This is a genomic window from Bacillus sp. FSL K6-0073 (assembly GCF_038006085.1).
Taxonomy (GTDB): domain Bacteria; phylum Bacillota; class Bacilli; order Bacillales; family Bacillaceae_G; genus Bacillus_A; species Bacillus_A cereus.
Window position 1 is genome coordinate 57,672 of the sequence record NZ_JBBOUN010000004.1, and the last position, 115,343, is coordinate 173,014.

Here is a 115,343-nt window from a genome sequence, read left to right on the forward strand (position 1 = left end):
AGGCTAAAAGAGAAGATATCATCCAACATGGAATTGAGATATTTCACTCTATAGGAGCTCATCATGTTTGTAATGTTTGCATTAAAAGTGGGTATTCTTGTTGCGTTTCATGTCAACATTTACAAGATGGTATTGGATGTCAAAAAAGGAACACAGCTTGTACAGCATGGTTATGCGGCATTCAGAACTTTTTGTTTGATCAAATAGGATTATTAGAAGAATGGAATAGTTTTTGGGCTGTTATTCCAGGACAGATGTTTCGTAGAGATATTACCCCAGATAAAGTAAAAGTCACATCGTTTATTGATACGAAAAAGCTAGATAGTCGGGCTGGAGAACTTCTAGCGGAAAAATTACAATTCCATGTACAACAAGGTGGAGATATAGGGAAACTAGAACGTCATTTAAGCAAAACCTATAGTAAATATTAGGAGTTCGTTCTCTTTTATGAAAATAAAAATCTCCTGTATAAGCAAATTGAAAACACATTTGTAATCTAGATGTATTAAAAAGAGAAAAGAAGGGTTTGTAATGAGAGGTTTATTTACGGGAAGGTTCGAAGGATATTCATTAGGTCATTTTCAAAAAGATCTTCTTTCGGGACTGATTGTTGGAGTTGTTGCGATTCCTCTTGCTATGTCTTTTGCTATAGCTTCTGGTGTAAAACCAGAGTATGGAATATATACAACATGTATTGCAGGAATACTTATTTCTCTATTTGGTGGTTCAAGGTATCAAATTGGAGGACCTACAGGTGCTTTTGTTCCAATACTTTTAGGAATTGTCATTACTTATGGGTATGAAGATTTACTACTTGCTGGTTTACTTGCTGGAATTATCTTATGCCTTATGGGAATTTTCAAATTAGGTTCGCTGATTAAGTTCATCCCACGTCCTGTAACAATTGGTTTTACGTCAGGTATTGCTGTTATTATATTCACTGGGCAAATTGCTAGCTTTTTAGGTTTAACAGGCATAAAAAAACATGAGGCTTTTATAGCAAACTTGAAAGAAATCAGTACTCATATCGGTACCACTAATTTTTATAGTGTAGTGACTGCTCTAATTTGCTTTTTCATTATACTCATAACACCCAAAATTTTGCCAAAACTACCCGGTTCATTAGTAGGTATTGTGATTTCAACTGTAATTGCAACTATATTTTTCTCAGGTCATGTGCCTACTATTGGTACAGCATATGGTACGATTCCAAATGCACTACCGCAATTCAATATACCTGAGATTACAGTAGAACGTATCCAACATTTAATTGGCCCTGCATTTGTTATTGCTATGTTGGGGGGCATTGAGTCTCTTTTATCTGCTGTTGTCGCAGATGGTATGACAAATAGTAAACATAACAGTAATAAAGAGCTTATTGGTCAAGGAATTGCTAATATTGTTACTCCGTTATTTGGAGGAATTCCGGCAACTGGAGCTATTGCGCGAACAGCAACTAATATTAAAAGTGGAGCTGTTTCACCCATGTCCGGTGTGATTCACGGATTTTTTGTGTTATTTACACTTCTACTGCTAGCTCCATACGCTTCGCACATCCCACTTGCTACCATGGCTCCTATTTTAATGGTTGTAGCTTGGAACATGAGTGAGCAAAAGCATTTTGTTCATATACTTAAAATGAAGACAGGGGATTCTCTTGTATTATTGGTAACTTTTTTCCTCACTGTATTTACCAGTTTGACAACAGCTGTGGAAATCGGTCTTATTTTGGCTATTATTTTATTTACAAAACGTATGAGTAATATGCTTGTCATGTCAAAAGTTCTTCCTGATCATACAACAAAGAATGAAAAATTATTACCGCATGTGGTAAATAAAGCTCATGATTGTCCGCAAATTAGTATTTATACAATAGAAGGGCCATTATTTTTTGGAGCTGCACAAACTTTTGAACAAAACATTTTAGCAACGATTCATTATAAACCCAAAATATTAATATTACGTATGGGCAAGGTTCCTTTTATTGATACAACAGGCGAATCCTACTTTAGAAATATTGTTCAACATTTTAAAAACCAAGGTGGCGTACTTCTTATTTCGGGGACACAATCAGAGTTGAAAACAACACTAACTAAAAATGGATTATACGCTGAGATTGGAAAAGAGAATTTTTTTGATCATACAGGAGACGCAATTAACTGTGCTTTAAGGCATTTGAATACAGCAAAATGTGAAGGGTGTAAGCATTTTGCTTTTCATGAATGCGCTCAGCTCTCCCAGCAATGCCAGGATATTAATACAATCAAAAACAAATCAAATGCATTAGAATTTTAAAAAATATATTTTATATACAAATTTACTTGTTTTGAATTACTCTTTTAAATATTTTATTACAAATAGAAAAGGAGAATGTTTGATTAGGTGAATGCGAAGAAAATTTTTATAAAGTTTGAACAAGAAGGATTTTCATACATTCAAAAAATGATCATTGCACAGCAAGAAGAGAATATATTCCTTACATTTCAATGCAAAAAAATTTGTACAAATAGTACCCTTTCAATAGATGATAAAAAGAATTACGAAAAAGCTATATCGTTTTTTTCTCATGTTTCTGGTGGTGTAATTATATGGGGAATAGCTTCAAATAAAAATAATAATGGTGTTCACATAGCTAAAAAAATCCAACCTATCTCTAATGGAAAAGTATTTTTTAGTAATCTAAATGATTTAGTATTTAAAAATTCTAACACTACAAACCAGGATGTTAAGAATATATATTCCTTTTCCTAAAGAAATAAACCGTGGATTTGTAATCACCTATGTCCCCAGGAAAGACTATCTGTTAAAACTTAATGACTACTATACAAAGACCAGGGATAACTTTGCAATGATGATGGGACAGATTCTATTAAATGATATGTTAGAAAATAGAAAATTATTAAGGGAATCACTATAAATCATGCATATAAAGGAACCCTCTTGCTTTTACAAGAGGGTCTCACTTACATTATTTTATTTCGGTATAAAGATAAATAAAAAACTGTCATTTGAATAAAGAAAACACTAAATACAATGTATAAGGGATATCCTGGAATATACATATTAAAAATAGGAGAAAGCACTAAAAATCCAATTGCGATGATTAACACATACCATACTGAAACAAATGCTGTACGACAAGCTCTTTCAGTAATTAACTTTTCACGTTCGTCTTCTAGGGGAAACAATAGTGGATACATCAGATATGAAAGGGCGTTATATTTCTTCCTCTGTATTTTATAAAAAATTGTTATTACAATACCTATAACTAATAAGAATAAGACTGGTGTAATATTTAATGATACTTCAAAGGCTACTTTCTTAGCTTCAATAATATTGGCAAGTTCTATAATGCCGTAATAAAGTTCAATGAATACCCAACATGCTAATGCCATAATAAGTACATTAATCACATAAGAAATCATCAATCTATTCATCCTCTTCTTCCTCCTTATTTAATACAAACACTTCTTCCATCTTCAAATCAAACACATCACAAATTGACAATTCTAGTAATAATGACGGGATGTAATCCCCTTTTTCAATTACTGCGATCGTTTGCCTCATCACTCCAACTTTTTCAGCTAATACACTTTGTGTGAAATTAAAACGAGCTCTAATTTCCTTTACTTTGTTAAAAATAGTCAAGTTCACCACCTCTTACCTTCAATGTATACCATAATTAACAAAATGTGAAGTTAACTTAACATTCATTCCGCTAAAAATCCAATTTTATAAAAAGCGGTACCACCACATATTCATTAATTTAAAAATTGTATAGTCGTCCTAAAACAAAACGCTGATTGCGTGCTCTAAGGCTGAATTATTTGATATAGCAGTAAACTTCAAATACTCCCCACCTTCCAATAGAATCAATTAATAACTTGGAAAAATCAAGTGAACTCTTACTGTTCAAGACCTTTAGACACACAAAGCTCATAAGAAAAAGAAAGATGTATATTTAAGTCTTAGGAAAGAGATAAACATTAGAAAAACTGTCAATAAAAATTCAAGTACACTCTCTAAAAAAGTTTTACAATCAAAGCAGTGAGACTTTGAAACAGGAGGCACCAACCTATGAATCGAATTGAACGTGAAGAGAAAACAATTAGCATAATGATTGATATGTATTGTAAAAACGAACATAAACAAGATACAATATGTGAAAAATGTCAAAAATTAAAAGATTATGCTTATTTCCGTCTATCAAAAAGTCCATTTCAAGAAAAGAAACCAGCATGTCAAAATTGCAAAATTCATTGTTATAAACCAGATATGAAAAGTTTAGTTAAGGAAGTTATGAAAAGGAGTGGACCGAGAATGATCTTAAAACATCCATATCTCACGCTCATGCATGCTGTTGACACAATGAAGAATCCTCCTAGCTTACCAAATAGAAAAAAGTATAAAAAGAAAAAACGGTTTGTCTAACAAATTAGTTTTTTCTTTTATTCCTTTTCCACTAAAGAATTCTATATAAGTTTTAAACAATCTTCTTTTTCAAAATGCATTCATTTTATGTGCCAGAGAACAAGGATTTGTAGACTATATTTAATCAAATCTTTTTTCAAAGCTACAAAGTCAAATAGAGCTTATCTATCACTACATCAAAGTAACATTTGCATCCTTTATTTTGACCATTTAATCTAATTAGATTAATATATTGATATAAATATTTTAAATTTTATAGGAGGTCATATCTTGGCAAAAAAGAAACGTTCTTCAAAAACACAAAATGTTCAAAGCTGTAACCAAGGAAATTCAAACACTTCTTCTGTATCAACTGAAAATACTAACTCAAAAGAAAGCAATATGATTCTTACCACATTTAATCAAGCTGCTATTATAGTGCTAGTATTTACAGCTTTAGCCTACGCTTATGCTGCTTTATTTAAATATGGATACCATAGTTATTATGATTTAACTGATTATTCTTTATTAAAAATAGATACAAGTGATTTAACTCGATATTTTTTGGAAATATTTCCTTGGTTAGCAACTACTTTAACTATTTATATTTTTGCAAGATATGTTTTCCTTATACCAGAATTACTGTTAAAGCGGAAAGGAGTTAAAAGTAAAATAATTCTATCATTGATGATTTTATTCTTTATCAGTCCTCTAATAGGGTGGGTCTTTATAATAGATATATATAGTAACTGGTACATATCAATCTGGTGTATTATTTATGTATTTACATTGGCATATTATTATCTTCCTCCCATTGTACAAAAATATATACAGGTGGTTTTATCACCATTTAAACCATTTAAAACAATTGCAATTATAGTTTTTATTTTGGTGTTAGGGTTCATTTCTTTTAGATTAGGTGCAGAATCTGCTGAAAGACAAAGGAGATATTTAATCTTCAATCAAAACAATCAAGACCAAATTGTAATTAGCAGTAGTGGTAATTACTTAATAACCGCTCCTTTCAATAAGGATAAAGGAACAATAGAACCAACATTCTATGTTATGCCTATAAAAAATCAAATAATCTTAAAAACAAAAAAACTATCTAAAGCTCTAAAAGTTGCCTCAGTATATGAGAAATATTAATACGTCAAAAACACCTTAACGCAAATAAGGTGTTTTTCATATATTTCTTACTACAAATATGAACGATATTATGCTTTTTGCAGTTTTAAATTTAATCAAGTCTATTGTAATTACACAGATTAAAATATCTATTCGATTTCAAAAATAGTATAGGGAATGTATACAAAAAGATCACTTGTCTTGGAAACAAGTGATCTTTTCATTAGATAAATTGCTACTTGCCAACAGCAGGTAGTTGTTATCCTATTCATATGTTCAATAGATATTATATCACATTTTTTAGTTATATAGACGGAATTGTTTCTAATGAAATGAGACCGAAAACATTTCAAAAGGTACCATTAATTATTTAGTACTTTAAAAATGCATTTTTGAACCTTTCGAAGCACTAAATCAGGTAGATTTCACACTACATCAAAAGGTGTACCTTTTGGGACAAAAAAATAGAATCCTTATAGTAAGGATTCTGCAACAAGAAAGAACAAACATATAATAATAAAAAGAATTACTTATATTATAATTTGATAATAAAACTAAAATATCGAGAAAATTGAGAATGAATTGAATATCACTACACGCTTAATTATAATTGGTTAGGAGTTGGAGTAGTAATCTGTCATCTGTTCCTTTTTTTTGGTGTTTTTTCCTCTTCCCTTGAAAAAGGAAAAAGAATTACTTAAGAATTGTGGAAATTGCTTGCTTGTAGACTAGTTGTTGCTTACCATGAACCATCATAAGAACAGTAAATTTATCCGTTGTAAGGATCTGCCCACGTATGGGAACCCCATTCTTTAAAAATATAGTGATATCCCCTTTTTTCTCTTTTAATTGTTCATACAGATCTTGTTGTAAGTTATACATGAAATGCACCCCCTATTTTTATCTGCTTTTCTTTTAATACTTGCTACTATACAACAATCGTATCACATTTAAATTTAAATACCGCTCTAGGTACATATTTCACAAGAAATCTATCAAAAATATAAATAAAATGTCCATTTTACATGAAGTAGTACCCCTAAAAAGTAAAACTAAGTTCATGTTTTTTATAATTAGTAAAATAGACAGTTAAATATTCATATAAAAACCCCGTTATATCAGTACATACACATGATACAACGGGGTTTTATGGGTTTAACATTTTCTTAGTTTTGTTAAACTTATTTTATTGTCTTCATTTGTAATACTTTCTAAAAATCCTAAAATTAAAACAAAACTGAAACCAGTCTTGTTCGTTTAGCTGATAGAGCAATACCCTACATTTATAATAAGAGTAATTAGCCTCAAGAAATGTTAATTGCGTTTTTATAGAAGTTTTCAGCTTCATCACGAATTGCTTTCCAATCTTCAAAGGCCAATTCAAGTTCTAAAGCAGCAATGAACTCCTCTAAATTTTCGATATCATCAATATTATCTGCAAGTTCTTTTAAATCATAAGATATAGCGCTCCATATCCTATGGACTTTTCGAATAACAGGGAACACGAACTCTTTAGACTGAACCAAATTCATGACTGGAGCTACTAAATAGACAACTGTGTTTTGTGCGACAACGAAATCATTTGAGTCATGCAGTGATAAATATGACATCCGATGCGACCACGTTTGTACTGTTTCTTCGTATTTTTGAATTTCCGAATAAAATTCGGAGAGAGATATTGCCATAGATTGAGACTGTTGATAATATGTCTGTGCGTGATTAGATAAATCTTTACATATATTTATGAATTTGAATTTAGTATTTGGAGTTAATTTACCATTTTGAGCTTCAAATATTACTTGATTAAGATCATTATAATATTTAATAGAGATTAAATCTGCAAAGGCTACAATGTTTTGAGAAAGGATTAGTATGTCTTTATGTCCTCCATTGTCCCAGAACCTACATTTTTCTCTAACGTTTAACTTAGTTGCAATTGCTTCTTCAACTAATTCACGAAAAATAGAAGTTGTTATGAGTCTATCCCAATTATTTTTTACTTTCCCGTCGAGTATGAAATATATTCTTTCCCTGACTTGATCGATACTAGTTGGTGCTGAGATCCATCTGTTCAAATAATGCGCGAATGAACGCCATTCTTCTATTGTAAGGAGAAAAGGAGAGCTTTTCCCTCCTAATTCACGTGGAGAAAAGGCTAAATGGTTCATATGAACACCCCTCTAGATAATTTTGAGTTGTATTTACTTATTCTTTTTTAGAAAGATTCCATTAAACCATTTAAAACAGGATTATGTTTCTTGTAATTAGCAACAAGAGATCCTGCTAGTTCCATTCGGATTTTTGTAACTTTAGAAAGATCTGGCCCATTCTGTACTTTTATTGTCCAAGTTGTAAAAGGGTTTGGAATAAAGTAATCATAAGCAAATTCTTCTGCTATCGTTCCATCAGTAATAATCGTTGAACCTACATAGCTAAAACCTCGATTAAAGGGCTCTGTATTAAATTGAAACTTTTTATTTTTATAATCATCATAATAATGTCCCGAATTCGTAATCCGTATTTGCACTTTAGAAGTAGCGTCAACTCCATCTAACCAAATTCGCATTAATTTAAGCCGAACACGGTACTCATTTTCAAAAAATGAATCATTTAGGTTAATTTCCCAAGAAGCTTCTCTTGTCTCCTTCAGGGTTTCCAAAGCACTTGAATCTGTAATCTCTATTGTTCGATTTTGAAATGGTTGAGGTGGTGGATTAAACTGTTTTAAAGCCTCCATACAGTCCTTTTGTAATGTAGCAACATCCACTTTTAATTCTGATACATCTTTTAAAATATTAGGATTTACATCTGAATCGCGAAGAGCCCAATACTTATAAGCATGTTTATAATTTGCTAAAGCTACAAATAGAATTTGCTTCATATCTAAATATCGTTGATATAATTTTTGTTCCATTTCTTCGTTTTCAGATTCTTGCCCTTCAAGATTCTTAATATAATCTTTCAATCTCGCAAGATCTGCTTGATTAATATGTTTTTCTAGCAACAGACGAAATAGCTCTTGACTACAGCGAATGATAGTAACTTGATTCGAAGCAAGTGTTTGACCATAAACAGCTAGAATATCTAATGATAGTAGATACTCTCTAGCCCCCTCAACTTCTTTCTTAATAGCATCTTCTAAAGCAGCGGCTATTTTTAACTGAAATATTTTCCACGTTGCCTCTCCAGTTAGATCCTCTTTAGGAAGTTCCCACTCATTTTCTTGAATTTTTTTTAAGAGTTCTTCTGAGAAATCCATATCCGTAGATGCTTTTGATATCTCTGCAGTTAGTGCATATATTTTATTAATTAATTCAACTAATTCATTAAGTTTCTCCATACATTCTTTTAATGATTGCGCTAATGCAGCTAACTGACCTCCAGCTTCTATTACTTCTTTTAAACTGTTAATTATATCGATAATTTCTCCAGGTGCTGCAGTCCCTCCTGTAGCAATTATCGATCCTATAGATTCTGCAAAATTGAGAACAGCGGTCAACATTTTAAAAGCCATTTTCATTTGTTGTTCATAATGATACTTTTTAAGCCCATACTCAAAATCAATTTTAGCTATTGTTACAGCATGTTGCTGTTTTTCGAATTGTTGCAAAGATGATTCAACAGCATTTTGAGCACTTCTCAGATTATCTTTTGCTTGATTAATTAGTGTTTCTTTAAATAACAATGTATCTTGTTCATGCTGGAGCATAAGAATAGCTGCTGCTTTTCGATCTGCAATTGCTAGGTTTCTATCTAAGTAACGGTGATATTGTTCCTCAAACTGTTGTGCTGCCGCCAAGAAAGCAGCAATTTCATCCCTATAAAGATCTTTATCCAGAAGTGGAACAAACGTATTCTCACCATGGTTAGCAGTTAAAATGGTAAGTAACGCAGTACTTTGTATACACAATGAACTTAAATCTTTATATTGAGCTGTAAAAGCTTTCAACCAGTTTAACTGATCAGCTGCAATATCCGGTTGAAATTCATAAAATAGACAAGCTACTTGGAAAACAGACGTAAATAGTTTTGGGAATTGAGGTGTAGGAACTACATACGTAATTTCTTCTTGGGTGAATGTACCATCTTTATCGGACAAACGTACGCCTTTATTTCTCAGTTCTATTGGGTATGGCGATGGGGAACTTTGATTGTAGATAGGAATAGCATGTAACGTTCCAGAAAGCTCAAGTCCATAAATCGTCAATTGTGCGAGCTTACTTCCATCTTTGTAATCTAGTCGAATCTCTGCTTTTCCATCTGATTCAATTTCCACACGCCTTGTTCGGATAACTAGTTGCATATCTCTTAAAGTACAGCTAAATTTATCAGGAATTCGAACAACATCTGCAAAAATCGAAATCATATTTGGTGTTAGTTGATTTTCCTCAATAAACTTATATACTTCACCTAAATCAACAAATAAACTGCGAATTTCATATTTTGTTTTCGTAGTACTTGAGTAAAAAATTCCTGGGATATGTTGATTATTCAATAACTCTTCATATAGTTGTTTATAATCCACTTTATGGGCTAACATGTATTTCCCCCATCTACATAAAATTAGGGACAAAAGAAGTTAAATATTACACAAGTGAAAATTCAATCTCTGTTTCTTTAGCTCCTTTTCCCCCTACATTAACGGTTAAGTTTTTTGTTGTACTCGCTCATTTGTTATACTTACGTAATAAAGATTATTTATTTGAGATAACACATAGTTATGTTCTAGTTGCTCCGGCCTATTAATTTCTTTCAATGTCCTCATAATTATGCAATATATTGATCAACTATAAATCCTACATCTGCATTAATTCGGAAATCATCGGCTTGTTTACCTACTTTTACCCATTGCATAATTGCTAATTCAATTCCAAGGTCGGCAAATTCCGGATCATCATGAATATCTTTCATTGTAATATTTGAAAGTGTTAAAAGATCAGTATGAAGAGAATACCAAATCGCCTTGATTTTATTAATTACAGGAAGAGCTTCCTCAATTTGTTTTTGGGTTTTATCTGTTCCAACATCTGCCTTATCGAGTAAAGACATTAAATAAACATTTCGCTGTATAGTTGCACATGTTGCTTCGATTTTTTGTCTTGTAGCATCAATTTTAGCCTGTAACATTTTCCCTTTCGTACTTTCGAGAATTTCCTTTAAAACAAAACCAAAAATAGGACCAAGCAATAAAGATAACCAAACTTCCTCTTCGAAATCCTCTAAATCTTCTATATATTCTTCTAATTCTTCCCGCAACTTTTCGACTTCCGCTCTAAGTCTTATTTCTTCTTCGCTATTTTTTCCATACAATGCATCATATTTATCTTTAACATTTATTAAGTTTTTATAATCGGTTGCTGTATCATTAGCGAACTGTTCAACGGTCTTCGCTAATGTTTCGGCATGGTCACTGAAATCTTTTGCTTCAGTCGCTAACTTTTTACAAATTTTCTGGAATTTTTCTAAGGCCACAGTATCACCTTCTAAAATATCCGGTAAATATACAAGTAAGGGTGCATAGAAAACTTCCGCTCTTCTTGAATAATTAACAATTTGACTCGCAACATCAAGAATTTCTCTGTAGGTAGTATCGTTCCAGTTTTTACAATGTCCTTTAATGCTTGAATTAACCGTATACAGCTCTCCGAAATCTGGAAGCTCCGCTGTGTTTTCTAACGCTAAAGCTTTACGCATCTCATTAACATTTACAGGTAAATATGCACCATCACCGGTGTATTTTTGAATTTTAATCCATTCATCTTTTTTTAGTAAAAAAGGAGTATCCTCCTTACCTCCAAGATCTCTTGCTGAAATATCTCTTTTTACCATAACAATACACCCTTTCTATTTTATAAAATGAAATTATATTATTGTTCGCACTCCTTCTATAGCAACAAATACCTCCAATATTTCGAACTTCAAACTGTACATAGTAAAGTAGAATACAAGTTCAACAATCAATCCATCTCCCTTAATTTGGTTATTTTGATACCCATTCAGTATAATTTACAAACTCCTAATCTAGAATTGAGAAATATATTTTTTAGTGTAATTTCTAGCCTGTCCCCTCAATTTTTAAATGGCATATATTCCGTATTAGAGAACGCTATATTAAGAATATAAAATATACTATAAGTCCGTTTTATTTTTATATTTAAGTGGTATGTGAAGCGAATAGCTAATAGGGAGCTAATCTAGAATTTCACTAAAAAAAGAACCAGATTATGACTGATTCAATTTAATGTACTTTCATGTTCTTTTATTACCTTATAAAATAAATTTTTCTTCAGTTCTACGATTTCCATAAACTTCACTTCTGGTATTTCTCCATTTTTGCATTTAGGTTGGATATCAAGGGATGCGGATTTTGATTCACAAGGTTCTATACCTCTTTATTTGCAATGTTTTGAATGTATACTTTTTTTGTTGATTTTGAGGATATCAGGAAATTTGGTGTGAGTTCAATGATTTAGGGGTATCGAAAGTAAACTTTTGGCTAAAAGTTTACATTGGAGTTTTGAATCATTTTATAACTAATTTTGTAATAAATTTCTCAATATAGATATACTTGTTAATTCCGGAATTAACATTCTAAATTATCAAAAAAATAATATATAATAAAAATATGATGGTTATCAATTTTGTTTACCCCCATGTTTAAAAGATAAGATCGTGTTTCACGATCTTATCTTTTTATTTGTAGATTTTTGATACAAAAAAAGGAATCCTTATAATATTATAAGGATTCTGCAACAGAAAATAACAAAATATAAACAATAAAAAGAATTACTTATATTATAGTTTACATAGTAATAATATAATATCGAGAAATACTTACATAAATCCAGTATGTATTAAGGGTACAGCCGAGATACGTGTATTAACTATACTAAATAAAACCATAGACCTTATAGTTCTTTAAGTAAGGCTTATGGTTTTTTATTTATCTTCAAATAAATTATAACTATATTGATTTTTCAGAGTATTTAAAGTATTTTAAGGTGGGGGTGAATGAAGTGTACTAAGTACAGATAACAATTCTAAGTACATTGTTAATTGCTTAAGTATTGGGGGGATATTGTGAAAGTAGAACAGGTCATTTTGTCAAACGGAAAGACGCGATATATGCTAGTCGATAAGGATGGAGAGCCTATTCAACCTGTTCTTCATTATTTACGGTTCAAAGATAATAGTAATGCTGCACGAAATACCTTACGGTCTTATTGCTTTCATCTGAAATTATTTTTTGAATTTCTAGAGCAAGAAAAATTGGATTACCGTGAGATTGGTATTGATCAGATGGCATCCTTTATGGGGTGGCTACAAAATCCATATGGGAACAATAAAGTAGTATCTATTTCCATTTCGCCCCTACCAAGAAAGCCAAGAACAATTAATACTGTTTTAGCTACTGTAACAGGGTTTTACGATTATTTAATGCGTCATGAGGATTATTCTATTCAATTATCAGAACGCCTAAAAAAACAAATAACCGGCTCTCGTAGAAATTTTAAAGATTTCTTATATCATATTAACAAAGATAAAAAATTCACAGCTCATATTCTCAAAGCTAAAGTACCAAAAGAAAAACCGAAGGTTATTTCTAAAGAACAAGTTACAAAACTAATTTTCTCCTGCTCAAACATACGTGATCGCTTTCTTATCCAATTATTATGGGAAAGTTCTATGCGAATCGGTGAAGCTCTTTCCCTGTGGCTTGAGGATTTCAAAGTTGATGCAAGAAAGATTCATATTTGTGATCGTGGCGAACTTGAAAATTTCGCGGAAATTAAAACTGTATATAGTCCAAGAATAATTGATGTATCTGAAGAATTAATGGATCTTTATTTTGAATATATAGCTGAAATACATACAGATGAAGTAGATACTAACCACGTTTTTATTAAGTTATCAGGAGAGAATAAGCACCGCCCTTTAGAGTATACGGATATTGTATCTTTATTTAATCGATTAAAACAGAAAACAGCTATCCATGTAACACCTCATATGCTTCGCCATACTTCACTGACCGAATTACGAAAAGCTGGATGGAAAGATGAACATTTGATGAAACGTGCGGGACATGCCCATATTCAAACCACAATTCAAATGTATGTTCATCCAAGTGATGATGATCTAAGAAAAGATTGGGAACGTGCACAAGAGAGAATGAAGATAAATTCACAGAAAGGTGATAGTTAGAAATGAGTATAATGGGAGCAGCAATCGTAAAGGAAAAGCAGGAAGAAATCAACGATTTCTTAATAGGCTATTGGGAAAATGATATATGGAGTGCCGATTATTCAGCCTTTGATGAGTTTCGACAAACCATCTGGGATAAGACATATAAAAAAATTGATTTTTCTTGTTTTAAATCCAAGATTAAAGCTGAAATAAAGTTTTTTATTTTAAATCGTTTGAAGGTCGATGATGTACGTTTATATCAGACGGTAATTAAACGATATGCAGCATCATTCAAACACATTGCAGAGTTATTAAATCAGTTCTATCCCTATATCAAAAGTATTATTGATATAGATTTAAACAGAGCAATAATTCAACTTCGTTCTATGTTAGTTCAAAAAGGATTAAAAATTCGAGAGGATGGCTCACTTACCAAGTATGAAACCTTCTTAAAAGTGATTTATTTATTTTATAAAGATTATTATGATGAACGTGATGAGTTTGAAAAAGACATTTGGGATATCAGGAAAATAGCAAAGTCAAAAGTGGTTGAACATGAAGCACATTATCTATTAAATTTTACAGCTATTCCAAGCCCGTTTCGTAACATGATTAAACGTTACATCAAGTTTCGAATTCAGTATGTATCTCACGGACAAAGTTGCCTTGATATTCGTTCTATCAGTCTTTTTTTAAATTTTATATATGAAAAATATCCAAACTGGAATGATCTATCCTTATTATCTCGCAAGGATATGGAAAATTACCGAGACTGGCAGAGGATAGAACAAGAACTGCATCAAAAAGCACAACGGAATTATTTAATAACTCTACGAGTTTTTTTGGAAACCATAGAAAAATTACAATATATAGAATCTCCTAAAATACCAGCATCTTTACTATTATTTAAGGAAGATATTCCCCAACTTCCAAGACGTACTGAAAACGATATTAAATATATCCCGGAGGGAATCCTTCAACAATTAGAAAGCCATTTAGAGCACCTTACTCCTAAAGAATATATTCCCGTAGTAATATTACTTCGAGCAACTGGTTGGCGTATCTCTGATATTCTCACCCTTCATTATGATACCTGTTTAGAACAAACAGCACAGGGCTGGTATTTGTGTGGTGATATTATGAAAACACAAGTCTTAAATCATCGTGTACCTATTACAGACGATGTAGCAGCTATTGTACAAACAGTAATAGAGTGTATGAAGAAAAAAAGCAACCTGGACAATAATCCAAAAAAATTCTTATTTGTTCGGCTTTCTGGTAAACGAAAAGGTCGTCCGCCAGAATCTCGTAGAATTCAAAATAGTTTAAATAAGCTTGCCAAGTCGAAAAATATTATTGATGAGAAAGGAAACGTGTTCCATTTTAAGAGCCACGCCTTCAGGCATACTAAAGGAGTTGAATTGATTAATAATGGAATGAATATCTTACATGTCCAAAAATGGTTAGCCCATGCTTCACCGGAAATGACTCTTACCTATGCGAAAATATTAGATACAACACTAAGAAAATCATGGGAAGACGCTACAGCAAAAGGTTTATTTCGAATAAATGATTTTGGCAAACCAGTAAAAGTACATCCTTCGGATATTGAAAATGAAGATATAATTGAATGGGAATATATTCGTTCGAATTTAGATGCAGTCAGGATGCCACTGGGTTATTGTACAAAACCGATTAAACAGCCTTGCCCTACGCAATCCGATCCCTGTTTATCTTGTCGTAATTTATGTACAACTCCAGAGTTTGCAAGAGAATATGAACGTCAAATAAAAGATACAGAGGCCGTTATAGAACGTGGGAAGACTATAAATCGTCCTGTATGGATAGAAAAGAATCAGGAGAAATTAGAGCGTTTAAAACCAATATATGAACTTCTAATACAAGGTAAAATTCATCATAAAGCTGGAAAAAAGGGACGAGAATATGATCGAGAGGAATTTAGTGTATATGGCCACAAATAACTATAAAAATACCAAAGGTATTAAAGACTTCTCAAAACTCAAAAGTGAATTAACTTTAACTAAAGTCAATCAAGCTATTCAAATGTTAATAAAAAATAAAGAAAAAATTAATTTTAATAGCGTTTCAACGACAGCCGGAGTATCAAAATCATACCTATATAATCATTTAGATATCCGTGAACGTATAAATAAACTTCGTGAGCAACAACAAGGCCTATCTTCTCCTAAGCAAGTTAAACGCGAAATAACCGATACCAATAAAGATATATTACTCGCCGCTAAAAACAAACGTATTAAACAATTGGAGGACGAAAATAAAAAATTAAAAGAAGAAATGATGCGCCTACGAGGTAAGATTTATGAAGGATAATTTACCTTACGTTGAATATATGTATTCAACGTAAGGACCCTATCAAATTAGGGTTTAAATTTTCTTAGTTAAGATAATATACGAAAATAGTTCATAGTCTTACTTTATTTCCAATTATAGACTATTGAGCTTATATGATGACCCCTAATAGAAGATCTAACCTTCAGAGCTGATTTCATTAATACACTGCACTTCTCCCGCATAATTACAATCTGGTTCAATTGTCCAATTTGGATGTCCCCATCCCTCATTTCCGTTAGTTGGATGTTTGAGGTACAATTGGATTTCCATTGTTGGATCATCACATTGAAAAACTGCAAAAATCTCATACTTTTGGGCATCATGACATGCTTTACAATCTGCTAAATCGCATGTGTGTTTAAGTGGTTCGGGTAGAACAATTTCTACGGGCTTTCCTACTATACGAAATTTAGTGACATGATATTCACTTCTGTTAATACCATAAACACGGTAGGGTCTGTCATCAGTAATTTCATTATTAGGCTGTAACTTTAAACTGATTCCACCATTAAATTTTAGTCGATTTGAGTTGTCTTTGTTCATAACATACCATCCTTTTAAATTTGTCTTTACAGGTATATTATGAACAGAACTTACTATAAATATCCTTTAAGGGGAGCAATTAGGCATAGAATTAAATGTAGACTATTGATTATGTATTTTGTTTTTTATTAAACATTACGGTACGTGAAATTATATATTCCCCTTGCAAAAAAGCCCCTTGAAAGGAGCACTTATTTTACAAGATATTGTTCTACTTCTTTTAGTAATAGTTCTGCACCTTCTAGACTTAATGTTATCTTGCCATTTGCTAATGCTATGTTCCGATTTGACACTTCTCCTGTTAATGCACAAACATGACCAGGCTGATACTTCTGTAAAATGATGTCTTCCCCTTCTACAAAAATCTCTAATGGTGATTTTTCTTTAATCCCAAGCGTATTTCTAAGTTCCTTTGGAATTACTATACGCCCTAATTCATCCACTTTTCTAGTTACTCCGGTTGCTTTCATCCAGCATATTTCCCCATTTCATTATCAATTTGTACCCAAGTTATTCTTTACTATTGTAACAGGCTTTCTCCATACACGAGAAACATAATGATCCAAAAACTAACGATCATAACCAGAATTTCTTTAAACCTTTGCTGAAAGGAAATACGCCCTTCTTCCATTATACATGCCCCTTTTCTCTACAACTTTTTATATGTAAAATATAGAGGAAAGAAACCTGCCAATTTCTTTCCCAGACGGTCACTCATGACTTTGCTCTTTGTTTGCTTTTGCAAATGAAGAGCTTTTATTTTGCATACTTATACTTACTTTCTAACATCGCATAGCGCAATAGCTTTAACTTTGTCTCTTTTTTCAATGCTTTCCACTCAGATACACCAATTTTCATTTTTCATTCCTCCAATAATTAAATTTGTTATTTATATAGCTTATAAGTTCCAGTTGTAAATCTTTCTAATTTGTTTATCGCTAAACCCTTCATGGACAGCGAAGATTTCTGGAAAATCAGAGATACACAAATCAATAATTGTATTATCAGTTGTTCTTATATAGTAATATTGAACAGCTCCCTCATAATTCGAATATAAATAGTATTTATGAATTTTATAAGTTAATCCATTTTTCTCTAATACCTCATAAAGCTTATTTTTAGTTTCATCCATTACGTCAAAAATAGTTAACTGCTCCATCATTAACAGCTCCTCATTGCGTAAATTTACTAAACTAACTCTAAGAACAAGGTTGTTTCATTATGTTCATTGGTATGCACATTGAACTGTTTTCCCGTAGCTTCTAATGCACTAAAAAGCATTCTTTTATATCCTAGATCCATAAAATCTACACTTATTTGACCATGATTCATAATAAATTGAAGATCAGCCATCATCTTTTTAACTTTCCGTTCCATGTAATAACCTCCTCAATAAAGTTATATAACTAATATAACTATTCTATTACTCATTTTTCTGGTTGTCAATATAAGTTATATAACTTATAATATTTTTTATAGAGGAGGTTGTTATATGGCTGTTAATAAAGACAAGTACACTCAAATTTTAGTTACTTTTACAAAAGAACAAGTGGAACAAATAGAAAATTATTGGCATGAAAATAAGCTGAAGAATCGAAACGAAGCAATTCGTCAGATCGTAGACAAAGGGTTAAGTCGTAAATAATGACTACCCTTTTTATTATTCCTGAAAAACCTAAAAACGCATGTAAAGTCCGTTTCTCCCTTTACATGCGTTTTTATAGAAAATATGACTTATTGTATTCATAAACCCATCAAAATCTCATACAACAAAATCTGAAGAGTCATTTTTTAGTTAAACTGATTTTTTTCATGTATTCTTTAAACAAATGAAAAAAGAGCCGGATTTTCATCACAGCTCATGTATTAATTGGTTCTGTATGTGTACATGTAGGATATTGAGAACAACCAAAGAACTTATTTCCTGTTTTATTTGAATTACGAATCACTAAATCATGTTTACATGTTGGACATTTCCGTTCTGCAGGTGTTACCCCTTGATACACATCTTCAGCCGAATATTCGGGATTAATTTTATTAATCAATTTCTGAAGTTCTACACGATCTATTAGTTTCACATTACAAGCTTCCGCTAATTCTTTTGCTTGTCTTGTATATACACTGGTTGTTACAACCCAGCCTTCGTGTGCTTTGTAATAAGCTTGTGCTGCATATATCTCTTGTACGGCACTGATGCCGACTCTATTTTTCATCCCGTAGCGTTTCGCCTGGATTACAATACGATTTTTCCCCTTCAATACCAGATCCGCTCCGAAATCATTTGACTGCTTTGTGACTGTTGGAGAATAACCCAACTCTCGAAAGAGAGCTTTTAGATATACCTCGAATTGATGTCCGTCCATTTTGTCTATATAGCGAATACCGGACTTAGCCATTCGCTTCAGTATTCTTCGCTCCCGAAACTTTCGGTACATAAATTTACAAATACGGAAAAGAACATAAAGGATAAAACCATAAATCAAAATTTGTAATATGTTTGGCATTTTTGGTAGATTAGACACTTCTTTCCACCTCTTTAATTGGTTTTACTTTCTTTGGTTGTGCTGTTTCTTTTACCTGTTGCTCACTCACTTGTTTCTTCCGGACATCGTTCCAATCTTCTTTTTCATTCTTTGGAATATCCGCTTTAAGATCTACAAAGCATTTCATCGTTTGAATGAAGTCTCTCCCAGCCTTATCATTATCAACTGCCATAATGACCTCTTTAATATCGTGCCCTTCTTTTTTCGCATCCATTAAAGATTCAATCACTGTTTTGGACTTCAAACCATGCATAGAAACCAGGCGAGCGTTTTGGATATTATTTTGTTTAATGCTCCAATGAGATAACATGTCGATTGGATCTTCATAAAAATAGATCTTATCCGGCTTACCCACATCAACCGTAAAACCTGCATTGATTTTTTCATAATTCGGGACGATTTGTTTAAAGCTGCCTCTTTTATTCTCCATTTTCACAGTGCCTTGACGGTTCATTCCAATTACTTGCCCTTTGCCACCTTCTTCTCTCCATTTGAACACGACATTGTTTTTCTTATCCTGGACGATAAGATCCTTTTTAATCAGCCAGTTCACCAGGCGAGGATCTATTTTCCGCTCATCAATTAAGTATTGCTTGATTTCTGTTTGTTTCGACACCTCTAAGTGTTTTGGATAACTAAAAGGCTGCTGCTCTTTTTTGCGCTCCTCTTCAGCTTTTGAACGATCAAACTCTTTGTAGTCACCCTTCTGAATGTCCATCACAGCTTGTGGGAATGTCATGTCATAGTACATCATCGCAAAGCTAATCGCTCCATATCCTTTTTCCCCTCGGCTATTCCAGGCGTACTGATTTCCTTTAATGATGAGACTATCATGTTCCGTATGACGATAATAGTTACCTTCTTTCTTAAACGTTTCTCCTTTTGCTTCCAGATATGAAATCAAGTCAACGTTTCTTGCTTTCATCGCATCCTCCGCACTGACATATGCCATTACGGAATCCCCCCTTTACTCTATAAAATGAAATAAAAAAGAGGACTATTCCGTTTCCTAGTCCTCTTTTGCTACTTATAGTTGATATATTCAATTTTTAATTGATGTCTTTATAAAAAAATCTATACTAACAAGACGCTAAATCACCGCATTTTTGAATGAGTATAGATTTTTTTATTTCTTACTATATAATTATCTTCGGCTTCAAATTTAACTTTTCATAGGGTTTTACTATATAGGGAAATGAATTGTTCTATTTAATATCTGTGATTCCCAACCATTGTCTCTATAAAATCATTAATAAAGTTTTTTTGATTTAATTTTAATCCAATGCGAACCCCTGTAGCTTCTGCACCTGGACGGAAATCAGCAATCGTTTGTCCTCTGAAAGATTTTAAATCAACTTCTACTTTACGATACATATATTGAACAAAACTAGGATTAGCTATTGCACTCATTGCAACTACATCATGTAAAGGAGCCCCTTTAATACTTTTATTCAATTTTTTATAGGCACTGTAATAATAATCATAAATTGGTTTTATTAATGATTTGAATGGACTATTTGTATGTTCCACAATATAATTCACTTCGTTCGGGAGCAATACAGCCGAATTTGTTACATTTAAAGGAATCATTGTTAAATTTTTTGACTGATTAATTACAAACTGTGTTGAAACAGGATCACCATACGCATTGGCTTCCGCTACAGATGTGACATTTCCTGGTTGTAAGAACACTCCGGACATGATATATACTTCCTTTACACTTTGCATTAGTTCTTTCCAAATATTTAATACCATCGCAAGGGAAGTAGATCTTCCTACATCAATAATTGTTAACTCTTCCTTGTACTTTTCAATAATTTTAGGGATTAAGCTAAAATCATGAACAGACATAGTTGTTATACTTTCAGGGGGCCGAATAGGACCAAGCCCTTCTGCGCCATGGATTTCTGGATAATAAGTAGTAAACCCATTGGAAAATGGCAAAGTTGCACCACTTATAACAGGGATATCTTGTCTTCCAGCCAATTGCAAAAGGTATAAGGCATTTCGAGTTGTTTGTTCTTTGGTAACATTACCGTAACTTGTAACAATTCCAACAATTTCAATCTTAGGATTTAGTAGACCATATATGATAGCTAGAGAATCATCAATACCTGGATCGCCAAATAACAATACTTTCTTCAAGGTATATCTCCTTTCTTGCAAAAACTAATTTTATAAGACAAGCCTTATACCATTTATATGTAAGAAATTAGTGTATTTATGACGCATGTTTTGAGATACTCCCTCTATAAGTAATTTTCTACTTAACCTCGTATAATATGAATGATAATAGGTTTGTCATGTGTGCTTTTGCGTTATTTTTCCTATATAGTAAAGAACTGTTTTATCTTGTTACATTTATAGTTGATACATTTCATTTTTATTTGCCGAATAAGAATTTTAATCGCTTCTCCTGTACGCTGTATGATAAGCGAGCGTCAAATTTCTTTCCGTTTTTGTTCGAAATAAACCCTTTAATCTGATCCGTTACATTCTTTTCTAATAACTTTTTCACATGGTTACTACTTAAATTTTTACCAGAGAATGTACCAAAAATAATGAAGTCACAGTCTTTTTTGTATTTCTCACATAAGTAGTTACTTTTCCCTACAAGAACCCTACTCTTACACAATGGACATTTACCAATGGTACGATCTTCAGTCGTTGGAAAACGGAATTTCAAACTTCCGTCCGCTTCCATATAGATAGCTGCTGTAAATTCTCCCTTTTCTCCTTGAAAGCCGTTGATAAAATCTGTTGTTTTATACTGAAGTAGCTTCTTCATTTGATTACCAGGGATTGCTTTCCCTTTCATTTTGGCTGGTAACATAAAATCACATCCATTTTTATGCTCTGTGCATCCATAAAATGTTTTACGATGAAGCATATCCCCTTTTTTACATTTTGGACATTTACCAAATGACAGCTCTTCTTGTGTTGGGAACTGAAATTTAACTTTTCCTTCATGTAACACTAAATAAGCGGAAAACTCCTTCTCATTGGACTTAAATCCTTTTAAAAGATCTGTTTTTTTATCCTCAAAAAGCTTTTTCGCTTGCGCTTCTGGAATCGCTTTTTCTTTAATTTTTTTCGGTAAGGAGATTTCACATTCCGGATAATTACTGCACCCGTAAAAGTTTCCTTTATGAAGGATTTTTCCTTTTCTACAAGGGCATTTGCACACCTCAATCTGCTGATTCCAGGTATTAATAATGCTATCCGACACCTTATCATCCATTGCGCCTAATTGTTCCACTGTGTCTTTTACAAACGTATTTGTTTTCTCCACAAATTCCTCATATTTCATTTCATTCTTTTCGATCATGTAGATCATCCCTTCCATTTCAGCCGTATAAGCTGGATTTTTGATTTCACCTACCGGAAAAGCATCTATAAACGCACGACCAATATTAGTAGTTCGAATCTGACTGTTGGTAACATCAATATAGCTTCGCTCTAACAGTTTTGGAATAAACGTTTCTTCCGTTGCGACTGTCCCAATCCGTTTTCCTTTCATAAGTTCTTTCAAATGTTCATCATCTAATTTACGCCCTGCCGTCTCCATAAAGGTTAAAATGGAACTTTCCGTATGAAAGGCTGGTTTCTTCGTTCGAGACTCAATCAAGTCATACTGAACGATTCTGAAAGAATCTCCTTCTTGTAAAATAGGTATCTGGAATGCTTCAACTGATCCCTCTTCTATATCCTCTTGAAACACACTTAGAAACCCTTTCTCTTGTAGGATCTTTTCTTTTGTACTGTATGTGTTGCCCTCTTGATCTATAAAATGCACTTCTCTTACCAGGTAGATTGCTGGTTTCATAAAATTCCCGATAAATCGTTTTACAATTAAGTCATATAACTGTTTTTCTAATGGTTCTCGGTTGGTCCCGGCATATAATTTTGTTGTTGGGATGATGGCAAAGTGACTACTGACTAATTCATCATTAAAAGTAGAATGTTTTTTCGTAATAGAAGATGTAGATACTTGTTGTACAAGATTTGCATAGGCGCTTTTTTCTAATGCTGCCATTACTTCTTTCACTCGTTCCACTTGTTCTGTAGGTAAGTGCCTGGATGAAGAACGAGGATATGTGATAAAGCCTTCTTCATACAAACTCTGAATATGCTTTTTTGCTGTTTCCGCATTTATCTTCAGCTTGGCGTGAGCATCTTTGTAGATATCCGTTAAGTTATATAATAATTTTGGTTTCTTTTTTCTATTGCTTTCTTTAAATTCCGTTAAAATCACATTCGTTTCTTTCAAGCTATCTCCAAGCTTTTGTAGTGGCGATGGATCTATCAGTTGATCTTCTGTTTTCATTACTGGTGATAAACCGTTTTCCATTAGTAGCTTTAAATTGTAATAGGTTTGTTCTTTATACTTTTGAATAGCGATTTCCCTTTGACGGATTTCATTCAAGATACACATTTGAACACGACCAGAAGCCAATAAGAATTGGTTTCTGGCTAGTTTTGATGTACAGCCTCTTGTAACATTAATCCCTAGAATATAATCCAGGTATTGCCTTGCTTTAGCCGATTGTGCAAGCCCGTCATAGTCTGTTCCTGGTTCTAATCGGTTTAATGCTCCTTCTAATTCTGCGGCTTCATAGGAAGAGATAAAAAGACGGGATTCTCGCTTGTTCACACCTGCATATTCATATAATTCACGATAGATAAGCTCACCCTCTCTATCTGCATCACAAGAGTTGACCACATGATCCACATCGGGACGATTTAACAACTTAACTAATATTTGAATTTGTTCTAGACTATCCGATTTCTCTTTATATTCCGGCTCTAAAATAATGGGTAAGTGATCAAATTTAAATTCTTTGTATCTCTCGTCCATCTCCTCCGGATGTTTTAGTTCTAATAAATGCCCCCGGCACCAACTAATAATGTAATTTTCATTTTCATAGTAACCATAATAAGGCTTGCTCCCTGGATATCTTTTTGAGTTTTTAAATCTAGGTGATTTTAATAATTCAACAGCTACCTTCGGCTTTTCTGCAATAAATAATGTTTTTCCCATACGTATTACCTCCTATTAATCTGCAATTTCAGTTTTACGCTTCCATTTCTTATTTCTGCGCTTTTTCATTATTTTGTGACCAAATAAGTAGCAACATGTTCAAAAAGACAGCTACAAGGAACATACAGCCCGCAAACAGCCATACATTCATGGCATTCTCTCCTTTCGTTCTATAAATAAGAAAGAGGGCTTTTCCTTTTACCCTCTTTCATTTTTAGATATAAAAAAATCACTCTCCGTTATCTCAATTGAGTAACAAAAAATGATTTAATCTGCTTTTCCTGTTATAAAATTTTTCATCGTTCCATTTCCATTGTTTCTTTTTTTTTACCTGATTTCTTTGTAGCCTTCGACTGTTCTACATTACCAGGCTCTGGCTCCTTTTCTTTTTCTTTATGATTCGTTTGTTTTCCGTTCAATGGCTGAAATTTTTTATCTACATCCATTTCCTTTGAAGTTGTAGACTGATTCACCATTATTCCTTCTTTCCCAAGTTTCTCATCCACTCGATTTTCTAATTTCACAACGTGTTCTTGGCTTACCAACTCATTATCAATCGAAACATACTTTGTTGTATAATATCGCTCTTCAGCTTTTACACGAGTGACAATACTATCAATATTATCTGGTGTTTCTTCATATTGTGAACGTCTGTATGCTTCGAATTTTCGGCTTAAATCTTTATCTAATGTAGTTGGCTCCTTTTCTTTTAAAGGCTGAATTTGTTGATCTAGAGAAGCAATAGGTGCATATCCATCTGCCTTCATTTCTTTATATAATTCCACTTCTTTTTCATTAAATGAGTAATCTTTTTGTCCCTCCGCTTTATCAACTAAGAGTCCATATCGTTCATCTTTTACGATTTCATCTAGACTCATATTTGCATCTTTTTCATAAACAACAAATGACAAATTCCCTCTTCCATCAAAGATAGAACGCTGAACCTTTTCATATAGATCTGGTTTCAAAATGTTATCTAAGGAGTAATCTTCCCGTTTTCCGTTCTTTTCCATGAGGAAAACAGATAAATCTTCTCGATTTGTTGAATCTTGATTCCATACAGACAAATAATCAATATCTTTCGTAACAGCATCCATCATGTGGATTCTTGCAACTTCTTCTTCATCGTGAACACCGTTTGCTAATACTTCAATTGTAACTAAGTGATTGGGTGTCTCTTTTGATTTTTCTAATGTACTTTCCTGTGCTTTTTCCATCGGTATTTCTTTGTTATTTCTATGGTTCACTACCTCATCTCGTAACGCTTGTTTCACTTCATCCGATAGATACCTTTTCTCGTTTAATACTTGTTCATATGGTGTCTTGTAGTCCCCATCTCCCATATTGAAACGATCCATACTCACAAGCTCCATTCTCCCAAAATCCCTATCGATTTCTTTCGGAATGGCAATATGATAACGAGCTTGATCGTAAGGAATGGTTTCACCTCTTTCTCTAGCTTCTTCCCTTGCTTTTTCAATATTTGCAATAACTTCAGCCATTTTTTCATTTGCTTCTCCAAATGGAATCAGTTGATTATTCTTAAAAGTTTCGTTGTCGCTCCATTGAACTAGCATAGTTGGACGGTTAATTTCGTCCTGATTTAATGCTGCATACTTTTCTTGATTCGCCTCATTAAATGCTTTAATAAATTCTTTATCACTCAATTTTTCTGCCCCTTCTACAGGCTCAAACGCTCGATTTTTATCTGCTTGTTCTCTTAAATCGTTAACAGAAATGAGTTCTTGTGTCGTATTACTTAAACTCATGTATTGCACTAGTAAAATATTTTTTTCACTTTCATTCTGTTCTCTATTTTCATTCTGCCTTTCATTTTCTTTTATTTTAGCCGCTTCATATTTTTCTGTATGAAATAATATAGCGTATCGATCATCTTGTTCTAACTCACTTAAAGGAATAAGCAAATCTTCTTCACGTACAGTAAATGATTGACTTTCGTTTCTATCAAGGAGAGTATCTTTTACTTTTTCATAAACATCTCCTTTAAAAATATGTTCAATATTAGAAACATCCCTTTCACCATTATAAAATTCATCACGGTCTAATACACCTGGATCATAAATTGCCATATGATATACTTCTTTGGTTTCTGCATCCACCATGTGTAATTTTGCAATCTCACCGTCTTTTATATCCTTATCTAGTATTTCAACTGTTACTACATGCTCTTTCCCATTATCAGACACTTGTTTTGACATATTATCTACTCCCTTTTCATTCGTTTTTTCTTTTTCCTTTTCTAACGTATTTTCAATTGTTTCAATAAATTCAATTGAAGTTTCATGTACTTCTTTCAACAACTTGGTTTTATCTTTCACTTCTTTTCCTTGTGTCCAGTTCGCTAAATATCCTAACGAATATTCGCTTGTATCAATTCCAAAATAAGAAGAAACGGCATATGCTGTCATTTCTGCTTGAAACTCTTTTTCTGGTGCTGTGTAATTCATATGTGTCTCTGCTGTATGAAGTTTGGCATGCGCCAATTCGTGAAGAAGTGTTTTTACATTTTGTAATTCACTGTTTCTAGGATTCAAAGCAACCTCTTTTGTTAAGGTGTAACTAACTCCCTTTGCGACCCCAAGTTCTTGCTTCGGCTGAATAATTTTCACACCGTTTTTTTCCGCAATGGCTTCCATTCCCTTTTACAAACTCTTGTAATCTGTTACGCTCCCGTCTAGCCAACGATTCGGAAAAATACGAGGAAGATCTTCCGCTTTTGCGTTTGTTTGGGACACATCAAACACATGACCGACAGCAAAATATAAACGACCAGGCATCACTTCTACGCTTTTAGATTCAATTTGTTTCTTCTCTTCCTCATTTGCTTTAGTTACTGTTTTCCAAGTGCCTTCCTTGTCTTTAAATTTTGCTACAGTTCGGTTTGGAACAAGAATTTTGATTCCTTTCTCACCCTTCTTAACCGGAAATCCTTTTTCTTTCCAAAAAGAAAAGGAACCAACTGCACTGGCTCCCTGGAATTGACTTTGTATTAATGAAATATTAGATGGTGAATAGTGATAAAACTTTGCCATAAATGATAGATACTCTTTCAAATCTCCTGTTGTACGAAAATAGCTTTCAATGCTGTTTTCCATTCCTTTTGTAAGTGCTTGAACTTCTTCTTTTTTCTGTTCTACAGATTTTACTGGATATTTTTTTTTATAAGCCATGATTCAAGAACTCCTTCATTACGTAATTAATTTTTTATTAGTTCATCAAAATTTACATTCCAATTGTCAGTGAACCCTAAAAATATCTCGTAACCTATAGGTATGCCTTTTTCGCTTACTTCTATATAAACTCCATCTTCATATTCGTCTTGAACATTAATTTCTTTTTTCCAAAGATCAATGCCCTTCCACCCATATATTTTTGCGAAAGTTGATGCCACTTGAATTATTTCTATTTCTTGCTCTGCCGTTGCTACCATTTCAAACTGAAAGGAAGAATGTGTCCATTTCTTTTCACCATCTTTATATGGAATTTCTTTGAAATGTGGGTACTTATTTTGGGTATATAAATTTAGTTCATCATGTTCTTTTCCAGCCTCAGTTGATTCAGTATCCCTTGTGATTAAATATAAATTTTTCAATGCCAATTCCTCCTTTTTCAAATAAAAAAACTAGATAACTTTTTGCCATCTAGTTTCAATACAGTAACTTATTGTTTTACTTTTCTTTAGATGCTTCCAATAATTCTTCCATATCTTCTTCATTCCATCTCTCAGCTGTATCAAAGAAAAGCTCATGAGTTTTTACATTGATCGGAACTAACATATTCTCTTGATTCATGACATGAACTGCAAGTTCTTCCTCTTGTTCTCGTGTAATTTTGATTGTTAGTTCTTCCTCTTTTACAAGTAAAATAAGTTCACCTTCTCCAACCTCTTTAATGACCCCTAATGCGATATCTTCACGAAATAATAACATCCTAATAACCTCCTGTTTTTTTATAAAAAGAAACAATGTAGCTTACGTTACATTGTTCTTTGATGCCTCATGATCTAAACGTTTTTGTCTTGCGTTACTAATCCGTTCGGCTACGACTTCTTTTGCTATCTTCACACTTCCCATCTCTTGTTTATCAGTCGTAATAAGACTATCTACACCCTCTAAAAAGAAATAACCATTTAATAACTCAATTAAAATTTGCGTATTTCTATCCGCACTATTTGCACCAAGACGAATTTTTGTTAGTTCACTTTTCAACACATCGTGTAGATTCTTTGATACAATTTCGGAAATATAATTCAATGACCATTCTGAACTTTTTGATGCTTGATGCTCCATACAAATTTTTGATATAGCATCACCAGGATGAGTAATATTATTTTCATCCATGTAGTCTTGAATGTATTGATGGACATTTTCATTCAACGATAACTTCATTCGTATTTTTTTATTCTCCATGATCTAACCCCTCTCATTTTCATATGCATTTTCCCTTTGCATACGCTCATAATACTTTTGATTTTTCCAACTTTCATATTCACTTTTAAAAGCACTTTCCACTTTCCTCATAGAATACTGAATAGATACATTCTGCTGAAATTTTCGAAATGACTTTGATTTTTTCATGTGATGGATTCTTTTTTGTTCTTTATCATATGCCTTCATTTCTTGTAAAAAAGCGTTACCCATTCTTTTATACAAATCATTGATTTTGTTCGTCTTGTAATTTTCATATTGCTTCTTATCATACTTTCCTTCCCCATATGCTTCTTTAAAAACTTTCACTTCTTTATCTAACTTTTGAAGAAACTGATCGTAATCTTTTTTATGATGATGTTGAATATACCGACTGCTTAATTCATCAATTTGCGGCTTTAATGGTTGAATCGTATTGTAGCTATATTGCCACTGTCTTTTATCACTTGGTAACTGTTTATAGATTTGTAAAAACAATGGTTTCAAATGTTGATTACGCCAATCAAAAACGGAATCTTCTTTTTTCCTTCCCACCATATTGTTTCGAATCAGATCATTAATTTGTTTTTGTTCCTGCTTACGATCTAACAAATTATTTACGACTTTACCCTTCATTGCATCTAATGTTTTTGGTTTTCTTTTGCCACGTTCTCTCGTTGGAAATGGTTCAACAGTTGCAACATGAATATGGATATTATCCGTATTAAAGTGAATGGCTGCCGACCAGATAGAGCTTTTTTCCAAACCCTCTCTTTTTTGCATTTCCTTCATCGCAAGCCGTGTTACATCCATTAACTTTTTTTCATCCAATGTTTTTGTTTTCTCATCATAAATTCCTTGTTTCTCTAACCAAGGATTATGAAAAGAAATGACATCTTGCCACATGATACTTCCATTCTCATGGGCGGTTTTAAACATTTCCTTTAAGGACTTTTTTTCACTTTCTGTTAAACGATTTGCGTGTTCCGTAAATAGTGCCGATGTCTTTTCTGAATTCCCCATATAGTCTTGATACGTTTCGAACATTTTCGGATTCAGCTTCACTTCACTTTTCGCTTCCTCTCGATCTACATAATCAATATAGTTCTGAAACGCATCGGAACTTGGTAACACAAATTTCGTTTTTAAAACAACACCTGGTGTGACGGAAGACTGAACAGGAACCGCATTACTCATTTTCAACATCCTGCATCATCATTTGAATAAACTCATTCATTTTTTCCATTGCGCTATAACAATCACTCATCATATGGATGTTCTTTTCAATAAGATTTTCTAACTCCATTTCCCTTTTATTTTGTTGCTGAAAGAATGCCAACATTTCAATTTGAGCTTTCAAAAACTTTTGTCTGGATAATCCTTTCTTTTTTGCGATTTCATCTATTTTCTTTAAGGCAACTGGATCTATATCTCTTATTTTTAGATTCACAATTTCCGCTCCTTTCTGCAATTCTGGGTAGAGATCAAAAATAGCGAGAAGAGCATAAGGGGTTTCTGCCCCCACCGAGGGTGTGGGGCTAGGCGGAGCCTAGCGAAACGATGGGGGCAAGAAAAGAAGTTGAATGTCCCCATTACGTCCCTACTTTTTTTATTAATGTCTCCACCATGTCCCGTTATTTTTTCTTAATGTCCCTTTCGTGTCCCCTTATTTCACCTCAATGTCTCCATTGTGTCCCTATATCTTTTTTCACTTTTTATTAATTTCTTGTGCCTTTTGCTCTAACTTTTTGATTTTATCTCGTGCAATTTTTTGTTCTCCTTTAAACAATTCCACGTTCTTTTCTGATGATTTTATTTTAGATTCTAAGGATGCTATTTTTGATTGTGTTTCCGTTTTTTCTGCTTCCGTTTGATACTTCATTTCATCTTGTAATTCTTTTACTTTTTCATAAACTGTCTTCGCATTTTCTTCTTCCAGTTTGATTGCTTTCCCATAATTTTTTATCTTTGTTTCGATATCCTTTTTGTCTCTTTCTATAAAATCTAGCTCATATGTTTTTTTATCTTCAGCTATCAATTCGTCATTCGCTTTTGTTTTTCTTTGATCGGTAAAAATCGTCTGAACTAATTTATTCGGACTTTTTGTTGCTGCATTTTCTTCTTCAGTTTCGTTAACATCTTGTGTGAATTTACGAATATCCATTTGTTCTTTCTCACCATTTTTATTGTAAATATCGAAAGCTAACGCTCCCCAATTCGGAGATAAGTCTTTTACTTCTACAACGTATTTTCCGTTCTCCTCGTACAATACTTTGACAGGTAATTGAACACCTGGATTTGCTTTTTGCTGTGCTTTAAATGTATATCCTGTTTCCTCATATCCTTCTAATCGAAAGTAAATTTGTATAAAGTTTTTGTGTGGATTGTATTCCCTTTTCTCTACAATCAATTTCCCCATACCCGACAACTTAATTACTTTATTTGTCTCTGTATGGAATAGTTTTTCATCGTTTGGCATGTAAATTTTTGATGTCAAGAAAGCGAAAAAACCCAAAAATAGAAAGCTGATAATTGTTAAGTAAATCCACGACTTATTTTTTCTTAGATTGATTCTTTCACTCTTCTTACCAATCGCTCCTATCACACTCTCACCCCACCTTTTTCGTTATAAAACTTTCATATTTAACTCTTCCACACTTGTAACTCGCCATATTTCATTTTCTTTTTTCATGATGATTCGTAACACATTGTTTACTTTTTCTTCTCGGTTTTGCGTTGAATCTGTCGTGACATTTATAAATTCAGCTAACACATTTACCTCCTCTTTATCGGGTTCATTTTCTTGTAAATAAAACTTCATTTCTATTGGTTTTGTTTTATACGTATCTCCTAATTCGTATTTATCAGTCGGATAAAATTGTTGTAAAAGTTCTTCACTCATAATGGATTTTGCTTTTTCTTTCCGCTCACTGTAGCCTTCTTTTTCTCGATGAAATGATAATTGAATAAACGTTTCGGCTGTCGATAAATACGCCCTTCTCTGTTGTTCTTGTGCGGAAGGAAGTACCTTATCCAGTCGTTTTTTTAAGTCTTCATTTTGTTTTGTTAGTAATTCATTTGAAAGTTTTAACTGTTTTTCTTTGCCATCACTCATTGATTTTTTGCTCAAATAGATATTAAAAGCTGTTACACCTACAACTAAAATGACAAACACAATAAACAAAGATTTTCGTTTATCTTTCATTCTTTTAGTCTCCTATTCTTTCGGTTTTTAGAACCTTCTTACATGACCAGAAAAGACTTTTTTCCAATACGGATTATTTAAATCTTCAATAGAAACACCTTTATTCGTTTGACATCCAATAAAAGTATTCTTATCAATTACAATACCAACGTGTCCGTCATGTTTGTAGGTATCAAAGAAAATAACGTCACCTGGTTTCATATCATTTGCTGATACTTTTGTACCAATTTTATTTAATGTTTCCGTACTTACAGCTCCTATTGGACTGGTATACATACCTACTTGTTCGAACGCCCAGCGTACAAAACTTGAACAATCAAAAATCCCTCTTGCGATGTCATTCGTGTTACGTCCTCCACCAAATACATAGGTAGAACGTCCTATCCATTGGCGACCTACATCGGCAACTTTCGAACCGCTGCTTCCGCCACTTCCTGGATTTCCTCCGCCACCAGAAACGACAGAACCTGGCTGATAATATTTTAAAACTGCGTCAACGTACAAGTAGAGTAAGCACCCAGCGCCTTTCCACGTTTCTGTGATAGGTTTCCAAATGCTCCTCTCCGAACCGGACTTACATGTCTCCATGTATCCGGCTCTCCATCTGTCATCTGCATTTTTATATCTCGCCTTTGTGTCTTTTTAAATGACACTCCTTACAAAGAGCGATTGTTTTACGATTTCTCGCTATCATTTGTTGTTCGAGATATGATTTATTCGACTTTGCCCGAAGATTTTTCAACCTTTTAACGTGATGCATGTGTATGGTTGTATTGCTTCGTCCACATGATTCGCACGTTTCTGCTTTTATTCGGTCTGAGAGCCTTGTTGTACTCATTGTGTATCTAGTATTTTGCACAACATCTGTTTGCTCTTTAGAAATTCCGTTTATTCTCGGAAAATTGCGCTCGATAAAGTGGATTTGTTTTATTCCTCTTTTTGTTTCATATTCCACTGTAAAGCGTCCATTTTTCATGTACTTTTTCCGAATATGTTTGGTACGCTTTCTATATTTCGTAGCGAATGTTTTCAACATCGAATAAAACATGAAGTAAGTGAACCTATGCATATGATTACTCACGTTCTCGGCTAGTCGATAATAGTTATACAATCCACGTATTTCACTGTTATACTGGGAAACAATCTCTAAGTCTTCATTTCGTTGAAAGTAATTTCTTGGTTTAGGCTTCCAAGTGCCGTTGGCACTCATTTGGATGGCTTGGTACTTTTGTAACTTATTTACCCATGCTTTATGTGGCATTTTTAATTGGACTTTGCCATTTAACAATCTTATTTTTCTACCTAATTTATCCGTACGAATTGCTTGGCTTTTGAATATCTTGATTTCATATCCAAGAAACTGGGCTTGTTTATTTGATGCATTTGTTATTAACGTTTTTTCCATGGACAGTTCCAATTTCAACTTATCTTTGAGAAATTTTGCTATTTCTTCTTTTACATGTTGGGCATCCTTTTTTGAACCGATAATTCCTATCAAGAAGTCATCTGCATATCTTACATAGGTAAGTCTTCTATATTCATTGTCCATTTGATCGCTGTAAGGCATTTGTTTCAGCTTTTTCTTCAGTACCTTCACTTCTTCTTTCCAGTTTTCGATACTATCAGAATCATCATGTTCATTGGTATTATCAATTTTCTTCTCAAGCCTACGCATTTTACTTCGCACGTTTTCATATTCAGGATTTTTCTTTCGTCTCTTTCCCTGATTGAAGTTGTTCTTAAAACATTCCATATATACGTCCAATTCATTAAGGTAAATATTTGAGAGTATCGGACTGATAATACCACCCTGTGGAGCTCCACTATATGTGTTGTGAAACTTCCACTCGTCTAAATACCCCGCACGTAAGAACTTCCAAATGAGTTCTATGAAGTTTTCATCGGAGATTTTTCTTCGCAGAATCTCCACTAAAGTATGATGTTCAATGTTATCAAAGAAACCCCGAATATCTCCTTCTATGAACCATTTACTTCCTGTAAAAGTACGCTTTATTTCTAATAGAGCGCTATGACAACTTTTATTTTTCCGGTACGCGTGTGAAGAAGTGGAAAAATTCGGTTCATAGATTGCTTCTAAAATCATACGAATAACTTCTTGCACTAATTTGTCACAGAAGCTTGGTATTCCTAAGGGTCTTTTCTTACCATTTTTCTTCGGTATATAAACTCTTTTGGACGGATAGGGTTGATAACGCTTGTTTCTCAGCACTTCAATGAGCTGTTCTACTTCTTCCATAGAAAATCCATCAATAGACCTTTGGTCTACTCCCATAGTTAATGCGCCATCGTTTTTACTTAGATTATTGTATGCCAGTAAAAAGAAATCTGGATTGTAAAGATTTCGATAGAGTCTTGTATATTGATACTTTTTATCAAGACTCTTCTTTCGCAGATTGCTTAATACTACTTTTGGACATTGCATAGTGCCTTTCGCACCTCCCCAATTTGGTAATAAGCTAACAGACTGCCTTCCTTCGCCTTGTACTAGGCTTTCCCTAGCTCTGACTACTATGAAGGCTCCGTTGCCATATCAGATATTCATAAGCCATACTTCTTGACTGTTGGGTCTTGAAGTTATCCTTAATAGCCATTTGGGCGTTCTGACTTAGGCAATCCCCATTTAGTAGACAAGGAACTTGCACATACAATTTCGGATACGACGTTCACACGTTTCTTCCATATAGAAGCGGGCAACAGATGACCTTATTCATGTAGGATGACATTCACTATCCTCATGACATCTGTTAAATCTCGTTTGTAAGCATCTTCCGAGATTAGTTACGGTAGCCTCCCTTGTGCTATCGTTCAAGCAGTCTAGCTTTTATCCTTATTCGTATTTTATATCTCGCCGTTCAGTCGTGGCTTGATGCTTAACCAACTTACGGCTTTCTTGGCATGCTGTTGTCCCCCTTCAGTTTCCCTCCAAGGTAAACCAAGTGATACTAGGTCATTTAAGGTTAACCTAACGGCTTGCAATCACCGTTTTTCCTTGTCCCCTTATGGGCGCACAATATCGCCATAACACGCTTGATATGGTACGGCTTCTGGTCTAAGGCAATGATACATTCCGGTATGTTTTACTTTTTGATACTGTTGTTGTGAAAATTTAATTGCTAATTCTTTCGTGTACTTGCCACCATTTGCGCCAACAAAATCAAAAAATCCTGTCCCGAAATTGTAGGCTTGAAGGGCTGTTTTAATATGATCCATATCCCCAGGACTCGTTACTCCGGCTCTTTCTATCGCATGTTTAAACTCCTGTACACCAGCCCAAATACTGTAGTCTGGATCTGTAATACAGTTTGGTGATTTACAATATTTCGTATTAAATGCGCCTTCGGAACTCTGCATCGGATCACTACCACGTCCTCCACTCTCTTGCATCATTTGTGCAAGCATTAAAGCAACAAATGGTTCCACGCCAAAGGCTTTCGCATGCTTCCGAATCGTAGGTTCCCATTTCAAAACTTCGGGCGATACATTCATCACTTGCCCTTCACCTGTATACGTAATGTCACCCGTGTCCGTTCCGCTATCGCTCCCCATTGCCGCAATGAAAATACTAACGACTCCAAGTAAAAGAAAAGAAAAAAGACCCATCACAAGTAGCGCTAAAGTGATGAGCCATTTCTTTGGTATAACCTTCAAAACTAGATGCATGGTATTAAGCACCTCCCCCGAATAACATCAATTCTTCGTCTGTTACTTCTACATGGAAGTGAATGTTTTTTACAGCTCCAATACTTAAAATGACATCCCCTGTTGGTAAATGTGGAATCGCTGCAATCTCACTTTCACTTAACTGTCCTGCAAATACTTTTCGTAACATATCTAAACTGTTATTATCTTGCTGCATGATAAATTTGTACTGTGTAAGTTCAAATAGTTTTTTAATTTCATCAATCATTTCTTGTGAAGATCCTTCCGGTACAAAATCACGAATCGTGTGACTTGCATATAAAAGCCCTGCAAAGTATTTTCGATCTTCTCGGCTAAGTTTCGTTAAAAATTGTAGAGCATGAGCGCTTTCTTTTTTCGTGTTGATGATATGATGCGCCTCGTCAATAATAATGAAATAACGAGTTACATCTTCAAAAGCAAGTTGCTTTTTGTTAAAGGCTTTTAATTGAGGTGCACCATTTGAAATCATTTCATCCCAAAGGAGATTTAACACATTAAAGATCTGTGCCTGGAATACTTCTGGTTTAAAGCTGGATATATTCCGTAAGGAAAAGGATACAACTTGTTCTTTCTTGAAATCTTCAATTGTAGTATGACCATCAAATAATTCTGCATATGCTTCTACTAAATTTGTAAGATTTAATTCAATTAATTCTAAACGATGAATTCTACTGTCTCCTAAATTATCATGATGCTTTCTAGCTTCTACATCTTGATATAATTCTTTACGAACAAACATTAAAAAGTCAGAGAAAATCGGATATTCTTTTGATTTTCTTGTTGTAATTTCATTTTTCGCTCCTTTTTCGTCATTCCATAATCCCATACGAATATATAATTTACGAAGCAAATTTTCATATTCTTTAATTTCATCATCTTTTGCTTCTGGCGCAATGAATCGATAAAAAATTGTCAATTTAGATAGATGTTGAGTGAAACTAACTTCTTCAAGTTCTGCTGTTTTGTACACTTGAAGTGGGTTAATTTGACCTTGAGAACCGTCTAATGAGATGGTCTTTCCTCCTAGTTCTTTCACTGTATCTGTAAACTCTTCTACAACATCAAATATCCGAACAAAATGACCCTTACTTGCATAATCCACACTTTTCTTTTTTAACAATGTTGATTTCCCCGCACCAGACTTCCCAATCATTACACCGTTATAACTCTTTCTTTGATTGTCTTTATGGAAGATATCAAAAATAACATTTCCTTTTGTTTTCGTTGTTCCATAATACGTACCGTATGGATCGTGCAAATAGGAATAATGAAACGGACACCCACCAGCCAAACTGACTGCCGGAATTTCTTTCCCTTTTCTTCGGTTCACATAATTTTTTTGTGTATCAAAGCTCGTTACGAGTGCATCCCATTCATACTCTTGTTCATTTAAAAAGACAGCTCCTCGAAAGTTATAAGATTCTAATGTTTCCAGGATTTCTTTTACTTGTTTTTCTAGCTCATCTATTGTTCTAGCGGAAACATAAATACGAATGTGAATACGTTTCATGACCTCACCTTGTTTCAAATCCGTATAGAGAGCTTCCAGCTCTAAAAATTCATTTTTCGCATCGATCCGATCTATATTATCTTTCGCTGTATCATGCCGAACACTTTGTTCACTCATGGATTTATTAATCGATTCAACAACTTCATTTCGATTATCACTCATGACATCTAATGTTGTGATCACATTTGGCATATTCATAATTTGCTCTAACCAAAAATCATTTACCTCTGTTGGATAATCATAGACATGAATGCAAGTACCTAATCCATCACCTGTTTGAAAATAACTTTCTTTAAAACTAATTCCCCCTTGTGGCTGAACTCTAGCTACTAAAAAGGGGTTATAACCTTTCTTCTTTTTTAGTTCCTCTTGTTTTTCTTTTTTAGATTTTTTACTCTTGAACGCAAACATATTGTTGCCCCCTTACTACCATATATTTTTCGTTCCTAATTTTGCATTTTGATTGAACAATTTAAACATAAGCTCTAACTTTTTCTCTTCATCCACCTCTAATAGTTCAGTAGAGCGCTTGATATATCGTTTTGCTGCATCTACACGTTCTTTTACGATTAATTCCGTTTCTCCGTAAATAAATAAGAAGGCTTCCCGATTGGTTCTGCCCCATTCTAAAAACTGCAGTTCTTTTAACTTTTGATTTAAAATTCGTTCATACAAAGGACTGGTACATTCTTTAATTTTCTTCTCAATATATCGTTGTTGTTCGGTTGTTTGACATGGGAAGTTTAAAAAAACGAGTTTAATGGACTGTTTGTAGGCTTGATAAAAATACGCATGTGAGAAGATAACAAATGCTTGTTCATCACTATTCTTAGAGAACATATCGTCACCTTCGACTTGAAGAATTTCTAAAAACTCCTCATTTTTCAGTTCAAATATGCCATCCTCCGTCATGTCTACAATTTGCATAATTTCCGCAATACTTTTCTTTACCTTTGGTGGCGCTTCTTTCTTTTTTCTAGATAAAAAACCTAACAGTTTTGGATTTTTCTTTTTCGAAGTGTCTTTCTTTGGCTTTTCTTTCTTCTGTTTTTTTACTTTTGGTTCTGCCTTTGTTCTTTCTTCTTTCTTTTTGTTGGGTACCACTTTCACAATTTCTTTTGGTTCAGAAAGTGATTCTTTTACGTTTTTTTCGTTAAATCGAAATGCATTTTTCTTCGGTCTTTCTAATTGTTTTGGCTCTTCTTTCTCTACATCTTTTTCACTGAATAACGCCATATGTGATCCCTCCCTTATTGATCGTTATCAATGGCGCAATATGCACCTTTCCTTCTTAGCAAAGTAATAATCAATACCTCATACATTCGTTTTTGAGGATTCGTACTTGGTCGCCAAATCATGATAATTGCAATAGCTACCATGAAAAGAATAAATGGTAACTGAAAGGAATCATGTACGAAGTTCCTAAGAATCATCGTTACAACTAATAAGCCAATTAATAAAAAGAAATCTATTAAATAAAGTACTTTATTAATCCTTAATTCTGTACTGATTTCCTTCGGAATCCGATAGCTTCTCATCGAGATTCCCTCCTTTTCGACAATAAAAAATAAGCGTACGATTACGCTTATTTTTCATCTGTATTCTTTTTATTTTTGTTTACAATATCTCTCCAACTTTTACCCGTGTTTTGCCCCATCTGATAAAAACGCTTTGTATTCTGTACCGTTTCAGAATTATGAATGCGCTCTTGCACTCCTCTTACCTTTTGTTTCACAGATGATGTTGTATTTTTAACTTTATCGGTTGTATATTGTCCTAATGTCCGTGTTTCTTGACTTCTACTTGCTGCCACTTCTTTATCACTTTCATAAGGAATAATTGGACTACTATGTGTCACTGTTACAATGTCGGCTGGTGCCGGGCTACTTCCGCTTGGTACTGATCTTGGTGTTTCTACTGGTGCCGGGCTACTTCCACTTGGTACTGATCTTGGTGTTTCCACTGGTGCCGGGCTACTTCCGCTTGGTACTGATCTTGGTGTTTCTACTGGTGCCGGGCTACTTCCGCTTGGTACTGATTTTGGTGTTTCTACTGGTGCCGGGCTACTTCCACTTGGTACTGATATCTTGGTGTTTCCACTGGTGCCGGGCTACTTCCGCTTGGTACTGATCTTGGTGTTTCCATTGGTGCCGAGCTACTTCCACTTGGTACTGATTTTGGTGTTTCTACTGGTGCCGGGCTTGATGTTTGTCTTCCTTCATTTGCTCCTTGTCTTACTGTTCCTGGTGTTTGAACTCCTTCACTTGTTCCTTGTCTTACCGTTCCTGGTGTTTGATTTCCTTCACTCGCTCCTTGTCTTACGCCTCCTGGTGTTTGAACTCCTTCACTTGTTCCTTGTCTTACTGTTCCTGGTGTTTGATTTCCTTCACTCGCTCCTTGTCTTACCGTTCCTGGTGTTTGACTTCCTTCACTCGCTCCTTGTCTTACCGTTCCTGGTGTTTGATTTCCTTCACTCGCTCCTTGTCTTACGCCTCCTGGTGTTTGAACTCCTTCACTTGTTCCTTGTCTTACCGTTCCTGGTGTTTGATTTCCTTCACTCGCTCCTTGTCTTACCGTTCCTGGTGTTTGACTTCCTTCACTCGCTCCTTGTCTTACCGTTCCTGGTGTTTGATTTCCTTCACTTGCTCCTTGTCTTACACCTCCTGGTGTTTGATTCCCTTCACTTGCTCCTTGTCTTACGCCTCCTGGTGTTTGACTTCCTGCGCTCTCTCCATTTGTTTTTCCAGCTTCTTTCATTTCATCTTGAAGACTTGTTGTTCCCGATTCTTGACCATTTGCTACCCCTAGATTTTCATTCCCTTCTTTTTTCATATCTTCTTGAATAGATGGCATACCACCATTCTTTTTACCTTCTTCCTTATTTAAGTTCCCTTTTTCTTTTTTCGCTAAATCATTACCATTAGCTTTTTTCTGATCCGCTTTTTTCATTTGATCTTGCAAGGACTCTTTATTTTCGGAATCATTCCCTTTTTTCAAGCCACTTATAAGACCAGTCATGCCACCTGTTGCCATTGCTGCCGCACTTGCTGTTTTAGCTGCCGCAACACCAGTTCCTTCTGCTGCACCTTTCGCCCCTTTTCCAATCATATTTCCTAGACCCTTCATTGGTTTAGAATTTGCAAGACTGCCAATTCCTTTACCAAGTGCGAAACCACCTGCTAACATACCCCAACTGCTCTTTAATCCAATATCAATCCCGAATAACCTTTCTACGACTGCCGGGCCATCTAAAACTGCCATACTAAATGCGGCTAATGCGATAAGATATGGAACACCACTTAATTTGTCATGGAGAAACGCCGTTCCCATTATATATAGCTTCAAAGATAGGAATATCATAATCGTTGCTATAAATATATTGAGAATATTGGATAACACGGCTTTTAACTTTTGACCATTCGCAACATCGGCTGGTGCTAATATGTTTGCTAACAAGTAGTTAAATGCCAATTCATAAAATAACCTAGCTAATTTAATACTCACCAATAACAAAGTTAATCCTGTTATCAGTAAAGTAAAGAATATGTTCCAAAAATTCCAATGCCAGCGATAATACTTTTCTGGGAAGAAATCAAACCATCCATCTTTTAATTCAGCTAAAGATGCAACTCCCATCCCATCCATTACTCTTTTATTTTTCAAAATTTCTTGTCCATCATCTGATAACTTTTTATCCTTTGCAAATTCAAAATCTTTATCTATTTTTTCAGTAATATCTATCTGCCTAATGTTTTTTTTTGGAATATGATTCTTCGGATTCATGTCTTCTTTCTTTTTCCATTTATTTTCATCTATTACTGCAATATCTGTTATGTTCTTCTTAATAATTTCATCACTTAACGAGCCTTTTTGTTCTGATTTTACAACTGCTATGGCATCATCGGTGAACTTATCAACCTTTGTCATACCAGTACTTAATAAACAAAGTACACTCAGTGTTATAAAAATATTGATGATAATTTGAGAACGGTTCATTTGTTTGTTCATAATGAACATGTAGCCAATATATAAAAATGATATGGCTAAAAGAACGACAAACAATGGATATAACATATCAACAAAATTTTGTATTTCCGGTGAATTAAAGAATCCTTTAATACCCAGTATGGCATCTGTCACACCTTCTAAAGCATCTACAACTAAAGATAAGCCTACAATTAGGAACCATCCTAGCCAACGCAATACATAATTCACGATGTCTCCTACTTGAAGATAATCCGAGAACGCTTCTATAGTTTTTAAAATCTCTTCATCTTTCACTATTTATCCTCCTCTCATGCTTATTACTTCCCTAATACTTCTTTTACTGTCCAATTCACTCTTTCATTCAATCTGTCAATACGAATAATCAATTTACCTTTTTGTTCCCGATCTACTGAAAGGAAAAGAACCGCATCTTCTAGACCAAGAATGACCTCATTTTCTTCTGTTACAAATGGCGAGTAACTATCTAAAATCAATTGCATTTTATCCGTGATTGTCGGTACACACATTCCCTCTTCCTCCTTTATGTTTGGAATCAAAAAAGCACTCAATTATTTGAGTGCTTTCTAACTTGTTACTTTTTCTTTTTCTTCTAAATCACGCAAGATTCGATTAATCTTATTTTCGACTGCTTGATAAACACTTTTGTCAATGTGGTCATTGTGAGCTAACATTTGAAATTCACTGTAAAACTCGCCCATTTCTTGACTTTCAACTTCATCTATTGATTTGCCTAACTGCGCTAAAAAGAACTTATCGACCAGTTTTAAAACCGCTAAATCAGATTCAAAAAATTCATTAACCGTTTTTCCCTTCCAATTTTCAATGGTGAGAGAATCAAACGGGCTATCTTCCTGCTGAAACGCCTCTTCCGGAATCTCTTCATCAATTCCCATCATGGTTGGTTCTTCTATTGGCTGCGGTGTCTCTACTGGTGGTAAATCTTCCTGTTCCGGCTCTGATGGTTTTTCCTTTCTTTCTCCTAAAAAATCTACAATGAGTGAATTTGGATTTACGTCATCATGTAGGGAATCAATATCTATATCTAAAATAGATTTATCTGTATCGAATTCTACGCCTAAGTACTCCCATCTGTATTTTAAGGCTGTTTCTCCCGTATTATAAATTGGGCGAGGTCTGATCCGTTTTCTGTTATTATCCTGACGTTTTATAACACGAATAACGGCACTTTCTCCTTCTTTAAAATTCATAAGTTCATTTGCTGTTAACAGTGGGCGTTGATCTAAACCTTCCGTTTTATTTTTATCAGTAGAAAGACCTTTTCCGCTTCGAGAAGGTAGGTTAATCGTCTGATTCCCTAGTTTTTTGGACACTTTTTCGGCGGTTTCTTGATCGTTAGTTAGAATGTAAATGGTATTCCCACAGTTTCCATCAATCGTATCTGCATCCTCACCATACTTATTTTTTAATTGTGAATATGCTTGAATGATAAGGTTAAAGCGAACATTTCTACCGAGACAAACTGTAATAATATTTGCCATTCCTTCAATACTCGGCATATTTCCAAACTCATCTAGGCAAAAAACCACCTCACGGTGACATTTCCCTCCACGAGCAAGGGACGCACCCTTTGCCAATATAAAATAAAGCTGCCTTACAAAAATAGAAGCAATCACATGATTCGAAGAATCAAAGTCTGGTGTAATCATAAAAATAGCCACTGGTTTATCGAAATAATCCACTTTTGTTATTTCCATATCTTCATTTTCTTCTACTACTTTAAATTCTGTATGACCCGATTTTTTATCTATTTTTGTAACAGTAATAGATGTTTTCGTTTGAGGATTTTCCTTTTCATTACATTGAATGGTATCTCCAACTTGTATTGCTTGTTTAAAATCTAATGCAAAACGTCCTGTAATATCTGCTTTGATAGACTCCTTTGAGCCATCTGAAAATACAATTTCTACTCGTTTTCTAGGTGTCACTTTTCCTTTTATCGTTTTTCCAAAACCGACACGTTTCAAATCCACACTATTTTTCGCTGTCATTTTAGCGATTTCATCAAATGTAAAAATAGAAAGTCCGTTCATTGTTTGAGTGAAAATCCCACCTCTTGCTTGCCCTTTTGAGAAATTAGAAGTTGCATATTGCATTTTCGCAACGCTATCCGCTGGTAAGCCTTCAAAGTATAAATCTAATGCATTTTTAGGTGGTTCCTCTGGATCTATTATTATTTCTTTCGAACCAAGTTCTGATAACATGTTAGCTACTGCATACATCGTTATTTTTTCTTCTGTTCCTTCTGCAATACATTTATCTGTTATAGCTAAAACCATAGCGTTGCATAGGCTCATAGCACAATCTTGCCAAAAAGGATCTTTTTAACACCTGGTTTATAAAACAAAGTGTGTGAGAGTGTTTTACATAATGCCTGTGCCGTTGAATAATCCCCATCTTTATAAGCATCTTTGACAAGCTGCAATAAGTTATAACTCATGGAATCAAGTGGCTTTAACAAGTTCAAAACTTCAATATGATACCCTCGCTCTTCCAGTGTTTCTTTCGATGCACTGAAGAGCTCACCTTTTGGGTCATTAAAAATTAGGGATGGTTTATGTTCCGCTCTAGAATAGACATCAATTGTAGGAAATACAAAGGTTTCCCCTTTACCAGAGCGTGTTGTACCAATGATTAAATTGTTTACCGGACTATCATCAATAAATACCTTGTCACCTAATCGTGAAATAACAACACCACCGCCACCTTTAAATGATTCCTCTCGATCCGGTACAGCTCGATATTGTTTTTTCAGCTCTTCAACTGTTGTAAAACGACTAGATCCTTTCTGATGATTATTTAAGTTTTTAAAGGAAGATTTCAATTTGTACACTGTTCTCGCTATAGTTCCAATCACTACAAGGAAAACAAGCATGTAGTAAATTGGATATTCTGCAATTGGCATCTGAAAAAGAAATCCTACCTCCATATGAAATGGTTTAGGATGTAATAAATCACTAAATGTTGTTTCTATCAGCTCTAAAGATAAGTTGAGTAAAAAATTAGCGATCAAAAACATTCCAACAAACAAAAAAGCACTCAATGGAATGAGTACTTCTTTTTCAGCTAATTTATATTTGATTGATATCTTTTCACTATACATATCAAAGTATCACCTCTGTTCAATCTAGCTTCAAATTAAAAAGGTACTCTTTTTATGAGTACCTTTTTGGCAATCCCAGTTGTTTTTTCTTTATTTACTCGCTACCATCTTTTCATTTTGTTTCAGAACTGGCTTTTCTTGATTCGTTGTTTTCTCTGGTTCTGTCGGCTTCTCTGGATTTGTTGGTTTTTCCGGTTCTGTTGGCTTCTCTGGATTTGTTGGTTTTTCCGGTTCTGTTGGCTTTTCTGGCTCTGTCGGCTTCTCTGGATTTGTTGGCTTTTCTGGTTCTGTTGGCTTTTCTGGCTCTGTTGGTTTCTCTTGATCTGTTGGTTTCTCTGGATCTGTTGGCTTCTCTGGCTCTGTTGGTTTTTCCGGCTCTGTCGGTTTCTCTGGTTCTGTTGGTTTCTCTGGTTCTGTTGGTTTCTCTGGTTCTGTTGGTTTTTCCGGCTCTGTCGGTTTCTCTGGTTCTGTTGGTTTCTCTGGATCTGTTGGCTTCTCTGGTTCTGTTGGTTTTTCTGGATCTGTTGGCTTCTCTGGTTCTGTTGGCTTCTCTGGTTCTGTTGGTTTTTCCGGCTCTGTCGGTTTCTCTGGTTCTGTTGGTTTCTCTGGATCTGTTGGCTTCTCTGGTTCTGTTGGCTTCTCTGGTTCTGTTGGTTTTTCCGGCTCTGTCGGTTTCTCTGGTTCTGTTGGTTTCTCTGGATCTGTTGGTTTCTCTGGATCTGTTGGCTTCTCTGGCTCTGTTGGTTTTTCCGGCTCTGTCGGTTTCTCTGGTTCTGTTGGTTTCTCTGGTTCTGTTGGCTTCTCTGGCTCTGTTGGTTTTTCTGGTTCTGTTGGTTTCTCTGGTTCTGTTGGTTTTCCCGGTTCTGTTGGTTTCTCTGGATCTGTTGGTTTCTCTGGTTCTGTTGGTCTCTCTGGTTCTGTTGGTTTCTCTGGTTCTGTTGGTTTTCCCGGTTCTGTCGGCTTCTCTGGTTCTGTTGGTTTCTCTGGTTCTGTTGGCTTCTCTGGATTTGTTGGTTTTTCCGGCTCTATAGGTGGCTTTGGTTTTTCTGCCCCTGTATTTTCCGTATTACCATTCTCACCCTCCGTTATAATTGGTGGGTTCACAATTGCATCTGGTTTCTTCTCTGGTGGAAGAATATCTCCTATACTCGCTACTGAAGAATCAATATTTTGATCGCCGAATGCAAAATGATCTCCATTCACGGTGACTTGTGGCTTATTATCTGTAATAGCTGCAATCACATTATCTTTTGTTGTATCTTGAAGTGTTTTATCTGTTGTTTCTTTATCAAAGAGTGCTAGAACACGAGAAGTGGTGTCATCCCCATTTTGAAGATTACTTACAATAGATTTTTCTTTAAAATTAATTTTTGATTTATCCAGCTCTTCGAGTACATAAGCAACTTCATTATCCTTACTTTGAATTGCGTTTTCTGTAATTGCTTCAAAATCATTTTTGTTCAGATCTTCTTTCTTTTCATCCGGCTTATTCTTATCTACTTTTTTTGTAATAGCTGATTTACTTTTTGATGATTCCTTACTTCCAAACCAACTGCAACCTGTCGTACTTAATATCAATGAACCACCAAGAAAAACAATTCCCATTTTTTTGTACAGATTCTCATAATTTAAAGGCATGTTATTCTCTCCCCCTTAGATGTTCTGTAGATCTTTATCAATTTTTTCAATCTTAGCTTTCTTTTCTTCTTCACTTATCGTAGATTGTTGAATATCTCGTTTCTCTAATTCTTTGACCTCTTTCATTACATTTTTATTTCCTTGCGTTTTAGCAAAGGAATAACAATCTTCATATTTTTTTAGATGTACAAAAGCTTCAACAATAAGTTTTTCACGTCTACCGTCCATATTGACTTTACCCTTAAGCTTAATTACCTCCTCATATTTCTTATTAAGTGCTGCTTTTTCAAAGTCGATTACATCATTTTTGACATCAATTTCATTGATTTTATTCATGTTGTCTATCCCAATAAAATAAGCAACCACACTTTCTGCAAATTTCGGTTCATATTGTAATGCCTTATTTGCCTTTCCATTTAATAAATAAGTAAATAGAACTGCCTTCTGACTATCTTTATCTAATTCTGTGTAATTGACCTTATCGAAGTATTTAACGGCTTCTCCATACTGCTGAATGGCTGCCTGTTGTAATCCTTTTACTACATATTGTTCAGAGCCAGCATTTGCACTCGAAACTGGTTCGGAAGAGAATAACTTAAAGGCAAATATGGCACCAGCTCCAATTAACACCACGCTTCCTATGACACTCGCAATAATCTTGAATCCTTTTCTATTTTCCTTTCCAGGCTTTACTAGTGTTTTTACTTCATCCGCTGGACTATAAGAGGGTTCTTCCTTCCTTTCTGATGATTCTTCATGAAAAGGAGAATCATTGATTTCTCTTTCTAATGTTTCTAACAGCTCCTTCTTTTGTTCCTCTTGTTCCGGATCTAATTGCATCACATTCATTTTTTTAGAAATGTGATCAAAAATGTGATCTGCATACCTCGAACCAAGTGATAATGTACCGTTATAAATTTCATTAGCATGACCATCTAACAAATCGAAATCAATATGTTTTTGTCGCCCAGCTTCTCTATAAATACGTTCTAATCGTTTTGTTAAGATATAAGCTTCATGAAACGAATATTGCTTACCCGACTCAATTTCTGTTCCATTGCTACTCTTAAAAATGACAAACATGGCTTCTCCTTTCTTCCGTTTACTTTAAATTCACTTCGACTGATCTCTTGAATTACTATTTTCAGCTTTATGGGTTGCGTACTTATGATAGATACAAAAAACAGAAATCAATACCCAAATAACGATGAAGAATGTCAAAGCTCTTAACAGCCCTTCTGTTGTTGGTACTGTCATGATCGGTTGTATATTACCAATAACCGAAACGCTCTCCAATACACTTGGTAATCTCATAATTAACACCCCGATTGCTTAATAAAACTAAAATTCTATGAAAAAAAGGCAACAAAAAAAGCCATACCCTTTGCATAGCCTCCTCATTGCCTTAATTATATTTTTTCACTATTTCATCCAGAAAAACGGGAATAAGATTTGACCAAATTTCACATTGCTATTTACACTCTCTGCTAAGTATTGGCATCCCATTACAATAACGAGTCCGGCTGCCCCACCAAGAAACCACCAAATACATTTATGCCTTCCTCGTTCACCGCCCCAAATTAATAGATAAGCGCCCCAGCAAAATACAATCGCTGTACTAACCATTGCCCCTCTTTGCATCCATGCAATAAAAGAATTACCTGTATTAATTAGACCATCCATCGCATCACCTAACACTAACATTTGAGATAATGTTTCCAACATTGACATATACATTCACTCCCTTTTCATTTTTAAATGCTTATACGTTACTAAGCTGACTTGATTCATTCGCCTTGCTGTCTTCTTTTACTTCTGTTGATATTGCTTTATAAGCTTGCAAAGCCTTCATTACTAGATCTTGATTTTCTTCAATGTATTTCTGATGATGTAAATGAAGCCAATGGTTATAATCCTGACCATTGGCTCTTAATAGGTTTGCTACCATATCTTTTTCTTTTTTTAATTTCCTTTGTGTTATCGCCACTGTATCACCACCTCGTATGATTAAGTTAGGTTTTTTAGGGACGGGATGTACCTATAAACCCAAGAGTATCTATTTTTATGAGATACTTAAATTTGTAGATAGAGTGTTGCCGACCACCTCCTTGAATCTTTGTATTCGGTTGAAAGAATGGTACCTCTGTCTAATAAGTAGTTTACGAATGAGTTGGATGTTGATGACCATTGGTCATTCTTCGTATCTCTTACGAGGTAGTAGCGCTTATTAGTTCAGAGGAGGACAACACTATCTAACACTGATTAAAATAGGGGTGTAAGCTATGTTCTATTTAGGTATTGATATCGCTAAACATAAACATTATGCGTCCATTATCGATCAAACTGGAAAACCTATTACTAAGCCATTTCCCTTTCAGAATCACAAAGAAGGTGGACAAGCACTATTAAATTGGATGTACCGATACATTGAGTCTCCTACAGAAATAATGATTGGAATGGAGGCAACAGGACATTATTGGTTAGCCATTTATTCTTTTCTACTGGATCATGGCTTCTCAGTCGTTGTATTAAATCCAATTCAAACCAATGCCTGGCGAAAAGGAACAGAAATTAGAAAGCGGAAAACAGACGCCATTGATGCCACTATGATTGCCGATATCATTCGATTCGGCCGTTTTGTTGAAACTCCACTTGTGGACGAGAAAATGTTCGCTCTAAAACAAATGAGCCGCTTTCGTAATGCGCTTGTAAGTAATATGAGTGATTTAAAAAGAAAAGCTCTTGTCGTATTAGATCAGACTTTCCCAGAGTACCAAAGCATCTTTTCGGATGTTTTTGGTAAAACTTCTTCACAAATCTTACTTGAATATTCCTCTCCTAGTGACTATGAACAGATATCTATTGATGATTTAACACAAATAATTGAGCAAACCAGTCGTAACCGACTTGGGAAGAAAACAGCCAACAAACTAATGGAATTAGCCTCTAATTCGTTTGGTGTTACTTTCTGTAAAAACGCTTTTTCCTTTCAACTAAAAATGTTGATGGAGCAAATTCGTTTTATCGAAGATCAAATCAAAGAGTGTGAAGAAGAAATGTCACAACTTTTAATTGATTTAGATACTCCTATCATGACAATACCTGGCGTTGGACCGATTTTAGGTGCCACTATACTAAGTGAAATTGGGGATATACACCGCTTTGACAAACCATCTAAACTTGTCGCATACGCAGGCATCGATGCCTCTGTGTCCCAATCTGGGCAATTTGAATCCTCAGGTACGTCTATATCCAAACGTGGCTCTTCTCATTTGCGTAGAGCCTTATTCCAGGCGGCTATTACAGCTCATAAACATGACCCTGTATTAAAAGCCTTTTATGAAAAGAAACGAAAACAAGGAAAGCACTACTATGTTTGTATAGGAGCCGTAGCTAGAAAGCTGTGTTACATTATCTATGCCATTCTTAAAAGCAATAAACCTTATGAAATTCCACCACACACAACAGAAACATGAACTTCTCATTTTTTTGAAAATCCTTAGGTTTATTTGATACGCCCTTTTTTAGAGAAACACCCCCTATTTATATAAAAAATCCTCCTTGACTTCTCATAGTTGGTCTTTCAATGATTATGTGATTACTTTTGATATTGCTCTTTGCAATTTTGAACAAAATAGGTAACTTCTTTTTCAAGTTCTGACTCTTTAAATGTGGAAAAATCAATATCTTTTTTCAATTTTCCTTTTTCGTAATAAGCCAGGGAATCTCTTCTTTGTGATAATCCCCAATCATAAGGGTTGCTTGAACCTGGTACATCTTCACGCTTTTCATTCAATTCTTGTATCTGAACTTTTTCTTGCTGCGCTGCTTTTTTTATAATGTGAAGCCAATTCTCTCTTTTCTTCTTAGTGGAATTTAGCATAACAAAACCTGTGCCATCCTCACTCATGAACTTCTTCATTTCTAACGGACTAAGTTCCATTACTTCCCCTTTTCCCGAACTAAAGACAAATGTTGAACCAATACCAATTGCAATTAACAGTCCAACAACAGCGGAAATGATCCACCCTTTACGACTCATGTATGTTCCTCCCTATGTCATATTTTAATAAGCGATTTTGAAGTGTGATGAGACACTTTTAAACTTCAACATCTGTCTTTATTTTATAACATTTAAAGGAAAGTGGGATAGAAAATGGAAATATCATTTATGGCTGGAATGACGAACCCTGTATTGGTATGCGTATAGAAACTAACCCCGACCTAGCTTCTATATGCCCAATACCGCACTACGTATTTTGGCATGAACGTAGAACCTTATGTATCTACTGTTTGTATGGTTTATCGCTTCTTTAGAATGTCAAAATGGGATATTCCTCACGATCACTAGCGCAAACAGATTTTTGATACAATGCATTTCCAATGGTCACAGATATGAGTTTTACGTACGCACTCTTCTAACGATAATCGTATACCTAACCCCTCTAGTGACCGTTTCAAGGGAGGCACGCATATATATTGAAAGCCGTATATCATCCTTCTACATCATTACTGAAAGGAAGATATACGCAATATATATCTAAATTGTCAAAGAGCAAATTACTTTGTGCTATGTTCTCAGCACACTTCAAAATCGCTTTTTTTATTTACACTTTTGTTTTACAGCTACTAGTTCCGCTTGTTTATGTTTCCGTTTGGCAATTAAATTTTGATGTTCATCCCTCACCGAACGAACTTGATAATAAATTTGAGCTACTTTTTCAATGCTTCCTGTGCTATTTTCAATTGCAATGGTGCCTTTCAGTTCGTATGTTTTTCCATCAAAAGTTTTAACACTATGAGCTTGTGATGCGGCAATATCATAAAATGTGAGTCTTTGTTCTTTTCCCATATGAACGCCTCCTATTTTTGATAAAGAAGGGAGAAAAACGCTTCTCCCATGTATAGTTTTCTAGCCATCTAGATAGGATGAAATAGTGAACGAGTGCTTCATATCATGCTAGGATTGTTGTATTATACGAGGTTATGATGCGTTGTGCTGCCTCTTTTCCGTATATGTGCTGTAATGCGGATTGAGATTCAACTACGATTGAATGCTGAATGTGGTATGTTGCGCTTTCTTTTAAAAACTGCTCCATATGAGGGATCGGGTACAAATCATATTGATGAAATACCAGGTGAATTGGTCTTATGTTCTTGCATTCTGTTAGATACTGAAGAAAATTAGATAATGCTTCTCCTCTCTCTTGATACGTACTTGTTTCCGTTTCTACACTGATGTACACAACGGATTTTTGTTTTAGATCCATTTGTAGTGTTTCATAACCAGTTAATAAATCATGTTTGATTATGTGATACCCTTGTTTTCGTTTTTCGTGATGGGTATCTTCATAAAAGATACCTTTTGGATCAAAAATGAAAATAAAATCGTTGGCGTTTTCTTTCAAACCTTCTATGACCGTTTTATAAGCTCCAAAACGAGCTTTTATCACACCTACAACCTTTTCCCCTTCATTCAGTTCTTTCAACGCTCTAATCACCTTTGTATACTTCTTAGCTACGCCTAACATGTATTGTACTCCTTCCTATTTCATTTTCCTATTCTGACTACTACTGAAACCAAAAATACTCTTTTTGTTCCCCTTGCTTTTCACGTTGATGTTTTTCAAGAATGTATAGCAAAGTGATAGTTATCGCATCCCTTGTTTCTTTTGAATAAAGACCTAGCTCATGGAAGATATGATATGCTGGATGCTCATTTTCGAGCGAATTTACTACCTCTACCAAGTTCGCTTCACTCTGATACATTTTTTCCGTGAACTCAATAACTTTTTTCTCATCTAGGTAATATAGGTTTTTATGCCGTTGATCCAGATACAAAATACTTCCTGCCAATAATTTTGTAGCGGATTCTATCCAATAATCATGTTGCTTTAATGGTTTAATTACAGTTTGAGCGATTGAAATTGCTTGCATCAATTCTTCAGGTAACCAAGCACTCTTGCGCCGCATAACGCCTTCCCCAGGTTTCCCTAAATTTTTCATTCCACCGCCGTAGATTTCTGACATTTCATTTCATCTCCTTCTCGGTTTCTTATATCTTGCTCCCTATCCAAAAAATAACCGTCCAAATGGGAATTACGAGTATACATGCATTCCGACATCCAATAGCAAAGCCTAATGGATTTTCATCTACATTACTAAAATGAGCTTCATATTCTTTCATATCAAGATTGAGCTTTCTTCCGTTTTCTTACCGCAAATACAGCTCCAATTAAGCCAAGTACGACACATGCAAGACCGATCCATTTTATGTATGGATTTTCAGCTTTACCGCCTGTTGTCGGAAGATACGTTTCGATTTTCTTTGGTGTTTGTTCTAGTTGTGGTTTCATAACTATCTGTTGTGGTTTCTCTAGTTGTGAAATGACAGGATTTTCGGTTACTTTTGGTTGTTCCGATACCTGCGGTTGCGGTGCTTCTGTTTGCTCTGGTTTTTGTGACTTTTGTGGCTTTTGTGGTTGTTCTGATTGTGGTCTCTGGTTTAGGCGGTGTCGATTCCTTTTAATCCTTCACTGTATGCTTAATAAATTCAGACATTATATTTTAAAAAATAATTATAAAATTGTACCTTTTATAGATTGTTCATTTACAATATAAATGTATGATTATTTTTCATGAAAATAATTCATTCCAACTTTGCTCGATAATATGTTGCCAAAAAAAGCTTTTCAACTGGTTCTCCCAAAAAATCCGATATACTTTTTGCTCGACTAGAAATTAAACCCTTTCTACCCGACTCAACATCATACAATGTACTTACTGGAATTTTAGAACCTTTTGAAACCTCATTAATCGTATAGCCTTTTGACTCACGAAATTCTCTTAAAACTGTCAAGTGCCTCACCCCCTATATACAGTTTATTAGTCCTTAAGCCTAAAGTCAACATCTAAAGTTCTCATTTTTAACACCTTTAGTGTTAATTACTTTCGGAAATCTTATGTTACTATGCAAAATTATAAAATTGGAGTGATAAATAAAATGACAATTGATGAAAATATTGTTGGGAAAAATATAAAAAAATTAAGGGCTATAAAAGGAGTAAGCCGAAAAGAAATGGCCGAAGATTTAAATACTACATATAGAACTGTATCTAGTTGGGAAACTGGAGAAAAAACACCACGCTTAAATAAATTAGAGGAAATTGCTACTTATTTAAATGTCAGTGTCTCTTCTTTATTAAAAAAAGAAATTCCGGATGAAGATCTCTTAAAAAGTATTAAAGGTGAAGATCCAGTTGAGCGTTTAGCCAGATTACTCTATGAACGATACATGGGTGTACCAGATAAACATAAACCCCGTATTGAAGAAGAATTATTAAAATATGCTAGCCAATTAAAAGCGCAAGTTGAACAAGAGGAATAAGGTATCTCCTACTCCTCTTGTTCATAGCTCGCACATAACTCCACAATTTCACTAAAAGTTTGTAAATCAATTGTTTTTACAATCTCCAATAATTCATTTACACTTAATCCCATTCTCCCCATTGTTGCCCCTCCCTTTTTTGCTTTTATATTGTGAAAAATAATACAAAAATTTCATAATTCCCCGTCTAGGGATTTATAAAACAGTTTATAAAATCACAAAAGACACCGTTCAAAACGATGTCTTTTGTAAAATATATATTTTAAATAAAATACGGAAAAATTATCCACCGCCGCCGGGATCGACCATCATTCTATACACCATATACTGATTCCCAGAACTTTTAGCTTTTTGGGAGTACTGTTGTGTTTCCATTTTACCTAGTGAACTATTCACTAGGGTTAATAACAGTATAGCGGCTACTATTAATACATATAACTTTTTCACCATTTTTTCACCATCCCTTGACAACTAAATTATATTTTCTGCATATTCATCATATATTACTTCAGCAAATTTTACATACAGAAAATCATTATTTACTTTAAACATATCAATAGACTGTTTAATTAAATGTATATCTTGTTTAGCCATTCCCAAGTAACACGTTTGAAGTGGTGTTAACATTTTTCTTTTTGATCTAATTTCTTCAAGTATATTTATCGCTTGTTGATATTTTCCCTTTTTAATTAAAAACAAAGCGTATTCAGCTGGGTGTAATCTATCGAAATCAATTTTATTTAGATCTTTCCACCAAAAGATTCTAATGAAGTTAATATCATTTAGAGCTATATTGTATTTTAAACTACCTTTAGCGCCTTTCAATACATTTAACGCTTCTCGAAAGAAATATAAAGATTTTTTATAGTCAGAAAACATAAGGTTTTCTCCACTCCTAATGTTCAACAAAGCTTCCATAACAGGGAAGAAATCAATATCCTTATAAGTTCTTAATTCACCATTTTCTATTACAAATTGTAGAGAGTTATTTTTTCTTAATATTGAATAACTCCAAAGTTCTTTTACCCAAAATCCGTATAAACTCTTTAAGAAAGTATTGGTTACTAATTTATCATCTCTAATATTCTTCTCGACTCTTTCTTTATAACCTTGCATTAATCCAAAATCACCTAAATCACAAAGAATTAACATACTGAGTATATCACAAAAGATTTCTACATCAGCATTAGAATTTCTAGCTTTTTGGATATTCAAGTACACTTCTCTGACATTTTTACCTTTCAAACGATCAATATATAAATTAAATATATCTGCAAATCGTCTCATTTCTAAATCCTTGCTCTCTTTACATATTCCAGCGAGATATTCAATTAATAATACGTGATCGTTTAAATGACCAAGGGCAAATGCAACTTTAACATTTATGTTCAATCTATCCTCTAAAGTACCTAAATAATCAATTATTTTTTGTTCTTGTTTATCCTTATCATTTGTAAAAATCACATAGACAATTTTTGCAAATGTATATACAGATATTTCTTTATCCCTGTTAATCCAATTAGAGATAGTAGATTTAGCAACTCCAATTTCTTTTGCAAGATCGGTATATGTTTTGTTTTTAGAAGATAAATAATTATCAATTTCCCTAGATAACTTCTTCATGTATTTTCACCTCGTCTTTTTTCGCGAATATTCAGAAATGTACATATAAGTAAGAAAATTATACCACAGTACCTAGAAACAAATTCTTGCTCAATTGTTAAGTGAATATTCTGATATTTTTTATGAAAATAAATGTGAAATACTTCTATTTTTGCACCAATTCTTCAAATGTGAACTTAGAGTGTTGATATTATGTACATACAGTTGTAAAATGAAAATAAATTACCTATGAACGAAAGTTTTTCAGAAAACAAAAAAAATAAAACCCCACCGTCCAGTTTTTAATTGGCTTCTAGTTTGGCGACCGGAACCAATTAAAAACTTCTATGATAGGGTTTTAATTCACACTATAAATATATGTGTTTTTCTTTAGTATCATACTTGATATTAAAATTATATCATAATGCATATACAATGTGAATATAAAACCTCAGTTTTTCCTTTTTATTTGCGGTGGAAAAATAGGAGGTTTTTTCAGTGTTGTTGCGAAACTTTTTGCTTAGTCGAGCAAAAGCGGAACTAAGTCCCCACATCCATCACTTATCCAAAACTCCTGGAGCTATCAATCAAGCAATCAAGAAAATAACTTCTTATATTGATGGTGTTGTCCTAGAGTGTGAAGGTGCTACCACTAAAGATTATCTTACCAAAAGGAAATACGAAGCTTTAGAGACTGTTTTATCTTATTTAGTACAAGAAGGCTATAGTCAAGTTAGACAAGAACACATTAGCAAAAAATCTGGAATTTCAAAACCTATTATTAATTACATTTTTAATTGGCTGCAAGATTTAGGAGTATGTCAACAAATAAAGGTAAGACGGCACGGAAAGATTGCCCCCTCTGTTTACATCTTAACAATACATAATAATTATTTAAAAATCGTTGAATATTTCAAGATAAAATGGGCTGTAGCAATTGATGTTTGTGCTACTTTTACTAGATTTTTAAAGAACAAAATTAGTAAAAAGTCTAATGTGACAGATCTTGAATTTATGCAAAAAAACAATTTTAAACCTTCACCTTCCTTAGATTTTTTCGGCATTGAAGAGCAATCAAAACCTGCTGTTAATCATGAGGAACAAGGAAAAAATAATAGATTACAAGACTTAAATGATTATTTGAGTGAAGATCAGAAAAAAGCGTATTACTACATTTTGAGTCAAGAGCTAACATACCTATCTGAAAATGATGCATACACAATTGCTTTAAGATTGCCACCGGATATTGATCGCTACATACGATGGGATTTTGAAGAATGTGTGCAATGGTTCCAGTTTAATAAAGCTGAAAACAGTAATCCTGCACATTTCATAAAAATGCTTAATCAAAAATCTAAACAAAATCAAAATCGTAGAAAACGTAATGCACAAAATACAAGCTCACTCTTAGATACAAATAATAGTCATACACTTGTTTTTTATAATTTTTTAGAAGAGCACAATTAAAATCAAAAAAATCTAATTACAAATAGCCTTGCTGAAAAAAACATATACAGCAAGGCTATTTGTAATGACTTCCTTTAGTTCTCTATAGCCTTATTAATCTTCAATAAAATAACTTCAAAAATAATATCCATTTTCTATGGATTATAATTATTTTTCTTTTAATTCAACTAAAAAAATTACACCTTATGAATATAATATATTCAATTATTTACTAAACTATTTACTTAGAAATTTACTAAGTATAAATCTCTAATACCTTGATACACTAAACATCACAAGCCAAAAATCAATTCTAATGTTTATATTTATTTTAATTTCTAAAACAAGATTTATTAAATATAGTACTTTGCATCTTTTTGTAACTTTTTAGGGAAGCTTAGCATACCTTCTAAAGGATTCCCTAATTTTTTATTTAATTTGGCATAACTTACTTCTTAAACAATTGGTTAGACTATGATTCTACCAGTTGAGTGGAATCAATAGCCAGTTGTTATTCATCAATCTTGTTTAATAGTATTTGATTAATTTGTTCTAATTTGTCTATGTGCTTTAAAAGTTAAAAGCTTCGTATTCATGGATTTCCACTCTTTAAAATGTATAATAACTTGTTTCATACATTGTCTTAACAACTGATTTCATTATACAAGTTTCTTCGTCCCCCTCTTCCACTACTGTACAATCTACATTTTGTTCCAACATCTGTTCTATTAATTTTAACGACTCTTGAAATTTTTCATGCTAATCATTATTTGATAGAGTAAAATTAACGAGACGAAATTTCATTTTAATATATTTATAGCTTTCACTTTTTTTAAACAAGATTTATTTACTGTAAGTATCAACAAAATAACATTAAATTTTCCCTTATACTTTTTCTTTCAATTTATTTTAATTACAATTACCCTTCTCAAATTAATAAACTTCTAGATTTATTGCCCCCTTTCCCTCTCCCTATATACATCTACATCTCATATCAAATTATTAGTGTATATTATTCAGAAATCTGGTCCATACTAATACAAATGAAACCCAAAATTATGTTTTTTTAACAATAACTATTTAATATTTAAACAACACATTTTAACTCCGAATAATCCTCATTACTTTTCACTTACAAAAATAACCCCGTTTGAGATTCAAAACCAAACAAATAATATCAGTACCTTTTTAAAATCCAAGTAATACATACTATGCAAGCTTCAATACAACAATAAACGCTACTTTAACGCATAGCGTTCACATATAAATGAAGTTTTCTCTTTGCATTTTAGACATTTGTAATTAACAAATAGTACTTAATTGCTAATTCTATTAATGAAAGCTTTGATTCTATTGCAAATATCTAGTAAAATTCTTATATCAGCAACAAACTTCTAATATTAATAGTTAGTTTTAAAATAATTTCCTACTTACATTAATGTTGTATAAATACTTGTTCACTTCCAACAATGAACGCTATTAGAACGAATAGCGTTTATTATTGAAAAAACATTAACGCTCGATGTATAGACTGACTTAATATATAAGTATGTATACAAACAAACTGATATGAGTACAAATGATTAGATGGCTGCCTATAAAATTTTTACTCTTAAAGGAAAGATCTTTTCAAGAACGAATCAATATCTAATACACAAATAATGGAGGTGTGAAGTTTGGAATATGGATATTTTGCACAAGAAGTAGCAAAACAACTAGATATAAACACCAATACACTTCGCAGATGGTCAATTGAACTAGAAAAAATGGAATATATATTTGAAAGAAATGAGCGTAATCAACGAATTTACTATGAGAATGATATAGATATCTTAAAGCAAATGAAAGAATACTTAAATCAAAACTGGAAACTAGAAGAAGCTGCAACAAGAAGCATGGAAAACACTGAAGAGAACGCTCAGAAAACGGATAGCGTTCATGAGGAAAATGAAGTTCAAGTAACGCTCAGAAAACGTTCAGAAACAGATATTTTGATGATTCAAGAAAAATTTTCTTACATGTTTGAGCAACAAGATAAAATTGTACAGCAGAACCAAGATATCATTAAACTATTATTACAGGAACGCTCAGAAAAAGAAGACAAGGATTTACAGATTCAGTTATTACAAGAAAAACTGGATAAAGCAATTGAACTATTGAATGAAGACCGCCAAGAACAGCAAGATAACACCAAAAAAACGTTCATTCAACGTTTTTTTAATCGAAATTAAATCAGATATACGTTTTTTATCCAATACATATCTAATTGAGTAAAAAAATTTTTTATAATATGTTTTTTATTTCTTGTTTAATTTTGAGAATGTACTTTTTTATCGTTTTCTGACAGAATACTCCTTCCTCAAGCATGTGAAGTGGACTAACTCAACGGTAGGTGGGAGATGAATGTCAGTAGGCGTAAGCCTACATTTTTTTGTATACTGTAGATATCCTATAACAAAGTGGGGTGCAACCGATGTTAGTAAATAAAGCATATAAATTTCGAATCTATCCGAATAAAAAACAAGAAATAGTAATTGCTAAAACGATTGGTTGCAGTCGTTTTGTATTTAGCCATTTTCTCGCTCGGTGGAATGATACTTATAAAAAAGCAGGAAAAGGGTTAACCTATCTTTCTTGCTCTGCCGAGCTTACTCAATTAAAGAAGCAACAGGATACGATCTGGCTAAAAGAAGTAGATAGTATCGCTCTTCAATCCACATTAAAAAACCTCGCAGATGCTTTTTCACGTTTTTTCAAGAAACAGAATGATATGCCACGATTCAAGTCTAAAAAGAATAAAGTTCAATCCTACATAACCAAGCAAACAAACGCAAATATTGCAATTACAGGCAATAAAATAAAATTGCCTTATTCGCTTTGCCAAAAGTCGTGAAGTAGAAGGTCGTATTCTACATGCGACGATTCGACGTAACCAAAGTGGTAAATACTTTGTATCTATCCTCGTCGAAACAGGGGTACAAAAAATGCCTAAAACGGAATCCACTTGTGGAATTGACGTTGGACTAAAAGATTTTGCCATTCTTTCTGATGGTACTACATATAAGAACCCTACATTCTTCCGTATATTAGAAGAAAAGTTAGCGAAAGCACAGCGTATTCTTTCTAGAAGAACAAAAGGTTCTTCCAATTGGCATAAACAACGTGTGAAAGTTGCACGAATCCATGAACATGTGGCAAATGCAAGAGCTGATTACTTACATAAACTTTCTGCTGAAATCATCAAAAAGCACGATGTCATTGGTAAAGAATACGTACGATTCAGTGGCATGCTCAAAAATACTTGCAAAAGCTCTTGGTCACAATTTCAAACACTGTTGGAATATAAAGCAAATTGGTATGGCAAACAATTAGTTGTATTATCTAAAACATTTGCTTCTCGTCAATTATGTTCCAATTGTAACTACAAAAACAAAGATGCTAAAAATCTAACCATTCTTGAGTGGGATTGTCCTTATTGTGGCACACATTATGATAGAGATCGTAACACAGTGTTCAACCATAGAAATGAATCAATTTCTCTCTTAACCTTAGGAACTATGGGAATAGCCTACTGAATTAGAAAGCGTTAGGTTTCTGTACTTAAGGATCCCTCACTTCAAACGGTCCGCGAAGATGTTAAGTGCTGAGTGGTTCAACATATTTTGGTTAAATGAATTCCAAGATAACCACAGTTACATATCTTATTGGACCTTTCTTATGGATTCCAAAAACACTCTATATTGCTAATATCAACATGTTAATCCTATTTTCTAAAATTACTTAAGTGTATTCTTTGCCGATTTTTAGGGAGGATTGACTAATCCTCTAATTCCTCAACTACATAATAAACCCTCTATAGGAAACCACATGCTTTTTCTAGTATTCTTTAATTCATTTTGCCAGATTAGATTTTTTATATACATTGCCATTAATTGCTGCATTCATTATTACTAAATCCTATGCGTTCACCATTTACAAAACGTTAAATTAACGTTTTGTAAGCGCTCATTTCGTTTTTTCTTATTGTATTAAACTACTTGCCATCTAATATCCTTACAGATCGTTTCGGATTCAAGACACTAAACACAGAAAATCTTCTATTCTCTAATTTGTTAGGCCGCTATCACATAGTTCCTTGGCCTTTTAGACGAATCACATTGCTCTTATAATTTAAATCTTTGCTACTAAGATATTTGCAACATGAAGAACACGCCCATTAATGTCTATGTTTCCGTAATCATACTTCGAACATCGTCAGCTAACATCAACTACTTTTTTTCATACCACTTCGCTTTAAATACTTCATGACATATAGCATTGTGAAGCTCTATGCTTCATTTAGTCAGGATCGTTATTATAACGTTCATTAGTTATTACAACATAGAAACCTACAACTTTATTATCGAACTATTAATTGATACACTTGTTATCATTTTTATATATTGCTTTAGCATAAATTGCGTCCTTTAAACAACTCAGAGTATTGATATTAAAGGGATAGACGCTGAAATAACGGGTAGCGTTCACATTGAAAACCACTAAAATAACACTCGATTACATTTAAGTTGAAGACAATTTCAGCACAACCACAACTACATATTTTTTTGTCCTTTCTTATGGATCCAAAAGATATTCCATATATTTCCAGCCTGATTTAATATATTTGTCAGATTGTATTTGTTATATGAAGTGTAGCATTCAATTAAGATAAATCTTAAGATCTGTAATAATAAAGCAGCATTATACAATCGCAGCATTCATTATTACTAATTCATAAGACTTATGAACACTGTTTAATAAAACATATCGATCCTAAAATCACATAATACGTTTAGATGTAAATATATCTTAACGTATTATATTAATGAAGGGAATTTCTTTTAAACGCTATGCGTTCACATTTCGCAAAGCGTTAAATTAACGTTTCTCAAGCGCTCATCTGTTTTATTTCTTCCTATTGTATTAAACATCTTGCGCCTTAAACAGTCTGTAAGAATGTTTAAGGCGCAAGATCCACTAAGTAAACTTCTTAGTTTGTTAGGTGACTATTCTCGTAATTTCTATGCTTTATAAATGAACCACTTCGTTTTTATGATTCAAACTTGTACTAATACCTTTGTAATAATGTGTGTTATAAGAAGGACACTCTCATTAACATCTATAACACGGCAAAACTTAGGGCATTTTTTAAAATATGCCCTTGGAAGATTATTCTTTGCCTCTAGCAAGTTGTTTCCTGTTTAAAGAATTTAATACGATATAATTTTACTACATTTAGTTGGAATTGTTGTTATAATATTCAGTACTAATTATAGAACACCTTATATATTTTAGATTGCTTTTATCATATAAATGGAACACAACATCATTTATATACTTATTTTATTAATTGATACGCCTGTTATGAGTAACGCACTTTAAACAACTCCTAACGTTGTAGTTAAAGGGTTAGTCGGTAAAATAACGGATAGCGTTCACGTGAAAATTATCACTAAAATAACACTTCGATAACGTTTGAATTGTAAAAGAATCCTGATTCCTTAAAATTATTAATCTTAACCTTTATAGATTAATAATTTTAATTTGTAACGTCTTCGATTTGGTGACATCATTTAAAAACATAGTTGCTTAAAAGTAATATTCTCAAAATTATTACAAAGTACTTCTTCCTCAAAAATTTGAAGGTGGGCGACGCATACAGATTGTCTTGTTACCATATACTTGTACAGATTACTTTTTTATTAGAATGTTGGTTGCAGAAAACTCATTGCAATTGTAAAACATTCAACGTTCTATCGTCCCACACTTGACGAAATTAAGAAATCCAAGATAAAGCCGTAATCTAATAAATTAAATGGGTCGCAACATTGTTAAGTGGGCGTAGTTCAATATTAATAGTATTCTCATATTAAATACATCCTATACAAAAGAATAGTTAGTAGTGTTAAAAATATATTTTGATAGCAACATGACCGTTTTTATAACGTTCATGAACCCGCAATTTATGATAGAAATTTCAACTACATCCGTAAATCTATATTACATTTTTTTTATAACTATATTGTACAGCTGTGAAATGAAATAAATTGATTTGTTTTTTTAGTTAATCCTAGATTAATATATCTATTATGATATATACCTAAAAGCAAGAAATTTATTCGCAAAACCTCTTAAATGAGTGATTAGAAACACGAGATCACATACAACTATAACTTTCTCCTCATTCCATTTCGCTTTGAGTTTCAACATTACTGAAAATTGTATCTAAGATACTTCAAAAATTATTGCCTTCTTTATGCTACATATGCCAGTTTTCAGAATCCTTCGTTCTTCTGAAAAGAGTGCGCCTTGCTTTTGCTAGCTATTTTCTACTGTCCGAACGAATTTAGTTTTTTTATAACTAGAAAAATTCTTTAATTCCTAATCACATATCATTTCCAACAGAAGTACAAACTTTCATTAATTCTTTTATATACCGTCTAACAGTTGTACTAAATCATGACCTTCGCAAACTACGTTCTACTATAGATATTTTTGTTTGATCACCTATTATAACGATATTTCCATTCGTTTGTTTTTTGTGGAAGATTTTGTTTTATTTGGACTAGAGTCATTCATTTCAAAAAAACATATGCCTACGTCTACCGTACTCCCCTCGGAACTAAGGTTGATACTCCAGATCTTCATATGTTTAAGAAAAGAATTTCCTATTAAATTGTAATCATATTATCTCTTAGCCAAGGCTTCTGCTCTACCAATCAAAAACATCGAATTAATTACTATATACATATGCCACTAAAAATTGATTCAAGAACGCCCCATCACCAAATAACAACGCCTAAATAACACTTCTAAAACGTTCATAAAATAAGACTTTTACATTTACTTCAACTTAAGAAACTTAAATATGTACTCCGAGAAGAATATACGATGATATAAAATTTTTGTTAAAGAATTTGGTATCTTACCATACAAATTTAGAGTTAATTTCAAAATTAAAACAAGAGCAATACAGATTATTCATTGTCTATTTAAATATCTTACTTTTAAACTTTAAACCAGCATTCCTGCGATTAGTATAATTGATTCTCCGTGAACGCATAGCGTTCACGGAGAATCAATTACTACCTTCCTACTAAAAAACAGTACAAGTACACAAGGCGAACAACACCCTAAATATATACCCAATCCAAAATCTTATTATATTAGTGCTTCAGAAAGAAGTTTTACTTTTTAAAGTATGTTACCAATGGATTCTCTAAAAACAACTTTTAGGCATAGCTTTATATTGCTACTATGATCTAAGCAAGTATATAGAAACTACTTTGATATCTATCTCATTATTTATATAGAAATATTTAAATTGAAATTCTTTACAACATATACCAAACTACTTTTCTATATCGAGCTCGAAAATAAAATTTATAGGTTTTATCACTTCGTAAACTATTTTTTCTTTAAAATTAACTTTAAACACTGCTATTACAATGTTTAACGCTTTAAAAACGCATAGTGTTCATCTGCTAAGTTCGCCACATAAACACCATAATAACGTTTATTTAGCAAATATATATGAATCTGTAATTAATCCTGTTCAATTTTTATATTCAAATCAAATTTCATAGATTCTCTATTCTTTTAAAGGAGTGCTGCAGATTCAAATAGAACATATACAACAAAATACATATTGTAACTTGATATGTAGAGGGTTAATTTGCATACTACTTTTTTAGTCTTTTAGTTATAGTTATCATCAAAATAGCCAAAAACAAACTTATATAATAAAGATCTCAGTTTAAAACCGTCTTTCAATGCGTTACTACACCAAAAAACATCTAATCTTCCAATCTCATTTCTTTTATCAGCTATTTGTTTATAAAAAACATTGAAATCGTTGATATGAAAGGGTTTAACGCATTAATAACGCCTAGCGTTCACATAATATCAAACACCGAAATAACACCTTTATAACGTTTATTCGGCTAACCATTTTAACTATTCAAGTATGTATAAGTCATATTCGTAATTAATCTTATTTGCTTTCTAATTTTCTTCCTCCTGATTAAAATGTATACCTCATTCCACTAGATATCCCTTTGATTCCCAAAATATATCATCAATAGTCTATCCGTAAACCATAGAAACAACATGATATTTTAAAAGGCATCTTCGACAAACGTATTCCTCCCACCAATAACGCCTTTTATATTTTATAAATATTTAAAAGATATCTAATATATATATCTAAAAATACAAAGGATCAGAAATATCCCGAAATAACCCAACCCATCTCGATTTATTATCTAATTTATATTTATTTTATATCTGTTTTATATTTTAATTATATTTTTTTATTCATAAACCTTATAAAACCCTTGTTGTTAAAGGTTTTATAGGTTATAATATATTTATTAGATATAAATTAGAAATAAATTTCATAGAGGTGATGTATAATGGCAAGTTTAAAAGGCAAAACTCTTCATATAGACATAGAAGGTGATATTGGGAACGATTCATTTAAAGGTTACATCAATGGTGAATACATAAAAATGAAAAATGTATATCAAAGTGTTTACTCAATGCCTAATGTTACAGAGACAAACATCCAAAAAAACGTAGTTAATTTAGTAGATAATATGTTCGTGAATATTGCTAGTAAATCAATTCGAAGATCCGGGATGTATTTCATTGGAAATCGTGCTATGTTAACAGGTAAAAATCCTAAAAACATGAACATTAAAGTCGGTCAAAAATACAATGATGATTTACCACTAATTAATATGCTAGGATTAATCGCAAACAAATCAGTTCAACTTGAATGGGAACGAACAGAACAACTGCCACAATCAATTAATGTGACTGTTGACCTTATTTCAGCTATCCCAGCAAGCCAATGGACACCCGTAAACGCTAAACATTTAGAACAACGTTTTACTAATTCAAATCATGTTGTAGTGGTTTATGTAGGAGAAGAGCAGGTAACGGTTAGCTTAACATTTAATAGTGCAAACATTACACAAGAGGGTGTTCCTCCGTTATTTGCAATTCTTGAAGGGGAAGAGGAGATGTTTACTGATTTCACTAAACTATATGCAAAAAAACTTGAAATCAAAAAAATTGACGGCTCCTTCTTTAAAAACAAAAAGATTTTACATTCTGATATTGGGGATGGAACAACTGAGTATATCTATACAGTTGGCGTGAACCCTGTAATTGATGCTTGTAGCGGTGAAAGACGTGGTGTCGGTCATGCTACAGAAGAAGCTGTAAAATTATTAAATCAAGAACGTGGCACAAACATTAAACGCCAACAATTCTCTCAGATTCTTCAAGATATAGATCATAAATACCATGAAGAGGCAACAACCCACTTTAATATTACAAAAGTGGAACAAGCTGAACTAATCCTAGAAGATACAGATGAAAAATATGTAAACAATACAGCCAGTGAAGCTGAAGTTTTATGTGTGTATGGTGGGGGAAGTATTACTTTTAAAGATGAATTATATAATCAATTATTAGAGTATTGTGAGCGAGTTGGAATGTACTTATTGTGGATTCCAGAGAAATACGCTGTAGATATGAATGCTAAGGGGATGCAAATTATCAAGAAAATTCTTTCTCGAAAAAAGGTGAAATAGTATGTCCGACAAAAAAAGAGAATCCTTCTTCTGGAACCTCAAGAAGATTGAGAATGAAGAATTCTTTAAATGGTTCGAGTCACAAAGCAATATAGCCGATTCTTTGTATAAACTTGTTTGCTATTTTATTGATAAACACGGATTACAAGACGTGGCTGATTATAAGATACAGCAACAAATGCAAAAAGAAATTTTACTTCAAGATAAAGACTTTTTAAATGATGTTAAGCGTATACTTTTAAATAATTCAAACCTTACTATTCAAAAAGAAAGCCAAGCAAATGAAGAAGAGGTAGCCGATTCAAATAGAATAATCTCATCTAATGAAAAGAATTCTACTTCTAAAGATACACATATAGAAAATGAATCAACAACTGAAAAAGCAGTACTAAAAGATGAATATGAAGATCTGGATACGGCCAATTTATTTGGTAACTAGCGTTATAACTCCATGATAAAAAAGAGTCCCTAAAATGATATGATCCCCTTATAGTAGACAGAAAAAAGAAAGCACATTAATCTGTTTACTATGGAGGGGATTTTTCTATGGGTAAAATTCGAGTAACTTATGATATGGAATTCAAGAAGAAAGCAGTAGATTTATATATAAAAGAAGGAATGGGCTATAAAACTGTTGCCAAGGAATTAGGAATTGATCACTCGGTCGTAAGGCGTTGGGTGAAACACTTTGAAGCCGAAGGAATCAAAGGGCTAGAAGAAAAACGTGGTAAAGCGAAAGGATCCGGTTTAGGCAGACCAAGAACGAAGCCAGAAGATCCAGAAGCAAAGATAAAACGATTAGAAGCGGAAAATGAAATGCTAAAAAAGCTCTTAAAGATGTAAAAGGAGGAATGGAAGCTGTATCCAAAACGAAAAAATTTGAAGTTATCCATGAGATGATAAACACAGGGCACACGGTTACCATGTTATGCGAGATTGCTGGTGTAACCAGAGGTGGATATTACAAATGGGTAAAGCGGTATTCAGCACCTTCTGAAAAACAATTGGAGGATGCTGAAATCAAGAAAAAGATTGTAACGTGCTATAAAAAACTGAAAGGAATTTATGGCTACAGAAGAATACAAGTTTGGTTGAAAATCACCTATAATCTTCATATTAATCATAAACGAGTACAGAGACTTATGAAGGAATTAGGTATCAGATCCGTTATTAGGAGAAAACGTCCTTATTACGGAAAGAAAGAAGCCTATGTGATTTCAGATAACCATCTAAACAGAGATTTTCAAGCTTCCAAACCGAATGAGAAATGGGTAACAGACATTACTTACTTAATTTTCAATGGACAGAGACTATATTTATCCGCGATTAAAGATCTATACAATCATGAAATTGTCGCCTATGAAATCAGCCGTAGAAACGACTTGAAGCTTGTGTTAGATACCCTGAAAAAGGCAAGAAAAAAACGAAATGTAAAAGGAATTCTTTTACACAGTGATCAAGGGTTTCAATATACATCTCGACAATATAACCAATTACTAAAAAAATATCAAATGAAGGCAAGCATGTCACGAAAGGGAAATTGTTGGGACAATGCTTGTATAGAAAACTTCTTTAGTCATTTCAAGTCAGAGTGTTTCCATTTATACTCTTTCCGTAAGGCTGATGAGGTGAAAGTTGCCGTGCGCAAATATATGTACTTTTATAATTATCAAAGATTTCAAAAGAAATTAAATAACCTGAGTCCATATAAATATAGAACTCAGGTTGCTTAATTGTGCTTTTTAAAGACTGTCTACTTGACAGGGGTCACTTCAAAATAGGGACTCTTTTTTATCATGGAGTTAAACTTTTTCTACATCTTATCGATAATAATTTGTCTTTTATACCACTGATTTAATTTATCTTTAGCCGTGCCTGAAAGGCGTTTTGTTTTCTTATTATAAAACCTAGAAAGGGTAGGTTGTGATATACCTATTTCTTTTGAAAGTTCTCGCATTGTAATATTTTTATTCATATGGAAGTATGATATTTTTTCTCTAATTGAATTTTCATACTCATCAACATCTAAAGTGTTATTTTCTATTTTCACAGGAGACTCTTCTTGTATGATCTCTACTGTTTTTTTCTTCACTATTTTTTCTATTGAATTCATTAATTCTTTCGGCGGTAAAATTATTATACCTAACTGAGCATAATAGTTCTTAAACCAATTCTTCTTTGTTAACATTTCCTCTTTTAAATCTTCACTGTACTCCCAATGTGATATTACCTTTTCCTTCTCTAAATCAATAAGAACATTTTCTAACTGTTCACGAATACGATTTGGCTTTTGATTTTGATTTATACCCATGACAGCCAGTAATCCCTTATCTCCTCCTATAGAGTAAGGCCTTTTTAAACTAGAGAACATTTGACGAATTCTCCATTGCCAAGTTAAATAACGAATCAATCTCTTATGATATTTATGTCTATAACTATTATATTCTAACGCTTTTTTTGATAATAGTGCCGTTGTACTACTAGAACCATATAAATAACTTGATAAGAAGCTCCCTGGCTTAATCCTGCAAGATTCTATCCCCATATATTCGTTAGTGTTAGTATCTCTCCAGAGTACCACAGAATCTAATACAAAAAGCCTCTTAATAACTTCTCGCTTTACTTCATAATGTTTACCTGCTTCAGCTCGATCATTTAATACAACTACCTCATTATCATCATTTAAATAGATAAAAATACTTGCTAAGGCAGCAATTCGTTTGGCAACCTTTATTTTATCTTCTGCTCGATAATATTCTGTGTTATTAGCCTTTGCTTTAGGTATGCTACACATTTCTAATACCTGATTATATGAAAAGTCTATGAATTCATCAGGGGACTTTGCCTCATTTAACCATTGGATAGTAATTGCATCTAAACAGTCAGCAGTTAAATCATCCATATTACTCATTACACCATCAACCAATGTATTCCAACGAGCAGCTTCTTCAATATTTATTAATCTTAAATCTTCATCTTTATGTGAAGAAAGTTGTGCAACTCCACTACTATCTTTCGTTTCAATTGGATAAGATTTCAACTTTGTATTTTCATCTTCTTCAAATTGATTCTTTGCTATGCCATCTCTTAATTTATAATAAACCGCAGAATTATTCACTTCATAGTAATTCTCGTGCTCTAAACTTGTATTAGATTCCTTTGGTTCCTGCACGGTTTCATTGTTAGCTCTTGAAAACTCTTGCTCCACAAATAATCCTATCGCCACATCAATTTCAATTTGGTAAGCTTCTATGTTGGTGAATATTTCCAAAGAGGAGATTCCCTTTTTTTGTTGCTGTTCAAGCCACTGTACAAGCATTGAAAATGATGGGGAAAAATAGTCCGAAGTTACGATCCTACTAGTATCTTCTTTAACTTCTAAGTAATAAGCATTCCATTTATACCACAATTGTTCATTATGTTTATAGATAGGTGCTGATATTACTAATGCATCTTTAAACAATTGTAGAACATTATCCATATACATCCTTCTCCTTATTTAATTTACAATTGAGAATGATTTAAACTTAAATCTATATAGCCTTATGATGTTCCTATTCATGAAAATAAAAAAGAATACAGTAAGTTCTATCCAACCATCCTTTAGTGATAATCTAGCACGTATGCTTCTAACCACTTCTTTTACTGATTATACAAGACTGTATCCATTTGGAAAAGGTAAGACGTTATAAGAAACCTAATATTTTTCAAGGAATTAGCTGAAACATGAAATTCTTTTGCGATATCATGTCCCTTTTGATTAAACATGAAAAAGCTAGGTTATTCATGTTTTAAAATTTCCCTTGTATATATGGTAATACTCATTAAAGTTTGCATACAAAGTGAAAATTCATAGCGGTATCATGTCCCTTTTGACTAAAACATGAAAAAATCCAGTCTTAAATGTTTCATGAAATTAAACTATATATTTTTTTCATAATCTTTTTTACCCTTGATACAAAAGGGTTTCTTCTATATTCAAGGTATGAAACAAGAAAATTTATAGCGGTATCATGTCCCTTTCTTGTTTCATAAATCCTCCTAAACCCCTTATATACCATACATTTATACAACATCTCCACAAATTTCAGGGAATTATAAAACATGAAAATTCATAGCGGTATCATGTCCCTTTCTATCTGAAAAGATGAATCACCCCTAGCGGTATCATGTTCCTTTTATAAATACCAAATTTCATATAAATCCCTTTAACATCAATGTTTATTGACGGTTTTCATGTAAATTATAATAAATAGAAATATGAAAATCTACAGCTCTATCATGTCCCTTATATTTTTGTGAAAATAAGCTTCCATCCCCATTAGAACAACGTTTATTAGCATTTTACAACTCATTTTCTTATTTATTCGGAACATGAAAATCCATAGTGATATCATGTCCATAAAAAAAATAGAACAAAACCCGAAACCCCTTGGTATGAAAGGGATTAACGTACATTTCATTTTTTCATGTTGGCTCTTAAAGGGGCCCATTTCATCAACTTTTGATTTGCTATAATTAAAATCGGTATATTTTATATTGTACGGATATGTATATTTTAATTTGTATAGGAGGTGAAAAAGATGAGCAAATCATTTGTTATTCGTAATCAACGTAGTCTAGATGGACAATCTACTAATGCGGTTATAGTTACATTAAAATCTTGGCAAGCACTTGTTGATGCATTGGAAGGAAAATACTATAGCTATAAAGATACATACCTTGAAGATATTATTAATCAAATGTCGTATGAAGAACGTATTGCGGATATCGATGGATTTGTTGCACAAGCAAAGCCATCTTTTTCACGTCATACTATTTCAAAGACAATGGGAAGAAAACATAAATTGTACGGTATTACAAATGCAGATCTTGAAGTATTTCTTTACCTACATAAAAAATGCTATACGAATGGTATTATTCCAAACGTAACAGTACATATGCTTTGGGAAGACTATAAGCAATACAAAGAAGAATTGGCATGTATACAGCATTCTCAATTCTATATTGCATTAAAAAAATTAAGCCTACATAACATTATTACGATTGAAAATGAATTAGATAGTCGATACACAATTAAAATAACTCATTTTATGAATGAAGAAACAGAAAAAGCAAATCCTTATGTTTACATTAGTCCTGTAGTCTTTACAAAAGCTTTCTTTGAACTTTCAGTAGCATCTAAGAAGCTATTCTTAGATATTGCTATGCAACAGCATAGAGAGACTACATTAAAACGTTCTTTAGACAAACAGGATGAAAGAGGTAATAAGACTCACTTTGGTGGGATGTACCGCTTTCTACATAAGAAGTATCCACATCAAATTCGTGCAGTTATGAAAGAACTAACGACTGTATTGCCTTGTACAGGAACTCCACTATTCAAAATCTGTAAACTACAAAAAGGGGTTCAAAACAAGAAAAAATACACGACTTTATTTTTATCTATTCATTCAGACTTCTTATGTGGAAAAGAATCAGGCGAACTACAGTATCGTGATCCTTTTACTCCAAAGGTTACGTATGCCCGTAAAGCCCGATTTATTGAATCTACACTACAAGAAATGCATATTGGGGAATTTACACGAGACATGAATAAATTTATTCATGTACTTAAAAATACCTGTCATCGACAAATCCGTAGTGTAATACATAGTTTGCGTGACATGATTGATCGCACTGAAAAATATCCAAGTAAGTTAGTATATACACTGAAAAAATTATTGAATCAAACATCACAGTATCATATTCTTGATACCGCAGCTAAAGAAGGGGTTTATCCTCTTATTACACAGCACGTACCAGCAAAACAAAAAGAACAAGCTATATTTGATTTCGGATTGCATTTCTCTATGTACTCTCGCCGAAGCATCAAGAAGCTGTTCCGTAAAACATTTGAGTTATTAAAGAACAAATTTGCCGTACCTGTTACAGAGGAATCTTACCATCGTAATTATCTAAGATATCAAGAAGAAACATTATTTAGAAAATACGCTTATGAACAAGGTGCAAATCTAAATGCTTATATGGCTTTAGAAATAGAAATGCGTGAACTTCTAAAAATAAAAGGACATAAAGAACGCTTTATTCCTAGTGATGTACGTGAATTGTTCATTGAAAAGATAGATAAATTACCAAAAGAAAAGCTAAGGGTAATTGAAGTACCTGGTAGCATAAATTTAATTACCTTTATACGTGCCTTGGAACAGCTGATACGTGCTGGAATTCAAGTAACATCAACTGAACAGGTATTAAAAGTAATGGAAGAAATGTAATCATTTTCAGCTCTCTATATTTGAAAAAAATCAAAGTAGAGGGCTATTCGTGTTGGCTCTATCATTCAAAGTCTTTCTATTAGATCCATTTATATACTTTTCTAAAAGATTCTATTGAAAATAGAATCTTTTTTTATGCACTTCTATACAATAAAAGTTATTCATCATTGTTAATTTCCACAATAGTAACTTGAAAAGGCATCCAATACCTATATGAATAGAGATTTTACTCTACATAAAATCATAAGAAAAATTAAATTTTTAGTGGATATGTTTATAAAAAGTATCATTTGTGAATAAAAATATCATACTATTGTTGCTATATAAGGGTTCTATAAGTAAATCTACTAAAATTCATCAAGTTTTATGTGATTAAATATGAATAACTGAATTAAGTGGATTAAATAATGATCATTGTGTATAGATTGTGTACAAATGACTACAAATTGGGGACAAATATCGAGAATGTCTTCTTATTTACGAATGAATAAATATACTCATTACTGAATTATTTTTCTTCATTTTTTATGTAGGTATAGTGGTATTATTTTATGATTTTATGTAGAAAGGATGATACAACAAAGTCTATTTTCACACTCCCATTACATACCATTTATGATTTTTTACAGTAGGGCATGTTAAAAACATTGTCATAGCAGGCTTTATTCTATATTTTATGAACCTATAAAAGTTTTATCTTTATATTTTTAATATATATAAGATATATATTTATATAAGATTTTAAGAAAAGGGGGAATATTTTAGAGAGGATGGGGACAAACAAAATATTTTTAAATAAAAAAATAATTTATATTATATATACTAATGTTTTCAAAATTTATTAATAAAAAGTTCTAACTACTATACACATAAAATACTACTAGATAAATTACATATAAGTGTTAAGTGTCTTCTTTAGTAGAGTTATCACAACAAAGAAATTTACATACTATAACAAATTAATAGTCCTTTACAAGAAGATGAATTACTGTTGCTTTAGGAAATTAATAGTTATAAACTTATAGGCAAAGTCGAGATCCTCGCTATAAGTTTGTAAAAATAGAGTATAAATTTATTATACTTTATTAAATTTTTTATACATGAATAGGAGTGATATTTATGCAACTAAAAAATGTAACACCTATGGGATTAAATGATGAGGTATTCAAAACAATTATTAATAAAACTGAAAATACATTTCCATCATTTTTTTTCATTAATCCGTCAGGTAATGTTGTCATACCAAAATATTTGAACAAGGATATTTGTATGTATGCAGTTTTCGGTGAAACAATGGTTATAATTGATAATGAAATTGAGATATTAAGGCATCAACAAATATTGTATTTTAATGCTGAGGTGTACATTGAATTGAGAAATAATACAACTGAGAATGTAATTGTATATATTGATGGTGTAAATAAGTAATTATTGATTAGAATTATTATAAATGTTTGTGAAATACTTCACAAAAAATACACAATAAAAAATAGTCATTTCATGTATAGTGGGAGTAGTTGAAAATTTCATATTATTATTTGTGAAATACTTCACATGTTTTAAGACTTTACTTAATAGGCAAGATGAAAACAATAAGTTCCAACATTTTAAATCTATTTTTATAGTGATCTGGAGGCTTTAATATGACAAACAAGACAGATGAAAAAGAAGTACAAGCAATGGTCAACGTAGTAATTAAAGATGAAAATGATGTACAAGAAGTTGTTAATACTTTAGTTGAAAATGGAAAAGAAGCACTAAAAGCAATGGAATCTTATACGCAAGAGCAAGTAGATCATATTGTTCATGAAATGGCACTATCTGGATTAGATCAACATATGCCATTAGCAAAAATGGCGGTTGAGGAAACTGGTCGAGGTGTGTATGAGGATAAATGTACAAAGAACATATTTGCGACTGAATATATTTGGCATAGCATAAAAAAAGATAAGACTGTAGGAATTATTCATGAAGATCCACATGAAGAAGTCATCGAAATTGCCGAACCAGTAGGTGTAGTTGCTGGTGTGACACCAGTAACGAATCCTACTTCAACAACTATGTTTAAAGCAATTATTGCAATGAAAACACGAAATCCAATTATTTTCGCTTTTCATCCATCTGCTCAGCAATGCTCTGTTGCAGCGGCTAAAATTTTAAGAGATGCTGCAATTAAGGCAGGGGCACCGGAGAATTGCATTCAATGGATCGAAAAACCTTCTGTTGAGGCAACAAAAAGATTAATGAACCATGAGGGGGTTGCACTTGTTCTTGCAACCGGGGGTGCTGGAATGGTGAAATCAGCATATTCTACAGGGAAACCGGCCTTAGGGGTAGGACCTGGGAATGTACCTTGTTATTTAGAGAAATCAGCACATGTAAAACGAGCTGTAAATGATTTAATTTTATCAAAAACATTTGATAATGGTATGATTTGTGCTTCTGAACAAGCAATCATTGTAGATAAAGAAATCTATAATAGTGTAAAAAAAGAAATGCAAGACAACAATTGTTATTTTGTTACCGAAGAAGAGAGAATAAAACTAGAGAAGCTTGTTATTAATGAAAATACATGTGCAGTAAATAGTGATATCGTTGGGAAATCAGCACATTATATTGCATCATTAGTAGGCATTAAGGTACCAGAAGATACAAAAATACTTGTAGCTGAAATTAAGGGAGTGGGTGCAGAATATCCACTATCACGTGAAAAATTGAGCCCAGTATTAGCTTGTATCAAAGCAAATTCACAAGAAGAAGGATTTAAATATTGTGAAGAAATGTTAAATTTAGGTGGCTTAGGGCATTCAGCGGTTATTCATTCTACAAATAAAGAAGTACAAAAACAATTTGGTTTAAGAATGAAAGCTTGTCGCCTTATTGTAAATTCACCATCAGCACAAGGTGGGATTGGTGATATATATAACGCATTTATTCCATCTTTAACATTAGGTTGTGGTTCATACGGTAAAAATTCTGTTTCTCAAAACGTAACAGCTACACATTTAATAAATGTAAAGCGTTTGGCGAATAGAAAAAATAATATGCAATGGTTCAAATTACCACCTAAGGTTTTTTTTGAAAAACATGCGACACAATATTTAGCTAAGATGCCAAACATTTCACGAGCATTCATTGTAACGGATCCAGGAATGGTAGACCTGGGATATGTGGACACAGTTACACATTACTTACAACAGCATTTAAATGATGTAAAAGTAGGTGTTTTCTCAGAGGTAGAACCAGATCCATCAGATGAAACAGTATTCAAGGGTGCTGAGATGATGAGAAGCTTCAAACCTGATGTAATTATTGCATTGGGCGGAGGTTCAGCAATGGATGCAGCAAAAGGAATGTGGCTATTTTATGAATATCCAGAAACAAAATTCTTTGGAATCAAACAAAAGTTTTTAGATATTAGAAAACGTACATGTAAATTTCCAACACTAGGGCAAAAAGCACAATTTGTTGCGATTCCAACAACATCAGGAACAGGGTCAGAAGTGACACCATTCGCGGTTATTACAGATAAAAAAAATAATATAAAATATCCACTTGCTGATTATGAATTAACACCAGATGTAGCGATTATTGATCCACAGTTTGTAATGACAGTGCCACCTCATGTAACAGCAGACACTGGAATGGATGTGTTAACACATGCAATTGAAGCATACGTGTCTATTATGGCAAATGACTATACAGATGGATTGGCCTTAAAAGCCATTGATCTAGTATTTAAATATTTACCGAGAGCATATAAAAATGGAAATGATGAAGAAGCACGTGAGAAAATGCATAATGCTTCTGCAATTGCAGGTATGGCTTTTGCAAATGCATTTCTTGGTATTAATCATAGTTTGGCGCATAAGCTTGGACCAGAATTTCACATTCCACATGGACGCGCTAACGCAATCTTAATGCCGCATGTAATCCGCTATAATGCTATTAAGCCGAGAAAACATGCATTGTTCCCAAAATATGAGCATTTTGTGGCAGATGAACGTTATGCATATATTGCAAGAACATTGGGGCTGCCAGCAAGTACAGTAGAAGAAGGGGTAGAATCTCTGGTACAAGCAATTATCAGCCTTGGAAAAGAATTGAATATTAATATGAGTATTGCAGGACAAGGAGTAAAACAAGAAGCATTTGAAAATGTTGTGGATGTTTTATCGGAAAGAGCATTTGAAGATCAATGTACACCAGCAAATCCGAAACTTCCATTGATTTCAGAATTAAAAGAAGTATATAAACAAGCATATAAAGGTGTGTAATAAGTTAAGTAGGTATAACTTTTTTAGTTCATAGATTTTGTATTTGATATTTGTAAATATATTGTATATGGGTGTTAAGGGGAAATAAATATTATAAAGAGCTGTGTTCTAAATAGAGCATCTAACAAAAATGCTGCCTAGATGACCTGTATGTAGGTAAGACGGGATTGTACAAAAACTATGTCTAATTATAAGAAGTTAAATCAAGTAATTGAAAAAAAAGAAGAATTAATATCGCTTGTTAAGCAGTATGGATTCACTCATGAAAAGGTAATTTGTTATAGTAGAGAATTAGATTTATTACTAAATGATTTGATGAAATCTAATAGAAATAATAAGTAAATCAAATTTATATAAAAAAGCAATAAAATATAAATATTTAAGATATATTTAAAATAAAAAGCACTCCCCTATAAATAGGAGAGTGCTTTTTTATCTTAATTTCATCTATTTTAGGAGGGATTTTTTAAATGCTAAAAACTTATGCGTGATAAATCTCACAACATAAATGCACATATAATTTTACAATATAGTATGTAAGTTGATGGGAGGCTTTCTTTTTGATAAATCGTGATTATAATAAAAACCCATTTATTGTAATATGGGAGTTAACAAAAGCATGCGAATTAAAATGTCTACATTGTCGTGCTGAAGCTCAGCATTATCGCGATCCTTTTGAGTTAACATTAGAAGAAGGAAAAAAACTAATTGATGATATATATGAAATGGATAATCCGATGCTGGTTTTTACTGGTGGGGATCCATTAATGCGTTCGGATATATATGATATTGCTGAATACGCGGTGAAGAAAGGTATTCGGGTTTCCATGACACCCAGTGCTACTCCAAAGGTTACTAAAGAAGCGATTAAAAAAGCAAAAGATGTTGGGATTGCTAGATGGGCATTTAGTATAGATGGACCAACAGCTGAAGTACACGATCATTTTAGAGGAACAGAGGGGTCATTTAAATTAACAATGGATGCAATTCATCATTTAAATGAATTAAAAATCCCTATTCAAATTAATACAGTTGTTTCTAATTATAATTTGAGTGTACTTAAAGATATGGCAAATTTAGTAGAAGCATTAGGTTGTGTGTTGTGGAGTGTATTTTTCTTAGTCCCAACAGGACGTGGTAAAGAGAAAGATATGATTTCACCAATTCAACATGAAAGAGTGTTCCGCTGGCTATATCAGCTTAGTAAAACTGTTTCTTTTGATATAAAAACCACAGCTGCTCAGCACTATAGACGCGTTGTTCTTCAAGAAAAAATGAAGGGAATTAAAAAGATAGATCAAATTATTCAATATAGAGATGTATTGATGGAAGGGATGACGGACGGATTTAATGAATTTGGACGCGCTCCAAAAGGAGTAAATGATGGGAATGGAGTTGTATTTATTTCTCATATTGGAGATGTATACCCAAGTGGGCTATTGCCGATTAAAACCGGGAATATTAAATCAACACCGATAGCTGAAATTTATCGAAACTCTCCTGTCTTTCAAAGCCTTCGTAATCCAGACAATTATAAAGGCAAATGTGGTGTTTGTGAGTTTCGATATGTTTGTGGGGGATCTCGTTCTAGGGCATTTGCGATGACGGGGGATTACATGGAAAGCGAACCTTTTTGTGTATATGTTCCAAGAGCATTGCAAAAAAAGTGTAAGAATTGAGCATGTCCCTTTTTATAAATTTTTTTATTGTGTATTTCCAATATTTATGAGCAAATACTTTCTGCTCATAAATATTGGATTAGTGATAACGAATAATCGAAAAAAAATCAAGGAAATTATATTTATTTTAGGCGTATAATACGTTGGTTTGAGCTTCCGCAAAATGGAAGAGTCAAATCTCTTTTTTCGATTTCAAATCTTCCATCAACTAAAACATCCCCATAATGTAACAGCTCAATCATATCTTTGTTTTGTGAATTCTGTATCTCTTCTAGTGTATAGCCAGTGTAAATCCAAAGATTTTTGTTTAAGCTTTTTACGGCTTTTGCAACTTCTTTGACCTCGATAGCTTGAAAAAATGGGTCACCCCCTGAAAATGTTACATCAGTGAGAGGATTTTTGGAAATTTCTTTTATAATTTCTTTCACACTCATCTCGGTACCATTATAAAGATTCCATGATTTGGGGTTATGGCAACCTAAACAATGATGCGGACAACCGGCAAAAAACACAACTGTCCGTAGCCCTTCACCATCTACTACACTATCATGAATAATATTCATTACCTTCATTTATGTTTCACACGATCTGCTTCTTCACTACGCTTTGCATTGTTCCATTTTGACATGTCCCCTACAAGATATCCAGTAATACGGCGAATTCTTTCAATATGATGATCTTCTATATTTCCACAGCTAGGGCACTCATTTTCAATCACTCCATTATAGTCACAACATTTACAACGATCCACTGGGTGATTAATTGAACCATATCCTACTTCATACTGAGCCATTGCTTGAACAATCTGTTTTAAAGCCATTTGATTATGTGCTGCCGCTCCATCTAGTTCAATATAAGTAATATGACCACCGTTGCAAAGAGCATGAAACGGTCCTTCTAAATGTATTTTATTAATTGCTTGAATAGGATAATAAACTGGAATATGAAATGAATTTGTATAGTAATCATGATCGGTTACACCTGTAATAGTTCCAAACTCAGCACGATCCTTTTTGATGAACTTCCCTGATAGTCCCTCGGCAGGAGTTGCAATTAAGGTGAAATTCAAGCAATGCTCTTTTGTTGCTTGGTCCATCTTTTTTCTCATAAAGGTAACAATTTCTTTTCCAAGTCGCCATGAATCTGTATCTTCCCCATGGTGTTTTCCTGTTAGGGCAACCAGGCATTCCGCAAGTCCAATAAAACCAAGACTCAATGTTCCTTGCTTTAAAATCTCAGTAACTGAGTCTTCTGGTTGTAGTTTTTCTCCATTGCGCCAAATCCCTTGTGAATATAGGAATTGAAAATCTCTTGCCTTTTTTGTACATTGATATGAATATCTTTCTAGCAATTGACGAATGCCAAGTTTGATATAATGATTTAACGATTTGAAAAATCCCTCTTTTGAATCATTTATTAAAGCCAATTTTACTAGATTAATAGAGGTAAATGATAGATTTCCTCTGCCAATTGCTGTCTCCTCACCATGAATATTAGACATCACACGAGTACGACAACCCATATAACATACTTCACTTTCTGGGTGCCCATTATAATACGCTGCATTAAATGGCGCATCTAAAAATGAAAAGTTAGGGAACAATCGCTTTGCTGTTGTTTCTAATGCAAGTTCAAATAAATCATAATTTGGATCTTTTTCTTCAAAATTCACACCTTTTTTTAACTTGAAAATTTGAATGGGGAAAATAGGAGTTTCACTTTTTCCTAATCCCGCTTGTGTTGCCTGTAGTAATTGTTTAATTAATAGCCTTCCTTCCTTTGATGTATCTGTTCCGTAATTAATTGAAATAAACGGAACTTGTCCACCACCACGGCTATGCATACTATTGGAATTATGAATAAATGCTTCACATGCTTGATATGTATCGTTTTCTGTTTCTTTCCATGCAAACACTTCGATTTGTTCCTTTGTTAGCGGATAGTCTTTTAACTTTTTCTTATTTTTTTCAAATGTTTTCCTCACATATGGTGCTAAATCTATATCAAACATGGCAAGAGATTGCCCACCATGCTGCATATTTTGATTAGCTTGAAGAATAATAGACGAGAGTGCTAATGCACTTTTAATATCTTGTGGTTGTCTCATATGGCCATGTCCAGTGTGGAACCCTTTTTTCAGCAATTGTGCTAAAGGGATTTGTGAACAAGTGGTTGTTCCTGTTGCATAAAAATCTAAATCGTGTGGGTATAAAATATTTTGATTAATAGCTTGTTTTACTTGTTTAGAAAGCAAATGTTCCCTTACATAAAGTTTTGCGCTCTCTGATGCAAATGTTCCCATCATTCCCATTGGAGATCGACCATCAACATTTGCATTTTCTTGCATTAAGTCTTGATCGTTACTGTTTATAATTTTATCAAAAGTTGTCCATAAAGTATTTTTTTGCTGTTTTACATTGTCTGAGTTGTTCATCAAATTCACTCCATTTCAATATATAGTATATAACATCGATAAATAATACTATATACAGTGTTTTTCTGCAATGGTACTAATAAATGAAGTATGTAATCTTTTCTGTTTAGAAGAGATTAAATCTAGAAGTTTATCGTATTACCTTGCTCATAAAAAATAAAAAGATATAGAATGATTCAATTATTTATAGATAAAAATTCTTTTGTTTTAGATTCAAAGAGTGAGGATATCAATAGAGAGTAAAAACACACTGAACAATGTTTTATTTTATCATTTTAGCCAAGAAGACTCCTTCCTCAAGGAGCGTGAAGGGTCACAGCACAGTGAGTTAGGTGGGAGATGAATTGGCTTCGGACAAGGGATGGCAGGAAGCCATCTTAATTGTTCAACTTACAGAAAGTGTTACTCCACTACCTATCGAATGTACGTTTGGTATATAATAGTCATATACCGAAATGGAGGTGAATCAAATGATAATTAATAAAGCTTATAAGTTTCGTATCTATCCAAATCAAGCACAAGCAATTCTAATTAACAAAACAATAGGTTGTTCTCGCTTTGTATTCAATCATTTCCTATTCCTATGGGATCACGCATACAAAATAAAATGCAGTGATTTCACTCACAGTATTTTTTAAAAACATAGTTTATCTTATAAGAGAAGAGTGAGTATGAGAAATTCATTATATTTTACTATTTGGGATGGGTATTCCCTAAATTGGTGGAGTATGATTACCAGTGGGGGGATTCTCTCACTGGTAAAGTTTTTTATCTATAAATTTAATGATATATATGCTACTTATTATCATTCTTACGTAACATTTTGATAAAAAATTAAATGTGAGGTGTGGAAGAATGAAGTTAATTATTCCAAAGCAGCATGGAGCCTGGGGAATGCTGCTTATTCCATTTGTTTTAGGTATTTTAACTGGTAAATGGACATGGTATCATATACCTCTTTTTTTAGCGTGGTTTTTTGTGTATTTAGCTACATATCCCTTATTAATGTATGTAAAACAGCCGCGAAAGAAGTATTATTTATATTATTTTTTTCTTTACTTTGGTGAGGCTTGTATATGTACAGCTATTGCTCTTAGTTATGAATGGCGTATAGTTTACTTTTCTATTATTATGCTCCCGTTTTTTTGTATAAACATTTATTTTTCTAGCAAAAAAAATGAACGAGCCTTATTAAATGATGTATGTGCAATTCTTTTGTTTTGTATAGGGGGCATTATAAGTTATTACTTCACAATGAAAACAGTCGATAAAAATATATTGATAATAGCGACTATAACATTTTTATATTTTATAGGAAGTACGTTTTATGTAAAAACAATGATACGTGAAAAAAAGAATCCAACGTATCGCATTCTGTCATGGTGGTACCATTTATTACTTGTGATTGTTACGCTTATTTTATCACCAACGATTACCATTATTTTTATCCCAAGTTTGATACGGTCTATAGTACTGTATGGAAGAAATATTTCAATCTTAAAAGTGGGGATTTTAGAGAGTATAAATGCTATTTACGTTTTTATTACAACAATAATAGTATTTAAATATTTTGTCTCGTAAAGACTAATAATGATTCATATTGTTTATGTTATATTCATATATTAATTCGTTTGGATTAATTGTTGTATTAATGTTTTCTCCAATCCTGGATGTAGAAAGGAATGTATAAATAATGACTTTTTACCAAAAATTAATGCCGTATTATGATGAAATTTTTCCAGAAAATGAAAAACAATTGAATTTTATTGCTTCATATTTACAAGAGGGGGACTCCGTAATTGATGTAGGTGCGGCAACAGGGAATGTGGCTAATGCATTAGTTGAAAAAGGAATGATTGTAACTGCGATGGAACCAGAGAAGAAAATGGCTGATAAAATTTCTGAGAAGGCTATAACCCATAAGGGAAGACTTTTTGTAAATACACTTAGAATGCAGCAAATAGACGATGTGCCTGGGATATTTGATGGTATTTATTGTATTGGAAATACGTTGGTTCATTTGGACAATGTACAGGAAATTACTTATTTCATTCAACGTTCTTTTAAAAAACTTAAGAAAAATGGAAAGTTCATAGTTCAAATTGTAAACTATGAAAAAGTATTAAATCAAAAAAATTTCATATTTCCAGTAATTAAGAAAGAACATTTCTCATTCAAACGAGATTATGCAATAGAGAGAAACAAGGTGCTATTTACTGTAACATTAAATAAAAGTGGTGAAGAATTCTCAAATAGTATAGAGTTATATCCAATTACAAAAAAACAATTACTTCCCATATTAATAGATTGTGGATTTGAGTCAGTAGAAACTTACGCTAATTTTGATAAAAAAATATATTCACTTGATGGTCCGGCATTAGTAATTGTAGCAACAAAATAAATTTTAAAAACACCTGAGTAGAAAGTGAAGTGAACCCCGAAAACGGGACACCAATCAAAACACCTAAACCACTTGTTCCCTAAATTCTTTAGGGGATAGGTGGTTTAATTTTTCTTGAATTCGCACACAATTGTAGTAATGAATGTATTCTAGCACAATCTTTCGCACAGTTGTGTTGGATACTTTTGTTATCTCTTGTGAATAGAAAGCTTCACTTTTCAAATGACCAAAGAAGCTTTCCATGACGGCATTATCATGGCAATTTCCTCTCCGGGACATGCTGGTGATAATGCCGTTTTCTTTGGCATACGCTTGAAATTCTTTTGCTGTATAAATACTTCCTTGATCCGAGTGAAGAAGGACATCTTTTACTCTTCGCCCTCTCATTGCTTGTTTCAATGTCTTCATCGCTAATGTCAGTGTTTGTGATTCGCTGATGACACAACTAATAATTTCACGATTAAAGGCATCCATGATCGTTGATAAATACAAGGTACGCTCTCCAAATAAGAGATACGTCACATCTGTAAACCACTTTTCATTTGGTCTGGATGCATCGAATTCACGCTCCAATCGATGAGGGGCTACCATTGGTTCCGCACCATTGATATATTTCTTTTTCTTTCGACGTACTTTTGAAAGAATGTGATTTTGTCTCATGATTCGTAATACTTTTTTATGATTAACACACAGTCCCATTTTTTGAAGAGTAGCGGTCACTCTTCGATATCCATACCGAAATTTATGCCTAAGACAGACGTCCTTTACTTTCTCTTCTATATCATCTTTCCGATCTTCCGTTCGTTGTAACCAGCGATAAAATGTGGAACGGGGTAATTCTAATACGTTACACAATTCTTTTATCGTTATTTTTGTTTTTACATTTTTCCATAAAGTAACTACAGTTTCTGGTTTCAGCCCCTTTCGATTTCCAGATACTTTCCCCATACAAGTAATTTTGTTTTTAGATGCTTATTTTCTAAACGTAGTTGTTCTAATTCACTGAGCTCTTTTGGTCCTTTTCCATAAGAATATTGTTTTCCTACAGGTTGTTGAAAACGATACGTTTGATCTGTACGATACCATTTCATCCATGTCTTAATTTGGGAAACATTTTTAATTCCGAGTTTCTCCATAATTGTACGATTTGAATAACCATCTTTCTTCATTTCAATTACTTTCCACTTTGTTTCTTCTGGGTAATGAACTCTTGTCGTCATACGAAAAAACACCTCCATTGAATTTGCATACTTAGTATGCGAATTCAGGAGGTGTTTTTTTCATGTACCACTATTCGGGTTCACTTCAAAAGCTGTTACTCAGGTGTTTTTTTATTAATTTTTTAAAATGTGATTCTAGTCCTCTTTTAATTATAAAAAAGTTTATATAATTCAGTGGTAAATCGAATCTGATTGAGGAGGAATTGAGTTATATGAGCAAAGAAATTAAGTTAACTAAAGATATATATTGGGTAGGAAAAGTTGATAATAGAGAAGTTCCATTTCATCGTTTAATCTTAGCAAAAGGAACAACTTATAACGCGTACTTGCTAAAAACGGAAAAACCAACAGTGATTGATACAGTTGATATAGAGTTTGGAAGAGAATTTGTAGAATCATTAAGTAAATTAATTGATCCACAAGAAATTCAGTATATCGTAGTGAATCATACAGAGCCCGACCATTCAGGGGGATTGGCAGCATTAGCATCAAGAGCTACTAATGCAACGATTGTATGTACAGAAATTGCAGTACCAGAAATACAAGAGATGTATAAGCTGCATAATCGAAAGTTTTTAATAGTAAAAGACGGTGATACATTAGATATTGGTGGAAAAACATTGAAATTTAAAGAAACGCCATATCTTCATACTGAAGAAACAATGATTACCTACTGTGTAGAGGATAAGATTTTATTTCCTTGTGATATTTTTAGTACTCATATAGCAAATGACGAGATTTTCAGTGATAAAGCGAATGTAGATATTACGGAAGATTTTATTGGCTATTATAATGCCATTATCCATCCACATAGAAGATATGTAAGAACATTAATAGAAGCTCTAAAAGATTTGGATGTACAAATGATTGCACCATCACATGGCTACATTTTACGTCAAGATATACAGAAGTATATTAAATTATATGCGGATATGAGTAGAGATACGAATCAAGATAAAAAAGTAACAATTGTATATACAACAATTAAAAATAATACAAAAAAAGTAGCAAATATTATTAAAGAAACTTTAGAAGCAGATAATATTCACGTATCAGTATTTAACGTTGATAAATCAAAAAAATTAGAGGTTTTAAAGAGTATTCAAGAAGCAGATGCAGTCTTTATAGGATCTTCAACTAGATATGCAGATATGATTGGTAATTTAGAAGACATTTTAAAAGAAATGACAGAAATGAACCTAGAAGGGAAAATTGCAGCTTCATTCGGTTCATATGGTTGGAGTGGAGAGGCAATTGAAGTGATACAAGATTACCTCAATGAAACAAATATGAATGTACAAAGCACATCAAAAGTTATCCAATCTACAGGTATGACTCATGTTGAATTTCCTATTCGGATTAGATTCTCTCCAAAAGATGAGGGGAAAGTAAAGAAAATTCAACATGCAACAACATTTGTTACAGATTTATTATTGAGTTCTATTTAATAGAAAAATGGAGGTGAAAACATGGAAAAGAATTTTGTTATTATTGGGAGTGGTGTAGCTGCTGTAAATGCCGCTAAAACTATTAGAGAGTATGATAAAGGATCAAATATATTTATTTTTGGTGAAGAGCCATTACTACCTTATAAAAGAATTAAATTATCAAAGGATCTGTATTCAGATTTACACAGTGAAAAAGTGTTAATTAAAAAGAAAAAGTGGTATCAAGATAATCACATATCAGTTTTTATAAATACAAAGGTGGTAAAAATTAATACAGAAGAGCAATTTATTGTTACATCCAATGAAGCGGTATTTTCTTATCATAAACTATTAATTTGTACAGGAGCGAATAATAGAAGATTAGAGATAAATGGAATTAATAAAAAAAATATTTTTACTATTAGGGACATGAAAGAAGCAGATGAGCTTAAAGGTCATTTAGAGGACAAAGAAAGTGTTGTGACCATTGGTGGGGGTGTACAAGGGTTAGAAACAGCATGGTCTATTCTGAAAGCTGGTAAAAAGGTATCCATTGTAGAAGTAGCTCCTTTATTAATGAGAAGACAATTAGATACAAAATCTTCGCTTCTCTTGAAACGAAAAATTGAAAAGGAAGGAGTAAAGGTGTATTTAAATACTTCTATTGATTCTATTCTCGGGAAAGAATCTGTAACTGGCATAAAGATGAACGACAACTCTCAAATTAATTGTGATAGTATTGTTTACTCAATTGGCGTTACTCCGAACACTAAACTTGTACATGATACTGCTATTAAATTAAATAGAGGTATTGTTGTAGATGAGAAGATGAGAACAAATATAGACTCCGTATACGCTGCGGGAGATGTTGCAGAAGTAAATAATGAAATTGAAGGCTTATGGGGGACTGCCTTGGAACAAGGAAGAGTAGCAGGTAGTAATATGGTCTCTAAAACTGCCATTTATAAAAAAGAAATTCCAACCACTATTTTTAACGCATTCAATGTATCTTTATTTTCAATTGGAGTTGTTAATGAAGAGCAATGTGATACAACAATTGTTGAAGAAGACGGTAAGGAGAAGTATACAAGGTTATTTATTAAGGATAATAAAATAGTCGGTGTGATTTCATTAGAAGGAGTTGCTGCATCTATTCCTTACAAATCTGCGATTGAAAAGCATGTATCGTTAGAAGGAATAGATTTATTAAATACAAACATAAGTGAAATAATGAGCAAGTTAAAAGAAAAAATATAAAGCTGTACAAAAAGGAGAGGAAATCATGAAAAAATACATTTGTTTACCATGTGGATATATTTATAACCCAGAGGTAGGGGATCCAGATGAGGATATAGAACCAGGAACAAGTTTCGAAGATTTACCAGAGGACTGGGTTTGTCCTGTGTGCGGAGAAGATAAAAATCATTTTGCACCACTAGATGAATAAGAAGGAAAAAACAATGAGAATACTGCACAGTATTCTCATTGTTTTTTATATTTTTGAATGTGATTCTGGTCACAGAAATATTCTTTAAAAAATTCTATAATAATTATGTAGCAGATACTTATACCGATTCAGCCATTCTCGGTACACTCTATATGGCCCTGGCGCCACCCTTTCTCCTCAGGGCCATATTTTTTTCTATGCCATATCAAAATATGTTTATGAGGATAGTGTATATCACTGTCTTCATAAACATATAGTTGTGATTTGGGTCACTGCAATATTTGATAAAAATGTCTATAATAACCTTGGATATCAGTATATTTTTAATTCTATAGTTAGAGTAAGGTGAGAAAATATGGACGATAATCATAAAAAATCAAGAGAGCTTTGTCCAAGAAAAGTACTAATTTTTAAGACCCTTTCCGAAGAGGAAATTAGTAATATAGCTTCAATGACAAAACATAGGAAGTTTAAAAAGGGCCAGCCATTAATTCTTGAGGGAGATAAATCAGATACATTATTTATTATTAATAGTGGACAAGTAAAGCTATGTACATTAACTTTTCAAGGGAAAGAGCAAATATTGCATATACTAACAAGTGGTGAATCCTTTTGTGAATTAAATATATTTAATTATGATGAAAAAAGTAATTTTAGTGCGTATGCTATAGAAGATACTCATATCTGTATGCTAAAAAAAGAAAATATGGATTATATAATGGAACGAAATCCAAGTATTGCATTAAAGTTGTTAAAAGTTGTCACAAAACGTTTAGCTAAGATAGAGAATTTAGTGCAAAATTTAGCGACAAACAATCCTGAAGTTAGAATTGCTCACATACTATTGGAGTTTTGTGATAAATATGGCAAAAGTACTGAGGATGGAATACTTATTAACTTGCCATTGACACGAGAGGAATTGGCAAATTATGCGGGGGTAACAAGAGAGACTATTAGTCGTAAATTGAATAAGTTTGAAAGTTTAGGACTCATGGCCTCTGTTGGAAATAAGAAAATAATAATAAAAAATCAGTTAGCTATTAGAAGAATTATCAGTTTCTGACAAAAGAACCCTTTCTCAGAATATAAAAGAGGAGTTATTACAAATTAGTAAGTATATTAATTGTATAAATTCTTAAAATCGTTATATATGAGGAAATCACAAAAAAGGGAATATGTGTTACCAACCGGTTTAATTGATAAGATATGGATTTTTTGAGCCGCAAAATATCACATGCCTTATAATCAAACTTAAATAATAAATTTTAAATTATGTAATCTTATATTTTTGATTTATGTGAGGGACACACCTTACGTACCACTCCAATGGTATAGGTGTGTCCTTTAAATATATAATTATAATGTTATTAATTATCGTATTAACTAGGTATTATTATATAATAATTATATAATAGAAAATTAGTAATTTTAAGTTTATCTCAACTTATAGCTTTGTGGTTTTAAGGAATGATAGTTAGGGCTTGTCTGCCTAATTGAACCCATGCTTCTTCAAAATCCTTCTTATCAATTCTTTTATTTTTTTCCGTATCTAATGGATCATTAATGTATACATATTGATCGGTGTATCCAGTTAATAAAACACTATGTTGACGGTATGTAACCTGTCTCTCACCCATATTTGTTTTCCAAGTACGAAATTCATAATCAGGTAGTTTGCGAAAGCTTGCGTTTGTTAAAATCCAAACAGGGTGTTCTTTGTCAATTGCTTTATATAAATCCTCGGGATTACTTCCGGTTAAATCTATAATACAATTCTCTGATATGTATAATTTGGCTAACTCTAAAATCGGCTTAATATGCACACCTAAACCAGGCATATCTATGTCATACATATCTCCAACAAATCCTTCGTCCATATTCCCCATAAATCCATTGTTTTGAAAAGGTACATATTTAATATTTTCAGCTAACTCTAATTTATCAACGGATAACCCGTTAAAATTTAAAAGCATTGCTAAACTTGTAACTTCGCATCCACGTTCTAATTCTGGATTTTGTAGAATCAAAGGGACTTCTAAAGGATTATTCTTTTTAGAGTATGATTTTTTATTATCGAGTTTAACAAGTTTATCCATCTCATATGTTGTATTTTTAGCGCTATTATTTTCACCTTTATGGACTAGAGTTATTATACATAATACCGTGCATAAAATAATTAATAGATAAATATTTTTGTGTCGTTGCATTTTAGTATGTCTCCTTAATTAAATAAATACTTTAATTTAATACGTAATGGGGTTGCATATGTGTCAATATTAAAGTGTTCTCTTTAATACGTTTTCAAAGGATTAAAACTCTTCTTAAACAATTATTAAGAAGAGTTTTTTAGATAAAAGTTATAAAGAATTAGTTTTAATTAACTAAGAAATTATGCAAAAAGAGTATTTGTCTGTACATTTGTTATATGCTCGGCTAATACAGTAGCTTGTGCGTGGAGGGGGGCTGGAAATCCTAATGTAATACCATTGTGTTCAGTGCATTCACCAATTGCATAAATTAATTTATCATTTGTTTGCATATACTTATTAACAACTATGCCACGTTTAACATGTAAGCCAGCTTTTTCTGCTAAATGTGTATTAGGTCGCCTACCAATAGGTATTACAATTAAATCATATTTTTTAATAGTGCCATCTTCGAATTGGATCCCCTCTGCGTAGTCTGTACCTAGGATTTTAACCGTGTTTTTTTCCATGAGAAATTGAATTCCTTTTGCTTTTAGCTTGTTACATAGTAATGAACAATCCAAGATATCTTGTTTTGCCATTAAGTGTGAACTGAAATGAACTACGTGGACGCCTATTCCAAAATCAAATAATTTTTGTGCAATTTTTAGACCGAGCATGCCATTGCCAATAATAATAGCTTTTTTTGCATGCTTCTTAATATTTAATAGAAATTGGATTTCTTCAGTTGTTCTAAGTTTATTTACTCCAAATAATTGCAGTCCTTTAACGGGAAAAATAAAAGCAGTAGATCCTGTTGCAATGATGAGTTTATCGTAGAAAACAATACGGCGTTTATCTGTAACGATGACCTCGTCCTCACGATCAATTTCTATTACTTTTTCGTTTGTAAAAAGCTTAATATTATGTTGTTTATACCAATTATATTGCTTTTGCATTCTATTTTTAATATTTAATTTTAAAGAAATAGTGTTTATTTGATTGTAGAGAGGATAGAGTTCATCACTGAAAATAGAAATACTATACATATTAGGATTTTGTATTAAAATTTGTTCAATACAGCGTAAACTAGATATACTATTACCGATTATTACTAAGCGTTTTCGTTTTCTCATATCAATTTCTCCTTTTTATTGTGAAATATTGAGCAATGATATCCGTTCATATTATATCAATTTTAAAAACAGAGTGCTTGATATGTATTTTATTTTAAAATATGTAAAAAATTATCTTTATTCGGGTATTGGGATACAAATTGGATTCCATTAAATTCATAGGTTAGAGCCAAATTTTTAACATTTTACTAAGATATTTCAGATAGAAAATGTTGAATATGTTTGCTGATAGTAGTATTTCTTCAATTTTTAAAGAGTAACGCATATAAACACACTGTACCTAAAATTAAAGTTTTTTGTATAAATATAATGAATTTCCTGATGCGTCACTATACAAGTAAGTAAAAATTAAGATGAAGTGCTTTTCCTAAACATGATAAATTAAAACTTGTTATACCAGATTAATTATTTTTTATTCTATATTGAATAGGTATATTCGTGGATTATGCACCTTCTAGGATTTAGTAAATATAGCAGATTGCACATCATTTGAATTATTTCGTAAAGTGAGTGTGTTTATTTTGTGAAAAGTTGAACAAAATCTTGAAAGTGAATATTGAAACATGTAGTTTATTCTTAGGATTATTTATAATAAACATAAACTAAAGGAGTGTGTATTTTTATGTTAGAACAAGGGATAGCTGATGCTATAAAACTTGCACAAAAGAAGAAACAAATATTAGATATAAACCCAATACAATATTTTGTTCGTGCATTACTAGCCGGCATCTATATTGGATTTATTATAGTATTATGTTTTAAATTAGGGGATTTTTTTCACGTTGTAAATTCACCTGCAACTTATTTAAGTGCTTCTTTATTTTTTGGAATTGCACTTATATTAATAATATATGGTGGAGCGGAATTATTTACTGGGAATACAATGTATTTTACAATTTCGACCTTACGAAAAAAAACAACGGTCTTAGATACTTGTCGTAACTGGGGTGCTTGTTTTTTAGGTAATCTGGTAGGTGCAATATTTTTTGCGTTATTATTTTATGGTACTGGTATTTTTGATCAAATTGAATATGAACATTTGATAAGTAATGTTGTTGCAGTAAAAATGAATACTCCGACAATACAGCTATTTTTCAAAGCTATTTTATGTAATTGGCTTGTTTGTCTAGCGTGTTTCCTTCCTTCTCAAGTAAAAGGGGATACAGCAAAAATAATTGTTATGATGTTATTGGTTTTTACATTCTTTTTATCGGGATATGAACATAGCATTGCAAATTTATCGCTATTTGCAATCTCCCTGGTATCGCCACATCCCAATACAATTTCTTTTAGTGGGGCTATTTATAATTTAATTCCAGTTACAATTGGAAATATCATTGGTGGATCTGTATTTGTTGGCATGGTATATCATTATATAACCCAAAACAACCCTACCCCTGAAGAGAAGGGCGATTTAGTTGTATCTCAATGTGAGGAAAACATCCCATTACAAACACAAATAAAAATTTGAGCTACTAATATAATCTTTTTCGTATAAAAATAACATAATTATTTTGAATGCTATTTTTATATCAGTTGGCCTAATTAGCCGGAAATACCGTTTTAATAATTCTTTTAAATATATTTTTTTCTTTTATAAAATATATTATTTGTTTTTGTTAGACATATAAGAGAAGGAAAATATACAAAAAACATTCACAACTTATGTGACCTAAATTTGTTAATATAAAATGCAAGATCACATGTCGAATTTATTACAGAAAACTCTAAAAAATTAGTGGGAGGTTTACTAGAAAATGAATTTTGAAAAGGTTTGTTTGGTATAGAAGTGCTTTTAGGGGGTTATTGCTAAAATAGGTGAGATAACCTTCGATATACAAAATTAAAATTTGCAGTAATTAGATTTGAATGAAGATAATATAAGCATGAGTGTCATTATGAGAAGTGATAATCAGTTAATGAATCTTAATAAAAATGTAAGCGTTAACAATTTTTATTTAACTAGATGTATAAACTAGATTTTTCACAGAATGTCTATGAATCTTTGAAATGTAGATAAAGAAAAATTATCTTATCTAGTGAAGCTATACATAATATTTTTTGAGTTAAATAAGAAATAATGTTAGAGCAATATTTGCTGGAAATACATATGAAAAGGGAATTTAAGTTTAACTATTTGGTATTGAACATAAATGTATTTCGTGTTTATTACTTGCTCATTCAAGATCAATTAAATCTCTTTTTATTAGAATAACGGAGATGCACAAAAACATAATAAACAAAAATAGTGAGGGATCTATAAATGAACAAAAATATTAATCGTGTGGTTTTAATTGGTACAGGGGCCGTAGGGTGTAGTTATGCATATTGTATGATTAATCAGGGGTTGGCAGAAGAATTCGTTCTTGTAGATGTAAATGAAGCAAGAGCAGAAGGAGAAGCAATGGATTTAAGTCACGCAATTCCTTTTTCACCATCACCAACAAAAGTTTGGAAGGGTAGCTGTGAGGACTGTAAAGATGCGCAAATAGTTGTAATTACAGCTGGATTACCACAGAGACCAGGTGAAACACGTTTAGACTTAGTTGAAAAAAATACTAAGATTTTTAAAGAAATTATTCGTAATGTCATGTCAACTGGATTCGATGGTATTTTCTTAATTGCAACAAATCCAGTAGACATTTTAACATATGTGACTTGGAAAGAATCTGGGCTTCCAAAAGAGCGTGTAATTGGTTCTGGTACAACACTTGATTCTGCACGTTTCCGTTACATGTTAGGAGAATATTTTGAGATCGATCCTCATAATGTTCATGCTTATATAATTGGTGAACATGGTGATACGGAGCTTCCGGTTTGGAGTCATGTGTCAGTTGGCGTTCAAAAGCTACAAACCATTTTAGAAAATAAAAGTCAGTATAATCAAAGTGACTTAGACGAGATTTTTGTTCGTTCACGTGATGCGGCCTATCATATAATTGAACGTAAGGGAGCGACCTGTTATGGAATTGGAATGTCTTTATTACGTATAACAAAGGCAATTCTACATCATGAAAATAGTGTATTAACAGTATCTGCATACCTTGAAAATGAATATGGTCATAATGATGTATATATAGGAGTTCCTGCTGTTATTAATCGCGAAGGTATTCGAGAAATTATAGAAATTGAGTTAAATGCGGAAGAAAAGTTTAACTTTAATCATTCTGTACATACATTAAAAGATACCATGTCACCAATACTATAAGATGAATTTATCGTATAACATTATGTCGAATATATAAATACTTAGCAACAGTTTAAAGGTACCTAATCTAATATACTCTGAAAGCAAATAGTATAGAAAAAATGTTTGTTTAAATAGAAATAAAGTACTTTCATCTTGTAAAGAATCATTTTATAAACATTATTAAGAAATTAAGATTCTGTACGACATTAGTTCATAACATATCAAGATTGAAAGTTTTTAGAAGCGACATAATTATTTATAGCTAAATATGTTATGATTTTCACAAAAGGTTGATACCTTTTTGTGCATAGTTTCCTTTAAGTCACTAAAGATAGATATATTTGATTAAATAAAAAGCACTTTTTTAGAAGTTTAAGGAAGTGCCTTTTTATTTGTTAATAAACATTAGAAATCTATTAAATTACATACATTTATGAAAGAGAGTGATTTCTATGTGCATCTGGCTATCGTTTAATTACATTCTTATTGGACGTTTATAAAACAACGAGCATACAGTAGGAAATGTGAAAATTAGGGGGATAATGGAGCATACAAAGTTGGTAATAAACCTTAGGGAAAGGAGGGAACGAGATGAGAAATTTCTTTGAAGAAAAATATACAAATTTAGAATTTAAAAGAGAACTAATAAATATTATAAGTAAAATCAGTGAATATAAAGGAGCAATATCAGCATATCAAACTCAAAAACCAGAGATATTTAATCTTTTGGAAAAGAGTATATCACTGCAATATATTAAAACTTTTCCTAATATATATGAAAAGTTTACATTCTCAAATAAACAGTTAAAAAAATTAGTTGATCATCATGCTAGCCCTCAAACATTGGAAGAGGACGCTTTATTTTGTTATTGCAAAACATTAGAACTTGTGCAAAAAGAAAACCACAAATTACCTATTAAACCGCAAACAATTCAAGAATTGCACTTCCAATTAATGAATTATTCAACTTCTGAAAGTGGTAATTGGAGAAAAAGCGAACTTGTATTATCTTCTATTCCAAAGTTAAAAGATCAATTTAAATTACGTACAGTTGTTTTATATGATATGGTTCCGCAATATTTGTATCATCTATGCGAACAATATAATGCATTAAGGGCTAAAGGGAATTTTCATCCGCTCCTACTAATTCCTCAATTTATCTTAAATTTCCTATGTATTTATCCATTTAATAAAGGGAATGGCAAGTTAGCAAAAATATTAATTCAATGGTTATTAATTGAAAGTGGATTTACATTTGTAAAATATACATGTATAGATAGATATTTCAAAGAATATGAATCAGATTATTATGATGCTCTGTATAAATCTACAGCTCACTGGTATCAAGGCGATCATAATGTAGTTTTCTGGATGAAAATTTTTTTAGATATTGTTTTAGTTGCATATAAAGAATTGAATTATGTAATAAAAAATTGTATTAGCACTCATACTAAAAGAAAAAGAATTGAAAAATACATAGACAGACAAGATAATCCTTTTACTAAAGAAAATATTCGAAACATGTATCCAGACATAAGTGAAAGTACTATAAATAAAACATTACACGCTTTAAATTCACAGGGATACATTAAATTAGTTTCTAAAGGTAGAAATGCAACATGGATAAAGCGTAAATTAACTTAGGGTAAAAAACTAGAACACTGGCAAATAATAAACAAGGAGAACCCCAAAAGGGTTCTCCTTGTTTATTATTTGTTAGACTAATGTATCTTTTAGAAGGATAAAGAAGTAAAATAGACTATTTATTAATAGCAATCTAATCATAAAATTTTGTATCACATCTTTAAGAAAGACTGGTCTACTCGTTATGATTTTCTAAACTAAATTGTCCCTTTTTACGCATAGTGTAATAAATAGGGAGGCCGAGTGCAGTTAGACCTATTCCACATAAAGCTAGCAGAGGTTGAGTGAATAAGGTATTAATAACAATGAACAATCCGCCAATAATAGCAACTAATGGTATAAAAGGATACAATGGAACTTTATAAGGTCGCACAAGTTCGGGTTCCCTTTTTCGTAAGATGAATACAGCAAGGAATGTCATTGTGTAGAATATCCATATTACAAATACCAACATATCAGTAAGAGTATTGAATCCGCCGACGGCCATCATAATAATTGAAATAAATAGCATAAATAGACCAGAATTATAAGGGACCCGACTATTTTTAGATAATGTAGCAAACCATTTACTAAATGGTAGTTTGTTCTCAATAGCCATGGCATAAGGAATTCGCATTCCTGTCATAATATAACCATTAATCGTTCCAAATACGGAAATTAAAATGCCAATGGTAACTAGTTTTCCTCCCATAGCTCCAAAAAGAATTGTAGCTACTTGAGAAGCGGGTGTATCAGTACCTGCGAGCGATGTTGCAGACATGACCATTAGAAACGCGACATTAATTAATAAATAAACAACCATTACTGTTGATAATCCTAATACGATTGCTTTAGGCAAGTCTTTTTTAGGGTTTTTCATTTCTCCAGCAATATTCCCTACATGAATCCACCCATCATAGGCGAACATTGTTGCGAGTAAACCAGATCCAAGGGCAGATATCATAGATTTGTTCGGCCCTGCCTCAATTGGAAAAAGCTGAAAAGTAACGTCACTTTTGTGTAGTAATCCAAAAATAATAATCAATGCTAATGGAACCAATTTGCATATAGTCGAAGCCATTTGGATTCCACCAGCTGCTTTAGCTCCTAAAAAGTTCATAAGAGTTACAAATGTTGCTGTGATAATTGCAATTGCGATAATTAGCATTTTGTGTTCATTAACATTTAGGCCAAATAAACTAACCGTTTGTGTCCCGAAAATAATAGCAAGAGCTGCAATATTTGCAGGGAAGTATATGACAGTTTGTGCCCAGCCAAGCAAGAAAGCAGTTAAGTTTCCATAAGTCCTCTTTAAATATGCCATCATTCCCCCCGTTTCAGGAATAGCGGCAGATAGTTCAGCAGCAGTTAGTCCTGCGCAAACGGTTAAGATACCACCAATTACCCATGCAAGTAATCCTAGGCTCGCTGTTCCTGTTACTCCATATAATGCAGTGGGCTTGAAAAATACTCCGGCGCCGATAACGGTACCAATAACTGTGGTTAATGCTGCAAAGAAACCAATATCCTTTTTTAGTTGTTGTTGTGACAAAATAATCACTCCCAATTAGAAAAATATATAAATTCTCTTATGAATTCATTATCTTGTTTGTTAAATTATTTGATAGTATATCCTGTATCCATACAAATAGCCGCCCCTCATCCTTACCATATAGGGAATTTGAATAAATTTCAGATACTAAAAAAAATGAAATTAAACGTATAGGTAAAGAAAGTTTAATTTCACCTCAAATCATGTGAAAATTTTCACATGATTTGAGGTGCGTAAAGTTTCATGAATTATACATTAAAAGAAATTCTTTAATTTAACCCGAAATATGGATTTGAAAACGAGATTTCGTTTTTATGAATAATAAGAATAGATGAGGTATTTTAATATTCTGATATAGGAAAACAATAAATTCAAATTCAAAAGAGAAGATATATTCTTGTGAAGAATATCACAAAGTATTGAGAGATTCAATCATATTTCCGATATAAAATATAGAAAATCAGCTAAATAAAACGTTTTGTGAAATATTTCACAAAATTGTTGACCTGTTATTTTTACTAATGGTATCTTGTAGGTGCAATCCAATGTTATAAATTAAATTATATTCAAAAAATATTATAAAGGTGAATATTATGAATCTTGTATTTATCTGACAATAGTTAATTTAATTTATAACTCACTCTAAAAAAGGATGTGTTGATATGAAAATTGGTGTAGTGAAAGAGATAAAAAAAGGGGAAGCTCGTGTAGGGATGACTCCAGAAAATGTTCGAAAATTGGTTGTAGCTGGAAATGAATTATTAGTACAAAAAGATGCTGGATTAGGTTCTGGTTATACGAATGATGAATATATAAATGCAGGAGCAAGCATAGTAACTCAAGGTGAAGCATGGGATGTTGATATGGTAGTAAAGGTAAAAGAACCATTACCAGCAGAATACCATTACTTTAAAAAAGATCTAATTGTATGGGGATTTTTACATCTTGCCGCTTCTAAAGAGTGTGTGGAAGCAATGAGAAATGCTGGAACTACTGCGATTGCTGGTGAAACTATTAGTGAGGATGGAAATTTAGCATTATTAAAACCTATGAGTGCAATTGCTGGAAGACGCGCGGTATTTATGGGAGCCTATTATTTAGAAAAACAACATCAAGGTGAGGGGATTTTATTATCAGGTATTGAGGGAATCCCAGCCGGAAAAGTTGTAATCCTAGGTGGAGGGAATGCTGCAACTAATGCCTGTGATATGGCAATTGGGATTGGATGTAGTGTTACAATTCTAGAGGTTAATCAAGAAAGAATTGCATATTTAAGAAAGCAATACGCAACAGAAGAAGTAAATATAATTGAATCTAATACTGAAAATTTAGAGCGAACGATTAAAGAGGCAGATTTATTTATTTCAACAATCTTAATACCAGGATCTCGCCCTCCTAAAATTGTTAAAGAGTATATGGTTCAATCTATGAAGCCAGGAAGTGTCATTGTTGATATCGCAATAGATCAAGGTGGTACAGTAGAAACGATTGACCATTATACAACTCATGATAATCCTGTATTTATTAAACATGATGTAATCCATTATGCAGTACCAAATATGCCTGGTGCCACCCCGCGTACTTCAACTATGGCGTTGGCAAATGGAAATATTGAGTATTTACTAGCGATTGCTAAAGATGGATTAGAAAATGCAATTCAAAATAAATCATCATTAGAATCTGGGGTAAATGTTTATAAAGGTATTATTACCTACGAAAATTTAGGTCTGACGCTAGGTTTGGACTTTAAACAATTGAAAGAAGTGTTAGTATGATTAGCAAAAACATATTGTTAGATATTACTGACATTAAAAAAGCCAAAGAAATTCTTGACGTAAATGCTAGAAAAACGCCTTTGGTTAAATCTTTCTATTTAACCAGTAAAACCGGTGGAGAAATTTATTTGAAGCTAGAAAACATGCAGTTAACAGGTTCATTCAAATTTCGTGGTGCATTTAATAAAATTTTCCAACTAACAAATGAAGAAAAAGAACGTGGTGTGATCGCTTGTTCAGCTGGAAATCATGCACAAGGTGTTGCATTATCTTCCCATTTACTTGGAATTAAAAGTAAAATTGTAATGCCAACCTCCGCACCGCAGGCTAAAGTGGATGCGACCAGAGGATATGGTTCTGAAGTTATTTTATACGGTGATACCTTTGATGATGCAAAAGCGAAATGTGAAGAGATTATAAAAGAAACAGGCGAAACATACCTACATCCATATGATGATGTAGAAGTAATGGCTGGCCAAGGGACAATTGGTTTAGATATTCTGGATGATATGTGGGATGTTGATACTGTTATTGTACCTATTGGTGGGGGAGGAATTATTTCAGGAATTGCTGTTGCACTGAAATCATTTAACCCCTCTATTAATATTATTGGCGTTCAGGCAGATAATGTTCATGGAATGAAAGCTTCTTATGATGTTGGGAAAATTGTAGAACATTATGAGTCTCCGACAATAGCGGATGGTTGCGCAGTTAAAATACCAGGAAATTTAACTTTTGAAATTGTAAAAGACCTAGTAGATGACATTGTAACTGTATCAGAAGAAGAATTAGAAGTGGCAATGAAAGACTTACTGCAACGCGGAAAAGCTGTCGTAGAAGGTGCGGGAGCATTAGCTACAGCCGCTCTTCTAGCAGGGAAAGTTGATAAATATGTGCAGGATAAAAAAGTAGTAGCGGTTATTTCAGGCGGCAATGTGGATTTAAAACGTATTTCAAGTGTATGTGAGCATTTCTTTGTTGCCAATGAGGTAAAATAACGATTGAAGAATCTTTTAAAATAGAATCATTTTACTAAAGGGGAGCTAGGAGAAGATATCTTAGCTCCCTTTTAAATAAATGGAGGCGTGTGTTATGGCCAACTTATTTAGGAAAAAATCCGTTAGGAAATTGTTAGAAGATAGTAAAAGAAAGACTTTGACAAAAACATTAGGCGCATTTGACCTTACCATGCTAGGGATTGGCGCGATAATTGGTACAGGAGTGCTTGTATTAACTGGATTAGTAGCAGCAAGAGATGCTGGTCCAGCAGTTATTTTTTCATTTATGATTGCGGCAATTGTTTGTGGATTTGCAGCCCTATGTTATGCAGAAATTGCCTCTTCACTTCCAGTATCTGGTAGTGTATACACCTATTCATATGCGACAATTGGTGAGTTTGTAGCTCATTTAATGGGCTGGACCTTACTGTCAGTATATATAGTTACAACTGCGGCGGTAGCAGGTGGATGGACAGGCTATTTCCACAACTTAGTAAGTGGATTTGGGATTGAAATACCAAAATCACTGTTAACGATTCCAAGGCAAGGTGGAATCGTTAACTTACCAGCAGTAATCATTACTTTGATATTAACTTTGTTATTATCAAAAGGCACGAAGGAAAGTAAGCGAGTGAATAACGCAATGGTATTAATAAAAATTTGTATTGTTATTTTATTTATTTCAGTTGGTATATTTTACGTGAAACCAGAAAACTGGATACCATTTGCACCGTACGGTATAAGCGGAGTCTTTTCTGGAGGAGCTGCAGTATTCTTTGCTTTTTTAGGATTTGATGCGTTAGCAACGTCTGCTGAAGAAGTAAAAAATCCACAACGTGATCTACCAATTGGTATTATTGCTTCGTTAGTTATTTGTACAATTATTTATGTTATTGTCTGTCTTGTTATGACAGGCATGGTTTCGTATAAGGAATTAGATGTACCAGAAGCAATGGCTTACGTATTAGAAGTTGTAGGACAAGATAAAGTGGCGGGGATAATCGCAGTTGGAGCTGTAATTGGTATTATGGCTGTAATTTTCGCTTACATTTATGCAGCAACACGTGTATTCTTTGCGATGAGCCGTGACGGTTTATTACCAAAATCTTTTGCGAAAATTAATAAAAAAACAGAAGCGCCAGTATTCTCAACTTGGTTAACAGGGATTGGTAGTGCTTTAATTGCTGGATTTATCGATTTAAAAGAATTGTCTAATTTAGCGAATATTGGAGCGTTATTAACATTCGCCATGGTTGGTGTAACTGTTATCATTCTTCGTAAAACACATCCGAATTTAAAACGTGGTTTCATGGTACCACTGGTACCAATCTTACCGATTATTTCAATAACATGTTGCTTATTCTTAATGGTAAATCTACCTTTAAAAACTTGGGTTTATTTCGGTATTTGGTTATTTATAGGGGTAATAGTATATTTTATATATTCTAAAAGACACAGTCAATTAAACAAGCTATAAATGTGTAATATAGTAGTACCAGGTTACCACGTCCTACATGTTTGAGGACGCAAAATTCTTTTGGAGAGCGGCTAAAAAGAATTCATGGACCTGTTTCATATAGGTATTCAGATAATTTTTTATCCTAGTTATTCATACCCATCTGCTTAAAAGGTCGAATAAGAAAAAAATTAATTAAAGTGATTCTTTTCTTTTGGGATGTACCTCTTCTTTTTATAAAAATTTCAATCAAAAGAACTTGCAAGTTTATGTTATACGATAAAAAAAGGATCTATTTTCAAAATAGATCCTTTTTTTATGGACGTCTCCACTAATAAAAAAAGAACTGACATAGGTCAGTCCCAATCCTAAGCTAACGCACTCGTTTGTTTAAGTGTGATTCTTCACAAACTAATGTCGGAATTAGGAGTTGGACCCTTATTTAATGGATTTCTTTGAAAAAAGGTGATTTATCACTTATAATAAAGGTAACTAGTTACATTTATTCGAGGAGGATTTTTAAAAATGAAACAAACTCAAGAAAAAGCCTTTATTTTTGGTGCTATCTTTACTTTGGCAAATCGATTACAGATTCTTGGAGATAAGTTTGACGAAAACATAACGGTTAAACAATGGCTGTTATTAGCTACTATATCTAAATCTGAACATCCAGCGCCTTCATTAAGTGAGGTTGCTAAAATTATCGGGAATTCAAGACAAAACGTTAAAAAAATGGCTCTTATTCTTGAAAATCAAGGTTTTCTCTCTCTAACGAAAGATGATATAGACACTAGAATAACAAGAATAACGTTAAACCCAAAATGTATTACTTATTTTCAAAACAGAAATTTGGATGAACTAAATTTTTTAAATCAATTATTTGATTCATTTGACGAAGATATGATAACGGGATTATACCAAGGTCTTAATCATTTAGCGGAAAACATTATTAACATGGAGAATACCACAAATACTTATAAAAAGGATTGATACATCATGAAAACCGTAATTATTATTCTATTAACTTCCATAATCATAATTACAATTGGATCGTACATATTTTTTAATATTTCATACTCAAAAACGAAAAATGAATTTAATAAAAAAGTAAGTCAGCAAATTGCTACTTTGAATTCGGTTAATGATGAGTTTACTTATGAGGATATTGATTATTTACCACTACCTGTTAAACGATACTTTGAGTATTGCGGTTACATCGGAACTCCTAAAATGTCCTACATGGTAGCGAAATTCCAAGATGTTGATTTTATCATGTCACCTAACAAACCGAAGTTGAAAATAGATTATACACAATATAATTTTGTTAATGAACCAAACAGATTGGCATTTATAGATACCGCGCTTTATGGAGTTCCTTTTCAAGGAATCGATTCTTATATTGGTGGAAGTGGTAATATGAAAGGTGTTATTGCTAAAAGTTTCAATCTATTCAATCAACGTGGACAAGAAATGGATCAAGCTAGTTTAGTGACCGTACTTGCAGAAAGTTTAGTCATACCAAATGTCGCATTACAAAATTATATTATTTGGGAATCGGTAGATGATACACATGTCAAAGCAAAGATAGCTTACAAAGGTATTTCAGCTAGTGGTATATTTACTTTCTCTAAAACTGGAGAAGCTTTAAGTTTTACCACTAAAGATCGAGCTGCGATTTCAACGGATGGTATAAAGCAAAAGATAGCATGGTCAGCCGTTTATGAAAACTATAAAAAATCTAACGGAATCATGCAACCAACAGTTCTTAAAGCTGTTTGGCATTATAAAAGTGGTGATGTAACATACTTTGACGGTCGAGATGTAAAATTTGAATACAATTATAATTTTAATATGTGAAATATCGTAGCTTGAATCACTAAAAATCCTATGGAAATACTCTATCATTCGTAGATTAAGCCAAAGCCCTAGCTTCTGAGCTAGCTCATGAATTCCAATTTAAAATGAATACATCAGGAGGGCGAGAAATTTTCAATAAAATATAAAAACTACGCTATCTTTTCTGTGGAATCTTAGGAAAAGATAGCGTTTTTATTGCCCAATAACTTACAAACTTAAACTATAAGAGAAAAATGAATGAAGTATTTGGGTGGTAGTAAATGATTTAGCGGTATTAATATATATATGACAAATCAGCCTATAGCTATTTACTTTCTTAAATTTTATATAATATAAATTTTTTGTGAATTATTAGTCTGTAATTAATTAGATTTAAAGTATTATTCACACGAAATGACTACCTTTGTGTAGTTTACTTGATTTGTAAGACAGTTAGAAATACTAGATCAAAACATAAATACTCGTTTTTGATAGATATTTTATAAAGTTGTATTTATATGTGTCATAAAATAACATCTAAATATAATTATAAACAGAATAAAGGGAGGACTATGTAAAAAGTAATAAATACAAGTTCATGAACTGTTCTTGCACGTAAGCACATGCTAGAGAAATGAAAACTTTTAAATTTATCAAGGAAATGAGAGGGAGATACTATGGGGAATAAATCAAAGCATAAAACCAAAAGAATACTTGTAGCTACTGCAACATTAACTATACTTGCTTCTGGAATGGCTTCTTCACCAGATATCTTTGCAGAGGAAAAGCAGCAGCAAAAAAATTTATCGACATCACTGCAAGATAAAAATCCAGTTAAATCAGAAAATAGAACATATACAGTCCCAGGGGAAGGGGATGTTGAGGGACTGAAACAACAGGAAAGAAAAAATATGGCATTTAGCCCATATGAACCCACTGGTTTATATGCAAAACCAAATGAACAAATAACGATTAATGTAGAAGGTAATCAAGATATTCAGGTATATATTGGAACATATTCGTATGATGCTTCTTGGAGAGAAGATTCTAAAATAAAATCATTTACATTAAAACCCGGTATAAACACCATTCAATCTCCAAATGGGGGATGATTTATTTTTATAATAAACAACAAGGTGGCACCATTCGAACAACAGTCACAACAGGTGGAACGACTACGCCTTTCTTTGAACTAGGAAAGCATACGAAACAAGATTTAATAAACATGCTGGACCAATATCCTAATGCAAATGCAGTGGAGTTAAAAGGCGAACGTGTATTAATTACGGCCAGCCCTGCACGTGTTAAGAAATATTTGTTGGGTTCTAATACAGATCCTGTACAACTCTTAAAAAAGATGGATGAAGCTACTCGAATTCAAGACAAAGTAGCTGGATTATCTGAAGAACAAGTAGATAAACATTATGTTCATTACGTAGAAGAAAATCATTCTCCTGATTATTATATGTATGCAACTTCTTATCGAACAGCATATGTAGGAGATGCAATCCAATACGTGTTAGATATTAATAAATTTATAACAGATGGTTGGGGCCCTTGGCATGAGGCAGGACATTTGAGACAACAATCGCCCTGGAAGTTTTATAATATGACAGAAGTACAAAATAATATATACAGCCTTTCTGTAGAAAAAGCATTTAATCAACCATCCAACTTAGAGAAAAGTGGAATTTATCCAAAAGCATTTCAATATCTAGAACAAGTGAATAAAAATTATGATGAAATTAGCGATGTTTTTGTAAAGCTTGTTATGCTTTGGCAACTACAGTTAGCGTATGGAGAGGATTTCTATCCTACATTGCATCAATTGTATAGAGACATGCCTTCAAGTGAACTTCCACAAACTGATGAAAATAAAAAACAATTATTTATGATTTCAGCATCAAAAGTAGCCAAACAAAATTTGATTCCTTTCTTTGAGAAGTGGGGATTACGTCCAAATAACGATACCATTCAAAAAGTAGCTGCATTAGGATATCCAATTTTAACAGCAGAGATTTGGAAGGGGACGGATTCTAATCCAATTAAACTAGATATGCCTAATGTAAATAATATTTTAGAAGGAAACCAGTTTGCATGGTCGCTGAAAGGGATTGGAGATTTTGAATTCGCAAAAGTAAATTTAAATAAATCAACAGAAGAAATGCAAATTGATCTAAAAGCAGGTGTACCACATAACTACTTTGATAGTACATATGCAAGTATTAAAGTGCAAAACACATCAGGTAAAGTGGTCTATAACAAAGAGATTTATGGAAACAAACAGCAAAATGCTGAATCGCAAAAAGTTCCAGTCAAAGTAGGCGATTATATAGAGTTAACACATCTAGAAGGTGTACATAGAGCTACTTTTACAAATGTAGATAATAGTAAACAAGAGAGCTTTGGAAAAAAAGCCATATACGAAGTTACAAAGGAAGGCCTGAAGAAAGTAGAAAAAATGCCAGAAGCAACAATTTTAGAAGGAAACCAGTTTGCATGGTCATTAAAAGGATATAGTGATAGAGAAATTGCAAAAGTAGATTATGATAAAACGGTAGAAGGGATGAAGGTAAAACTAGAAGCAGGTGTACCACATTCCTATTTTGCTAGTACGTATGCGAGTATTAAGGTCCAGAATTCTTCTGGTAACGTTCTGTACAATAAGGAAATCGTGGGAAATAAACAACAAAATGCTGAAAGCCAAACTGTGCCCGTTAAGATAGGGGATTACATTGAATTTACCCATATAGAAGGAGAAGCAACAAAGGAAAAAACGCGAGCAACTTTAATTAACCTTGAAAATAACAAAAATGAAACCATTGGAAAAACAGCAAGATATCAAGTTACAAAAGAAGGCCTAAAGAAAGTAGAGAAAATGCCAGAAACAACAGTTTTAGATGGAAATCAATTTGCGTGGTCTTTAAAGGGATATAATGATCGAGAAATCGCAAAAGTAGAGTATAACAAAGCAACAGAAAAAATGCAGATTAAAATAGAAGTGGGTATACCTCATTCCTATTTTAATAGTACGTATGCAAGCATTAAAGTTCAAAATTCATCGGGCAATATTTTGTACAATAACGAAATTGTAGGAAATAGACAACAAGCTGCTGAGAGCCAAACCGTTCCCGTCAAAGTAGGAGATTATATTGAGTTTACTCATATAGAGGGAGAAGCACAAAAGGAAAAGACACGTGCCACACTTACTAATCTTGAGAATAGTAAAAAGGAATTTGTGGGTAAGAAAAAAACATATCAAGTTACTCCTACGGGATTATTAATAAAATAGATTAAAAGGATGTCTAAAAAATATAATTTTTTTGGACATCTTTTTTATTATTAAGGCTCTGTTAAAGGTAAATGTTGATATTTGAAACCTATCCGAAATCTTAGTACAATTGTATAAGAACAAACATTCGGGAGGTGTTTAAGGTTGAGCAAAGCGTTCAGTAATCTATTGAAACATATTGGCAATTTGTCACACACAGAGAAAGAGCAAGTGTTTCAATGGGTAAAACGCTATGTTGAACCTTCTTCCTCTGTCAAAATTCAGTGTATAAACGAACGAATAAAGAAAAGGGTGAAATATTGGATAACTCGAAATGGATACCTTTAAGTAATGTTAATGATGAGGAGGAAATTTGGGCAGGGGCAAGAGTTAGGTTGTACAATGTTGGTATGAATAGAGAAGACAAAGAAAATGATTTCTACGAATACATTATTTCTTATATCTACGACAACGATAACTACTTACAACTAACTAATTTAACAACAGGAAAAGCAGGTTATATTATTTGTGTCATTGAAAAAGAATTGCCGAATAATTATGCTTTGGGCAAAACATTAAAGCAAAGAATGGGCTTAGAAAATACCTATTTTAGATTTGAATATGAATAATCAACAACTAAGGGAAGCACCAACTCTAAGGTGTCTTCCCATATTTAATACTTTTTATCAACATTCAACATTAACAGAGCCATTATTAAAAAAGCGTTAATTATTGATAGTGATGTATGATGAATTCTATCGGCCCATTAAATATTATATATACTTGAAAAATTAACTTATAACCAATGTTCCAAGGATTGACACATCTATTCTTAGTTAATCATGTTATACTTTTCACAAGTGAAATGCTACAATATCAAATCCTAGTTTTTAGACATCCTTCTGTTGCCACAGTTTATAAAAGGTCAATTCCAATGGGATTGACTTTTTATAGTTGTAGCACAAAGTTATAAACGCCCATATTTTTTATAAGATAAATGTTGTAATTTCACGTACCGTATTTATAAATGTATAAATAATTACAATAAATATTATTCTATATGTAGCTTTGCGATATGTAACTGTTAAATAGATAATATTTAATCTTCTCGTGATATTTTAAATTAAGGTTAAAAGAAAGGAAAGTAAAATAAAGTAGCTTGTTAATATATAAGTATATTAGTAATAATTTGTGGGAAATTGAAGAACTAAGGTATATGATTGTGATTTTTTTCACAAATATATACCTTAGTTCTTCAAAATTATTTCAAAGGGAGGTTATAAACAATGAAAAGAATTATAACACTGAGCACTTGTAAACTGCAAGATACTATAAAACATGGTGGGTGTGGTGCATGTCAGACATCTTGTCAGTCTGCTTGTAAAACCTCATGTGGAGTTGCAAATCAAAAGTGTGAAAATACAATAAATAGATAGGAAATAAGAAGTATAGTATTCAATTATATTTTATTTAGGTGGCAATCTTTATGAAAAAGGAGTTTGGTTATCCAGTATGATTCATCAATATAAATTAAATGGATACAATATCGTGTTAGATACTTATAGCGGATCCGTACATGTCGTTGACGATCTTGCTTATGAAATAATTATGCTATATCAGAATACTCCTATGGAAGAAATCCATTCAATAATGCAGGAAAAGTATAAATATGATATCCACGTTTCCAAGAAGGAAATTCGAGAAACAATTGCGGATATTGAAGAATTAAAAAAAGATGGGAAGCTTTTTACCGAGGATGATTATAAGGACCTTTCAATTGATTTGATAAATCGTCCCACTTATGTAAAGGCTCTTTGCCTTAATGTCGCGCATACATGTAATCTGTCGTGTGAATACTGCTTTGCTAGCCAAGGAAAATACAATGGAAATAGAGCTATAATGAGTTTTGAGGTTGGAAAAAGAGCCATAGATTTTCTATTAGAAAACTCAGGTAATCATCGAAATCTCGATGTTGATTTTTTTGGTGGGGAGCCACTCATGGCGTGGAAGACTGTCAAACAGATTGTCGCCTATGCAAGGAATAAAGAAAAAGAGTACAAAAAAACTTTTCGTTTTACCTTTACTACAAATGGTATGTTGCTTAATGATGAAATTACTGAATTCTTAAATCAAGAAATGCACAATGTTGTATTAAGCCTTGATGGAAGAAAAAAAGTTCATGATTATCTTCGTAAAACTGTCAATGGGAAAGGTAGCTATAATCATATCGTTCCAAAGTTCCAGGAGTTTGTTGAGAAGCGTGGAGATAAAGAATACTATGTACGTGGAACCTATACCCATAATAATGTTGATTTTACCAATGATATTTATCACATCGCTGACTTAGGTTTTAACAAAATCTCAATGGAACCTGTTATCTGTAATCCGCAAGAACCATATGCGCTCTGTGAAGAAGACCTGCTGGAAATTTACAATCAGTATGAAATTCTCTCGAAAGAAATGCTAAACCCTGAGGAAAAAGGAAATGGTTTTACATTTTATCATTACATGCTCGACCTTTCAGAAGGTCCGTGCGTTCAAAAGAGAATTTCTGGTTGCGGTTCTGGGACTGAATATCTAGCTATTACCCCATGGGGGGAGATATTTCCTTGTCATCAGTTTGTTGGGGAAGAAGAATATAGTATGGGGAATATCTGGGATGGCATTACAAAAACAGAGATACAGTCTCAATTTAAGGAGAATAATTGCTATTCAAAACCGGAATGTCAGGAATGTTGGGCACAGCTTTACTGTAGTGGCGGTTGTCCAGCTAATACAATACATGCAACGGGTTCTCTTAAGGGAACACATGAGTTCAGCTGTAAAATCTTCCGCAAGAGAATAGAATGTTCTATGATGGTTAAAGTAGCTCAATCCATTAGAGCTATGAAGAAGGAAGAACAAGACATGGTTCAGTAAATAAAAAAGTGCACAAGTGTTGTTATAGCATAAATTTATAAAGATAGTTACAAACAAGAATTCTTTAGTCCAATTTAGAATAAATGAGTTTAAAAGAAGATAGCCATTTGTAATGGCTATCTTCTTTTGTAAAAAATATATAATTTATTCAATTATTTTTTCGATAACAGGCATAACAGCGATTGGTGGAATAGAGTGAGTCCATCCTACGGAAAATATATTTAGTTTTTCACCTACGCTATAGTTATCCTTGCTAGTAATAGGAACACGTAAAATTTTATTCTGAGAAGCTAATTCCCACCAATTATTTTGATAAGAAAGTGCCTCCTCTTTTGTATTAGTGTCAGCTACAACTAAATAATTATCATCTGCTGAAATAACATATCCAGTAAAAGGTATCTGTATTCTTACTTGTTCTTCCTTAATAGGATTACTTATAGAATCTGCGGAAGTAGGAGTTAATCCGAAAACTAATCCACATCCTAGCGTCAGAGTGGTAACCACTGTTACTAATTTTTGTTTTTTTGAAAACATAATATAAATCCCCCTTATATTTTATCCGTACACCATCACCTTTCTATTTTTTATATAGAAAGCCTTTTTATATCCCTAAATTTAACAATTATGTCACGAATAATCCATTTTTCAAATGAGTATTATTTAAAGATAATATATGTTATAATTCACCAAATTAACTATTAATTTTACCTCTATCTTCTAGTGAATATATATTTTTGAAAAGAATGATAGCGCTATCTTTTGTAAATGTTCCTATTTGCATGATTACCTAATTTTTATGTACAATAAAGAAAAGAGAGTTTCTTAGACAGAAAGAGGAAAGTCATGACCATGTCATTAGTAAATTTACGAATTGATTTTGCTTTTAAGCAATTATTTGGGACAAGTGGTAGTGAGGATATTCTTATCACATTTTTAAATGCCATGCTAAAGAATTCATTAGAATCACCTATTATGTCGCTACAATTAGAGGATCCACATTTACATCGAGAACATGAGGATGATAAATTATCAATTTTAGATGTCTCAGCCACATTAGACACGGGTACTAAAGTAAACGTAGAAATTCAGCTGAATAATAATCACGACATGATTAAACGAAGTTTGTATTACTGGGGTAAATTATATACTTCACAGTTACAAAAAGGGATGCCGTACAGCTCTCTTCGTAAAACAATTACTATTAATTTGTTGAACTTCGTACTTTCCCCTGAATATGAGGAATTTCATACAACGGGAAAGCTATGGAATATACAACAGCAAAAGCAGTTTAGTGATGATATAGAGATTCATGTTATAGAGCTTCCTAAACTAATGGAACAATGGCGGGAAGAGAAAGTTAATCCGTGGGAAGATTCATTTGTTCGTTGGCTGCTGTTACTTCCGGCAAATGAAGATGAACACTTAACTCAAACATTGGAGGACATTGCGATGAATCAAGATCCGATTTTACAAAAAGCAATGAATAAGTGGGAGCGAATGAGTCAAGATTCGACTTTCAGACAAGCCTATGAAGCGAGGGAAAAAACCTTAATGGATGAAGCTGCAAAGTTTGCTCATGCAGAGGAGCAAGGAATTAAAAAAGGTATTGAAAAGGGTATTGAAGAAGGGAAAAAAGCCGAGCGTATACAATTGGTATGTGGTATGTATAAAAACGGAATGTCTGTAGAGGATATTGCGAAATTTACGAAGTTACCTATAGAAGAAATAAGAGAAATTATCCAATTATAAATAAAAAAGAGCACCTACAGCATTTGTAGGTGTTCTTTTTTATGATCAATAATGCCCATAATTATTAGTTGATGTATCGTCAGGAAAATAAGAATTTACAACATTAAATATTTTTTAAAGAACTATACATGGATGCTACCTTAAATACATGCTCTATATTCCATCATAATATTGTTAATAATTGTTTGGACGGGCAAAATCTCTTTGACTTCATTTACTCGTGCACCTGCGAAAACAAGACCATTTTCACAATCACCATCCATAGAGGTTATCAAAGAATCTAGCGTGCAGAAACGATAAGAACAGTTTTTTAAGCAATTTATACACTTTTTTATTTTTATTTTTTTATTATTATCAGCTATTAATTTAGTAAAGTTATTTTTAACCGCACGACCTTGGAGACCGACAGTTGTTTTGACTAATATAGTATCTTCTAATCGAGCATTTATATATTTTTCCTTAAAGGATAGTGGTGCGTCACACTCATTACTTGCAACGAATCTTGTACCCATTTGCACACCAGATGCACCCATTTTTAAGGCATGAGCAATATCTTTCCCAGTCATAATTCCTCCAGCAGCAATTACGGGAATTTCGACTGCTGCAACTACTTCCGGTAATATATCGAATAAAGGTCGCTCGGTACCCAGATGTCCTCCTGCTTCATGCCCCTCTACTACAACAGCAGCCGCACCCAATCGTTCAGATAATTTAGCGAGTTTGGCTGAGGAAACTATTGAAATAACTGGTATGCCGGCATTTTTCCCCCAAGTATACATATCTCGTGAAATGCCAGCACCAGATATGATGAAATCAACTTTTTCCTCAATGGCTGCTTTCATTTTTTCAGCAAAATCATTCATTGCAAAAAGGACATTTACTCCAATATAACCAGTATTCCGAATCTTTTCTTTCGCCTTCCTAATATGCATTCTCATTTCATCTATGGAAATACCAGTTCCTGATATAATCCCAATTCCTCCAGCATTTGCAACTGCAGATGCAAGTTTACTTAATGAAATGCCTACGCCCATTCCTCCCTGTAGAATTGGGACCTTTGGCATCATATGCCCGATTTTTAATTGTGGAAAGTTCAAGTAAATACCCCATTTCATTAATGTTATTAGAGTAGATCTGTTAAACACCTTCAGTTTAACACGGTGTTTGGAACAAACACAGGAAATTAATACCTACTACTAGTAGTTTGTGATGTTTTTTGGTGATTTTCACAAAATGTTCGAATAGTGCGCTATAAATTTTAGAATAATATCAAATGTATATTAAGGCTTCTGAATAAAAACAACGAAATTTAGATTTTCTAACAAAAAATGTTATTAAAGAATTGATTTGTCAAAAATGAAGTGGGATGTAATCATTAATTATTTTGAGTGGGGATATGAACAGAGCTAAATAGAAGTTTATATGCCTTTTAATAAAAGTAATTTTTGTATTATAAGTGTTAAATAATCAATAGTTGTAAAGGAAAAAATCTATGTTTTTAGTAATCTACACGATTGGATTAGAGACAATTAGATGTGTAGTACATTCTAGAAGTTTTAAATATCAATATTCCAAAAATCTTGATAATCAATATGCTTATCAAATTTTTTTAGTATTCTAATGATTTTAGTTGCAGATGTTAAAGTGGGAATACGATCCTTTTTATTTGCTAAATCACTTATCAGAGATTTACTTAATCCAGTTCTTTGTACAAGCCATTGTTGTTTGATTCCTCTGTGATCTAAATACTCACCAAATGGAGTTCTTTTTTTCCTAGACCAAACATAAAGAATCCCTCCTAATTAAGAATGATGTATAAATAGCTTGTACAAAATTCCATAAATTTAAACTTTTGTCCATAAATATGGAATTATAATTTAGAACAAAGCATAGAATAATATAAATATAATGAAAAAATATGGAATAATTTTGAGGAATCTAGCATTCATAGTAATAGCTACAAGTTGCTGATACACTATCCTAATGGCAACTTGTTGCAAAGGGTATTACTAAAATAAAAAAATCTGAAACTCCTTACGTCAGAAGGAGTTTCAGATTTTTTTCTTTTTTAGATCTTTAATTTATAGATACGTATTTTATAGATTATTATGCATAATATGGCGAATGAGTAGAATGGATCATCTGCTTATATAGTTTGATCGACCTTGTCACTAAGCATATAAATCTGTTTTAGATATGATGAAAGGAAATTATTACAAAAAATGTTAAATTCGAAATCAGTCATATCTGGTCCAGTATACTCATCACTTTCTACCCACCTGTTAAGTTATCAGTTTGTAGTGAAAAAAGTACAGTCGGCCAGTTTGTGTAACAAAAAATATTTCTATCCCGTCTACAAATGTTTCATTAATATACAATTCAGGGATCATACTTATATTACAAACACTATGAATACTTTTTTGTTTCATAAATTCTCTTCCGTTAATACACTTGCAAGTGTATTATTTTTGATCTTTATGTGTCAAATGAATAATGTTTTTATCTGAATTTTCTTCATGCATTTGTATAAGAACCAGATCATTATAACAGTTCTCACAATAGTAATCAGTTTCTTCATAGGGTAAAAATGTAAAAGGATGAGTGCCCTTTCTTCTATTACAGCAATTACAAATCACAATAATTCCCATCATATAGGCCCCTTTATAAAATATAATGTTTTATTTATCATTTTAGCCAAGAAGACTCCTTCCTCAAGGAGCATGAAGGGTCACAGTCCAGTGAGTAGGTGGGAGATGAATTGGCTTCGAACAAGGGATGGCAGGAAGCCATCTTAATTGTTCGACATATAGAAAGTATTACTCCACTACCTATCGAATGTACGTTTGGTGTATAATAGTCATATACCGAAATGGAGGTGAATCAAATAATGATTAATAAAGCCTATAAGTTTCGTATCTATCCAAATCAAGCACAAGCAATTTTAATCAACAAAACGATTGGGTGTTCTCGCTTTGTATTCAATCATTTCCTATCCCTATGGGATCACGCATACAAAGAGACAGGAAAAGGCTTGACCTATGGTATATGCTCTGCCAAACTACCTGCCATGAAGAAAGAGCTTGTTTGGCTAAAAGAAGTGGATAGTATTGCTATTCAGTCGTCTGTTCGCAACCTTGCGGATGCTTATACGCGCTTTTTCAAAAAACAAAACAGCGCACCGCGCTTTAAATCTAAGAAGAACAACGTACAATCTTATACTACAAAACAAACAAATGAAAACATTGCCGTTGTAGGGAATAAAATAAAGTTGCCGAAACTAGGCCTTGTTCGATTTGCCAAAAGTCGCGAAGTAGAGGGGCGTATTGTAAATGCTACAGTTAGACAGAACCCTTCTGGTAGATATTTTGTGTCACTATTAGTTGAAACAGAAGTACAAGAACTTCCGAAAACACATTCTTACATTGGAATAGATGTAGGACTAAAAGATTTCGCTATTTTGTCAGATGGAACACACTATGAAAATCCGAAATTTTTCCGATCATTAGAAGATAAGTTGGCGAAAGCACAGCGTGTTCTTTCTAGAAGAATGAAAGGATCTTCTCGCTGGAATAAACAACGAGTAAAGGTAGCTAGAATTCATGAATACATATCAAATACTAGAAAAGATTACTTGGACAAAATTTCAACTGAAATCATCAAAAACCACGATGTTATCGGTATAGAGGATTTGCAAGTATCGAATATGTTAAAGAATTATAAGTTAGCAAAAGCAATTAGTGAGGTATCTTGGTTGCAATTTCGATCAATGTTAGAATACAAAGCAAAATGGTATGGCAAACAAGTCATTGTCGTATCGAAAACATTTGCTTCCAGCCAATTATGTTCTTGTTGTGGATATCAAAATAAAGACGTTAAAAATCTAAACCTACGTGAATGGGACTGTCCTTCTTGTCGTACACACCATGATAGGGATATTAACGCAAGTATCAATCTAAAGAATGAAGCGATAAGGCTTCTAACCGCAAGGACTGCGGGGATAGCCTAATCAATTAGAGTTCGATAGAACTCTTTACTTAGGAATCCCTCACTTCTAAACGAAGTGAAAGTGGGGGGAGTTCAAGCTTTTAAGTTAATGGGCGTGCTGTTAGGCCACCTTTTAAAATCAATATTTACCAAACAGGCCTTAACCTAGGTGATAAATTACATTCATTTGCTTCATACACTAATTTAGTTAAATCCTCTTTCAACATTTGCATTTGTTCGGTACCTATGTTTGTAATCCAACGTTGTTCAATTTCAGTTAGTATCTTCTCTTTCGCTTTTACAACTAACCAACCTCGTTCGGTCAAAACAATAATTTTCCCTCTCTTATCAGTAGGATGAGCTTCTTCGGTGTAAAAGATATGGAGAAAGTAGTGATTGAAGGTCACATCCAATTCCTAGATAAAGCAGACAAAATTATTGCCACAGGTCTTGAAAAGGCTGTTAAAGTAGCATGTACGTTCTAACTAATATAACATTTGTTACTTATATAGCAGTACTAACACTTTTATAATCGCTTGTTTTACTACTTTTTTACGCTTTATCCGTATAGGGGAATTGCCCAAACTTAGCAACTTAAG

The 115,343-nt window shown here is 32.9% G+C and carries 90 protein-coding genes and 14 pseudogenes (1 of these 104 only partly in view); 47 read left to right on the plus strand and 57 right to left on the minus strand.

All coding sequences use genetic code 11. The features are described 5' to 3' along the window. From MHB52_RS34425 to MHB52_RS34435, 3 genes and pseudogenes are all read left to right on the plus strand, one after another. A protein-coding gene (locus MHB52_RS34425; protein ID WP_061664302.1) for a hypothetical protein crosses the window boundary here: on the plus strand, nt 1–431 show its 3' portion. 10 nt of this gene lie to the left of the window's left edge; 431 of the gene's 441 nt are visible here — the last part of the coding sequence; its start codon lies beyond the left edge, outside the window; the stop codon is at nt 429–431. 100 nt (nt 432–531) lie between these two features. Further along, nucleotides 532–2,295: a SulP family inorganic anion transporter gene (locus MHB52_RS34430; protein WP_061664303.1), complete on the plus strand. Its 1,764-nt coding sequence runs from the start codon at nt 532–534 to the stop codon at nt 2,293–2,295. A 147-nt stretch (nt 2,296–2,442) separates the two neighbouring features. Beyond that, a pseudogene (locus MHB52_RS34435) lies at nt 2,443–2,917 on the plus strand (hypothetical protein). Nucleotides 2,918–2,963: 46 nt separating this feature from the next. Here the strand turns inward: MHB52_RS34435 and MHB52_RS34440 are convergent. Next, nucleotides 2,964–3,437, minus strand: coding sequence for a DUF2178 domain-containing protein (locus tag MHB52_RS34440; RefSeq protein ID WP_029442955.1), 474 nt, complete (start codon nt 3,435–3,437; stop codon nt 2,964–2,966). Next, on the minus strand, nt 3,430–3,648 hold the full coding sequence (locus MHB52_RS34445) for a helix-turn-helix transcriptional regulator (protein WP_061664304.1): 219 nt from the start codon (nt 3,646–3,648) through the stop codon (nt 3,430–3,432). The genes MHB52_RS34440 and MHB52_RS34445 overlap by 8 nt, the downstream gene beginning before the upstream one ends. Before the next feature lie 429 nt (nt 3,649–4,077). Here MHB52_RS34445 and MHB52_RS34450 point away from each other — a divergent pair, with 429 nt between their 5' ends. After that, nucleotides 4,078–4,431, plus strand: a complete 354-nt coding sequence (locus MHB52_RS34450; RefSeq protein ID WP_061664305.1) for a nitrous oxide-stimulated promoter family protein — start codon at nt 4,078–4,080, stop codon at nt 4,429–4,431. A gap of 270 nt (nt 4,432–4,701) precedes the next feature. Then, nucleotides 4,702–5,559 carry a hypothetical protein gene (locus tag MHB52_RS34455; protein WP_061664306.1) on the plus strand — a complete coding sequence of 286 codons (858 nt, stop codon included), beginning with the start codon at nt 4,702–4,704 and terminating at the stop codon, nt 5,557–5,559. A gap of 672 nt (nt 5,560–6,231) precedes the next feature. Here the strand turns inward: MHB52_RS34455 and hfq are convergent. The 5 genes and pseudogenes from hfq to MHB52_RS34480 all read right to left on the minus strand — a co-directional run. Beyond that, complete coding sequence (gene hfq / locus MHB52_RS34460; RefSeq protein WP_061664307.1) at nt 6,232–6,420, minus strand: RNA chaperone Hfq; 189 nt, start codon at nt 6,418–6,420, stop codon at nt 6,232–6,234. A gap of 422 nt (nt 6,421–6,842) precedes the next feature. Further along, entirely contained in the window at nt 6,843–7,706 is an 864-nt protein-coding gene (locus tag MHB52_RS34465) for a hypothetical protein (protein WP_061664308.1), read from the minus strand. Between the two features lie 47 nt (nt 7,707–7,753). Further along, nucleotides 7,754–10,078: a hypothetical protein gene (locus MHB52_RS34470; RefSeq protein ID WP_061664309.1), complete on the minus strand. Its 2,325-nt coding sequence runs from the start codon at nt 10,076–10,078 to the stop codon at nt 7,754–7,756. A gap of 227 nt (nt 10,079–10,305) precedes the next feature. Beyond that, nucleotides 10,306–11,367 carry an alpha-xenorhabdolysin family binary toxin subunit A gene (locus tag MHB52_RS34475; RefSeq protein WP_061664310.1) on the minus strand — a complete coding sequence of 354 codons (1,062 nt, stop codon included), beginning with the start codon at nt 11,365–11,367 and terminating at the stop codon, nt 10,306–10,308. A 404-nt stretch (nt 11,368–11,771) separates the two neighbouring features. Next, nucleotides 11,772–11,882: pseudogene (locus MHB52_RS34480) on the minus strand (recombinase family protein); the annotation flags it as partial. Between the two features lie 736 nt (nt 11,883–12,618). Between MHB52_RS34480 and MHB52_RS34485 the strand changes: the two are divergent. From MHB52_RS34485 to MHB52_RS34495, 3 genes are read left to right on the plus strand one after another with little or no spacing between them, the layout of a single operon-like run. Then, entirely contained in the window at nt 12,619–13,740 is a 1,122-nt protein-coding gene (locus tag MHB52_RS34485) for a tyrosine-type recombinase/integrase (RefSeq protein WP_000862013.1), read from the plus strand. Nucleotides 13,741–13,742: 2 nt separating this feature from the next. Then, nucleotides 13,743–15,704, plus strand: a complete 1,962-nt coding sequence (locus tag MHB52_RS34490) for a tyrosine-type recombinase/integrase (protein ID WP_061664311.1) — start codon at nt 13,743–13,745, stop codon at nt 15,702–15,704. After that, on the plus strand, nt 15,691–16,074 hold the full coding sequence (locus MHB52_RS34495; protein WP_000224740.1) for a DUF6262 family protein: 384 nt from the start codon (nt 15,691–15,693) through the stop codon (nt 16,072–16,074). Before MHB52_RS34490 ends, MHB52_RS34495 begins: the two co-directional genes overlap by 14 nt. 156 nt (nt 16,075–16,230) lie before the next feature. Here MHB52_RS34495 and MHB52_RS34500 read toward each other — a convergent pair whose 3' ends face one another. From MHB52_RS34500 to MHB52_RS34515, 4 genes are all read right to left on the minus strand, one after another. Further along, the gene (locus tag MHB52_RS34500; RefSeq protein WP_061664312.1) at nt 16,231–16,638 is read right to left on the minus strand and encodes a hypothetical protein; all 408 of its coding nucleotides are present in this window, start codon (nt 16,636–16,638) and stop codon (nt 16,231–16,233) included. 191 nt (nt 16,639–16,829) lie between these two features. Then, the gene (locus tag MHB52_RS34505) at nt 16,830–17,108 is read right to left on the minus strand and encodes an AbrB/MazE/SpoVT family DNA-binding domain-containing protein (RefSeq protein WP_061664313.1); all 279 of its coding nucleotides are present in this window, start codon (nt 17,106–17,108) and stop codon (nt 16,830–16,832) included. A 428-nt stretch (nt 17,109–17,536) separates the two neighbouring features. Beyond that, nucleotides 17,537–17,800, minus strand: coding sequence for a hypothetical protein (locus MHB52_RS34510; protein ID WP_061664314.1), 264 nt, complete (start codon nt 17,798–17,800; stop codon nt 17,537–17,539). A 26-nt stretch (nt 17,801–17,826) separates the two neighbouring features. After that, complete coding sequence (locus MHB52_RS34515; RefSeq protein WP_002090003.1) at nt 17,827–18,015, minus strand: hypothetical protein; 189 nt, start codon at nt 18,013–18,015, stop codon at nt 17,827–17,829. Between the two features lie 115 nt (nt 18,016–18,130). On the opposite strand from MHB52_RS34515, the gene MHB52_RS34520 reads away from it, so the two are divergent. Further along, nucleotides 18,131–18,283, plus strand: a complete 153-nt coding sequence (locus MHB52_RS34520; protein ID WP_000290205.1) for a hypothetical protein — start codon at nt 18,131–18,133, stop codon at nt 18,281–18,283. A gap of 214 nt (nt 18,284–18,497) precedes the next feature. On the opposite strand, the gene MHB52_RS34525 is transcribed toward MHB52_RS34520, so the two are convergent. The 27 genes and pseudogenes from MHB52_RS34525 to MHB52_RS34655 form a co-directional block, all read right to left on the minus strand. Beyond that, nucleotides 18,498–19,160 (minus strand): restriction endonuclease, encoded by a 663-nt coding sequence (locus tag MHB52_RS34525; protein ID WP_061664315.1) that lies wholly within the window; start codon nt 19,158–19,160, stop codon nt 18,498–18,500. Next, the gene (locus MHB52_RS34530; protein WP_061664316.1) at nt 19,153–20,133 is read right to left on the minus strand and encodes a DUF3991 and TOPRIM domain-containing protein; all 981 of its coding nucleotides are present in this window, start codon (nt 20,131–20,133) and stop codon (nt 19,153–19,155) included. Before MHB52_RS34530 ends, MHB52_RS34525 begins: the two co-directional genes overlap by 8 nt. Before the next feature lie 257 nt (nt 20,134–20,390). Next, nucleotides 20,391–21,326 (minus strand): nucleoside hydrolase, encoded by a 936-nt coding sequence (locus tag MHB52_RS34535; RefSeq protein WP_061664317.1) that lies wholly within the window; start codon nt 21,324–21,326, stop codon nt 20,391–20,393. 238 nt (nt 21,327–21,564) lie between these two features. Continuing rightward, entirely contained in the window at nt 21,565–24,222 is a 2,658-nt protein-coding gene (locus tag MHB52_RS34540) for a type IA DNA topoisomerase (protein ID WP_061664318.1), read from the minus strand. A 296-nt stretch (nt 24,223–24,518) separates the two neighbouring features. Next, a pseudogene (locus MHB52_RS34545) lies at nt 24,519–27,413 on the minus strand (LPD25 domain-containing protein). Nucleotides 27,414–27,439: 26 nt separating this feature from the next. After that, nucleotides 27,440–27,835, minus strand: a complete 396-nt coding sequence (locus MHB52_RS34555; RefSeq protein WP_061664319.1) for a hypothetical protein — start codon at nt 27,833–27,835, stop codon at nt 27,440–27,442. Nucleotides 27,836–27,911: 76 nt separating this feature from the next. Continuing rightward, nucleotides 27,912–28,172: a hypothetical protein gene (locus tag MHB52_RS34560; RefSeq protein WP_061664320.1), complete on the minus strand. Its 261-nt coding sequence runs from the start codon at nt 28,170–28,172 to the stop codon at nt 27,912–27,914. A gap of 42 nt (nt 28,173–28,214) precedes the next feature. Beyond that, a complete protein-coding gene (locus MHB52_RS34565; RefSeq protein ID WP_061664321.1) occupies nt 28,215–28,652 on the minus strand; it encodes a hypothetical protein in 438 nt (145 codons plus the stop codon). Nucleotides 28,653–28,655: 3 nt separating this feature from the next. Beyond that, nucleotides 28,656–29,846 carry a MobP2 family relaxase gene (mobP2, locus tag MHB52_RS34570; protein ID WP_061664322.1) on the minus strand — a complete coding sequence of 397 codons (1,191 nt, stop codon included), beginning with the start codon at nt 29,844–29,846 and terminating at the stop codon, nt 28,656–28,658. Next, nucleotides 29,839–30,099 carry a hypothetical protein gene (locus MHB52_RS34575; RefSeq protein ID WP_061664323.1) on the minus strand — a complete coding sequence of 87 codons (261 nt, stop codon included), beginning with the start codon at nt 30,097–30,099 and terminating at the stop codon, nt 29,839–29,841. The genes mobP2 and MHB52_RS34575 overlap by 8 nt, the downstream gene beginning before the upstream one ends. A gap of 258 nt (nt 30,100–30,357) precedes the next feature. Continuing rightward, nucleotides 30,358–31,254, minus strand: coding sequence for a hypothetical protein (locus MHB52_RS34580; protein ID WP_000578559.1), 897 nt, complete (start codon nt 31,252–31,254; stop codon nt 30,358–30,360). Between the two features lie 21 nt (nt 31,255–31,275). After that, nucleotides 31,276–31,854 carry a hypothetical protein gene (locus tag MHB52_RS34585; protein ID WP_061664324.1) on the minus strand — a complete coding sequence of 193 codons (579 nt, stop codon included), beginning with the start codon at nt 31,852–31,854 and terminating at the stop codon, nt 31,276–31,278. A gap of 27 nt (nt 31,855–31,881) precedes the next feature. Further along, a pseudogene (locus MHB52_RS34590) lies at nt 31,882–32,358 on the minus strand (C40 family peptidase); the annotation flags it as partial. Between the two features lie 115 nt (nt 32,359–32,473). Beyond that, the gene (locus MHB52_RS34595; RefSeq protein ID WP_061663082.1) at nt 32,474–34,297 is read right to left on the minus strand and encodes a reverse transcriptase domain-containing protein; all 1,824 of its coding nucleotides are present in this window, start codon (nt 34,295–34,297) and stop codon (nt 32,474–32,476) included. Between the two features lie 584 nt (nt 34,298–34,881). Then, nucleotides 34,882–35,535: pseudogene (locus tag MHB52_RS34600) on the minus strand (lysozyme family protein); the annotation flags it as partial. A gap of 4 nt (nt 35,536–35,539) precedes the next feature. After that, entirely contained in the window at nt 35,540–37,477 is a 1,938-nt protein-coding gene (locus MHB52_RS34605) for a VirB4 family type IV secretion system protein (RefSeq protein ID WP_012263720.1), read from the minus strand. Between the two features lie 15 nt (nt 37,478–37,492). After that, nucleotides 37,493–38,302 (minus strand): hypothetical protein, encoded by an 810-nt coding sequence (locus tag MHB52_RS34610; RefSeq protein WP_061663081.1) that lies wholly within the window; start codon nt 38,300–38,302, stop codon nt 37,493–37,495. Between the two features lie 14 nt (nt 38,303–38,316). Further along, on the minus strand, nt 38,317–38,604 hold the full coding sequence (locus MHB52_RS34615; RefSeq protein ID WP_061663080.1) for a DUF5592 family protein: 288 nt from the start codon (nt 38,602–38,604) through the stop codon (nt 38,317–38,319). A 47-nt stretch (nt 38,605–38,651) separates the two neighbouring features. Further along, nucleotides 38,652–39,029 (minus strand): hypothetical protein, encoded by a 378-nt coding sequence (locus tag MHB52_RS36920; protein ID WP_061663079.1) that lies wholly within the window; start codon nt 39,027–39,029, stop codon nt 38,652–38,654. A gap of 86 nt (nt 39,030–39,115) precedes the next feature. Then, nucleotides 39,116–41,347 carry a pLS20_p028 family conjugation system transmembrane protein gene (locus tag MHB52_RS34620; protein ID WP_445661879.1) on the minus strand — a complete coding sequence of 744 codons (2,232 nt, stop codon included), beginning with the start codon at nt 41,345–41,347 and terminating at the stop codon, nt 39,116–39,118. Between the two features lie 23 nt (nt 41,348–41,370). Next, entirely contained in the window at nt 41,371–41,580 is a 210-nt protein-coding gene (locus MHB52_RS34625; RefSeq protein WP_061663416.1) for a hypothetical protein, read from the minus strand. A 57-nt stretch (nt 41,581–41,637) separates the two neighbouring features. Next, nucleotides 41,638–44,195 (minus strand): annotated as a pseudogene (locus MHB52_RS34630) (VirD4-like conjugal transfer protein, CD1115 family). A 90-nt stretch (nt 44,196–44,285) separates the two neighbouring features. Beyond that, entirely contained in the window at nt 44,286–45,833 is a 1,548-nt protein-coding gene (locus MHB52_RS34635) for a hypothetical protein (protein WP_340769098.1), read from the minus strand. Nucleotides 45,834–45,848: 15 nt separating this feature from the next. Next, on the minus strand, nt 45,849–46,916 hold the full coding sequence (locus tag MHB52_RS34640) for a hypothetical protein (protein WP_061663565.1): 1,068 nt from the start codon (nt 46,914–46,916) through the stop codon (nt 45,849–45,851). A 30-nt stretch (nt 46,917–46,946) separates the two neighbouring features. Continuing rightward, the gene (locus MHB52_RS34645; protein WP_061663564.1) at nt 46,947–47,147 is read right to left on the minus strand and encodes a hypothetical protein; all 201 of its coding nucleotides are present in this window, start codon (nt 47,145–47,147) and stop codon (nt 46,947–46,949) included. 108 nt (nt 47,148–47,255) lie between these two features. Further along, entirely contained in the window at nt 47,256–47,564 is a 309-nt protein-coding gene (locus MHB52_RS34650; RefSeq protein WP_000062187.1) for a hypothetical protein, read from the minus strand. Nucleotides 47,565–47,595: 31 nt separating this feature from the next. Next, complete coding sequence (locus tag MHB52_RS34655) at nt 47,596–47,820, minus strand: hypothetical protein (RefSeq protein WP_061663563.1); 225 nt, start codon at nt 47,818–47,820, stop codon at nt 47,596–47,598. A 295-nt stretch (nt 47,821–48,115) separates the two neighbouring features. On the opposite strand from MHB52_RS34655, the gene MHB52_RS34660 reads away from it, so the two are divergent. Next, nucleotides 48,116–49,309 (plus strand): IS110-like element ISBth13 family transposase, encoded by a 1,194-nt coding sequence (locus tag MHB52_RS34660; protein WP_061663050.1) that lies wholly within the window; start codon nt 48,116–48,118, stop codon nt 49,307–49,309. 122 nt (nt 49,310–49,431) lie between these two features. Here the strand turns inward: MHB52_RS34660 and MHB52_RS34665 are convergent, their stop codons facing one another. From MHB52_RS34665 to MHB52_RS34690, 6 genes and pseudogenes are all read right to left on the minus strand, one after another. Continuing rightward, nucleotides 49,432–49,875 carry a hypothetical protein gene (locus tag MHB52_RS34665; protein ID WP_002169617.1) on the minus strand — a complete coding sequence of 148 codons (444 nt, stop codon included), beginning with the start codon at nt 49,873–49,875 and terminating at the stop codon, nt 49,432–49,434. Nucleotides 49,876–50,436: 561 nt separating this feature from the next. Next, nucleotides 50,437–50,685 (minus strand): hypothetical protein, encoded by a 249-nt coding sequence (locus MHB52_RS34670; protein ID WP_061664918.1) that lies wholly within the window; start codon nt 50,683–50,685, stop codon nt 50,437–50,439. Between the two features lie 103 nt (nt 50,686–50,788). Then, nucleotides 50,789–51,364 carry a hypothetical protein gene (locus MHB52_RS34675; protein ID WP_061664917.1) on the minus strand — a complete coding sequence of 192 codons (576 nt, stop codon included), beginning with the start codon at nt 51,362–51,364 and terminating at the stop codon, nt 50,789–50,791. A gap of 40 nt (nt 51,365–51,404) precedes the next feature. After that, the gene (locus MHB52_RS34680) at nt 51,405–51,863 is read right to left on the minus strand and encodes a hypothetical protein (RefSeq protein ID WP_061664916.1); all 459 of its coding nucleotides are present in this window, start codon (nt 51,861–51,863) and stop codon (nt 51,405–51,407) included. Between the two features lie 158 nt (nt 51,864–52,021). Beyond that, nucleotides 52,022–52,388, minus strand: a pseudogene (locus tag MHB52_RS34685) (LPXTG cell wall anchor domain-containing protein); the annotation flags it as partial. A gap of 94 nt (nt 52,389–52,482) precedes the next feature. Next, nucleotides 52,483–52,692, minus strand: coding sequence for a helix-turn-helix domain-containing protein (locus MHB52_RS34690; RefSeq protein WP_000217388.1), 210 nt, complete (start codon nt 52,690–52,692; stop codon nt 52,483–52,485). Nucleotides 52,693–52,836: 144 nt separating this feature from the next. On the opposite strand from MHB52_RS34690, the gene MHB52_RS34695 reads away from it, so the two are divergent. After that, the gene (locus tag MHB52_RS34695; protein ID WP_061664915.1) at nt 52,837–53,220 is read left to right on the plus strand and encodes a helix-turn-helix domain-containing protein; all 384 of its coding nucleotides are present in this window, start codon (nt 52,837–52,839) and stop codon (nt 53,218–53,220) included. 282 nt (nt 53,221–53,502) lie between these two features. Here the strand turns inward: MHB52_RS34695 and MHB52_RS34700 are convergent, their stop codons facing one another. Both MHB52_RS34700 and MHB52_RS34705 read right to left on the minus strand, forming a co-directional pair. Next, nucleotides 53,503–53,670, minus strand: a complete 168-nt coding sequence (locus tag MHB52_RS34700) for a hypothetical protein (RefSeq protein ID WP_172797045.1) — start codon at nt 53,668–53,670, stop codon at nt 53,503–53,505. 21 nt (nt 53,671–53,691) lie between these two features. Next, nucleotides 53,692–54,843 carry an AimR family lysis-lysogeny pheromone receptor gene (locus tag MHB52_RS34705; RefSeq protein ID WP_061664914.1) on the minus strand — a complete coding sequence of 384 codons (1,152 nt, stop codon included), beginning with the start codon at nt 54,841–54,843 and terminating at the stop codon, nt 53,692–53,694. A gap of 477 nt (nt 54,844–55,320) precedes the next feature. Between MHB52_RS34705 and MHB52_RS34710 the strand changes: the two genes are divergently transcribed. From MHB52_RS34710 to MHB52_RS34740, 7 genes and pseudogenes are all read left to right on the plus strand, one after another. Next, on the plus strand, nt 55,321–56,289 hold the full coding sequence (locus tag MHB52_RS34710) for a hypothetical protein (RefSeq protein WP_061664913.1): 969 nt from the start codon (nt 55,321–55,323) through the stop codon (nt 56,287–56,289). 1,655 nt (nt 56,290–57,944) lie between these two features. Next, nucleotides 57,945–58,499: a MerR family transcriptional regulator gene (locus tag MHB52_RS34715; protein ID WP_002090348.1), complete on the plus strand. Its 555-nt coding sequence runs from the start codon at nt 57,945–57,947 to the stop codon at nt 58,497–58,499. 242 nt (nt 58,500–58,741) lie between these two features. After that, nucleotides 58,742–59,843, plus strand: a pseudogene (tnpB, locus tag MHB52_RS34720) (IS200/IS605 family element RNA-guided endonuclease TnpB). Nucleotides 59,844–64,721: 4,878 nt separating this feature from the next. Then, the gene (locus MHB52_RS34725; RefSeq protein ID WP_000157618.1) at nt 64,722–65,909 is read left to right on the plus strand and encodes a ParM/StbA family protein; all 1,188 of its coding nucleotides are present in this window, start codon (nt 64,722–64,724) and stop codon (nt 65,907–65,909) included. A gap of 1 nt (nt 65,910) precedes the next feature. Then, nucleotides 65,911–66,348 (plus strand): hypothetical protein, encoded by a 438-nt coding sequence (locus MHB52_RS34730; RefSeq protein ID WP_001280894.1) that lies wholly within the window; start codon nt 65,911–65,913, stop codon nt 66,346–66,348. A gap of 107 nt (nt 66,349–66,455) precedes the next feature. Continuing rightward, entirely contained in the window at nt 66,456–66,752 is a 297-nt protein-coding gene (locus MHB52_RS34735) for a transposase (RefSeq protein ID WP_046955285.1), read from the plus strand. An 8-nt stretch (nt 66,753–66,760) separates the two neighbouring features. Further along, nucleotides 66,761–67,642 (plus strand): IS3 family transposase, encoded by an 882-nt coding sequence (locus MHB52_RS34740; protein WP_061663695.1) that lies wholly within the window; start codon nt 66,761–66,763, stop codon nt 67,640–67,642. An 80-nt stretch (nt 67,643–67,722) separates the two neighbouring features. On the opposite strand, the gene MHB52_RS34745 is transcribed toward MHB52_RS34740, so the two are convergent. Next, a complete protein-coding gene (locus tag MHB52_RS34745; RefSeq protein WP_000370965.1) occupies nt 67,723–69,390 on the minus strand; it encodes a helix-turn-helix domain-containing protein in 1,668 nt (555 codons plus the stop codon). Nucleotides 69,391–69,469: 79 nt separating this feature from the next. Here MHB52_RS34745 and MHB52_RS34750 point away from each other — a divergent pair, with 79 nt between their 5' ends. The 6 genes from MHB52_RS34750 to MHB52_RS34775 all read left to right on the plus strand — a co-directional run bounded on the left by MHB52_RS34750 (nt 69,470) and on the right by MHB52_RS34775 (nt 78,140). Further along, the gene (locus tag MHB52_RS34750) at nt 69,470–69,601 is read left to right on the plus strand and encodes a hypothetical protein (protein ID WP_254914694.1); all 132 of its coding nucleotides are present in this window, start codon (nt 69,470–69,472) and stop codon (nt 69,599–69,601) included. Between the two features lie 891 nt (nt 69,602–70,492). Next, nucleotides 70,493–72,184 carry a hypothetical protein gene (locus MHB52_RS34755; RefSeq protein ID WP_061664424.1) on the plus strand — a complete coding sequence of 564 codons (1,692 nt, stop codon included), beginning with the start codon at nt 70,493–70,495 and terminating at the stop codon, nt 72,182–72,184. A gap of 1,119 nt (nt 72,185–73,303) precedes the next feature. Next, nucleotides 73,304–73,612: a hypothetical protein gene (locus MHB52_RS34760; protein WP_001176240.1), complete on the plus strand. Its 309-nt coding sequence runs from the start codon at nt 73,304–73,306 to the stop codon at nt 73,610–73,612. Between the two features lie 251 nt (nt 73,613–73,863). After that, entirely contained in the window at nt 73,864–76,461 is a 2,598-nt protein-coding gene (gene adhE, locus MHB52_RS34765; protein ID WP_080451701.1) for a bifunctional acetaldehyde-CoA/alcohol dehydrogenase, read from the plus strand. 180 nt (nt 76,462–76,641) lie between these two features. Next, nucleotides 76,642–76,803: an aspartyl-phosphate phosphatase Spo0E family protein gene (locus MHB52_RS34770; RefSeq protein ID WP_080451699.1), complete on the plus strand. Its 162-nt coding sequence runs from the start codon at nt 76,642–76,644 to the stop codon at nt 76,801–76,803. A gap of 218 nt (nt 76,804–77,021) precedes the next feature. Further along, nucleotides 77,022–78,140, plus strand: a complete 1,119-nt coding sequence (locus MHB52_RS34775; RefSeq protein WP_061664426.1) for a TIGR04053 family radical SAM/SPASM domain-containing protein — start codon at nt 77,022–77,024, stop codon at nt 78,138–78,140. A 122-nt stretch (nt 78,141–78,262) separates the two neighbouring features. On the opposite strand, the gene nrdG is transcribed toward MHB52_RS34775, so the two are convergent. Together nrdG and MHB52_RS34785 are read right to left on the minus strand one after the other, a co-directional pair. Further along, complete coding sequence (gene nrdG, locus MHB52_RS34780) at nt 78,263–78,712, minus strand: anaerobic ribonucleoside-triphosphate reductase activating protein (RefSeq protein ID WP_061664427.1); 450 nt, start codon at nt 78,710–78,712, stop codon at nt 78,263–78,265. Next, entirely contained in the window at nt 78,709–80,574 is a 1,866-nt protein-coding gene (locus MHB52_RS34785; protein WP_061664428.1) for an anaerobic ribonucleoside triphosphate reductase, read from the minus strand. Before MHB52_RS34785 ends, nrdG begins: the two co-directional genes overlap by 4 nt. Before the next feature lie 470 nt (nt 80,575–81,044). On the opposite strand from MHB52_RS34785, the pseudogene MHB52_RS34790 reads away from it, so the two are divergent. From MHB52_RS34790 to MHB52_RS34800, 3 genes and pseudogenes are all read left to right on the plus strand, one after another. Continuing rightward, a pseudogene (locus MHB52_RS34790) lies at nt 81,045–81,176 on the plus strand (helix-turn-helix domain-containing protein); the annotation flags it as partial. Nucleotides 81,177–81,429: 253 nt separating this feature from the next. After that, complete coding sequence (locus MHB52_RS34795; RefSeq protein WP_000766863.1) at nt 81,430–82,155, plus strand: YwiC-like family protein; 726 nt, start codon at nt 81,430–81,432, stop codon at nt 82,153–82,155. A 112-nt stretch (nt 82,156–82,267) separates the two neighbouring features. Continuing rightward, on the plus strand, nt 82,268–82,975 hold the full coding sequence (locus tag MHB52_RS34800) for a class I SAM-dependent methyltransferase (protein WP_061664429.1): 708 nt from the start codon (nt 82,268–82,270) through the stop codon (nt 82,973–82,975). 63 nt (nt 82,976–83,038) lie between these two features. Here MHB52_RS34800 and MHB52_RS34805 read toward each other — a convergent pair. Then, nucleotides 83,039–84,195, minus strand: a protein-coding gene (locus MHB52_RS34805; protein WP_088121897.1) for an IS3 family transposase whose coding sequence is annotated in 2 segments (ribosomal slippage) — nt 83,039–83,943 and nt 83,943–84,195 — 1,158 coding nt in all. Because the reading frame shifts where the segments join, the coding sequence is not laid out codon by codon here. A gap of 212 nt (nt 84,196–84,407) precedes the next feature. Here MHB52_RS34805 and MHB52_RS34810 point away from each other — a divergent pair. From MHB52_RS34810 to MHB52_RS34825, 4 genes are all read left to right on the plus strand, one after another. Further along, entirely contained in the window at nt 84,408–85,643 is a 1,236-nt protein-coding gene (locus tag MHB52_RS34810; RefSeq protein ID WP_061662967.1) for an FprA family A-type flavoprotein, read from the plus strand. A gap of 21 nt (nt 85,644–85,664) precedes the next feature. Then, on the plus strand, nt 85,665–86,879 hold the full coding sequence (locus tag MHB52_RS34815) for an NAD(P)/FAD-dependent oxidoreductase (protein ID WP_061662969.1): 1,215 nt from the start codon (nt 85,665–85,667) through the stop codon (nt 86,877–86,879). Nucleotides 86,880–86,904: 25 nt separating this feature from the next. Then, the gene (rd, locus tag MHB52_RS34820) at nt 86,905–87,069 is read left to right on the plus strand and encodes a rubredoxin (RefSeq protein ID WP_000759867.1); all 165 of its coding nucleotides are present in this window, start codon (nt 86,905–86,907) and stop codon (nt 87,067–87,069) included. 355 nt (nt 87,070–87,424) lie between these two features. Continuing rightward, nucleotides 87,425–88,132, plus strand: a complete 708-nt coding sequence (locus MHB52_RS34825; RefSeq protein WP_061662971.1) for a Crp/Fnr family transcriptional regulator — start codon at nt 87,425–87,427, stop codon at nt 88,130–88,132. A 397-nt stretch (nt 88,133–88,529) separates the two neighbouring features. Here MHB52_RS34825 and MHB52_RS34830 read toward each other — a convergent pair whose 3' ends face one another. Beyond that, nucleotides 88,530–89,276: a C39 family peptidase gene (locus MHB52_RS34830; RefSeq protein ID WP_061662972.1), complete on the minus strand. Its 747-nt coding sequence runs from the start codon at nt 89,274–89,276 to the stop codon at nt 88,530–88,532. Between the two features lie 182 nt (nt 89,277–89,458). Then, on the minus strand, nt 89,459–90,391 hold the full coding sequence (locus tag MHB52_RS34835) for an FAD-dependent oxidoreductase (RefSeq protein ID WP_061662973.1): 933 nt from the start codon (nt 90,389–90,391) through the stop codon (nt 89,459–89,461). A gap of 622 nt (nt 90,392–91,013) precedes the next feature. Between MHB52_RS34835 and MHB52_RS34840 the strand changes: the two genes are divergently transcribed. From MHB52_RS34840 to MHB52_RS34850, 3 genes are all read left to right on the plus strand, one after another. Continuing rightward, nucleotides 91,014–91,862 carry a formate/nitrite transporter family protein gene (locus MHB52_RS34840; protein WP_061662975.1) on the plus strand — a complete coding sequence of 283 codons (849 nt, stop codon included), beginning with the start codon at nt 91,014–91,016 and terminating at the stop codon, nt 91,860–91,862. Between the two features lie 792 nt (nt 91,863–92,654). Next, nucleotides 92,655–93,599 (plus strand): L-lactate dehydrogenase, encoded by a 945-nt coding sequence (locus MHB52_RS34845; protein ID WP_061662977.1) that lies wholly within the window; start codon nt 92,655–92,657, stop codon nt 93,597–93,599. 573 nt (nt 93,600–94,172) lie between these two features. Then, complete coding sequence (locus tag MHB52_RS34850) at nt 94,173–95,225, plus strand: Fic family protein (protein ID WP_061662979.1); 1,053 nt, start codon at nt 94,173–94,175, stop codon at nt 95,223–95,225. Between the two features lie 175 nt (nt 95,226–95,400). Here the strand turns inward: MHB52_RS34850 and MHB52_RS34855 are convergent, their stop codons facing one another. Next, nucleotides 95,401–96,756: an APC family permease gene (locus MHB52_RS34855; RefSeq protein ID WP_061662981.1), complete on the minus strand. Its 1,356-nt coding sequence runs from the start codon at nt 96,754–96,756 to the stop codon at nt 95,401–95,403. A 662-nt stretch (nt 96,757–97,418) separates the two neighbouring features. Here MHB52_RS34855 and ald point away from each other — a divergent pair. The 10 genes and pseudogenes from ald to scfB all read left to right on the plus strand — a co-directional run bounded on the left by ald (nt 97,419) and on the right by scfB (nt 109,011). Further along, nucleotides 97,419–98,531 (plus strand): alanine dehydrogenase, encoded by a 1,113-nt coding sequence (gene ald, locus MHB52_RS34860; protein ID WP_262751495.1) that lies wholly within the window; start codon nt 97,419–97,421, stop codon nt 98,529–98,531. Beyond that, nucleotides 98,528–99,529 (plus strand): bifunctional threonine ammonia-lyase/L-serine ammonia-lyase TdcB, encoded by a 1,002-nt coding sequence (gene tdcB, locus MHB52_RS34865; protein WP_078204053.1) that lies wholly within the window; start codon nt 98,528–98,530, stop codon nt 99,527–99,529. The genes ald and tdcB overlap by 4 nt, the downstream gene beginning before the upstream one ends. A 94-nt stretch (nt 99,530–99,623) precedes the next feature. After that, the gene (locus MHB52_RS34870) at nt 99,624–101,006 is read left to right on the plus strand and encodes an amino acid permease (protein ID WP_061664912.1); all 1,383 of its coding nucleotides are present in this window, start codon (nt 99,624–99,626) and stop codon (nt 101,004–101,006) included. Nucleotides 101,007–101,510: 504 nt separating this feature from the next. Next, nucleotides 101,511–101,975 carry a MarR family winged helix-turn-helix transcriptional regulator gene (locus MHB52_RS34875; protein ID WP_061664911.1) on the plus strand — a complete coding sequence of 155 codons (465 nt, stop codon included), beginning with the start codon at nt 101,511–101,513 and terminating at the stop codon, nt 101,973–101,975. A 6-nt stretch (nt 101,976–101,981) separates the two neighbouring features. Further along, a complete protein-coding gene (locus MHB52_RS34880) occupies nt 101,982–102,842 on the plus strand; it encodes a DUF6544 family protein (RefSeq protein ID WP_061664910.1) in 861 nt (286 codons plus the stop codon). Nucleotides 102,843–103,498: 656 nt separating this feature from the next. Next, a pseudogene (locus tag MHB52_RS34885) lies at nt 103,499–106,113 on the plus strand (putative mucin/carbohydrate-binding domain-containing protein). A gap of 144 nt (nt 106,114–106,257) precedes the next feature. Beyond that, a pseudogene (locus tag MHB52_RS34890) lies at nt 106,258–106,410 on the plus strand (IS1595 family transposase); the annotation flags it as partial. Nucleotides 106,411–106,430: 20 nt separating this feature from the next. Further along, a complete protein-coding gene (locus MHB52_RS34895) occupies nt 106,431–106,721 on the plus strand; it encodes a hypothetical protein (RefSeq protein ID WP_033716998.1) in 291 nt (96 codons plus the stop codon). Between the two features lie 657 nt (nt 106,722–107,378). Further along, on the plus strand, nt 107,379–107,528 hold the full coding sequence (gene scfA, locus MHB52_RS34900) for a six-cysteine ranthipeptide SCIFF (RefSeq protein WP_000821352.1): 150 nt from the start codon (nt 107,379–107,381) through the stop codon (nt 107,526–107,528). Between the two features lie 76 nt (nt 107,529–107,604). Further along, entirely contained in the window at nt 107,605–109,011 is a 1,407-nt protein-coding gene (scfB, locus tag MHB52_RS34905; protein ID WP_061664908.1) for a thioether cross-link-forming SCIFF peptide maturase, read from the plus strand. A 144-nt stretch (nt 109,012–109,155) separates the two neighbouring features. Here the strand turns inward: scfB and MHB52_RS34910 are convergent, their stop codons facing one another. Then, the gene (locus MHB52_RS34910) at nt 109,156–109,545 is read right to left on the minus strand and encodes a DUF3221 domain-containing protein (RefSeq protein WP_061664907.1); all 390 of its coding nucleotides are present in this window, start codon (nt 109,543–109,545) and stop codon (nt 109,156–109,158) included. 309 nt (nt 109,546–109,854) lie between these two features. Between MHB52_RS34910 and MHB52_RS34915 the strand changes: the two genes are divergently transcribed. Beyond that, nucleotides 109,855–110,760 carry an Rpn family recombination-promoting nuclease/putative transposase gene (locus MHB52_RS34915; protein ID WP_053512732.1) on the plus strand — a complete coding sequence of 302 codons (906 nt, stop codon included), beginning with the start codon at nt 109,855–109,857 and terminating at the stop codon, nt 110,758–110,760. Between the two features lie 140 nt (nt 110,761–110,900). On the opposite strand, the gene MHB52_RS34920 is transcribed toward MHB52_RS34915, so the two are convergent. Together MHB52_RS34920 and MHB52_RS34925 are read right to left on the minus strand one after the other, a co-directional pair. After that, nucleotides 110,901–111,875 (minus strand): NAD(P)H-dependent flavin oxidoreductase, encoded by a 975-nt coding sequence (locus tag MHB52_RS34920; RefSeq protein ID WP_080451744.1) that lies wholly within the window; start codon nt 111,873–111,875, stop codon nt 110,901–110,903. A gap of 441 nt (nt 111,876–112,316) precedes the next feature. Continuing rightward, nucleotides 112,317–112,546, minus strand: a pseudogene (locus MHB52_RS34925) (helix-turn-helix domain-containing protein). A 1,101-nt stretch (nt 112,547–113,647) separates the two neighbouring features. Between MHB52_RS34925 and tnpB (MHB52_RS34930) the strand changes: the two are divergent. Then, nucleotides 113,648–114,766 carry an IS200/IS605 family element RNA-guided endonuclease TnpB gene (tnpB, locus tag MHB52_RS34930; protein ID WP_340769135.1) on the plus strand — a complete coding sequence of 373 codons (1,119 nt, stop codon included), beginning with the start codon at nt 113,648–113,650 and terminating at the stop codon, nt 114,764–114,766. 124 nt (nt 114,767–114,890) lie between these two features. Here the strand turns inward: tnpB (MHB52_RS34930) and MHB52_RS34935 are convergent. Continuing rightward, nucleotides 114,891–115,109: pseudogene (locus MHB52_RS34935) on the minus strand (MarR family winged helix-turn-helix transcriptional regulator); the annotation flags it as partial. On the opposite strand from MHB52_RS34935, the pseudogene MHB52_RS34940 reads away from it, so the two are divergent. Next, a pseudogene (locus MHB52_RS34940) lies at nt 115,095–115,229 on the plus strand (ACP phosphodiesterase); the annotation flags it as partial. The pseudogenes MHB52_RS34935 and MHB52_RS34940 overlap by 15 nt on opposite strands. Nucleotides 115,230–115,343: the final 114 nt, after the last annotated feature.

Coding starts and splice junctions, on each gene's coding strand:
- MHB52_RS34475 (WP_061664310.1), bottom strand. CDS start 11,367: ATGGTAAAAAGAGATATTTCAGCAAGAGATCTTGGAGGTAAGGAGGAT.
- MHB52_RS34830 (WP_061662972.1), bottom strand. CDS start 89,276: ATGCAACGACACAAAAATATTTATCTATTAATTATTTTATGCACGGTA.
- MHB52_RS34610 (WP_061663081.1), bottom strand. CDS start 38,302: ATGGCGTTATTCAGTGAAAAAGATGTAGAGAAAGAAGAGCCAAAACAA.
- MHB52_RS34440 (WP_029442955.1), bottom strand. CDS start 3,437: ATGAATAGATTGATGATTTCTTATGTGATTAATGTACTTATTATGGCA.
- MHB52_RS34500 (WP_061664312.1), bottom strand. CDS start 16,638: ATGAACAAAGACAACTCAAATCGACTAAAATTTAATGGTGGAATCAGT.
- MHB52_RS34560 (WP_061664320.1), bottom strand. CDS start 28,172: ATGTTATTATTTCGTGAAGATATCGCATTAGGGGTCATTAAAGAGGTT.
- MHB52_RS34595 (WP_061663082.1), bottom strand. CDS start 34,297: ATGCAATGTCCAAAAGTAGTATTAAGCAATCTGCGAAAGAAGAGTCTT.
- MHB52_RS34815 (WP_061662969.1), top strand. CDS start 85,665: ATGGAAAAGAATTTTGTTATTATTGGGAGTGGTGTAGCTGCTGTAAAT.
- MHB52_RS34505 (WP_061664313.1), bottom strand. CDS start 17,108: ATGAAAGCAACCGGAGTAACTAGAAAAGTGGATGAATTAGGGCGTATA.
- MHB52_RS34920 (WP_080451744.1), bottom strand. CDS start 111,875: ATGAAATGGGGTATTTACTTGAACTTTCCACAATTAAAAATCGGGCAT.
- rd (WP_000759867.1), top strand. CDS start 86,905: ATGAAAAAATACATTTGTTTACCATGTGGATATATTTATAACCCAGAG.
- MHB52_RS34450 (WP_061664305.1), top strand. CDS start 4,078: ATGAATCGAATTGAACGTGAAGAGAAAACAATTAGCATAATGATTGAT.
- MHB52_RS34760 (WP_001176240.1), top strand. CDS start 73,304: ATGCAACTAAAAAATGTAACACCTATGGGATTAAATGATGAGGTATTC.
- MHB52_RS34750 (WP_254914694.1), top strand. CDS start 69,470: ATGAAAATAAAAAAGAATACAGTAAGTTCTATCCAACCATCCTTTAGT.
- MHB52_RS34915 (WP_053512732.1), top strand. CDS start 109,855: ATGACCATGTCATTAGTAAATTTACGAATTGATTTTGCTTTTAAGCAA.
- MHB52_RS34660 (WP_061663050.1), top strand. CDS start 48,116: ATGTTCTATTTAGGTATTGATATCGCTAAACATAAACATTATGCGTCC.
- MHB52_RS34770 (WP_080451699.1), top strand. CDS start 76,642: ATGTCTAATTATAAGAAGTTAAATCAAGTAATTGAAAAAAAAGAAGAA.
- MHB52_RS34755 (WP_061664424.1), top strand. CDS start 70,493: ATGAGCAAATCATTTGTTATTCGTAATCAACGTAGTCTAGATGGACAA.
- MHB52_RS34910 (WP_061664907.1), bottom strand. CDS start 109,545: ATGTTTTCAAAAAAACAAAAATTAGTAACAGTGGTTACCACTCTGACG.
- MHB52_RS34880 (WP_061664910.1), top strand. CDS start 101,982: ATGAAAACCGTAATTATTATTCTATTAACTTCCATAATCATAATTACA.
- MHB52_RS34795 (WP_000766863.1), top strand. CDS start 81,430: ATGAAGTTAATTATTCCAAAGCAGCATGGAGCCTGGGGAATGCTGCTT.
- MHB52_RS34740 (WP_061663695.1), top strand. CDS start 66,761: ATGGAAGCTGTATCCAAAACGAAAAAATTTGAAGTTATCCATGAGATG.
- MHB52_RS34810 (WP_061662967.1), top strand. CDS start 84,408: ATGAGCAAAGAAATTAAGTTAACTAAAGATATATATTGGGTAGGAAAA.
- MHB52_RS34640 (WP_061663565.1), bottom strand. CDS start 46,916: ATGTTTGTCATTTTTAAGAGTAGCAATGGAACAGAAATTGAGTCGGGT.
- MHB52_RS34565 (WP_061664321.1), bottom strand. CDS start 28,652: ATGGAGAATAAAAAAATACGAATGAAGTTATCGTTGAATGAAAATGTC.
- MHB52_RS34735 (WP_046955285.1), top strand. CDS start 66,456: ATGGGTAAAATTCGAGTAACTTATGATATGGAATTCAAGAAGAAAGCA.
- MHB52_RS34730 (WP_001280894.1), top strand. CDS start 65,911: ATGTCCGACAAAAAAAGAGAATCCTTCTTCTGGAACCTCAAGAAGATT.
- MHB52_RS34465 (WP_061664308.1), bottom strand. CDS start 7,706: ATGAACCATTTAGCCTTTTCTCCACGTGAATTAGGAGGGAAAAGCTCT.
- tdcB (WP_078204053.1), top strand. CDS start 98,528: ATGATTAGCAAAAACATATTGTTAGATATTACTGACATTAAAAAAGCC.
- scfA (WP_000821352.1), top strand. CDS start 107,379: ATGAAAAGAATTATAACACTGAGCACTTGTAAACTGCAAGATACTATA.
- MHB52_RS34585 (WP_061664324.1), bottom strand. CDS start 31,854: ATGAAAGATAAACGAAAATCTTTGTTTATTGTGTTTGTCATTTTAGTT.
- adhE (WP_080451701.1), top strand. CDS start 73,864: ATGGTCAACGTAGTAATTAAAGATGAAAATGATGTACAAGAAGTTGTT.
- MHB52_RS34495 (WP_000224740.1), top strand. CDS start 15,691: ATGGCCACAAATAACTATAAAAATACCAAAGGTATTAAAGACTTCTCA.
- MHB52_RS34840 (WP_061662975.1), top strand. CDS start 91,014: ATGTTAGAACAAGGGATAGCTGATGCTATAAAACTTGCACAAAAGAAG.
- MHB52_RS34850 (WP_061662979.1), top strand. CDS start 94,173: ATGAGAAATTTCTTTGAAGAAAAATATACAAATTTAGAATTTAAAAGA.
- MHB52_RS34845 (WP_061662977.1), top strand. CDS start 92,655: ATGAACAAAAATATTAATCGTGTGGTTTTAATTGGTACAGGGGCCGTA.
- MHB52_RS34530 (WP_061664316.1), bottom strand. CDS start 20,133: ATGGCATATGTCAGTGCGGAGGATGCGATGAAAGCAAGAAACGTTGAC.
- MHB52_RS34800 (WP_061664429.1), top strand. CDS start 82,268: ATGACTTTTTACCAAAAATTAATGCCGTATTATGATGAAATTTTTCCA.
- tnpB (WP_340769135.1), top strand. CDS start 113,648: ATGATTAATAAAGCCTATAAGTTTCGTATCTATCCAAATCAAGCACAA.
- MHB52_RS34825 (WP_061662971.1), top strand. CDS start 87,425: ATGGACGATAATCATAAAAAATCAAGAGAGCTTTGTCCAAGAAAAGTA.
- MHB52_RS34785 (WP_061664428.1), bottom strand. CDS start 80,574: ATGAACAACTCAGACAATGTAAAACAGCAAAAAAATACTTTATGGACA.
- MHB52_RS34695 (WP_061664915.1), top strand. CDS start 52,837: ATGACAATTGATGAAAATATTGTTGGGAAAAATATAAAAAAATTAAGG.
- MHB52_RS34625 (WP_061663416.1), bottom strand. CDS start 41,580: ATGTGTGTACCGACAATCACGGATAAAATGCAATTGATTTTAGATAGT.
- MHB52_RS34635 (WP_340769098.1), bottom strand. CDS start 45,833: ATGCCTTTAAATTATGAGAATCTGTACAAAAAAATGGGAATTGTTTTT.
- ald (WP_262751495.1), top strand. CDS start 97,419: ATGAAAATTGGTGTAGTGAAAGAGATAAAAAAAGGGGAAGCTCGTGTA.
- MHB52_RS34650 (WP_000062187.1), bottom strand. CDS start 47,564: ATGTCAATGTTGGAAACATTATCTCAAATGTTAGTGTTAGGTGATGCG.
- MHB52_RS34680 (WP_061664916.1), bottom strand. CDS start 51,863: ATGTCAGAAATCTACGGCGGTGGAATGAAAAATTTAGGGAAACCTGGG.
- MHB52_RS34665 (WP_002169617.1), bottom strand. CDS start 49,875: ATGAGTCGTAAAGGGTGGATCATTTCCGCTGTTGTTGGACTGTTAATT.
- MHB52_RS34875 (WP_061664911.1), top strand. CDS start 101,511: ATGAAACAAACTCAAGAAAAAGCCTTTATTTTTGGTGCTATCTTTACT.
- MHB52_RS34490 (WP_061664311.1), top strand. CDS start 13,743: ATGAGTATAATGGGAGCAGCAATCGTAAAGGAAAAGCAGGAAGAAATC.
- MHB52_RS34835 (WP_061662973.1), bottom strand. CDS start 90,391: ATGAGAAAACGAAAACGCTTAGTAATAATCGGTAATAGTATATCTAGT.
- MHB52_RS34745 (WP_000370965.1), bottom strand. CDS start 69,390: ATGGATAATGTTCTACAATTGTTTAAAGATGCATTAGTAATATCAGCA.
- MHB52_RS34870 (WP_061664912.1), top strand. CDS start 99,624: ATGGCCAACTTATTTAGGAAAAAATCCGTTAGGAAATTGTTAGAAGAT.
- MHB52_RS34520 (WP_000290205.1), top strand. CDS start 18,131: ATGGCTGTTAATAAAGACAAGTACACTCAAATTTTAGTTACTTTTACA.
- MHB52_RS34515 (WP_002090003.1), bottom strand. CDS start 18,015: ATGGAACGGAAAGTTAAAAAGATGATGGCTGATCTTCAATTTATTATG.
- MHB52_RS34670 (WP_061664918.1), bottom strand. CDS start 50,685: ATGGGAAAAGAACAAAGACTCACATTTTATGATATTGCCGCATCACAA.
- scfB (WP_061664908.1), top strand. CDS start 107,605: ATGATTCATCAATATAAATTAAATGGATACAATATCGTGTTAGATACT.
- MHB52_RS34470 (WP_061664309.1), bottom strand. CDS start 10,078: ATGTTAGCCCATAAAGTGGATTATAAACAACTATATGAAGAGTTATTG.
- MHB52_RS34725 (WP_000157618.1), top strand. CDS start 64,722: ATGGCAAGTTTAAAAGGCAAAACTCTTCATATAGACATAGAAGGTGAT.
- MHB52_RS34705 (WP_061664914.1), bottom strand. CDS start 54,843: ATGAAGAAGTTATCTAGGGAAATTGATAATTATTTATCTTCTAAAAAC.
- nrdG (WP_061664427.1), bottom strand. CDS start 78,712: ATGAAGGTAATGAATATTATTCATGATAGTGTAGTAGATGGTGAAGGG.
- mobP2 (WP_061664322.1), bottom strand. CDS start 29,846: ATGAGTAATGCGGTTCCTGTTCAGTCTTCCGTCACACCAGGTGTTGTT.
- MHB52_RS34605 (WP_012263720.1), bottom strand. CDS start 37,477: ATGTTTGCGTTCAAGAGTAAAAAATCTAAAAAAGAAAAACAAGAGGAA.
- MHB52_RS34645 (WP_061663564.1), bottom strand. CDS start 47,147: ATGAGATTACCAAGTGTATTGGAGAGCGTTTCGGTTATTGGTAATATA.
- MHB52_RS34615 (WP_061663080.1), bottom strand. CDS start 38,604: ATGAGAAGCTATCGGATTCCGAAGGAAATCAGTACAGAATTAAGGATT.
- MHB52_RS34540 (WP_061664318.1), bottom strand. CDS start 24,222: ATGGGAAAAACATTATTTATTGCAGAAAAGCCGAAGGTAGCTGTTGAA.
- MHB52_RS34510 (WP_061664314.1), bottom strand. CDS start 17,800: ATGATGGAGCAGTTAACTATTTTTGACGTAATGGATGAAACTAAAAAT.
- MHB52_RS34430 (WP_061664303.1), top strand. CDS start 532: ATGAGAGGTTTATTTACGGGAAGGTTCGAAGGATATTCATTAGGTCAT.
- hfq (WP_061664307.1), bottom strand. CDS start 6,420: ATGTATAACTTACAACAAGATCTGTATGAACAATTAAAAGAGAAAAAA.
- MHB52_RS34675 (WP_061664917.1), bottom strand. CDS start 51,364: ATGTTAGGCGTAGCTAAGAAGTATACAAAGGTGATTAGAGCGTTGAAA.
- MHB52_RS34700 (WP_172797045.1), bottom strand. CDS start 53,670: ATGGTGAAAAAGTTATATGTATTAATAGTAGCCGCTATACTGTTATTA.